Annotated in this window: 106 protein-coding genes (2 of these 106 only partly in view); 54 read left to right on the top strand and 52 right to left on the bottom strand. The window is 65.2% G+C overall.

Going from position 1 to position 112,956, the window contains the following annotated elements:
* The 4 genes from DJ029_RS13015 to DJ029_RS13000 all read left to right on the top strand — a co-directional run.
* Positions 1-478 carry the 3' portion of a TRAP transporter small permease gene (locus DJ029_RS13015; RefSeq protein WP_112322899.1) on the top strand. It extends 191 nt beyond the left edge of the window, so the window shows 478 of its 669 coding nt (coding positions 192-669); its start codon lies off the left edge, out of view; the stop codon is at positions 476-478.
* A 1-nt stretch (position 479) separates the two neighbouring features.
* Positions 480-1,838 carry a TRAP transporter large permease gene (locus DJ029_RS13010; protein WP_112322898.1) on the top strand — a complete coding sequence of 453 codons (1,359 nt, stop codon included), beginning with the start codon at positions 480-482 and terminating at the stop codon, positions 1,836-1,838.
* Between the two features lie 13 nt (positions 1,839-1,851).
* Entirely contained in the window at positions 1,852-2,637 is a 786-nt protein-coding gene (locus DJ029_RS13005) for an IclR family transcriptional regulator (RefSeq protein ID WP_112322897.1), read from the top strand.
* Between the two features lie 88 nt (positions 2,638-2,725).
* Entirely contained in the window at positions 2,726-3,448 is a 723-nt protein-coding gene (locus DJ029_RS13000) for a sulfite exporter TauE/SafE family protein (protein WP_112322896.1), read from the top strand.
* A gap of 34 nt (positions 3,449-3,482) precedes the next feature.
* Here the strand turns inward: DJ029_RS13000 and DJ029_RS12995 are convergent, their stop codons facing one another.
* On the bottom strand, positions 3,483-4,475 hold the full coding sequence (locus DJ029_RS12995; RefSeq protein ID WP_112322895.1) for a sugar-binding transcriptional regulator: 993 nt from the start codon (positions 4,473-4,475) through the stop codon (positions 3,483-3,485).
* A 37-nt stretch (positions 4,476-4,512) separates the two neighbouring features.
* Entirely contained in the window at positions 4,513-5,547 is a 1,035-nt protein-coding gene (locus DJ029_RS12990) for an ABC transporter ATP-binding protein (protein ID WP_112322894.1), read from the bottom strand.
* A 155-nt stretch (positions 5,548-5,702) separates the two neighbouring features.
* Here DJ029_RS12990 and DJ029_RS12985 point away from each other — a divergent pair, with 155 nt between their 5' ends.
* The 5 genes from DJ029_RS12985 (at position 5,703) to DJ029_RS12965 (ending at position 10,431) form a co-directional block, all read left to right on the top strand.
* Positions 5,703-7,046, top strand: coding sequence for an extracellular solute-binding protein (locus tag DJ029_RS12985; RefSeq protein WP_112322893.1), 1,344 nt, complete (start codon positions 5,703-5,705; stop codon positions 7,044-7,046).
* A gap of 118 nt (positions 7,047-7,164) precedes the next feature.
* Entirely contained in the window at positions 7,165-8,019 is an 855-nt protein-coding gene (locus DJ029_RS12980; RefSeq protein ID WP_232823069.1) for an ABC transporter permease subunit, read from the top strand.
* Between the two features lies 1 nt (position 8,020).
* Complete coding sequence (locus DJ029_RS12975; protein WP_112322891.1) at positions 8,021-8,944, top strand: ABC transporter permease subunit; 924 nt, start codon at positions 8,021-8,023, stop codon at positions 8,942-8,944.
* A 27-nt stretch (positions 8,945-8,971) separates the two neighbouring features.
* Positions 8,972-9,712 (top strand): glycerophosphodiester phosphodiesterase family protein, encoded by a 741-nt coding sequence (locus tag DJ029_RS12970; RefSeq protein ID WP_112322890.1) that lies wholly within the window; start codon positions 8,972-8,974, stop codon positions 9,710-9,712.
* Entirely contained in the window at positions 9,709-10,431 is a 723-nt protein-coding gene (locus DJ029_RS12965) for an HAD-IA family hydrolase (RefSeq protein WP_112322889.1), read from the top strand. The genes DJ029_RS12970 and DJ029_RS12965 overlap by 4 nt, the downstream gene beginning before the upstream one ends.
* Before the next feature lie 92 nt (positions 10,432-10,523).
* On the opposite strand, the gene DJ029_RS12960 is transcribed toward DJ029_RS12965, so the two are convergent.
* From DJ029_RS12960 to DJ029_RS12940, 5 genes are all read right to left on the bottom strand, one after another.
* On the bottom strand, positions 10,524-11,183 hold the full coding sequence (locus DJ029_RS12960) for an SGNH/GDSL hydrolase family protein (protein ID WP_112322888.1): 660 nt from the start codon (positions 11,181-11,183) through the stop codon (positions 10,524-10,526).
* Between the two features lie 23 nt (positions 11,184-11,206).
* Positions 11,207-12,139 carry an ABC transporter permease gene (locus tag DJ029_RS12955; protein WP_112322887.1) on the bottom strand — a complete coding sequence of 311 codons (933 nt, stop codon included), beginning with the start codon at positions 12,137-12,139 and terminating at the stop codon, positions 11,207-11,209.
* A gap of 1 nt (position 12,140) precedes the next feature.
* Complete coding sequence (locus tag DJ029_RS12950; protein WP_232823068.1) at positions 12,141-13,100, bottom strand: ABC transporter permease; 960 nt, start codon at positions 13,098-13,100, stop codon at positions 12,141-12,143.
* Positions 13,093-14,604, bottom strand: coding sequence for a sugar ABC transporter ATP-binding protein (locus DJ029_RS12945; protein WP_112322886.1), 1,512 nt, complete (start codon positions 14,602-14,604; stop codon positions 13,093-13,095). The genes DJ029_RS12950 and DJ029_RS12945 overlap by 8 nt, the downstream gene beginning before the upstream one ends.
* Positions 14,605-14,667: 63 nt before the next feature.
* Positions 14,668-15,732, bottom strand: coding sequence for a substrate-binding domain-containing protein (locus tag DJ029_RS12940; RefSeq protein WP_198671149.1), 1,065 nt, complete (start codon positions 15,730-15,732; stop codon positions 14,668-14,670).
* Between the two features lie 209 nt (positions 15,733-15,941).
* Between DJ029_RS12940 and DJ029_RS12935 the strand changes: the two genes are divergently transcribed.
* Both DJ029_RS12935 and DJ029_RS12930 read left to right on the top strand, forming a co-directional pair.
* Complete coding sequence (locus tag DJ029_RS12935; RefSeq protein WP_112322884.1) at positions 15,942-16,607, top strand: SGNH/GDSL hydrolase family protein; 666 nt, start codon at positions 15,942-15,944, stop codon at positions 16,605-16,607.
* Positions 16,600-17,652 carry an ROK family transcriptional regulator gene (locus tag DJ029_RS12930; protein ID WP_112322883.1) on the top strand — a complete coding sequence of 351 codons (1,053 nt, stop codon included), beginning with the start codon at positions 16,600-16,602 and terminating at the stop codon, positions 17,650-17,652. Before DJ029_RS12935 ends, DJ029_RS12930 begins: the two co-directional genes overlap by 8 nt.
* Positions 17,653-17,668: 16 nt before the next feature.
* On the opposite strand, the gene DJ029_RS12925 is transcribed toward DJ029_RS12930, so the two are convergent.
* Genes DJ029_RS12925 through DJ029_RS12910 form a run of 4 tightly spaced genes read right to left on the bottom strand, consistent with a single transcriptional unit; the run spans position 17,669 to position 21,420 of the window.
* On the bottom strand, positions 17,669-18,301 hold the full coding sequence (locus DJ029_RS12925) for an HAD family hydrolase (protein ID WP_112322882.1): 633 nt from the start codon (positions 18,299-18,301) through the stop codon (positions 17,669-17,671).
* Positions 18,298-19,794, bottom strand: a complete 1,497-nt coding sequence (locus DJ029_RS12920) for an FGGY-family carbohydrate kinase (RefSeq protein WP_112322881.1) — start codon at positions 19,792-19,794, stop codon at positions 18,298-18,300. Before DJ029_RS12920 ends, DJ029_RS12925 begins: the two co-directional genes overlap by 4 nt.
* A gap of 1 nt (position 19,795) precedes the next feature.
* Positions 19,796-20,599, bottom strand: a complete 804-nt coding sequence (locus tag DJ029_RS12915) for a BtpA family protein (RefSeq protein WP_112322880.1) — start codon at positions 20,597-20,599, stop codon at positions 19,796-19,798.
* Between the two features lie 38 nt (positions 20,600-20,637).
* Positions 20,638-21,420: a DeoR/GlpR family DNA-binding transcription regulator gene (locus tag DJ029_RS12910; RefSeq protein ID WP_198671148.1), complete on the bottom strand. Its 783-nt coding sequence runs from the start codon at positions 21,418-21,420 to the stop codon at positions 20,638-20,640.
* Positions 21,421-21,564: 144 nt separating this feature from the next.
* Between DJ029_RS12910 and DJ029_RS12905 the strand changes: the two genes are divergently transcribed.
* The 5 genes from DJ029_RS12905 to DJ029_RS12885 all read left to right on the top strand — a co-directional run bounded on the left by DJ029_RS12905 (position 21,565) and on the right by DJ029_RS12885 (position 26,443).
* Entirely contained in the window at positions 21,565-22,323 is a 759-nt protein-coding gene (locus DJ029_RS12905; protein WP_112322878.1) for an SDR family NAD(P)-dependent oxidoreductase, read from the top strand.
* 79 nt (positions 22,324-22,402) lie between these two features.
* The gene (locus DJ029_RS12900; RefSeq protein ID WP_198671147.1) at positions 22,403-23,617 is read left to right on the top strand and encodes an ABC transporter substrate-binding protein; all 1,215 of its coding nucleotides are present in this window, start codon (positions 22,403-22,405) and stop codon (positions 23,615-23,617) included.
* A gap of 127 nt (positions 23,618-23,744) precedes the next feature.
* Positions 23,745-24,545 carry a carbohydrate ABC transporter permease gene (locus DJ029_RS12895; RefSeq protein WP_198671146.1) on the top strand — a complete coding sequence of 267 codons (801 nt, stop codon included), beginning with the start codon at positions 23,745-23,747 and terminating at the stop codon, positions 24,543-24,545.
* Positions 24,545-25,366 carry a carbohydrate ABC transporter permease gene (locus DJ029_RS12890; protein WP_112322875.1) on the top strand — a complete coding sequence of 274 codons (822 nt, stop codon included), beginning with the start codon at positions 24,545-24,547 and terminating at the stop codon, positions 25,364-25,366. The genes DJ029_RS12895 and DJ029_RS12890 overlap by 1 nt, the downstream gene beginning before the upstream one ends.
* A 15-nt stretch (positions 25,367-25,381) precedes the next feature.
* Positions 25,382-26,443 (top strand): ABC transporter ATP-binding protein, encoded by a 1,062-nt coding sequence (locus tag DJ029_RS12885; protein WP_112322874.1) that lies wholly within the window; start codon positions 25,382-25,384, stop codon positions 26,441-26,443.
* Between the two features lie 93 nt (positions 26,444-26,536).
* On the opposite strand, the gene DJ029_RS12880 is transcribed toward DJ029_RS12885, so the two are convergent.
* On the bottom strand, positions 26,537-27,433 hold the full coding sequence (locus tag DJ029_RS12880) for a LysR family transcriptional regulator (RefSeq protein ID WP_112322873.1): 897 nt from the start codon (positions 27,431-27,433) through the stop codon (positions 26,537-26,539).
* 112 nt (positions 27,434-27,545) lie between these two features.
* Here DJ029_RS12880 and cuyA point away from each other — a divergent pair, with 112 nt between their 5' ends.
* From cuyA to DJ029_RS12850, 6 genes are all read left to right on the top strand, one after another.
* Positions 27,546-28,619, top strand: a complete 1,074-nt coding sequence (cuyA, locus tag DJ029_RS12875) for a D-cysteate sulfo-lyase (protein WP_112322872.1) — start codon at positions 27,546-27,548, stop codon at positions 28,617-28,619.
* A gap of 38 nt (positions 28,620-28,657) precedes the next feature.
* Complete coding sequence (locus DJ029_RS12870; RefSeq protein WP_112322871.1) at positions 28,658-29,530, top strand: amino acid ABC transporter substrate-binding protein; 873 nt, start codon at positions 28,658-28,660, stop codon at positions 29,528-29,530.
* A 70-nt stretch (positions 29,531-29,600) separates the two neighbouring features.
* On the top strand, positions 29,601-30,320 hold the full coding sequence (locus tag DJ029_RS12865; RefSeq protein WP_112322870.1) for an amino acid ABC transporter permease: 720 nt from the start codon (positions 29,601-29,603) through the stop codon (positions 30,318-30,320).
* Positions 30,321-30,323: 3 nt separating this feature from the next.
* Positions 30,324-30,980 carry an amino acid ABC transporter permease gene (locus DJ029_RS12860; RefSeq protein ID WP_112322869.1) on the top strand — a complete coding sequence of 219 codons (657 nt, stop codon included), beginning with the start codon at positions 30,324-30,326 and terminating at the stop codon, positions 30,978-30,980.
* Positions 30,977-31,705: an amino acid ABC transporter ATP-binding protein gene (locus DJ029_RS12855; protein WP_112322868.1), complete on the top strand. Its 729-nt coding sequence runs from the start codon at positions 30,977-30,979 to the stop codon at positions 31,703-31,705. The genes DJ029_RS12860 and DJ029_RS12855 overlap by 4 nt, the downstream gene beginning before the upstream one ends.
* 207 nt (positions 31,706-31,912) lie before the next feature.
* A complete protein-coding gene (locus DJ029_RS12850) occupies positions 31,913-32,602 on the top strand; it encodes a GntR family transcriptional regulator (RefSeq protein WP_112322867.1) in 690 nt (229 codons plus the stop codon).
* A gap of 47 nt (positions 32,603-32,649) precedes the next feature.
* Here the strand turns inward: DJ029_RS12850 and DJ029_RS12845 are convergent, their stop codons facing one another.
* The 7 genes from DJ029_RS12845 to DJ029_RS12815 form a co-directional block, all read right to left on the bottom strand.
* A complete protein-coding gene (locus tag DJ029_RS12845) occupies positions 32,650-33,264 on the bottom strand; it encodes a histidine phosphatase family protein (protein WP_112322866.1) in 615 nt (204 codons plus the stop codon).
* A 4-nt stretch (positions 33,265-33,268) separates the two neighbouring features.
* Positions 33,269-34,321, bottom strand: a complete 1,053-nt coding sequence (locus tag DJ029_RS12840) for an ABC transporter ATP-binding protein (RefSeq protein WP_112322865.1) — start codon at positions 34,319-34,321, stop codon at positions 33,269-33,271.
* A gap of 17 nt (positions 34,322-34,338) precedes the next feature.
* Entirely contained in the window at positions 34,339-36,093 is a 1,755-nt protein-coding gene (locus DJ029_RS12835; RefSeq protein WP_112322864.1) for an ABC transporter permease, read from the bottom strand.
* Positions 36,094-36,184: 91 nt separating this feature from the next.
* Complete coding sequence (locus tag DJ029_RS12830; RefSeq protein WP_112322863.1) at positions 36,185-37,507, bottom strand: ABC transporter substrate-binding protein; 1,323 nt, start codon at positions 37,505-37,507, stop codon at positions 36,185-36,187.
* 138 nt (positions 37,508-37,645) lie between these two features.
* A complete protein-coding gene (locus DJ029_RS12825) occupies positions 37,646-38,896 on the bottom strand; it encodes a sigma-54-dependent transcriptional regulator (protein WP_112322862.1) in 1,251 nt (416 codons plus the stop codon).
* The gene (locus DJ029_RS12820; protein WP_112322861.1) at positions 38,893-40,845 is read right to left on the bottom strand and encodes a sensor histidine kinase; all 1,953 of its coding nucleotides are present in this window, start codon (positions 40,843-40,845) and stop codon (positions 38,893-38,895) included. Before DJ029_RS12820 ends, DJ029_RS12825 begins: the two co-directional genes overlap by 4 nt.
* A complete protein-coding gene (locus DJ029_RS12815) occupies positions 40,842-42,011 on the bottom strand; it encodes an ABC transporter substrate-binding protein (protein ID WP_157966368.1) in 1,170 nt (389 codons plus the stop codon). The genes DJ029_RS12820 and DJ029_RS12815 overlap by 4 nt, the downstream gene beginning before the upstream one ends.
* Positions 42,012-42,294: 283 nt before the next feature.
* On the opposite strand from DJ029_RS12815, the gene DJ029_RS12810 reads away from it, so the two are divergent.
* The 5 genes from DJ029_RS12810 (at position 42,295) to DJ029_RS12790 (ending at position 48,159) form a co-directional block, all read left to right on the top strand.
* On the top strand, positions 42,295-43,200 hold the full coding sequence (locus DJ029_RS12810) for a MurR/RpiR family transcriptional regulator (protein ID WP_112322859.1): 906 nt from the start codon (positions 42,295-42,297) through the stop codon (positions 43,198-43,200).
* On the top strand, positions 43,197-45,020 hold the full coding sequence (locus tag DJ029_RS12805) for an ABC transporter permease (RefSeq protein ID WP_112322858.1): 1,824 nt from the start codon (positions 43,197-43,199) through the stop codon (positions 45,018-45,020). Before DJ029_RS12810 ends, DJ029_RS12805 begins: the two co-directional genes overlap by 4 nt.
* A gap of 13 nt (positions 45,021-45,033) precedes the next feature.
* Entirely contained in the window at positions 45,034-46,146 is a 1,113-nt protein-coding gene (locus tag DJ029_RS12800; RefSeq protein ID WP_112322857.1) for an ABC transporter ATP-binding protein, read from the top strand.
* Between the two features lie 54 nt (positions 46,147-46,200).
* Positions 46,201-47,397, top strand: coding sequence for an ABC transporter substrate-binding protein (locus DJ029_RS12795; RefSeq protein ID WP_112322856.1), 1,197 nt, complete (start codon positions 46,201-46,203; stop codon positions 47,395-47,397).
* A gap of 78 nt (positions 47,398-47,475) precedes the next feature.
* Complete coding sequence (locus DJ029_RS12790; protein WP_112322855.1) at positions 47,476-48,159, top strand: HAD family hydrolase; 684 nt, start codon at positions 47,476-47,478, stop codon at positions 48,157-48,159.
* 93 nt (positions 48,160-48,252) lie between these two features.
* On the opposite strand, the gene DJ029_RS12785 is transcribed toward DJ029_RS12790, so the two are convergent.
* The 4 genes from DJ029_RS12785 to DJ029_RS12770 form a co-directional block, all read right to left on the bottom strand.
* A complete protein-coding gene (locus DJ029_RS12785) occupies positions 48,253-49,131 on the bottom strand; it encodes a beta-keto acid cleavage family enzyme (RefSeq protein ID WP_112322854.1) in 879 nt (292 codons plus the stop codon).
* Positions 49,132-49,151: 20 nt separating this feature from the next.
* On the bottom strand, positions 49,152-50,663 hold the full coding sequence (locus tag DJ029_RS12780; RefSeq protein WP_112322853.1) for a tripartite tricarboxylate transporter permease: 1,512 nt from the start codon (positions 50,661-50,663) through the stop codon (positions 49,152-49,154).
* An 11-nt stretch (positions 50,664-50,674) separates the two neighbouring features.
* The gene (locus DJ029_RS12775; RefSeq protein WP_157966367.1) at positions 50,675-51,139 is read right to left on the bottom strand and encodes a tripartite tricarboxylate transporter TctB family protein; all 465 of its coding nucleotides are present in this window, start codon (positions 51,137-51,139) and stop codon (positions 50,675-50,677) included.
* A 78-nt stretch (positions 51,140-51,217) separates the two neighbouring features.
* The gene (locus tag DJ029_RS12770; protein ID WP_157966366.1) at positions 51,218-52,189 is read right to left on the bottom strand and encodes a Bug family tripartite tricarboxylate transporter substrate binding protein; all 972 of its coding nucleotides are present in this window, start codon (positions 52,187-52,189) and stop codon (positions 51,218-51,220) included.
* Between the two features lie 264 nt (positions 52,190-52,453).
* On the opposite strand from DJ029_RS12770, the gene DJ029_RS12765 reads away from it, so the two are divergent.
* The 17 genes from DJ029_RS12765 to hydA all read left to right on the top strand — a co-directional run bounded on the left by DJ029_RS12765 (position 52,454) and on the right by hydA (position 71,570).
* Positions 52,454-53,434, top strand: a complete 981-nt coding sequence (locus DJ029_RS12765; RefSeq protein ID WP_198671145.1) for a LacI family DNA-binding transcriptional regulator — start codon at positions 52,454-52,456, stop codon at positions 53,432-53,434.
* A 20-nt stretch (positions 53,435-53,454) separates the two neighbouring features.
* Complete coding sequence (locus tag DJ029_RS12760) at positions 53,455-54,399, top strand: 3-hydroxyacyl-CoA dehydrogenase family protein (protein WP_112322986.1); 945 nt, start codon at positions 53,455-53,457, stop codon at positions 54,397-54,399.
* A 14-nt stretch (positions 54,400-54,413) separates the two neighbouring features.
* Positions 54,414-55,175 (top strand): SDR family NAD(P)-dependent oxidoreductase, encoded by a 762-nt coding sequence (locus tag DJ029_RS12755; RefSeq protein ID WP_112322849.1) that lies wholly within the window; start codon positions 54,414-54,416, stop codon positions 55,173-55,175.
* 64 nt (positions 55,176-55,239) lie between these two features.
* Positions 55,240-56,385, top strand: coding sequence for a mandelate racemase/muconate lactonizing enzyme family protein (locus DJ029_RS12750; protein ID WP_112322848.1), 1,146 nt, complete (start codon positions 55,240-55,242; stop codon positions 56,383-56,385).
* A 54-nt stretch (positions 56,386-56,439) separates the two neighbouring features.
* The gene (locus tag DJ029_RS12745) at positions 56,440-56,976 is read left to right on the top strand and encodes a gamma carbonic anhydrase family protein (RefSeq protein ID WP_112322847.1); all 537 of its coding nucleotides are present in this window, start codon (positions 56,440-56,442) and stop codon (positions 56,974-56,976) included.
* A 173-nt stretch (positions 56,977-57,149) separates the two neighbouring features.
* The gene (locus DJ029_RS12740) at positions 57,150-59,123 is read left to right on the top strand and encodes an acetoacetate--CoA ligase (protein WP_112322846.1); all 1,974 of its coding nucleotides are present in this window, start codon (positions 57,150-57,152) and stop codon (positions 59,121-59,123) included.
* A 277-nt stretch (positions 59,124-59,400) separates the two neighbouring features.
* On the top strand, positions 59,401-60,153 hold the full coding sequence (locus tag DJ029_RS12735) for an aspartate/glutamate racemase family protein (RefSeq protein ID WP_112322845.1): 753 nt from the start codon (positions 59,401-59,403) through the stop codon (positions 60,151-60,153).
* 119 nt (positions 60,154-60,272) lie between these two features.
* Positions 60,273-61,262, top strand: coding sequence for a TRAP transporter substrate-binding protein (locus tag DJ029_RS12730; RefSeq protein WP_112322844.1), 990 nt, complete (start codon positions 60,273-60,275; stop codon positions 61,260-61,262).
* Positions 61,259-61,816, top strand: coding sequence for a TRAP transporter small permease (locus DJ029_RS12725; protein ID WP_157966365.1), 558 nt, complete (start codon positions 61,259-61,261; stop codon positions 61,814-61,816). The genes DJ029_RS12730 and DJ029_RS12725 overlap by 4 nt, the downstream gene beginning before the upstream one ends.
* On the top strand, positions 61,813-63,093 hold the full coding sequence (locus DJ029_RS12720) for a TRAP transporter large permease (RefSeq protein WP_112322842.1): 1,281 nt from the start codon (positions 61,813-61,815) through the stop codon (positions 63,091-63,093). The genes DJ029_RS12725 and DJ029_RS12720 overlap by 4 nt, the downstream gene beginning before the upstream one ends.
* 16 nt (positions 63,094-63,109) lie before the next feature.
* A complete protein-coding gene (locus tag DJ029_RS12715; protein ID WP_112322841.1) occupies positions 63,110-64,474 on the top strand; it encodes an amidohydrolase family protein in 1,365 nt (454 codons plus the stop codon).
* A 104-nt stretch (positions 64,475-64,578) separates the two neighbouring features.
* Entirely contained in the window at positions 64,579-65,238 is a 660-nt protein-coding gene (locus DJ029_RS12710) for a GntR family transcriptional regulator (RefSeq protein ID WP_112322840.1), read from the top strand.
* 343 nt (positions 65,239-65,581) lie between these two features.
* Entirely contained in the window at positions 65,582-66,055 is a 474-nt protein-coding gene (locus tag DJ029_RS12705; protein ID WP_112322839.1) for a tripartite tricarboxylate transporter TctB family protein, read from the top strand.
* 2 nt (positions 66,056-66,057) lie between these two features.
* Positions 66,058-67,557, top strand: coding sequence for a tripartite tricarboxylate transporter permease (locus tag DJ029_RS12700; protein WP_157966364.1), 1,500 nt, complete (start codon positions 66,058-66,060; stop codon positions 67,555-67,557).
* Between the two features lie 21 nt (positions 67,558-67,578).
* Complete coding sequence (locus tag DJ029_RS12695) at positions 67,579-68,532, top strand: Bug family tripartite tricarboxylate transporter substrate binding protein (protein ID WP_112322837.1); 954 nt, start codon at positions 67,579-67,581, stop codon at positions 68,530-68,532.
* 83 nt (positions 68,533-68,615) lie between these two features.
* Complete coding sequence (locus DJ029_RS12690) at positions 68,616-70,130, top strand: amidohydrolase family protein (RefSeq protein WP_157966363.1); 1,515 nt, start codon at positions 68,616-68,618, stop codon at positions 70,128-70,130.
* Between the two features lie 24 nt (positions 70,131-70,154).
* Entirely contained in the window at positions 70,155-71,570 is a 1,416-nt protein-coding gene (hydA, locus tag DJ029_RS12685) for a dihydropyrimidinase (protein WP_112322835.1), read from the top strand.
* Here the strand turns inward: hydA and DJ029_RS12680 are convergent.
* The 12 genes from DJ029_RS12680 to DJ029_RS12625 all read right to left on the bottom strand — a co-directional run bounded on the left by DJ029_RS12680 (position 71,567) and on the right by DJ029_RS12625 (position 84,578).
* Complete coding sequence (locus DJ029_RS12680) at positions 71,567-72,328, bottom strand: GntR family transcriptional regulator (protein ID WP_112322834.1); 762 nt, start codon at positions 72,326-72,328, stop codon at positions 71,567-71,569. The genes hydA and DJ029_RS12680 overlap by 4 nt on opposite strands.
* A gap of 84 nt (positions 72,329-72,412) precedes the next feature.
* Complete coding sequence (locus DJ029_RS12675) at positions 72,413-73,111, bottom strand: maleate cis-trans isomerase family protein (protein ID WP_232823066.1); 699 nt, start codon at positions 73,109-73,111, stop codon at positions 72,413-72,415.
* A gap of 370 nt (positions 73,112-73,481) precedes the next feature.
* The gene (locus DJ029_RS12670; protein WP_112322832.1) at positions 73,482-73,769 is read right to left on the bottom strand and encodes a DUF6522 family protein; all 288 of its coding nucleotides are present in this window, start codon (positions 73,767-73,769) and stop codon (positions 73,482-73,484) included.
* A gap of 30 nt (positions 73,770-73,799) precedes the next feature.
* A complete protein-coding gene (locus DJ029_RS12665) occupies positions 73,800-74,216 on the bottom strand; it encodes an RrF2 family transcriptional regulator (protein ID WP_112322831.1) in 417 nt (138 codons plus the stop codon).
* Between the two features lie 101 nt (positions 74,217-74,317).
* On the bottom strand, positions 74,318-75,757 hold the full coding sequence (locus tag DJ029_RS12660; protein WP_198671144.1) for an aldehyde dehydrogenase family protein: 1,440 nt from the start codon (positions 75,755-75,757) through the stop codon (positions 74,318-74,320).
* A complete protein-coding gene (locus DJ029_RS12655) occupies positions 75,754-78,015 on the bottom strand; it encodes a glycoside hydrolase family 2 protein (RefSeq protein ID WP_112322830.1) in 2,262 nt (753 codons plus the stop codon). Before DJ029_RS12655 ends, DJ029_RS12660 begins: the two co-directional genes overlap by 4 nt.
* Before the next feature lie 63 nt (positions 78,016-78,078).
* Complete coding sequence (locus DJ029_RS12650; protein WP_112322829.1) at positions 78,079-79,098, bottom strand: LacI family DNA-binding transcriptional regulator; 1,020 nt, start codon at positions 79,096-79,098, stop codon at positions 78,079-78,081.
* Between the two features lie 49 nt (positions 79,099-79,147).
* Positions 79,148-80,434 carry a sulfatase family protein gene (locus DJ029_RS12645; RefSeq protein ID WP_112322828.1) on the bottom strand — a complete coding sequence of 429 codons (1,287 nt, stop codon included), beginning with the start codon at positions 80,432-80,434 and terminating at the stop codon, positions 79,148-79,150.
* A gap of 20 nt (positions 80,435-80,454) precedes the next feature.
* On the bottom strand, positions 80,455-81,288 hold the full coding sequence (locus tag DJ029_RS12640) for a carbohydrate ABC transporter permease (protein ID WP_112322827.1): 834 nt from the start codon (positions 81,286-81,288) through the stop codon (positions 80,455-80,457).
* A gap of 9 nt (positions 81,289-81,297) precedes the next feature.
* Positions 81,298-82,176: a carbohydrate ABC transporter permease gene (locus tag DJ029_RS12635; RefSeq protein WP_112322826.1), complete on the bottom strand. Its 879-nt coding sequence runs from the start codon at positions 82,174-82,176 to the stop codon at positions 81,298-81,300.
* Between the two features lie 58 nt (positions 82,177-82,234).
* The gene (locus DJ029_RS12630; RefSeq protein WP_112322825.1) at positions 82,235-83,479 is read right to left on the bottom strand and encodes an ABC transporter substrate-binding protein; all 1,245 of its coding nucleotides are present in this window, start codon (positions 83,477-83,479) and stop codon (positions 82,235-82,237) included.
* Positions 83,480-83,510: 31 nt separating this feature from the next.
* Positions 83,511-84,578 carry an ABC transporter ATP-binding protein gene (locus tag DJ029_RS12625; RefSeq protein WP_112322824.1) on the bottom strand — a complete coding sequence of 356 codons (1,068 nt, stop codon included), beginning with the start codon at positions 84,576-84,578 and terminating at the stop codon, positions 83,511-83,513.
* A 218-nt stretch (positions 84,579-84,796) separates the two neighbouring features.
* On the opposite strand from DJ029_RS12625, the gene DJ029_RS12620 reads away from it, so the two are divergent.
* Complete coding sequence (locus DJ029_RS12620) at positions 84,797-86,143, top strand: tetratricopeptide repeat protein (RefSeq protein ID WP_112322823.1); 1,347 nt, start codon at positions 84,797-84,799, stop codon at positions 86,141-86,143.
* Here DJ029_RS12620 and DJ029_RS12615 read toward each other — a convergent pair.
* Positions 86,140-87,015 carry a hypothetical protein gene (locus DJ029_RS12615; RefSeq protein WP_112322822.1) on the bottom strand — a complete coding sequence of 292 codons (876 nt, stop codon included), beginning with the start codon at positions 87,013-87,015 and terminating at the stop codon, positions 86,140-86,142. The genes DJ029_RS12620 and DJ029_RS12615 overlap by 4 nt on opposite strands.
* Positions 87,016-87,280: 265 nt before the next feature.
* Here DJ029_RS12615 and DJ029_RS12610 point away from each other — a divergent pair, with 265 nt between their 5' ends.
* The 4 genes from DJ029_RS12610 (at position 87,281) to DJ029_RS22135 (ending at position 91,197) form a co-directional block, all read left to right on the top strand.
* Positions 87,281-89,800, top strand: coding sequence for a heavy metal translocating P-type ATPase (locus DJ029_RS12610; protein WP_112322821.1), 2,520 nt, complete (start codon positions 87,281-87,283; stop codon positions 89,798-89,800).
* Entirely contained in the window at positions 89,800-90,204 is a 405-nt protein-coding gene (locus tag DJ029_RS12605) for a MerR family transcriptional regulator (protein ID WP_112322820.1), read from the top strand. The genes DJ029_RS12610 and DJ029_RS12605 overlap by 1 nt, the downstream gene beginning before the upstream one ends.
* A gap of 294 nt (positions 90,205-90,498) precedes the next feature.
* The gene (locus tag DJ029_RS22140) at positions 90,499-90,768 is read left to right on the top strand and encodes an enolase-like domain-containing protein (RefSeq protein WP_258165092.1); all 270 of its coding nucleotides are present in this window, start codon (positions 90,499-90,501) and stop codon (positions 90,766-90,768) included.
* Between the two features lie 9 nt (positions 90,769-90,777).
* Complete coding sequence (locus tag DJ029_RS22135) at positions 90,778-91,197, top strand: enolase C-terminal domain-like protein (protein ID WP_308861022.1); 420 nt, start codon at positions 90,778-90,780, stop codon at positions 91,195-91,197.
* 135 nt (positions 91,198-91,332) lie between these two features.
* Here DJ029_RS22135 and DJ029_RS12595 read toward each other — a convergent pair whose 3' ends face one another.
* The 9 genes from DJ029_RS12595 to DJ029_RS12550 all read right to left on the bottom strand — a co-directional run bounded on the left by DJ029_RS12595 (position 91,333) and on the right by DJ029_RS12550 (position 100,466).
* Positions 91,333-92,298, bottom strand: a complete 966-nt coding sequence (locus tag DJ029_RS12595) for an aldo/keto reductase (RefSeq protein ID WP_112322819.1) — start codon at positions 92,296-92,298, stop codon at positions 91,333-91,335.
* A 504-nt stretch (positions 92,299-92,802) separates the two neighbouring features.
* Positions 92,803-93,699 carry a polysaccharide deacetylase family protein gene (locus DJ029_RS12585; protein ID WP_112322817.1) on the bottom strand — a complete coding sequence of 299 codons (897 nt, stop codon included), beginning with the start codon at positions 93,697-93,699 and terminating at the stop codon, positions 92,803-92,805.
* Positions 93,700-93,781: 82 nt separating this feature from the next.
* Entirely contained in the window at positions 93,782-94,483 is a 702-nt protein-coding gene (locus DJ029_RS12580; protein ID WP_112322816.1) for an SDR family NAD(P)-dependent oxidoreductase, read from the bottom strand.
* A complete protein-coding gene (locus tag DJ029_RS12575; protein WP_112322815.1) occupies positions 94,483-95,265 on the bottom strand; it encodes an SDR family oxidoreductase in 783 nt (260 codons plus the stop codon). The genes DJ029_RS12580 and DJ029_RS12575 overlap by 1 nt, the downstream gene beginning before the upstream one ends.
* Before the next feature lie 32 nt (positions 95,266-95,297).
* Positions 95,298-96,218 carry a dihydrodipicolinate synthase family protein gene (locus tag DJ029_RS12570; protein WP_112322814.1) on the bottom strand — a complete coding sequence of 307 codons (921 nt, stop codon included), beginning with the start codon at positions 96,216-96,218 and terminating at the stop codon, positions 95,298-95,300.
* On the bottom strand, positions 96,215-97,357 hold the full coding sequence (locus tag DJ029_RS22480) for an ABC transporter ATP-binding protein (protein ID WP_112322813.1): 1,143 nt from the start codon (positions 97,355-97,357) through the stop codon (positions 96,215-96,217). Before DJ029_RS22480 ends, DJ029_RS12570 begins: the two co-directional genes overlap by 4 nt.
* Before the next feature lie 2 nt (positions 97,358-97,359).
* Positions 97,360-98,184 carry a carbohydrate ABC transporter permease gene (locus DJ029_RS12560; RefSeq protein WP_112322812.1) on the bottom strand — a complete coding sequence of 275 codons (825 nt, stop codon included), beginning with the start codon at positions 98,182-98,184 and terminating at the stop codon, positions 97,360-97,362.
* Positions 98,181-99,080, bottom strand: coding sequence for a carbohydrate ABC transporter permease (locus DJ029_RS12555; protein ID WP_112322811.1), 900 nt, complete (start codon positions 99,078-99,080; stop codon positions 98,181-98,183). The genes DJ029_RS12560 and DJ029_RS12555 overlap by 4 nt, the downstream gene beginning before the upstream one ends.
* A 51-nt stretch (positions 99,081-99,131) precedes the next feature.
* The gene (locus DJ029_RS12550; protein ID WP_112322810.1) at positions 99,132-100,466 is read right to left on the bottom strand and encodes an ABC transporter substrate-binding protein; all 1,335 of its coding nucleotides are present in this window, start codon (positions 100,464-100,466) and stop codon (positions 99,132-99,134) included.
* 154 nt (positions 100,467-100,620) lie between these two features.
* Between DJ029_RS12550 and DJ029_RS12545 the strand changes: the two genes are divergently transcribed.
* Complete coding sequence (locus DJ029_RS12545; protein ID WP_198671143.1) at positions 100,621-101,499, top strand: IclR family transcriptional regulator domain-containing protein; 879 nt, start codon at positions 100,621-100,623, stop codon at positions 101,497-101,499.
* Here the strand turns inward: DJ029_RS12545 and DJ029_RS12540 are convergent.
* From DJ029_RS12540 to DJ029_RS12530, 3 genes are read right to left on the bottom strand one after another with little or no spacing between them, the layout of a single operon-like run.
* Positions 101,496-102,632, bottom strand: coding sequence for an NAD(P)/FAD-dependent oxidoreductase (locus DJ029_RS12540; RefSeq protein ID WP_112322809.1), 1,137 nt, complete (start codon positions 102,630-102,632; stop codon positions 101,496-101,498). The genes DJ029_RS12545 and DJ029_RS12540 overlap by 4 nt on opposite strands.
* Complete coding sequence (locus DJ029_RS12535) at positions 102,619-104,301, bottom strand: FAD-dependent oxidoreductase (protein WP_112322808.1); 1,683 nt, start codon at positions 104,299-104,301, stop codon at positions 102,619-102,621. The genes DJ029_RS12540 and DJ029_RS12535 overlap by 14 nt, the downstream gene beginning before the upstream one ends.
* Positions 104,282-105,247, bottom strand: coding sequence for a 3-hydroxyacyl-CoA dehydrogenase NAD-binding domain-containing protein (locus DJ029_RS12530; protein ID WP_112322807.1), 966 nt, complete (start codon positions 105,245-105,247; stop codon positions 104,282-104,284). Before DJ029_RS12530 ends, DJ029_RS12535 begins: the two co-directional genes overlap by 20 nt.
* A gap of 84 nt (positions 105,248-105,331) precedes the next feature.
* Here DJ029_RS12530 and DJ029_RS12525 point away from each other — a divergent pair, with 84 nt between their 5' ends.
* Complete coding sequence (locus DJ029_RS12525) at positions 105,332-106,090, top strand: SDR family NAD(P)-dependent oxidoreductase (protein WP_112322806.1); 759 nt, start codon at positions 105,332-105,334, stop codon at positions 106,088-106,090.
* A 10-nt stretch (positions 106,091-106,100) separates the two neighbouring features.
* Here DJ029_RS12525 and DJ029_RS12520 read toward each other — a convergent pair whose 3' ends face one another.
* Positions 106,101-106,946 (bottom strand): sugar phosphate isomerase/epimerase family protein, encoded by an 846-nt coding sequence (locus tag DJ029_RS12520; RefSeq protein ID WP_112322805.1) that lies wholly within the window; start codon positions 106,944-106,946, stop codon positions 106,101-106,103.
* 111 nt (positions 106,947-107,057) lie between these two features.
* On the opposite strand from DJ029_RS12520, the gene DJ029_RS12515 reads away from it, so the two are divergent.
* Entirely contained in the window at positions 107,058-108,158 is a 1,101-nt protein-coding gene (locus DJ029_RS12515) for an NADH:flavin oxidoreductase/NADH oxidase (RefSeq protein WP_112322804.1), read from the top strand.
* A gap of 3 nt (positions 108,159-108,161) precedes the next feature.
* Entirely contained in the window at positions 108,162-108,935 is a 774-nt protein-coding gene (locus tag DJ029_RS12510; protein ID WP_112322803.1) for an SDR family NAD(P)-dependent oxidoreductase, read from the top strand.
* A gap of 2 nt (positions 108,936-108,937) precedes the next feature.
* On the opposite strand, the gene DJ029_RS12505 is transcribed toward DJ029_RS12510, so the two are convergent.
* Entirely contained in the window at positions 108,938-109,882 is a 945-nt protein-coding gene (locus tag DJ029_RS12505) for a dihydrodipicolinate synthase family protein (RefSeq protein WP_112322802.1), read from the bottom strand.
* Positions 109,883-109,914: 32 nt separating this feature from the next.
* On the opposite strand from DJ029_RS12505, the gene DJ029_RS12500 reads away from it, so the two are divergent.
* Positions 109,915-111,054 (top strand): NAD(P)/FAD-dependent oxidoreductase, encoded by a 1,140-nt coding sequence (locus DJ029_RS12500; protein WP_157966362.1) that lies wholly within the window; start codon positions 109,915-109,917, stop codon positions 111,052-111,054.
* A gap of 15 nt (positions 111,055-111,069) precedes the next feature.
* Here the strand turns inward: DJ029_RS12500 and gcvPB are convergent, their stop codons facing one another.
* Both gcvPB and gcvPA read right to left on the bottom strand, forming a co-directional pair.
* Positions 111,070-112,629 (bottom strand): aminomethyl-transferring glycine dehydrogenase subunit GcvPB, encoded by a 1,560-nt coding sequence (gene gcvPB / locus DJ029_RS12495; protein ID WP_112322800.1) that lies wholly within the window; start codon positions 112,627-112,629, stop codon positions 111,070-111,072.
* Positions 112,626-112,956 carry the 3' portion of an aminomethyl-transferring glycine dehydrogenase subunit GcvPA gene (gcvPA, locus tag DJ029_RS12490; RefSeq protein ID WP_198671142.1) on the bottom strand. The gene runs 1,076 nt beyond the window's last position, so only the last 331 of its 1,407 coding nucleotides appear in the window; the start codon falls outside the window, past its right edge; the stop codon is at positions 112,626-112,628. Before gcvPA ends, gcvPB begins: the two co-directional genes overlap by 4 nt.

The following is a 112,956-nucleotide window of genomic DNA, read 5'->3' as shown; positions in this document are numbered from 1 at the left end:
GGTCATGGTGGTGTCCTACCTGACCATCGGCGGCATCATCTTCGTCGAGGTCTTCCGCCGCTTCGTGCTGTCCCAGCAGGCGCCCTGGTCCACAACCCTGCCGCCGTTCCTGTTCCTGATCATGACCTGGTTCGGCTGCAGCTATAACGTCAAGCTGCGCACGCACCTGGCCTTCGCCGAGTTCCGGACCCTCATGCCGCGCCCGGGGCAGATGGCCTGCCTGATGCTGGACGCGGTGCTGTGGATCGCCTTTTCCTGGGTCGTCGTCGTCACTTCGACTCGGGTGGTCGCCAACTCCGCCTCGAACTTCCAGATCATGCTGGGAACCGACAACGTCATGCAGTGGTGGTTCCTGGTGTCGGTGCCGCTCGCCTTCACCGCGCTGGTGGCGCGGGTGCTGGAAAACCTTCTGATCGACATCGCGAATTACAGGTCTGGCGACGAGTTGATCGGGCAGGCCGTGATAGGGGGCGAATGACATGGCGGACGGAACTCTCATCACGCTGATCTCCGTCGGGGTGACGCTGCTGTTCATGCTCGGCGTGCCGGTCTTCCTTGTGATCGGCTACTGGGTGCTCGGGGTGTCCTTCGTGCTGGGCATGCCGCTGGACAATATCGGCGCGGCGCTGGCCGACGTGTTTACCGACGGCTTCGCGCTGCTGGCGATGCCGCTGTTCATCCTGACGGGGGACCTGATCAACCGCTCGGGCATCGCGCGGCGACTGAGCGATTTTGCCTATGCCTGCTTAGGCTGGATCCGGGGCGGGCTGGCCATGGCCTCGCTCGGGGCGTGCGGGCTGTTCGCGGCGATCTCCGGCTCGAACTCGGCGACGACGGCGACCATCGGCTCCATGCTGCACCCGGAGATGGTGAAGGGCGGCTATGACGAGCGCTTCTCGGCGGCCACGGCGGCGGCGGGGGGCACGGTCGGGATCATCATCCCGCCGTCGATCATCTTCATCGTCTACGGCTTCCTTCTGAACCTGCCCATTTCGGACCTGTTCGTGGCCGGCATCATTCCCGGTACGATGATGGTCATCGGCATGATGTTCGCCTGTTTCCTGATCTGCTGGAAGAACGGCTGGGGCTTCCTGATCCCGCTCAGCCCCCTGCGCGTGATCAAGACGGCCGTCGGCGCGTGGCTGGGCTTTTTCGCGATCGGCCTTGTACTCTGGGGGATCTACACCGGGAAATTCTCGCCCACCGAGGCGGCGGGCGTCACCGTGGGCTTCTGCGTGATCGTGGGCTTCGTGTGCCTGCCGCTCTACCGCCTTATGGGTGGGCGCAAGGACAGCGACATCTCGGAAAAGTCCATCGGCCAGATGCTGGTGGTGCAGGGGTTCGGCCCGCTGGAGCTGCCTTCGATCACCATGCGCTCGGCCCAGATCACCGGCATCCTTGCGCCGCTGATCGCCGTGTCGGTGGTGATGCAGCAGATCCTCTCGGTCCTGGGCGCGCAGGAGGTGATCGGCAATTTCGTCATCTCCATGGGCGGCTACTACGCGGTGCTGTTCACCGCGATGGCGATCGTCTTCGTCTGCGGCATGGTGCTGGAAAGCCTGCCGGTCACCATCATCCTGGCCCCCATCCTTGCGCCTATCGCGCATTCCGTGGGGGTGGAGCCGGTGCAGTTCGCCGTCGTCTTCCTTGTCGGCGCGTCCATCGGGTTCATCACGCCGCCCTACGGGCTGAACCTCTACGTGGCGTCGGGGGTGACTGGTGTTCCCTATTTCAGGTTGCTGCGCTACACACTGCTCTATCTTGCCGCGCTGATAGCGGTCTGGATCATCGTTGCGCTGGTTCCGGCGCTGTCGACGATGCTTTTGCCGCAACGATGAGAAAGAGACACGCATGGCTGCTGATGGCGCGAAGATGGGCGCGATCCCGACAAATCTGCGTCTGCTGGCCGTGATCGAACAGATCGCCCTGGCGGGGGTTCCCCTGACGCCGACGGAGGTGAACGCCACCATCGGCCTGCCGAAGCCGACCATCCACCGCCTTTTCAACACGCTTGAGGAGGAGGGGTTCGTTCAGCGCGACCTCAACGGGCGGACCTATTCGCCCGGGCCGCGGCTGCGCCAGCTGGCGGGGGGCATCATGTCGTCGCTGCGCATCCGCACTGCGCGGCAGGCGATCCTGAAACGCCTGAGCCGCGAGATCGGCGAAACCTGCAACATCGCCTATCCCGACAGGGACGCGATGACCTATCTCGACCGGGTGGAGACCGAGTGGCCGCTGCGCATCCAGCTGCCCATCGGAACGCAGGTGCCGTTCTATTGCACCGCCAGCGGCAAGATGTACCTCAGCTCGCTGGCGCGCAACCACCTGCAGAAATACGTCGCCGCCACAGAGCTGGAGCGGCGGACGCCGAACACCATCACCGACCCCGACGCGCTGCTGGAGGAGATCCGCGAGGTGCGCGCGCGCGGCTACGCCCTGGACCGCGAAGAGTTCATGGAGGACATGATCGCGCTCGCCGTGCCGGTGCTGCACACCAATGGGCGGCTGATGGCGACCCTGTCCTTTCACGCGCCGACGCAGCGCTTCGACGTCAAAAAGGCGCTCGGCTGCCTGCAGGCGCTGCGCGATGCGGGGCGCGAGCTGGCCGACCTGGTCAACGCCAGCGACGAGGAATAGACGACCCGCCTTCGCCCGATCCCGATCCCGGGGCGGGGCGCGTTCGAACGCCGCGCCGGGGCGGCCCCTGGGCTAGGTGACGGTACGAATGGAATTGATTGCGGCAAATGTCATCGTCCTGCTGGCGGCCAGTATCCACGCCTGCACGGGGTTCGGGTTTTCCCTGCTGGCGACGCCCTTCCTGCTGCTGGTGTTCGCCCCTTCGGACGCGATCCAGATCAATATCGCGCTGTCCATCGTCATCTCCGTGCTGCTGATGCCCAAGCTGGTGGCGGACTTGGATCGCGCGCTGCTGGGGCGGCTGATCCTCGGCAGTCTGCTCGGGGCCCCTGTGGGCATCCTGGTCTACCTGTTTGCCGACCCAGACCAGCTGCGCGTGGCGATCGGCCTGCTGCTGCTTGTGCTGACGTTCTTCATCCTGCGAAAGTTCCGCTTCGCGCGCAGCGCGCGCAAGGATGTGCTGACGGGCGGCTTCTCGGGCGCGCTGACCAGCGGGCTGGGGATGCCGGGTCCGCCGCTGATGGTCTATTTCGCGGGAACCTCGATCCGCCAGAGCGTTCTGCGCAGCACGACGCTGGTGTGCTTCCTCATCACCTATTCGCTCAGCCTGGCCCTGCAGATCGGCTTCGGCTCCTCCTCGTGGGAGGTTCTGAGGGCCGCGCTCTACCTGCTGCCCGCGACGGTTGCGGGCGTCGTCATCGGGCAGCGCCTGTTCGCCAGGATCGACGCCGCCCAGTTCATGAAGCTGCTCTACGGACTGCTGATCCTGACCGGCGCATACCTGACGCTGGGGTCCGTGCTGCCGATCTGAGTGTCCCGCGAAAGGTGCGCGGCGTTGGGCCGGCTCAGCCTGCCTGTGCCGTCACCTCGTCCGCGAGTTCAAGCGCCTTGCGCGCCGTCTCCTCGTCGCAGATCAGGGTGTTCGCGTGTTTCCCGACCAGGGCCGCCGCGATGACCTCGGCCTTGTTCAGACCGCCTGACATCAGGACCACGTTCTTCACGCCCTTCAGGTCCGCCAGCGGCAGCGCAAGGGTGCGGGCATTCAACGGGTGATCCACCGGCTTGCCCTGCCGGTCGATGAACTGGCCCATGATGTCGCCGCAGGCGCCTTGCTCGATCAGCTCGGAAATGGGCAGATCACGCGGAACCCCGTTGCGCACCATGAGCGAGCGGTCCGTCATGTCCCCGACGGACAGGAAGACGACATCGCTTGCCGCGGCATTGGCCGAGGCTTCCTGGAACACGTTCTGGTTCATGATCGCATCGCGGGACTCGGCGCTGCTGGCATAGATCGGGGCGGCGAAGTAGGAGCATTCGGCGCCGATCCTGCGGGCAAGGTCCGAGGCGATGTCGAACGTGTTTATCTCGATCCCGCGGGTCAGGCCGCCCATGACGGAGGAAACGCTGAGCCCCGGGTGGCGAAAGGGCGGCATCTTGCGGACCATCTCGCGCACGGTCTGCCCCCAGCCCACGCCGATCCGCTGGGGGGTGCGCAGGTTGAGCAGCTGCGTGAGCAGCTCCGCGCCCGCCCCGCCGAGGATTTCGGCCAGCGCCTCTTTCTTGGTAGGGGTCGGCACGATGATCGCGCGGTCGAGGCCGAAGCGGCGGCACAGGATGCCTTCGAGTTCCACGCAAGCGGTCAGGTGGGAATTCAGCGTGATCGTCACCAGCCCGGAGCGGCGGGCCTCGCCGATCAGGCGATTGACGCGCGGCCGGTTTGTGCCGAGGGCCGAGGCGATCTCGCTCTGGGTGAGGCCCTCCATGAAATAGTGCCAGGCCACGCGGACCAGAAGCTGTTCCTCTGAATCCTGCTCGTTATTTGAATCGTCCGCGCCCATTCGCCCGTTCCCCGTCTCGTCCTGTAATTGACCGGCCTTATAGCCGCTTACCGCTTGCCGCGTTGAAAAGATGTAACTCGCCGGTGTCGATCGTCCATTTTACATCCGCGCCTTCCTTCAGGTCGGTCAGGCCGGGAACCGATCCGATCAGGGGCTCGGATACACCGGGGACGGAGATATGGACATGGCTTTCGCCGCCCACCGGCTCCACCAGTTCGACGGTTCCGGTGACGGTCATGCCCGCGCCGCCGTCAAGCTTCATCGCGGCGGGGCGGAAGCCGATCACGTCCGCATTCCGTGGCAGGTCCGGCAGGTTCTGAAGCGCGGGCTGATGCCCGTTCAACTCGATCCGGTTCATCGGGGGCGAACCGATGAAGCCCGCGACGAACAGGGTGGCCGGCTCAAGGTAGATGTCCATCGGAGTGCCGACCTGTTCGATCCGCCCGCCGTTCATCACGACGATCCGGTCCGCGATGGTCATCGCCTCGTGCTGGTCGTGGGTGACATACAGGCTGGTGGTGCCGAGGCGGCGTTGCAGCTTGCGGATCTCCACCCGGACCTGCACGCGCAGCTTGGCGTCGAGGTTGGACAAGGGCTCGTCGAACAGGAAGACCGAAGGATCCCGCACGATCGCGCGACCCATGGCAACGCGCTGGCGCTGGCCGCCGGACAGTTCCGAGGGGCGGCGCTCGAGGAAGGTCTCGATCCCCAGGGTTTCCGAGGCGATCTCGATCTGGCGCGCGATTTCGGCCTTCGGCACGCCCCGGTTCCGCAGCCCGTAGCTCAGGTTGTCGCGCACGGTCATGTGCGGGTAGAGCGCGTAGTTCTGGAACACCATGGCGATGTCGCGCTTGGCGGCTGGCACGTCGCTCACGTCATTGCCGCCGATCAGCAACTCGCCCCCGGTCACGGTTTCCAGCCCCGCCACCATTCTGAGCAGGGTGGACTTGCCGCACCCCGACGGGCCGAGCAGGACGACCAGTTCGCCGTCCGCCACGTTCAGATCGATTCCGCGCACTGCCTCCACGGGGCCATAGGATTTCTTCAGGTTCACCAGGTCGATGGATGCCATCTTGTCAGCCTCTCTGTTTGTGACGTTTTGATTACATATGTAATTGATATTTGACAAGTGTAATATTCGCTGCTATCCATTCCCTACTGCGGCCGGACGCGAAATCCTTGTGCCACCCCGGCACGTGCGGCCGCGACCACAGGAGGGATGAGAAAATGTTCCAGAACAGCAAGAACCGGCATTGGCTGTCGGCAGGCTCCAGGACGATCGGGCTCGGCATGCTCGCGGCGGTCATGGCGCTGCCTGCAAGCGCGCAGGAGCGTGTCCAGATCGAATGGTGGAATGCCATGGGCGGGCGTCTTGAAGAGATCGCGAACAAGATGGTCAGCGACTTCAACGCGTCCCAGGACAAGTACGAAGTGGTTTCGGTCCTCAAGGGCAACTACGAGGAAACCATGGCCGCCATGGTGTCCGCCTATCGTGTGGGCGAACAGCCCGCCATCGTGCAGGCCGCCGAGCGTGGGTTCCTCACGATGCTGAAGTCGGGGGCCGTGAAACCCGTTCCCGCCCTGATGGCGGAAGAGGGCTACGATACCGACTGGGACAACTTCGTCGCGCCGGTGGCCGGTTTCTACCTGGTTGACGGCAAGCCCGCGGCGCTGCCCTTCAACACCTCGACCCCGGTGTTCTGGTACAACGCGGACCAGTTCCGCGAGGCCGGCTTCGATGCCCCCGCCGAGACCTGGCAGGAACTGGAGACCCAGCTTTACGCGATGAAGGAGCAGGGCGTCACCGACTGCGGCATGGTCCTCAACAGCGACTTCTTCTGGGGGCTGATGGAAAACTACGCGGCGACCCACGATCAGCAGTGGGGCACGCTTGCCAACGGGTTCGGCGGCCTCGGGACCGAGTTCGTGTTCAACGAAAGCGAGCTCCTCACCGGTCATCTTGAGCGGATGTCGAAGTGGATGGATGACGACGTGCTCGTCCAGGCGGGGCAGGGGCTGTCCCCGAGCCAGCTGTTCGTTTCCGGCGAATGCGCGACCTGGGTCGCCTCGACCGCGGCGCATTCGGCGGTGGAAAACGGTGCCGAGTTCGACTGGTCGGCCACCTTCCTGCCCGCGGAAGAGGGTGTCGAGCTGAAGAACAGCACCATCGGCGGCGGTGCGCTCTGGGTGCTCGAGGGCAAGTCGGACGAGGAATACGCCGCCGCGGCCGCCTTCCTCGACTTCGTCGCCTCGGTTCCGACGCAGGTCTGGTGGAGCAAGGCGACGGGCTATGTGCCGGTCACCAACGCCGCCTATGACGCGCTGACGGAAGAGGGCTACTTCGACGCGCACCCGACCCGCGAAGTCGCGATCCTGCAGTTGAACCGCGGCGAGCCGACCGACAATTCGCGCGGCTTCCGTTTCGGCAACCACAACCAGGCGATGCAGATGCTTGTCGAGGAAGTCCAGAAAGTCTGGACCGGCGAGAAGGACGCGCAGGAAGCCCTGGATGCGGCGGCCGCACGCGGTAACGAGGTTCTGCGTCAGTACGAGCGCCTGCATGCCGACTGATGTCAACGCCATGGACCGGGACGGAAAACTCCGTCCCGGCTCCTCCGTCTTGCGGAAGCTGCGCCTCCCGGCGGCTTCCGCAAGCGGCCTTAAATCATCGCACTTCCGGCGGCCCTGGGTGGCCGCGGGACTGATCGCGCCCCAGCTGCTGATCCTGCTGTTCTTCTTCTTCATTCCGTCGTGGAAGGCGCTGTCCCTGTCCTTCGTGCAGGTCGACCCCTTCGGTGGCCGCCAGATCTTCGTCGGGCTCGAGAATTTCACCTCGCTGCTGTCGAGCCCCGAGTACCGCGCCAGCGCCTGGTTTACGCTGTGGTTCACGGTGGTTCAGAACGTGGCGCTGATCTCCATCTCGCTGCTGCTTGCCTTCGCGACGGATTACATCGTGCGCTGCCGCACGGTTTACAAAAGCATCATCCTGCTTCCCTACGCCATCGCGCCGGTCATCTCGGGCGTGCTCTGGGCGTTCCTGTTCAATCCGGCTGTCGGCCCGATCGCGCAGTGGATTCACGCCGCGGGCCTGCCGTGGGACCCGAACCGCCGCCCGATGGATGCGCAGATCCTGCTGATCGTCGCCTCGGTCTGGAAGTACATCTGCTACAACTACATCTTCCTTGTCGCCTCGCTCCTCGCGGTGCCGCGCTCGCTTCTGGAAGCCGCGACGCTTGACGGGGCAGGGCCGGTGCGGCGCTTCTTCACGATCTCCATGCCGCTGATCGCGCCGACGCTGCTGTTCCTCGTGGTGATGAACTTCGTCCACGGGCTGTTCGAGACGTTCGGCATCATCGATGCCGTAACCCGCGGCGGGCCGGGCGGTTCGACGAACTCGCTTGTCTACAAGGTGTACCAGGACGGGTTCGTGATGCTCGACCTCGGCTCCTCGGCGGCGCAGTCGGTGATCCTCATGGGTATCGCCATCCTGTTCACGATCCTCCAGTTCCGCGGAATTGGCAGGAAGGTCAATTATCAGGTGTGACATGGTAGAGAACAATCCAAGGCTCAGGCTCTTTTGCCATGTCGTCCTTATCCTCGGCGCGGCGATGGTCTGCGTCCCGCTGTACTTCGCCTTCGTGGCCGGGTCGCTGACCCTGCAGGAGGTGCAGCAAACCCCGTTTCCGATGTTGCCCAAGGGCAATTTCATCGAGAACGCGACAACCGCCTGGAACCAGGGGGACTTCGGGCGGCTGTTCCTGAACTCGGTCATCGTCACGCTGGGGATCGTGATCGGCAAGCTGTCGATTTCCCTGATCGCGGCCTACGCGGTGACATACTTCCGCTTCCCGTTCCGCATGACGGCCTTCTGGCTGATCTTCATCTCGCTCATGCTGCCGGTGGAAGTTCGGATCATCCCCACCTACGAGGCGGTGGCCGACGCCGCCGGACCCCTGCGCCAACTGGTGGAGGTGACGGGCCTTGGCACCCTGATCGAATGGATCACCGGGGGCTACCGGATCGAGACGGCGCTTCAGTGGAACATGGTCAACACCTACCCGGGGCTGATCCTGCCGCTGATCGCCTCGGCCACGGCGACCTTCCTGTTCCGCCAGTTCTTCCTGACGATCCCGGACGAGCTGTGCGAAGCCGCGCAGCTTGACGGGGCCGGGCCGCTGAAGTTCTTCTGGGACGTAGTGCTGCCGCTGTCGCGCGCCAATATCGCGGCGCTGTCGATCATCCTGTTTCTCTACGGGTGGAACCAGTACCTCTGGCCGCTTCTGTTCACGACGGACAAGGAAATGCAGACAGCCGTGCTGGGCCTGAAGGCGCTGGTGCCCCATGCCGATACGGAACCCGCATGGAACGTGGCGATGAGCGCCGCCTTCTTCGTGATGCTGCCGCCCGCGGTCGTGATCATCGTGATGCAACGCTGGTTCACGCGCGGCCTGGTCGACGCGGGCAAATAGCAACGTTTACTTTCAAGGAATAACCAAATGACGATGATCATAGGCCACCGTGGTGGCCGTGACCTTTGGCCTGAGAACAGCCTCCATGGGTTCGAGCAGCTCAAGGCGCTCGGGGTCGAGGGGGTGGAGTTCGACGTCCATCTGACTCGGGCGGGCGAATTGCTGGTCATTCACGATGCGCTTCTTGAGCGCACGACGGACCGCAGCGGCCCGGTGGCGGACCTCGCCCCCGGGGAAAACCGCGGCATCCGGCTGAAGAACAGCTCGGACCTTTATATCCCGACCCTGGCCGAGGTGTTGGAGGTCTATGCCGACACGACGCTTGAGCTGCATGTCGAGCTGAAGGCCGACGCCGCCGGAACCCCCTACGAGGGGCTGGAGGAGCGCACGGTCGAAGAGCTTCGCCGCCATGGCCTTGCCGGGCAGTGCATGGTCACCAGTTTCGGCGAGCGGATCCTTCACCGCCTCGCGCAGGTCGCGCCCGAAATCCCGAGGCTGGCGTCGTTGAACCATGACCATGCTGAAAAGCTGGGCGGGCTCGAGGCGGCGCTGACCCGCCTTTCCGGTCTTGCCGAGGTGATCGCGATTGAAAAGACGCTGATGCGCGACGCCTCGGACACGATCCGCGCCATGCTCCCGCCCGAGCGGCTGGGGGTCTGGGTGCCCAACACGGGGGACGAACTGCGCTACTGGCAGGCGCAGCCCTTGCGCCAACTGACAACCGACCGCCCGGACCGGGCCGTGGCCATACGGCAGGAAACCCAATGACTGAGAATATCGACACGACGCTGGACAGCATCGACCTTGTCATCTTCGATTGCGACGGCGTCCTGATCGACAGTGAAAAGATCGCCAGCCGCACGCTTTCCGCCGCACTTGGCAAGGCCGGGATCGAGATGAGCCCGCAGCAGGTCTTCCTTCGGTTCATCGGAAACTCCGTTGGGGACATCAAGCTGATCTGCGAGAAGAACCTCGGCCTCAAGGATGCGGATCGCGTCTTTACCGACTGGGCGGCGGACCTGCTTGAGGAATTCGCGCGCTCGCTGCGCACGATGGACGGGATCGAGGATGCGGTAAGCGCCATCGGTCGGCCGAAGTGCGTCGCCTCCAACAGCGGTATGGTCCGGCTTCGCCGCAGCCTGGGGCTGTTCGAATTGTGGAAGGCCTTCGAGGGGGCGGTTTACAGCGCGGAAAGCGTCGCCCGGCCCAAGCCGGCGCCGGACCTGTTGTTCCATTGCGCCGAGCAGTTTGGCGCGGACCCGCGCGCCTGTGTCATGATCGACGACAACGTGCACGGGATCATCGCCGCGCGGGAAGCCGGCATGATCCCGGTCGGCTTCATCGATCCCGAGGACCCGCGCCCCGCCCGCTTGCAGGTGCTGCGCGAAGCGGGCGCGGTGGCCTGTGCGACCGGCGCGGCCGAGCTTCACGCGGCGCTGGAACTTGCCGCGGCCCATGTCGCGGAAGGGCAGGTCAAGGCAGGCTGACGGGTCTCGCCCGATCTGAAAGGAATATGCCCGGGCGCTGGCTGGCGGCCGGGCATTTGCTTTTGTCCCGCGCGGGATGCGCGTGGCGAAGATCAGCCCAGGATGTCGCGGACCTTGGCGCTCATCGCAAGGCCGAGGTCGCGGTTGTTCTGCGCCGTGAAGTGGATTCCGTCCACCCCGTCGGTGGAGATATGCTTGCCCGCATCGAGGAAGTGGCATTTCACGAAATCCGCCAGCGCCTCGTACCGCCCGGCCAGTTCGCGGGTCTTCTCCGGACCGCCCTCGAACATGCCTTCGAAGTGGGGATGCCCCAGCTTGCCCAGCGGCGGCGGCGCGACGATCATCAGTTGCGGCGCGGGGTACGGCGTGCCCACGCCATAGGCCGAGGTGCCGACGATGCCCGCAAGCGCGGCCATGCCGTTGGCGATCTCGTAAGGGGTGCGCTTGAAGTAGGACTTCGTGTCGTTCGTGCCCAGCATGATGACCACGAGGTCCAGCGGCATGTGGCTGGCCAGGATCGTGGGCAGATGCGCCGCCCCGTTCAGGCGCGGATCGCCCGGATCGTCCAGGTTGGTGGTGCGCGCGCTCAAGCCTTCCTCGATCACGTGGTAGCCATCGCCCAGCTCCGCCGCCATGACGCCGGTCCAGCGTACGTCCGGCGCGAAGCGGGTGGTGGGCGCACCTTCGGCCACGGGGACCCAGCCCCAGGTCAGCGAGTCCCCGAAACACAGGACATTCTTGCGGTCGTTCATGGATCTTTCCTTTCGACGGTTTGTCAGCGGGTGCGCAGGCCGTAGATCACGGCCGCAGCGAAGATGATGAGCCCTTGCGCGATCAGCCGGCCCGGCTCGGACACGCCCAGGATCGTCATGGAGACGAACAGTAGCGCGAAGCTCAGCACGCCGAAGAACGGCCCCCAGACACCGCCCTGGCCGCGCCCGAAGACGACGCCGCCAAGGATCGTCGCCGCGACCGACAGGATCGGCAGGTCCAGCCCCTCGCGCACGCTGCCCACCGCGATGGAAGCGGTCTGCACCAGTGCCGCGACGCCGATCAGCAGCCCGGCCAGCGTGTGGGTCAGGATCACCGTGCGCTCGACGGGAACGCCCGCGAAATGGGCCGCGACGGAGTTGTCCCCGATGGCCTCGATCCGCCGCCCGAAGACGGTCAGGTTGAGGAAGGCGGCAAGGCAGGTGGTCAGGATCACCCAGAACAGCACCGGGGCAGGGACCGGGCCGAAGCGAATGTCGAAAAGGTCGTTCATGTAGTCCGGCACGTCCCCCGGCGGGCTGCCCGAGGACAGGTACTGCACGAAGCCCACAAGGATGATCGACACCGCCAGCGTCACGATGACGGCCGAGACGCGGCGGCGCGCGACCATGTAGCCGTTGAACGCGCCCACCACCGTGCCGATCCCCAGCGCGATCGCCACGAAGGCGATGCCCGGGGCGTTCGGCAGCACGTTCGCCGAAATGATGTAATTGACCAGCAGGATCACCCCGCCGCCCGACAGGTCGATGGAGCCGACCCGGACCACCAGCAGCTGTGCCAGCACCACGATGCCAAGCGGGGCGACCTGGCGCAGGAAGATGCCCAGCACGTTCGGGTTCATCATCTGCGGCCGCTCCCACATCAGGAACGCCAGAAGGGCTGCGAAGACCAGGTAGGCGGGCGGAATGCGGCCCGCGGCGCGAAGCACGGTTGTCATGTCAGAGCCCCATCTTGCGGCGGCGTTGGAAGCTGACCACGGCCAGCAGCAACCCGCCCTTCACCACCGTCTGGATGAAGGGCGAGACGTTGGCCAGGTTCATGCCGTTGGACAGAAGCGCCAGAAGGAACGCCCCGATGGCCGTGCCCTGCAGCGAGCCGACGCCGCCGGAAAGCTGCGTCCCGCCAAGCGCCACGGCGGTGATGCTGTTCAGCTCGAACAACATCCCCACGTTCGGATCGCCCGAAACGATGCGCCCGGCCAGGAACACCCCCGCAAGGGCCGCGAACAGCGACGAGGCGACATAGGCCGAGATGATGATCCGCGTCTCCGGCACGCCGAAGTTGCGCGCAGCACTGGTCTGGCCCGAGGCCATGCCGCCGCCGATGGCGAACAGATGCAGCCCGAAGCGGCTGGCGTGCAGCACCTTCCAGCCGATGGCCAGCACCGTGATGGCCCAGAACACCGGCATCGGAACGCCAAGGAAACTGCCCTGGACCGATGCGATGACGAACTCGGGCACCGTGCCGCCGGAAACGGGGCGGATCAGGCGCGTTACGCCGAGCACGACGTATTGCATGGCGAGCGTTGCGATGATCGGATGCACGTTCAGGCGCGTCACCGCGATGCCGTTCGTCGCCCCGATCAGCGCGGCGAGCATGAACAGCGCGGGAAACGTCAGGTACCCCGGCGCGTCAAGCGCGAGGATCGCGGTCGAGAAGCTGATGACCGAGCCGACGGACAGGTCGAGTCCGGCAACGACGATCACGAACATCTGCCCGATGGAGGCGATCAGCAGCGGCATCGCCTGCGCCAGCAGGTTGGACAGGTTCCCGGGCCGGGCGAATTCGTCGGTCCCGATGGACAGCCAGGTGACGATCCCGATGACGACCAGCAGGGGCAGCATCCAGGCGCCCTGCCGGTTTCCCCGTCTTGTCAGGCGGGCAATCAGATCACGCATTTTCGGCCTTTCCGCCCGACAGGGCCATGTCGAGCAGCTTGTGTTCCGTCGCCTCCGTGGCGGCGATCTCTCCGGCGATGGCATTGTCGTGGATGACGTAGATCCGGTCCGCCAGGCCGATCAGTTCCAGCGCCTCGCGCGACAGCACCAGAACGGCGCCCCCGGCGGCGGTGAAGTCGCGCAAAAGTCCGTAGATTTCCGCCTTGGCCCCGACATCGACGCCGCGTGTCGGCTCTTCGATGACCAGCACGTCCATTTCCGCGGCAAGGGCGCGTCCGAACAGCACCTTCTGCTGGTTCCCCCCGGAAAGGGAGCCGACGCGCGCGCGCGGCCCGGCGGCCTTGATGTTCATCGCGTCCATCATCCGCTGCACCACCGCGCGGGTGCCGCTGGCGGGCGCGACGGCCGGGACCCCCGCGAAACGGCCCAGAGCGATGTTCTGCGCGACGGAAAGGTTGAGCAGCAGCCCTTCTTCCTTCCGATCCTCGGGAACGAAGCCAAGGCCCGCCGCGTGCATCTTCAACAGGCCGGATTCGCGGGGCAGGGGCAGCGGGACGGTCTGCCCCTTGAGGTGGATATGCCCCGAAACCGGCACATGCAGGCCGACAAGGGCGCGCGCGATGGCCGATTGGCCCTGGCCTTCTAGCCCCGCAAGAGCCACGATTTCCCCGGCGTTCACGGTCAGGTTCAGCGCTGCTGCGCCCGGTTGCAGGACCATGTCCTCAATGCCAAGCATCGGCGCGCCGGTTTCATCCGCGCGGGGCGGGAACATGTCGGACAGCTCGCGCCCCACCATCATGGCGATCAGCGAAGCGGTGTTCATTTCCGAGACGGGCCGCGTTCCGACGAGCGCGCCGTCCTTCAGCACAGTCACCGTGTCGCAAAGCTCGAAGATCTCCTCCAGCCGGTGCGAGACGTAGACGATCGCGCAGCCCTCGGAGGCGAGCCTGCGGATGTTGCGGTTCAGCACATCGACGTCGGCGGCATTCAGGGCGGCGGTGGGTTCATCGAGGATCATCACCCTTGCATTGGCGTGAATGCCGTGGGCGATCTCCAGAAACTGGCGCTCGGCAATGCCGAGTTCTGCGACCTGCCGGTCGGGATCGAAATCGAGGTCAAGCTGGGCCAGCGCCTCGCGCGTTTTCGCGCGCATGGTCGGGTAGTCGATCCCGCCCCAGCGGGTGCGCGGTTCGCGCCCGAGGAACATGTTCTCGGCCACGGTCAGGTTCGCGAGCAGCGATTGTTCCTGGAACACGACCGAGATGCCCGCATCCAGCCCGTCGCGCGGGCTGGACAGGGACAGCGGCTTACCCGCCAGCAGGATCTCGCCCGAGGTCGGGCGCAGCACCCCGGCGAGGATCTTCATCAGCGTTGACTTGCCTGCGCCGTTCTCTCCCATCAGGGCGTGAATGGAGCCGGGTTCCAGCCGGAAATCGACGTTGCTCAGGGCCGCTACGGGGCCGAAGGATTTTGAAATCCCCCGCATCTCGATGATCGTGGACAATGGGCAGTTCCGTATCTGGCGTGGCAAGGCAGACGCCGGGTGGCGAACCACCCGGCGCGACTCTTATTTCCCGTAGATTTCCACGAGCTTTTCTTCGGGCAGTTCGGACGGCCACCACACGTTGGCGGACAGGTCGTCGCGGTAGTATTCCGCCGCCCGCTCCACGTCCCAGCCCGCGGGGCGGTAGACGTAGTGCTTGTAGAGCGGCTCACCGCCCAGCAGCGCGGTCGCGGCGCGGATCCCGGCAGCGCCCTGCGCGGGGCTGTACTCGGAAGAGATCGATGCGAAGCCGTCCTCGATCCACTGGCCGAAGTAGCCGTTGTTGCCCTCACCTGTGATCGGCGGGATCTCGGCGCCGAACTGCTTGAATACGTCCACGCAGGCGCGCGTCATGTCCGCGCCGGACGACCAGATGCCGTCCACGTCGGGGTTCGACAGGTACAGCGTCTCGCACAGGTTGCGGGCCTGGTCGTACTGCCAGTCGCCATGCTGCTCGGCGGTGATGGTAAGCTCGGTGCCCTCGAAGGCTTCGATGGCGCCCTTGTAGCGGTTGGTATCCTCGGGGTGCCCGGCCAGGCCGCGCAGGACCCAGATGTTGCCTTTGCCCCCGGTCTGCTCGACCAGCCATTCGGCCATGACCGCCCCGAAATGTTCTGCGCCGCCCTGGATCTCGGTGGTGAACGCGTCCGAGTCGATCCGGCCGGTGTGCAGCACGACGGGGATGCCGGCGGCGATCGCCCGTTCGATCGACGCGTTGGCCGAGGTGGTCGTCACCGGCATCACGATGAGCGCGTCGACGCCCTGCGCGATCAGGTCCTCGATATCGGCGACCTGTTTCGCCTGGTCGAACCCGGCGTCCAGGATGATGAGTTCTTCGATCCGCTCGTCGGCGGCGGCCGCGGCCCGCGCCTCGTGGGAGACCTGGACCGTCCAGGTGTTCGCGTTTACGCCGAAATGGCTCATCCCGATGGTCCAGGGGGCTTCGGCCGTGAAGGCGCCCGCTTCGACCGTGGTCTTCAGCTCGGGGTGGGGGGACACGCCCTCCATGATGAAGACGTCATCCTGCGCGCTGGCGGCGCCGCAGGACAGCGCGATCACGCTGGCGCTGATAAGTGCGATTTTTTTCATTTCTTCTCCCATGCGCCCCGTATTCGGACGACGACCGGACCGGGGCGCGGATACTGGCCGTTGGGGCCGAGGCCCGGATTCCCGCGCATCATTCCGCCTATTCGTGGGCTCCGTCAATACTTATTCAATGTTTCTGACTAAGAGAGGTTATGCCTTTCTTATGGCGGCCAAACCTGCGATTATCGCGCCCGCGGCAGGTGGTGAGGACGATGCGCACAATCCTTTGTTACGGTGATTCAAACACTTACGGGCAGGTTCCGGGGGGCGGGCCGCTGGACCGCTATCCACGATCCCAAAGGTGGTCCGGCGTGATGGCGGCGGAACTCGGCCCCGGGTGGGACGTGATCGGAGAGGGGTTGAGCGGGCGCACCACCGTCCATGACGACCCGATCGAGGGCGCGCACAAGAACGGCCGCACCTATCTGACGCCCTGCATCCAGAGCCATGCGCCGCTCGACCTGGTCATCCTGATGCTGGGGACGAACGACCTGAAGCGGCGGTTCAACCAGCCCGCTTCCGAGGTGGCGATGGGGATCGGCACGCTGATCCACGACATCCGTGACTTCAACCCCGGCTGGCCCGGGCGCACGCCCGAGATCTTCGTCGTCGCGCCGCCGCCCATGAAGGACGAACTGCACGAGTGGAACTCGGTCTTCGCCGGGGCGCCCTCCAAATCGCGCGAGCTTGCGCTGGAATTCGAAATCATGGCCGACTCGCTGGAAGTGCATTTCATGGATGCAGGAAAGATCGCGCAGTCCGATCCGCGGGACGGCTTCCATCTTGGGATCGAGGCGCATCGCGCCATCGGACTGGCCCTGGCCGAGGTGATTTCCGCCATCGGCTGGCCGCCGTTGAAGGGTGTCGTCCATGCCTGACATGCGTTTTGCCCCGCCCGCGCCGGTCCGCATCGCGGACCGGGCGTCAGGCCTGAATGCCGGCCGGGTGCGCAGCCACAACGAACGGCTCATCCTGTCGATGCTTCTGCGCTCCGGCGAGCTGACCCGCGCGCAGATCGGCGAACGCTCCGAGCTTTCCGGGCAGACGGTCTCGGTCCTGATCCGCTCGCTTCAGCAGGAAGGCCTGCTGAGCGAGGGCGAGCGCATGAAGTCGCGCATGGGCCCGCCCACCGTGCCCCTGACGCTGAACCCCGAAGGCGCCTTCGCCGTCGGGGTCGACCTAGACCCGCGCGGGGCCAGCGTGGCGCTGGTCGATTTCCTGGGCAGGGCGCGCGCCCTCGTAGCGAGCGAGCCGGACACCGCCTCCATCGTCGCGGCGGTCGCCGAGCGGATCGACGCGCTGAGCGCGGCCCGCCGCAAGCGCCTGGCCGGCGTCGGCCTGGCCGTGCCCGAACCGCCGCCCGCCTACGTGGACCTGGCGAAGCTGACGCAGATGCTCGAACGGGAAACCGGGCTCGACGTGTTCGTGCAGGACGACATCACCGCCGCCGCCGGTGGCGAAAGCCTGTACGGAGAGGCGAAGGCCCACGACACCTACCTGCTGTTTCACATCGGCGACCGGGTGTACTCGATGCTGACGCTGGACCGCCAGACGCTGCGCAGCCCGCGCCGGCGCAGTTACCCCCACGGGCTGCTGGATCTGGAGGAGCGGTTGCAGCTGAATGGCCCGCTGACGGTCGAAAGCCTGTCCGAAAGGGCCGCCGGGGACGCGGCGAAGGATGTCGTCGCGGACTGGATCGAGGATTGCGTCAGGGTACTGACGGAGCGGGCGAAATCGGCGGCCGAGCTGATCGATTTCACCCATATCGTGGTGTCGGCCACGCTTCCCGAGCCGCTTCTGGAGCGGATCTGCACCCGGCTGGAGCAAGACCTGCCGGGCTTCACCGTCGCCGCCTCGGGCAATGGCCCGGCGTCAAAGGCGATAGGGGCTGCAACCCTTCCGTTCATCACGCGCTTCGTGTAGCGGGCCGGCCTTTCGGCTACTTCAGAGCGTCGACCATGGCGAGGATATCGCATGGCGACGAGATGCGTGTCGTGGCGAATTCGGTCGAGGCCGGTGCGAGCAGGGCGATCCCGAGGGTAGCGCGATGTGCGGAAAGCGCCCCGGTCGCGCTGTCCTCGACGGCCAGAATGTCGCGCGGGTTCAGGCCAAGCAGCCGCGCGGCTCTCAGATAGGGGTCCGGGTCCGGTTTCGGTGCGGTCACATCGTCGAGCGACAGCGTGACGTCGAACAGGTCGGCCACTCCGAGTCTTGCGAGGTTGGCGTCCACCACGATCCTGTTGGAGTTGGACACGGCGGCTTGTGGAATGCCCCGTCGCGCCAATTCCCGCACCGCTTCGCCTGCCCCCGGAATGGGCACTAGGTCATCCGCCTGGGCCGCGTAGGCTGCGTTTATCTGGTGAATCCACTCTGCCTTCGTCAGGTCGGACGGGTAGCGCGCCTGCAGCACGTCCCAGACTCCATTGAGGTTGACGCCGACGAAATGATCGTCCGGCAGATCCGACAGATCGACGCCAAGCCCGTTCGAAACGCCGAGCAGTGCGCGCAAGTGCAGCGGCTCGCTGTCGATCAGGGTTCCATCGATGTCCCAGGCAACTCCCGCGTAGGTCATGAGAGCGCCGCGACCGCTTTGTAAACGGAGCGGAAGCGTTCATACCCCGCGTCATACAGCCCGGCGTTGTCCGGATTCGGCTCCACCAGTTCGCCATAGGTGACGAAATTCGCGACGCCCCCCCAGTCCTCGGTCAGCCCGCCAGCCACGGCAGCCACCCAGGCGGCCCCCAGGCTGGAACCCGGGTGCCCGCGAAGCAACTGGATCGGCGCTTGCAACACATCCGCGCAGATCTGCATCCACAGTCTCGAATTCGATCCCCCGTCCGAAGCGAAGTAGCGCGTTGAGGGGTGACCCATATCCGCGAAAACCTCGATATGGTGGCGGAACGCATAGGCGAAGCCTTCCAGAAGCGCGCGCCACATGTGGCGCAGGTCGTGGTTCAGGCTCAGCCCATGGATGATGCCGCGCGCGGCAGGGTCATGGATAGGTGTCTTCTCCCCCAGGAAATAGGGGATGATCTGCACCCCGTCCGCGCCGGCGGGTGTCTCGGCGGACAACCTGTCGAGGTGCTGGTGCAGGGAAAGCCCGGCGGCCTTCGCGGCCTCCGCCTCGCCCTGGGCGATTTTCGATGCGAACCAGTTGAGTGCCGATCCACCGGACGCCATGCAGCCGTTCGGCATATAAAGACCGGGCACCAAGTGGTAGTCGAGGAACATGCGCGGATCGGGCGCCGCTTCGGCGGTGGAGATCATGATATCCGCTGCGCCACCAAACTTGAGCAGGACGTCGCCCGGCCGCGTCACACCCGCCGCAAAAGCCGAGGCGATATGGTCTGCTGCGCCACCCGCGACAGGCGTACCCGTGCGCAGCCCGGTCGCTCGTGCGGCTTCTTGCGTGACATGGCCCATGATGGCGTGGCTTGCGCATTTTGGCGGCACCACGGAAGGGGAGACATGGCCAAGGGCGATCAGGTCGTCCGCCAAGGCCCCAGAGGCAAGATCGACGAATCCCGCTTCCAGCGCCCAGTTCTGTTCGACCGCTTTGACCCCGGTCAGCTTCCAGTTGATATAGTCGTAGGAGCCGAAGACCGTCGCGATCCGGTCGAAATTTCCGGGCTCGTTCTTTTCGAGCCAACGCAGCTTTGCCGCGATCAGTTGCTGGTTCACCCCGTTGCCGGCGCGCATGGTGAAGGCGGCGGAATCGAGTTCCGCCGCAAGCTCTGAGACTTCGGCGCCGTTGCGCCCGTCGCTTTGCTGGATCGAGCGCCGGATCACGTTGCCCGCCGCATCCAGTGTGACCAGCGCGGGCAGCATGCCCGAAACGCCGATGGCGGCGACGTCCTCGCCGGAGACGCCGCCCTTGTTCAGGAGTTCGGGAATGATGTCGCAAACATTGCGCCACCATTCGTCCGGGTCCTCCTCGGCCCAGCCGGCTTCGGGGGAATGCAGTGTGACCGGCCGGGAGGCCTGCGCCAGAACCTTGTCTGGCAACCCGATCAGTAGGCCGATTGTCGAAGTGGTGCCGATATCCAGGCCGATCACGTATTTCATGTCAGCGCAGCCGGTTCACGACATCCATGAACCGCTTGACCCTGTCGGCGTCGATCTGGTTCCAGGTGTTACCGTCAATCTTGAAGTGGGTGCCGATGATGCAGCCCGATGCCACGCTCATCACGTCGGTGACGTTGTCGATATTCACGCCGGTGTTGGCGAAGACCGGCACCGCGCCGTCAACGGCCTCGACAGCCTCGCGCAGGTTCGACTGGTCAGCGGGCTGACCGGTGATCGGACCCGACACAAGGATCGCATCGGCAAGCGAGGAGAAGACGGCGGATTTCGCGCGCAGCCCGATGGGGCGCTGGTCGAGGGAATGCGCAAACTCGGCGTTGATGTTGAAGAACAGCTTCAGGTCCTTGCGCCCGAGGTTGCCCTTCATCCGCGATGGTTTCGCAGCGCTGGGTGCCCAGATGCCCATGTCGGAAGCGAAGACGCCGGTGAAGATTTCCCGAACCCATTTCGCGCCCGTTGCGGCCGCGATCGCGACAGAGGCGTTCGGGTCCCAAAGGTAGTTGACGCCGAAGGGGACCTTCAGGTGGGGCTTGGCCGCCTGAACAACAGCGGTCATGGCTGCAATGCTTTCGGGACTGGCTTCCAGAAGGTAGGGGCGGTCATTTTCGTTGCCGAACATGATGGCGTCGACGCCGCCGTCCTGAAGCTTCTCGATATCGGAGATGACATCCTCGATGAGCTTGTCCATGCCGCCATCGGCGTCATAAAGCGGCGAGCCCGGCAGGGCGCCGATGTGAGACATCGAGATGACCGCTTTTTTCTTGGAGTCAAAAAAATCGAAGGGCATTGTTAGTCACTTTCTTGGTTGGGTGCGCCCGCTGGGCGCTATTTGGCGATGATGATTTTCGTGCCACGCTCAACCAGGCGGGCGCGGGTGTGTTCCGGCGGCTCCTGGTCGGTGATGAGCGTGTCCACTTTGCTGCCATCGCAGATACTGGCCACCGAAACCCGGTTGAACTTCGAGCTGTCCAGAAGCATCACGACCTGGGATGAAACCTCGGTCAGAACGCGTTTGATTTCAGCGTCTTCCAGGGAGTAGTCGAAGAACGTGCCGTTCTCGGACAAGCTGGATGCGCCGAGGAAGGCGATTTCAAAGTTCAGCTGCCTGAGGTGATCGACGGCCCGTGCGCCGACGATCGACGGCTCGATCCCCGCGATCAGGCCGCCGGGCACGTATACCATTGCGCGCGAGCCGGCCATCTGTGCGGCGATCTTCAAGCTGGAGGTGTAGATCGAGACCTGTGTTTCGCGCAGTTCCGCGGCGAGATGACCCGTGGTCGTCCCGATGTCGAGCGCGATCGTCTGCCCGGGTGAGACCATCCGCGCCGCGGTGCGGGCAATGGCGAGCTTTTGCGCGCCAGAGGCGTGCAGGCGATCCTTCAGGCTGGGCTCTACAAGGTCGACATGCAGCGCCCCCGGAGAGCGCACAGGGGCGGCGCCACCATGGGTGCGCTCCAGCAGTCCTGTTTCCGCCAGCCGACCGAGATCCCGGCGAATCGTCATGTCCGAAACGCCGAGTCGCTCCGCAAGCGCGGGCACAGAAACGAAGCCCTCGGACCTTAGATCCTGAAGGATGAGTTCGTGTCTTTGCGCGGTGGTCATCTTCATCTCGCTGTTCTCCTTGGGTGTTCGATAGGCAATCGACCAAACATAATCAATCATAAAAAAACATCAGCGCACATAATCGGATAAAAACTTGCGCGGATTTCTCCATTGTGCCATATCGAACAAAATTTGCGAAGGAAGAATCGAATGTCTCGTGTGGTTTTGATTACGGGTGCAGGCAGTGGAATCGGACTCGCGTCGGCCCGGGCTTTTGCGGCTGCCGGTGACCAGGTCGTCTGTGCCGATTTGACGTTGGAGGCCGCGGAAGCGGCGGCGGAAAAGATCGGCGGACTTGCCGGCATCGCGATGGACGTGACCGACGAATCGCAGGTCGTGACCGCCGTGGCCGAGGTGGTGCGCAAGCATGGCCGGATCGATGTGCTGCACGCGAATGCCGGTGTTTCCAACATGAAGCCGGCGGTCGAGCTTTCGGTTGCGGATTGGGATTTCAACTTCAACGTCAACGCGAAAGGGGTCTTCCTGTCGAACCGGGAGGTGGTGAAACACTTCCTCGCGCGGGGCGAAGGCGGGGTCATCGTGAACACCGCTTCTCTCGCGTCGAAGGTTGGGGCGCCGCTGCTGGCGCATTACTCCGCCTCGAAGTTCGCCGTGATCGGCTGGACGCAGGCACTGGCGCGCGAACATGCGAAAGACGGCATCCGCGTCAACGCGGTCTGCCCCGGATTCGTGAAGACCCCCATGCAGGACCGGGAGGTCGCTTGGGAAGCGGAATTGCGCGGGATTACCCCTGAGCAGGTAATCCAGGACTATGTCGATCAGACCCCGCTCGGGCGCCTCGAAACCGCTGAGGACGTGGCCGATGTGGTCGTATTCCTCGCCTCCGACGGGGCCAGGTTCATGACCGGGCAGGGGATCAACGTAACGGGCGGCGTCTATATGACGTGACCGAAAAGCGGCGGCCTTGCCGCCGGAAGTTCAACATAAACAGGGAAATACCATGAACAAATCATTATCTGCTTTGAGAATGACAGCCTATGCGTCTGTGGTCGCCGCGGTGGGGCAGACGGCGTTCGCCGGAGAGATCAACGTCATCATGGAAGAGGTGCCGGACTACGACATCGTCGCCAAGCTGACCGAGGAATTCACCGCGGCAAACCCCGACATCACCGTGAACTTCGACGCCATGCCGTTCGATGCGATGCGCGACAAGATCCTGACCTCGTCGCTGGCGCCGTCGGCAAGCTACGACGTCATCATCATCGACAACCCCTGGACAGAGGAGTTCGCGAACGCCGGCTACCTCGAGCCGCTCGACGATTATATCGCTGCGACCGAGGGCTATGACTACGAGGATTTCGTCCCGTCCCTGGCTGCCATCAGCTCGGTGGGCGGCTCGATTTACGGAGTGCCCTACTACAACTATGCCCTCGGCCTGATCGTCCGCCAGGACATCTTCGACGAGAAAGGGCTGGAGATCCCGACAACCATCCAGGATTACATGTCCACCGTGGCCAGCCTGACCACGGATGATTTCTACGGTGCGGCCATGCAGCCCCAAAAGGGCTACAAGGTGATGGAGGAGTGGAAGAACTGGCTCTACGCCAATGGTGGGGAGCTGTTCGACGAGAACGGCAACGTCATCATCAACAACCCCGCCGCCGTCACCGCGCTTGAGCAATACATCGAGACCTTCAATGCCGCCGCGCCGCCCAATTCCGCGAACTGGGGCTTTGACGAGGCGCTGCGTGCCGTATCGTCGGGCAAGGCCGCGACGATGCTGTCCTACAACTGGATGCTTCCTGCGCTGAACGCAGAAGGCGGCATGGCGGGCGATCTTGCCGGCAACTTCACGCTGCATGAAGTGCCCGGTGGCAAGGCCGTTCTCGGCCTGTGGTCCTGGGGGATCACCGCCAATTCGGAGAACAAGGACGACGCGTGGAAGTTCGTGTCCTGGATTAGCAGCCCCGAGGTTGCCAAGCGCCGCGTCAGCATGGGCGGCGCACCGGTCCGGACCAGCGTTCTGAACGATCCCGAGGTCTGGGAGCAGGGTTTCGGTGAAGCCTACTACAAGGCACTGGCCGGTATTCTTGAGGATGCTGCACCGCTGTCGACTGGCGGCAATGCAGAGGAGCTGATCGAAATTGTCGGCACCGAACTGAGTGCGGCTGTAAACGGCCAGAAAGGCGTTCAGGAGGCCCTGGACGACGCTGCGCGCGGCGTGGAGCGCGCCAACCGCTGATACCTGTAACGGAAGGGCCGCGCATATCATTGCGCGGCCCTTTTCCTCTCAAGCGCCGGAACAGTTCCCCTATATGCAACTAAAGTACAAATTCATCCTGCCGCTGGCGCTTCTTCTGTCCGCGGTCATGCTCTATCCCCTCGCGTTTTCCGGTTGGTTGGCGTTCCATGAATATCGCCTGACCAGGCTTGACGATGTGCATTTCGTCGGTTTCGAAAACTTCGTACTCATCGCCACGGACCCGAGCTTCCTGAATGCGATGGGCAACACGCTGATCTTCGTCTTGGGTGCGGTGAGTCTGGAACTGGTGATCGGCCTGTCACTGGCGTTGCTGCTTCAGAAGCTCAACATCCTCCGCAACTTTTCACGTTCGATCCTGCTGGCGCCGATGTTCGTCACGCCGATTGCCGTCGGCCTGATGTTTCGATTCCTGCTCAACGCGGAACTCGGGGTGATCCCGCACTACCTGTCCAAGATCGGTATCACGGTCGACTGGTTCGGGCCCGACCTCGCGCTTTTCTCGCTCATTCTGATCGACGTCTGGCAGTGGACGCCGTTCATGCTGCTGATGTTTCTTGCGGGGCTGGAGGCGCTGCCGAAAACACCGTACGAGGCGGCGCGCGTTGACGGTGCCGGGCCTTGGCTGACCTTTTCGCGCATCACCTTGCCGATGCTGCGTTCGGTCATCGTCGTTGCGCTCATCATTCGTGCGCTCGATGCGTTCAAGGTGTTCGAATACGTCTTCGCCATCACGCGCGGTGGCCCGGGCAATTCCACCGAAACGATCATGTACTACATCTACCAGACAGGCTTCCGGTTCTTCCGCATGGGGGAGGCGGCTGCGGCCGCGATCATGCTGATTACCGTGATCCTCGTCCTGGTCGTCTTGTTGGTGAAATTCTCCCAAGCCGAGGAGGCACGGAAGTAATGTTCTCTTTCCGTAATCCGATTTCCCGGGCGTTCGCGACACTGGCCCTGCTTCTCGCCGTCTTTGCGGTGCTGTTCCCCTTCGTCTGGGTGTTCATGGAGTCGATCAAGCCCGCCTCGCTTGGCGGGCGGCCGGACCTTTGGGTCTTTAGCCCGACCTGGGAAAACTGGAACGAGGTGACGCTGAACAGCGATGTGCCGTTCAACATCCTTAACTCTTTCGCGATCGCCTTGGTCACGGTCCTGATCTCGCTTCTCTGCGGGGCGCCGGCGGCCTATGCCTTCTCGCGCTTCCGTGGCTTCGAGAGTGCGCGCTATTCCATCCTTGCCGCCGAGATGATGCCCCCGGCCATCCTGATCCTGCCGTTCTTCCTGGTGCTGTATCATCTCAAGCTGATCGACTCGCAGATCGGTGTGATCGCCGCGCATCTTACATTCGTTCTGCCGGTGGTGACCTGGTTTCTGATCGGTTTCTTTGACGAGGTGCCGAGGGACTTGGAAAACCAGGCGATGATCGACGGCTACACGCGCTTCCAGGCATTCTACAAGGTCATCCTGCCGGCAGTGCGACCCGGGCTTGGCGCCGCTGGCGTTTTCGGCTTCGTGCTGTCGTGGAACGACCTCTTCTACGCCCTGCTTCTGACGGGAAACGAAAGTCGCACACTGCCAGTCGCAATCGCTGGATACTGGACGTTCCGGGGGGTCGAGCTTGGAAAGATGGCGGTTGCCATCCTGATTGCTGTGATCCCGGTGCTTGCATTGTCCCACTCCATCCAGAAGCACCTGATCCGCGGCATCGGCGGCGGCGCGGTCAAATATTGATAAGGAACACGATTAATGAGCTACGTCCGCTTAGAGAAACTCAGGAAGTCCTTTGGATCTCTGGATATTCTGCACGGCATCGATCTGGAGATCGCGCGCAGCGAATTCCTCGTCCTGCTTGGGCCTTCGGGGTGCGGCAAGTCGACCAGCCTGCGCATGCTCGCCGGGTTGGAAACCGTCTCCAGCGGGCGGATCTTTATCGACGGGCGGGATGTAACAGGTCTTGAGCCGCGAGAGCGCGACATCGCCATGGTTTTCCAGAACTACGCGCTCTATCCCACGATGACGGTCGGTCAGAATATCGGCTTTGGCCTGAAGGCAAAGAAGATGCCCGCGGACCAGATCAAGAAGAAGGTGGATGAGGCGGCGAAACTGCTGAACCTCAGTCATCTGCTGGACCGCAAGCCGGGCGCGCTGTCCGGGGGGCAGCAGCAGCGTGTCGCCATCGGCCGCGCCATCGTGCGCCAGCCCAAGGTATTCCTGTTCGACGAACCGCTGTCCAACCTCGACGCGAAGCTGCGGGTTGAGATGCGCGCCGAGATCCTCCGCCTTCACAACGAGCTTCAGGCGACCACCATCTACGTGACCCACGACCAGGAAGAGGCCATGACCATGGCGGACCGGATCGTTGTCATGAAGGACGGCCTGATCGAGCAGGTCGGCACGCCCGAGGATATTTATTTCCGGCCGGCAACACGCATGGTCGCGGGATTCATCGGAAGCCCTGCAATGAACTTCATTGCGGGGACAGGGGCGGGACCCTGCCGGATCGACAGCGCCCTTGGTGCGCTGAAGGTTGATGCGGCGGTGCGCGAGGGTCAGGCTGTCGAAATCGGGATCCGTCCGGACAATGTCACGCTGGCACAGAGTGGGTATGACGGCGACAATCCGGTCGTGCCGATGACAGTTAAGCTGGTCGAACTTCTGGGGCCGCGGGCCATCGTTTCGTTGGAGCATGCCTCAGGCCAGGCGATCACGGCGGTCGTTCCCTATGCAGACATATCCAGCTTCAGAACCGGCTCGCAGGTGGATATCATGCTGGCGGTAGAGGCGATGCATGTCTTTCCGGTTTCCTAGGAACTGGACCCTGCCGCCGGCTTGAGAAGGTCTGGGTTTGCTTCAGGTTCCGAAGCCCGGCGGGACAATGCTGACCTCCCCGCGCCCCGCCCGTCAGGGCGCGGCGCGCTTGGTGAGGGAGTCCTGCAGGCTGTTCGACACCTGGTCCCGCCTGTTCGAATAGAGTGAGACGCGCAACGGCACGCGCCCGTATCGGCCGCTCAGCGAGACCAGGCTGCCTTGCTCCACTTCCTTGTAGCACATGCTGTGGGGCAGCCAGCCGACGCCCAGGCCTTTCTTGACCATTTCGAATATCCCGTTGGAAAAGGCGGACTCGCAGACAGGGTTGCCGGAAAACTCGGCCGTTCCGAACGGGCTTTTGCTGGCCCGCAGGATGTGGCCGAAGAAGCTTTCGGCGGGATAGACGATGGAGGTCGCCTCTTCGGGCAGCGCGCCGTTGGCTTGCACCAGGTAGCGCAGCTTTCCACCCACCACGGCGATCAGTTGATCCGAGCCCCAGACCTCGCGCCGGACGGTGCTGTCGAAGGGTAGGGGGCCGGTTTCCTCCGTCTCGTAGGACAGCAGCATGCTGGTGTCGCCGCGCAGGAACATGGAGACGCAATCGACCTGGTTGCCCGCGCGGAGGCGGAACTTCAGCGCCGGAAACGCGCGGCGCGCGCGGATCAGGATGTCTGAAAAGACAGAGGAAATCAGCGCATGCGGGGCCGCGATGGCGATCGTCGAGCTGGCCGGATCGAAATGCGCGATGCGGCCCTTCAGGTCGCGGATGCGCGCGATCAGGGCGCGGATCTCGCCCTCGTTGGCCGCAAGGGCATCGCTGATTTCGACGCTGTTCGAACCGCGGGTGAGAATGTCGCTTCCAAGCCAGTGCTCGAAGCTGCGCACGCGCCTGGAAAAGGCGGGTTGCGTGATGTTGCGGCGTGCGGCTGCGCGGGACATGTTGCCCTCCTCCAGCAGCACGAGCACGTCTTCCAGCCAGCGAACGTCCATCGGCACCGCCTTCTGCTCATACAAAATGTATTGGTGGGCTGAGAAAATAGCATTGTTCTTACCGCTTGCCCATATGCAGGCTTGGGCCAACTGAATCTTAGGGGCACGTGCGATGACCGCAACCATCACGGAAAACGACACCGACTTTCAAAACACGCTGACCAAGGAACTGGCGACCGCGCTTGCCCGGTTTCCGCGCGTGCGTTTCGGGCATCTGCCCACACCGCTGGAGCCGATGGACCGCTTGAGCGAGCATCTGGGCGGGCCGCGGCTTTGGGTGAAGCGTGACGACTGCACGGGGCTTTCCTCTGGCGGGAACAAGACGCGCAAGCTGGAATACCTGATGGCCGACGCCCAGGAGCAGGGCGCCGATACGATCATCACCCAGGGCGCGACCCAGTCCAACCACGCGCGCCAGACCGCGGCCGCCGCGGCGCGCCTGGGGATGGACTGCCACATCCTGCTGGAGGATCGCACCGGCTCGAACGACACGAACTACACCCTGAACGGCAACGTCCTGCTGGACCGGCTGCACGGGGCAACCGTCTCCAAGCGGGCGGGCGGTACGGACATGAACGCCGAGATGGAGAGCCTTGCCGCCGGGCTGACCTCCCAAGGCAAGGTGCCCTACATCATTCCGGGCGGCGGCTCAAATCCGACGGGGGCCCTTGGCTACGTCAACTGCGTGCGGGAACTGGCCGACCAGGCCTCCGACATCGGTCTGAAGATCGACGCGCTGGTGCATGCCACCGGCAGTTCCGGCACACAGGCGGGTCTGGTGACCGGGCTGGCGGCGCTGCAAAGCGACATCCACCTGCTGGGGATCGGCGTTCGCGCGCCCCGGGAAAAGCAGGAACAGATGGTTTTCGACCTTGCGCGCAAGACGGCGGCCCTTCTGGGCAACGGCCTGGATATCGCCCGCGACAAGGTGCGGGCCAACTGCGACTATGTCGGGCCCGGCTACGGGTTGCCGACGGAGGGTATGAAGAACGCCGTGAAGCTTCTGGCCCGTACAGAGGGACTGCTGTTCGACCCGGTCTACTCCGGCAAGGGGCTGGACGGGCTGATCGACCAGGTCCGGCAGGGGTATTTTGACGGAATGAACAACGTCGTGTTCCTGCACACAGGGGGCAGCGCCGCGCTCTTCGGATATGTGGACACCTTCGATCTGCACGAATACTCTTGAACAAAACCAATAATGTGAACCAACAAGGAGACCAACAAATGTCAGTCAAATCCAGAATCCTCGGGGCCGTGCTGGCCCTTGTCCTACCCACGGGCGGGGCCCTTGCGGACGGGCATACGTCCTCGGGCACGCTGGGCAAGATCGCCGAGAACGGAGAGATCGTTCTCGGCTATCGCGAAAGCTCGGTGCCGTTTTCCTATCTCGACGCGAACCAGCAGCCGGTCGGCTATTCGATCGAGCTGTGCATGAAGATCGTGGATGCCGTCGCCGAGGAACTGGGCAAGGAGGTGACGGTGCGCTTCGTGCCGGTGAACCCCAAGACCCGGATCGCACTGATGGCCAACGGCACGATCGACCTGGAATGCGGATCGACCACCAACAACCTGACGCGCCAGCAGCAGGTCGAATACCTGCCGGTCACTTTCGTGACGGGCACCAAGATCCTGGCGCGCAAGGACTCGGGGATCACCTCGGTCGCGGATCTGGACGGCAAGGCGGTGGCACTTGCCCAGGGCACGACCAACGAGCGCGCCGTGCTGGCCGCAGTCGAGCAGATGGGCCTCGACGTCAAGGTGCTGCCGGTGCGCGACCATGCCGAGGGGATGCTGTCGCTGGAAACCGACCGGGTCGATGCCTATGCCTCCGACCATATCCTGCTGCATGGCCTGATCTCCAAGGCGAAGAACCCCGATGAGTTCGCCGTGGTGGGGGATTTCCTGTCCTATGACCCCTATGCGCTGATGGTGCGCCGGGATGACAGCGCTTTCGAACTGGTCGGCAAGAAGGCCCTGGCCGAGGTGTTCCGCTCGGGTGAGATCGACGAGATCTACGCCAAGTGGTTCGATGACCTCGGCGTGCCCGCCGACCCGCTGCTGAAGGCGGCGTTCCGGCTTGGCGCGCTGCCGAGCTGAGGATGACCCGGCCGGGCGGCCCGTATGCCGCCCGGCCTGACCCACACATCGAGCGGCGGGGCGCATTGCCATGGACTACAACTGGAACTGGAGTGTTCTGCTGGAAGAGCAGTACCTCGACTGGCTGATTTCCGGCTTTGGCTGGACCATCGCCGTGGCCTTGTCGGCCTGGTGCATCGCCATTGTCATCGGGGCGCTCGTCGGTGTCGGGCGGACTGTTCCGAACCGGCTGATCAGCACGCTCTGCACCGCCTATGTCGAGTTGTTCCGCAATATCCCACTGCTGGTGCAGATGTTCATCTGGTACTTCGCCGTCCCCGAAATGGTGCCAGAGGACATGGGCCGCTGGATGAAGCGCGACATGCCAAACCCCGAGTTCGTAACGGCCGTGGTCGCCCTTGGGCTTTACACCGCCTCACGCATCGCCGAGCAGGTACGCGCCGGGATCGAGACGGTGCCCCCCGGCCTGTCCGCTGCCGGCAAGGCGCACGGGCTGAGCCTGTCGCAGATCTATCGCTACATCCTGTTGCCGATTTCCTTCCGGCTGATCGTGCCGCCGCTGACCTCGGAATTCCTGACGGTGTTCAAGAACTCCTCGCTGGCGCTGACCATCGGGCTGCTGGAACTGACCGCGCAAAGCCAGCAGATCGCCGAATACACCTTCCAGGGCTTCGAGGCCTTCACCGCCGCGACCGTGATCTACGTCTGCATCGCGCTTCTGGCGACCGTGATCATGATCCTGCTTGAGAAATACACCCGGATCCCCGGCTACGTCGGCAAGGAGGGCTGAGCCATGGCGGATTTCGATTTCAACGTCGTCTGGTCCTCGCTGCCCTTCCTGTGGGAAGGCTTGCAGTTGAGCCTGTGGCTGACCTTCCTGTCGATCATCGGGGGCATCGTGCTTGGCACGCTCCTAGCGCTGGCGCGGTTGTCGGGTATCGCGCCGCTGGCGCTGCTGGCGGCGACTTACGTGAACCTGCTGCGCTCGGTGCCGCTGATCCTGGTGATCTTCTGGTTCTTCTTCCTCGTGCCGCTGGTCATCGGGCGGCCCATCGGCAGCTTCTATTCCGCGCTGATCGCCTTCGTGATGTTCGAGGCGGCCTATTACTCCGAGATCATGCGCGCGGGCATCCAGTCCGTGCGCAAGGGGCAGGTCCACGCCGGGCAGTCCACAGGGCTCGGCTATTGGCAGATCCAGCGCTACATCGTTTTGCCGCAGGCGTTCCGCAACATGATCCCGATCCTCGTGACGCAGGGCATCATCCTGTTCCAGGACACCTCGCTCGTCTTCGTGGTCAGCCTGCGGGACTTCATGACCGCCTCTTCCATCGTCGCCCGCACGGAAGGGCGGCTGGTGGAAATGTATCTCTTCGCGGCGGTCGTCTATTTCATCATCTGCTTCTCCGGCTCGATGCTGGTGCGTAGCCTCAAAAACCGGATGGCAACATGATCGATATCCATAACATCTCCAAGTGGTACGGCGAGTTTCGCGTGCTGACCGATTGCACCACCAAGGTGTCCAAGGGCGAGGTCGTCGTGGTTTGCGGCCCTTCCGGGTCCGGCAAGTCCACGCTGATCAAATGCGTGAACGGGCTGGAGCCGATCCAGCAAGGGCAGATCCACGTGGACGGCGCCGAGGTGACGGCCAAGGGCGCGGACCTGACGGCGTTGCGCTCGCGCATCGGGATGGTGTTCCAGCACTTCGAGCTTTACCCGCACATGTCCGTCCTCGAAAACCTGTGCCTCGCGCAGGAAAAGGTGCTGAAGCGCAGCCGCACCGAGGCGGAGGAACGCGCCCGTGCCCTGCTGGCGCGGGTGGGCATGTCCGAACATTCGACGAAGTACCCAAGCCAGTTGTCCGGCGGGCAGCAGCAGCGGATCGCCATCGCGCGCTCCCTCGCCATGGACCCGATCGCCATGCTGTTCGACGAGCCGACCTCCGCGCTCGATCCGGAGATGATCAAGGAAGTGCTCGACGTCATGGTCGAACTGGCGCAGGAGGGCATGACGATGATGGTCGTCACCCACGAGATGGGCTTCGCGCGCAAGGTGGCGGATCGGGTCATCTTCATGGACGTCGGCGCCATCGTGGAGGACCGGCCGACCGCCGACTTCTTCGACAATCCCGAAAGCGAGCGGGCCAAGGATTTCCTGTCGAAGATCCTGAACCACTAGGCTAACCTGCGACGGCCCGGCGGGGCGGGCCTTGCGGGGGCGGTGCGACCCACCGGCCCCAGTCCCGCGCCTTGGGCCGGGATCTATTGTCTGCGCTTATCTTTATATGTCTGTGGCATTTGGCGCCAATTTGCGCTTTATGGGACATGAGAGTTTGGCGGCATCGCTCCGGCCCCCTGGTCGGGCGACCCGAGACAAGGCGGGCCCATGAGCGTGACATTCAAGGACGTGAAGGCGGATCTGCTCGATCAGATCGCGCGCGGGGCGCTGCAACCTGGCAGCCAGATGCCGAACGAGACGGACCTCGCCGAAAGTTATGGCTGTGCGCGGGCCACGGTGAACCGGGCGATGCGCGAACTGGCGGACGAGGGCATCATCGAGCGCAAGCGCCGGGCCGGCACGCGCGTGCGCATGGCGCCGATCCGCCAGGCGAGGTTCTCGATCCCCATCGTGCGCGAGGAAATCGAGGCGCTCGGCGCGCGCTATCGCTACGCGCTCGTCGCGCGCGAGGTGCTGGCGGTGCCCGACTGGCTGCTCGGCCGTCTTGGCCTTGGCAAGGGGCAGGAGGTTCTGCACCTCGTCTGCATGCATTACGCCGACGGCGTGCCCTACCAGCATGAGGATCGCTGGATAAACCCCGCGCTGGTTCCCGACGTGGCAGAGGCGGACTTCGCGCAAACCGGCCCGAACGAATGGCTTGTGGGGGCGATCCCCTTTTCCAACGCCGAGATCAGCTTCATGGCGGTGGACGCGGACCGGGACATGGCCGAGCACCTCGGCTGCCGGGAAGGCGATGCGCTGTTCAGGACCGAGCGCACGACGTGGTTGCAGGAAAAGGCGATCACCTTCGTGCGCCTGACGTACCGCCGGGGCCACCGCATGACCACGCAGTACTGATTGCGCCTGAGCGCGCCGCCCGACAGGACGGCGCGCATCGCTTCACATCACCCGGCGCGGGCCCGTTCTGTTTCAGCGCCGCTGCTGCCGGGGCGGATGTCCAGGATTTCGCCCTGTTCGGGGGCGAGCGTACAGGACAGCGCAGACGTGCCCCGGCTCAGCATCGCGCGCATGACCGCCAGCGCGACCTTGTGGGAAAAGATCACGGCGGGCCCGTCCAGCGCGGTCAGGAAATCCGCAAGACGCTGGGCGAGCGCGTCGAACCCTTCGCCGCCCGGTGCATTCACGTAGAGGTCGAAATCCTCTTCGTAGGCGCTGGCGAGGGTGGGATCGCGCAGCAGGCGGTCCGCTTGCGTCGTGCCTTCCCAGCGCCCGCAGGCGACCTCGGCCAGGCGGGGATCGGTGGTGACCGCCTCGTCCCCGAGGGCCAGGCGCGCGGTTTCCTGCGCGCGGCCAAGGGGGCTGCAAAAGACGCGATGCACCCCGAGCCCCGGCCGGAGGCGCGCAAGCGCGCGCCCCTGTTCCAGCGCCTGCGCGCGGCCGGTTTCCGTCAGGTCCGAGTTCTTGCGCCCCTGCAGGCGCCCGGTCCGGTTCCAGTCGGTCTGTCCGTGGCGCAGCAGGCACAGCCTGTGGGGCACGTTTACTTCGGGCAATCTGTACATGGCGTTACAGCACCACCGCGTTGGAGGTGTTGGCCCGCAGGTGCACGTTCGCCCCGACCTCGTACCAGTCCAGCCCGACGCTGTGGCTTTGATCGACCACGATCTCGGTGCCGCCCGCCTCGATCAGGTAGCGGATCTGGCTGCCCAGGAACTCCTTGTGCAGGACGGTGCCGGGCAGGGCGTTCTGGCCCGCCTCGCGGTGGATCTCGATGTTCTGGGGGCGCAGCACGATGTTTGATCCGTCCGCCTTGCTGCCCTGTGGCAGGCTGAGCTCATCGCCCGTCTTGGTCACGAAACGCGCCTCGGGCCCGTCGACCTCGACCCGGCCCTCCAGGATGTTCGCCGTGCCGAGGAATTTGGCCACGAACAGGTTGGCGGGCGCATCGTAGAGCGCCTGCGGCGAGCCGACCTGCTGGATCACCCCGCCGTCGAGCACCGCCATCCTGTCGGAGGTGGTGTTCGCCTCTTCCTGGTCGTGGGTGACGAAGATGGTTGTCAGGCCCAGCTGGCGTTGCAGGCGCAGCAACTCGCGCCGCATCTGCACGCGAAGCGACGCGTCGAGGTTGGACAGCGGCTCGTCCAGCAACAGCACCTCAGGCTCGACCACGATCGTGCGCGCAAGGGCGATGCGCTGCTGCTGGCCACCGGACAGCTGGTTCGGCATCCGGTCCGCCAGGTGTTGCAACCCCACGAGGTCCAGCGCGGCATCCACCTTGGGGCGGATCTGCGCGGTGGGCATCTTCTTTTCCTTCAGCCCGAAGCCCACGTTGTCACGCACGGACATGTGCGGCCACAGCGCGTAGGACTGGAACACCATGCCGACGTTGCGTTTCCAAGGGTCAAGGCCGAGCACATCGCGCTCACCGATCCGGATCCGGCCCTGTGGCGTTGGCCCGAAGCCGGCGATGGCGCGCAGCAGCGTGGACTTGCCCGACCCCGAGGGGCCGAGGAAGGCGAAGAACTCGCCCGGCTTGATATCCAGGTTGACACCTTTCAGGACCTGCGTGTCCCCGAAGGACAGGTGAACGTCCTCGATCTGAATTCCGGCTCTTTCCATTGGTTTTCCTCCCCCGCTCAATGCACGTCGCCCGACGATTTGAGCTTCTTGTCCCGTTCGATGATGATCTGCGAGGCGATGGTGCCGATGGCCACGACGATGACCGCGACGATGCCAAGGGCCGCCCCCGCGCCACGCCCAGACGGGGTCTGCATGAACAGGTAGATCCCGTAGGCCAGCGGCGCGTCGTTGTTGGAACTGACCAGCATGATCGTGGCCGAAAGCTCCACCGCCGCCGTTGCGAAGCTGGTGACGAACCCGGCCAGGATGCCGCCGGTCATCAGCGGTATGACCACCTTCTGGATCGTCCGCCGCTTCGTCGCGCCAAGGCTTTCGGCGGCCTCCTCCAGCGCCAGGCTGACCTGTTGCAATGCCGCCGTGCAGGCGCGCAGGGCATAGGGCAGGCGGCGGATCATCAGCGCCAGCGCGATGATCACCCACCAGCTGGCCAGCGGCTTGTCGAGCAGCGGCACATCGATACTGTGGAAGGTCCGCAGGTAGCCGATGCCCAGCACCACGCCCGGCACCGCCAGCGCCGCGGTGGCCAGGTAGTCCAGCCCCTTGCGCCCGAAGATGCGGGTGCGGATCACGATATAGGCGATGGCCGTGCCGATGATGACATCAAGCGTGGCCGCGATGCCCGCGTAAAGCACCGTGTTCATGATGAAGGTCTTGGAATTTTCCCACATCGTCACGTAGTTCGCCAGCGTGTAGCCGTCCGGCAGCGGGGCAAAGGACCAGATCGTGCCGAAGGACAGCAGCAGCAGGCCCAGATGCGGGCTGAGCACCACCAGCAAGATGAAGATCACGACGCCGTAGGCCAGGACTTTCTCACCCGGCTTCAGCGTGCGCCGCGCCATGCCGCCGCCGCCTTTCTGGACGGTGGCGTAATCCTTGCCGCGCATGAACAGGAACGAGGCCCAGAGCGACAGGATCGAGAAGACGACCAGGATGACCGAAATCACGTAGCCCATCGGGTCCGAGATCCCGATGGAGGAGATCCGCAGGAACGCCTGGGGCGCGAGCATGTTGTTGACGTTCAGCAAAAGCGGCGTGCCGAGGTCGTCGAAGACCTTGATGAACACCAGTGCCGCGCCCGCGATATAGCCGGGCATGGCCAGCGGGAAGACGATGCGGCGGAACAGCCGCATCCCATGACTGCCGAGGTTCTGCGCGGCTTCCTCCATCGACCGATCGATATTGCGCAGCGAGGCGCTCAGGTTGATCAGGATGAAGGGAAAATAGTGGATGGACTGCACCAGGATGACACCGTTCAGCCCGTCCATGAACGGAATGGAGATGCCGAAGTTGTCTTTCAGGAGCAGGTTCACCGTGCCGTTGCGCCCGAAGATCAGCTGCATCGCCACCGCGCCCACGAAGGGGGGCATGATCAGCGGAATGAACCCGAGGCTCTGGATCAGGATGGACCCGGAAAAATGGAACCGCGTGGTGATATAGGCCAGCGGCAGCGCGATGGCCGTGGCGACCACGACCGACATCGCCGAGACGTAGAACGAGTTCCAGAAACTTTCGCGGAACAGCGACGTGCGGAAGAAGTCCACGAAGTTCTGCAGCGTGGCCGCGCCCGTGGCGGGGTCCTGGAAGGCGACGATCATCACCTGTGCGACCGGCACCAGCAGCAGCCCGACGAGCATCAGCGCGATCAGCAGGGCGGCGACATGCAGGCCCGAAACACGCGGTACCAGCCAGACGGGAAGTCGGTCGGCCAGTCCCGCCCGCACGGCTGCGGGGGTGGTGGTTTGTTGAGACATGGATTCCGGCTTTCTGTTGAGGGCGCCGTCACCGCGCGGAAGGGCGGTGACGGCCGTTCCGGCGCCTCAGGCGGCGCCGGGGCGGGGCGGATTACATGCCCGCCGCTTGCTGGGCGAGTTCGGTGGCCTTGCGGTAGTTTTCCACCACGAAGCTGTCCCACTTCTGCTCGACCTCGGCCTGGCGTTCGCCAACCTCGTCATCGGCCTTGGTGCGCTTCTTGGTGAAGATCGCGGCGAACTCGGGGTCGAGGCTCTGTGCCTCGTCGATCGGGTTGGCGTCGATCAGCGCCCAGGCTTCGTCGATCATCGCGCGGGCCTCGGCGTTGCCACTCTTGGCATAGGCCCCCTCGGCGCTCTGGATTGCGCCCACGGCGGTGCGCAGGTCGTCCAGGCGATAGGTGATCATCACGTCGAACATCGAGTTGACGATGTTGTAGCGCGCGCCCGACGTTTCCACGTCGAATTCCACCGTCGCGCCGATGGTTGCATCCTCGAACGGGTTCGGGAACCCTTCGGGGGCCATGGCGTAGGTGGCGGGGTTGATCGGCAGGCGCATGATCGCGGGATCGAGCAGAACGGCCTGGCCCTCGGGCGTGAGCAGGTACTCGATGAAGGTGACCGCGCCCGCCTCGTTCGGGGCGTTCTTCACCACGCCGATGTTCGCGGGAACCAGCGCCGTGACCGTGGGGTAGGCGAAGTCCACCGGAAAGCCGGAGGCGCGGGACGAGAAGCCGAAGAAGTCGATCACGATGCCAAGGCCGAAGTTGCCGGTGTTCACGCCGTCCGGCACGCCGAAGCTACGCTCGGTCACGGTGCTGAAGTTGCCCGCGATCCGCTTCCACTGGGCCCAGCCCTGGTCCCAGCCGTCGCCCTGAAGCAGGGTTTCCACGGTCAGGTGCGTGGTGCCGGACCGCGACGGTGCGGACATGCCGACATGGCCGTGGTACACGGGCTTGGCAAGGTCCGACCATTCGCGTGCGGGCTCAAGGTCGTTGGCCTTCAGGTAGCGCTCGTTCCACATGATGCCGTAGCCCGCCCCGGCAAAGCCGAAGTAGTAGCCGTCGGGATCGTTCAGCGGATAGGCCCCGATCTTTTCCGGGATGCCTTCCGAGGCGATGTCCACCGCCGCCAGCATGCCGTCGTTCTTCAGCACTTCGAAGGCGTCCGGGGCCGAGGCCCAGAAGATGTCGGCGGTGTTGTCGCCGGCGATTTCCTGGATGTACTTCACCCCGGCGGATGTCTTCTTGTTCAGGATTTCCAGGTCATGATCGGGATGCGCCGCCTCGAAGGCGGCCTCGATCGGGCCGGTCATGGAATCCGGGAACGAGGTGATCACGGTGATCGTGCCAGCCGCCATTGCAGGCGATGCCGCCAGTGCCAATGCCGCGACAGATGATAGAATATTCCTCCGCATGGAGTGTTCCTCCCTTTTGTGACATGCGCTTTTGGCGCGCATGAGACGAAGGGTGGCAAGGCGCCCCCGCAAAACAAAATTTTCCGGAAATCAGGCGCGTAATCGCGCGGATGGGTCAGAAGTGACCGGTGAAATGGGTCAGTCCCGACCCGTATCCAGCAGCCCCACGGCCTTCATCCGCAGGTACAGGCGCTTGCGGGGAATCGCAAGCAGGTCCGCCGCCTCGCCCTTGCGGCCCTCGGTCTCGCGCAGGGCCTGCATCAGGAGGTCCCGCTCGAAACGGTGCATCGCGTCGTCATAGCCGAGGGTGGGGGAGGAGGACGCGCCGCCGCGCGCCGTCAGGTTGATCGGCAGGCCGATCACCAGCCGCTCGGCGACGCCTTGCAGCTCGCGCGCGTTGCCGGGCCAGTCATGGGCCGCGATCTCCCGGATCATCTCGTCGGTGATCTCGGGCAGGGGGCGTTTGAAGCGCTGCGCGGCGGCGCGCAGGAAGACTTCGAGCAGCTGGTAGACATCCTTGCCCCGCTCGCGCAGCGGGGGCAGGTCGATCCGCGCGACATTGGCCAGGAAGTACAGCTCATCGCTCAGCGCCGCGTCTGGCGCGTCCCCGGCGCTGCCGGTCATGGAGGCGACGATGCGCGGCGTGCCGGGCGTGCGCAGGTAATCGGCCAGGATCGCCTGGCACGCGGTGTCGAGCCGGTGCACCGAGCGCAGGTACAGCGTCGAGACGTCGTCCGGGATCCCTGCCAGCGCCGCGCCAAGATCCTCGGCCGAGGCGGTGGCGCAGGAAATCGTCTCGAAACTTCCCGCGCCGTCGCCGTACGCGTGCAGGGCCTTCGCCACGATGGACTTGCCGGTGCCCGTCTCGCCGCTGATCAGCACGGTCATCGGCAGCGGGGCGAGGCGCAGCAGCATCGCGCGCAGCTCCCGCATCACGCGGGAGCGCCCGACCAGGACCCCGGCCAGCCCGCTGCGGGTGTTCTGGCCAGAGCGCAGCCGCCGGTTTTCCAGCACCAGCTTGCGGGCGTTCAACGTGCGGCTCATCGTGCCGAGCAGGAATTCCGGCTGTGCGGGCTTTTCCAGGAAGTCATAGGCCCCGGCCTTGATGGCGGCGATGGCCAGCCGCACGTCGCCATGCCCTGTGATCATCACCAGCGGAATGTCCGTGGCGATCGCGCGCACGGCCTTCAGCACCGCGAACCCGTCCATTCCGGCCATGCGCACATCGCACAGGATGGTGCCGGGCCACTCGGGGTCGAGCTTTGCCAGCATGTCCTCGCCCCGCGAAAACGTTGCCACGCTGTAGTCCGCGCTTTCCAGCACCTCGCAGGTGGCTTCGCGGAAATCGGTGTCGTCGTCCACCAGGTAGATCTGCGTTTCCTTGCTCATGTCGAGGGATCCTCGGTGGGCAGGGTGACGGTGGCGCGCGCCCCGGCGCCCTTGCGTTCGGACAGGGACAGGTTGCCGCCGAGCCCGCGCATGATGTTGTAGGAAATGGACAGCCCTAGCCCCAGGCCGCTGCCGGGATCCTTCGTGGTGATGAAGGGATCGAAGGCGCGCTTCGGGTCCAGGTCGCCAAGGCCGACGCCGGAATCCACCACCGAGAAGGCGATGAACCCCTCCGCCGCCTGTTCGCGGCGGATGCCGATCTCTCCGGTTCCGCCGGTTTCGGCGATGGCGTCGCTGGCGTTGCTGAACAGGTTCACCAGCACCTGCTCGACAAGGACCGGATCGCCGATGAACACCTCACCCTGCAAGGCGGGGTCGATGGTGACGCTGATGCCGCGATCGTCGAACACGGTCTTCATCAGCTCGTGCGCGCCTTCGATCAGCGGGACCAGCGCCACTTCCGCGCGCTGGTATTCCGAGCGTCGGGCGAAGCGCTTCAGGTGGGTGATGATCCGCTCCATGCGCAGGGCCAGCGCCTCCATCTTCTCGATCTGGCGGACCTGCGCCTCGGCGTCGTCCGTCTCGGCGGCCCTGCGCATTAGGTGCAGCCGCTGGTGCATCGCGCCCAGGGGCTGGTTCAGCTCATGCCCGATGCCCGCCGACAGGCTGCCGAGCGCCGCCATCTTGCCCGCCTGGACCAGTTCGTTCTGGGTCTGCTTCAGCTCGGCGATGGCGCGGTCACGCTCCCGGACCGAGGCGCTGAAGGCATGCACCGCGCGCGCGAGTTGGCCGATCTCGTCCTTGCGCCCGGCCCCGAGACCGGGATCCACCGTAGCCCCGCCGGCGATCTGGTGCATGGCGTTGGTCAGGGACTGCATCGGGCGGATGATGACGGGCCGGATGTAGAGGAACAGGATCGCCAGCCCGGCCGCGAGCGCCATGACGGTGGCGATCATCATCAACAGCATCGTGCGCTCGATCCGGTCGGCGAAGGCTGCCGTGCTCGTGGTCAGGTGGTCGCGCTGCGCCTCGGCGTCCTGTTGCAGGCGTTCTTGCAGGCCGGTCAGGTCCGACAACGCGGTTTCAAGCTGGGCGTGCATGCTGCCCCGCGTCTCGTGCCAGGCCCTGCGCTTGCTGATCAGCCCGTCGCGGCCGTTGATGACGGTGTCCAAAGCATCGACGGACTGGCGCAGCGTCAGGTACTCGGACTTCTCGGGCAGCTGGCGCAGCACGCTGCGGATGCGCGAGAAGGCGTCGGCCTCGATCTCGGCGAACTGGTCAAGCTGCGCCGGTGAGCGGCTGTTCACCGATTGCACCGCGACGGAAAAGGCGGTGGTGCTTGCCGCGCCCAGCTCGGCGAAGGACTCGCGCAGACGCATTTCCTCGACCAGGTACTGGGCGCGCGTTTCCCGGCTGGACTGGGTGTCATCGTCCACCAGCGCGCGCGTCTGCGCCTGGATGTTGTAGTTGAAATCAGCGGCAAGGGCTGCCGTCTCCTCCTGGATCTCGACGTTGAGCCAGCGCAGGCGGGTGACGTCTGACACCGTCTCGGCCTCGATCCGCTGGGTGCGGACAAGCATGCGGGTGATCAGGTCCAGCTGGTCCACGATGTCGCGCGTCTCGGCCTGGATCGCGTTGCCGGCCAGGTTGTCCGACAGGAACGAGCTCAGATCGCCGGTCGCGACCCGCAGCGGGCTGCCCGACAGGCTGTTCGCGAACAGCAGCTCGTTGCTCAGCACGGCCAGGTCCGCGACCTGCACCGACAGGCGCGAGGTTTTCGTCAGCGTCGGCACCTGGTCCGTTTCCAGTTCCGTCACCACGTTGCGGGCATAGCGAAGCGCCTGAACCGAGAACCCCGTCACGACCCAGGTGACCACGACCGCGGCCAGCGTCAGGATGAACAGCCGCGTCCAGATGCGCGGCACGACCTTTTCAAAGAAGGCTTTCACGGGGCGTACCGGTCTTCCAGGCGGGTCAGGGCCGCGTCGGCCGCCTCAAGCAGGGCATCGCTGCGCGCGCGCCAGTTGTCGATGATCTCGCGCTCCTTCGGTTCCATCCCGACCTGCGGGACGAGGCGCAGGCCGGTGCCCGACAGTTTCGCCACCTCGCGCGCCTCCGCCTCGCTCACGGGGACCTTTGTCAGCAGGGCGGAAACCTGTCGCAGCGCGTCCTCGGGCGCCGTGCCGTGCAGGCGGTGATGGCGATGCCACAGGCCCCGGCGGGTGACGAGGACATCGGCGATCATCAGGTCGAACAGCGAGTTCACCGCCCAGTACCTGTCGGCGGACAGGTCCGGATCATAGGCCAGCCAGGGCAGCCTGAGCGCCGCGATCATGTCGGAGGGCAGGCGGTCGGCGGCGGCGTTGCGAATGTCGTCGTCAAGGGGGATCCGGGCGACCTGCGGGTCCAGCAGGGCGGTCTGCCCCTCGGGCGAGAGCAGCAGGCGCACGAAGTCACAGGCGGCGGCGGGATACGCGCCGCCCTTCAGAACGCCGACCTGGGCCGTGATAGTCATAATCGGGCGGCCGTACTGGAATTGCAGCACGTCGCTGCGCGACAAGGCCAGGAAGTCGATCGTCAGCCCGATCTCGAAGCGGTGGTTCACCAGCCCGTCGGGCACGCCGAAACTGCGCGCGGTCAGCGTCGAAAGATTGCCCGACAGCTCCAGCAGGTAGGCCCAGCCATCCTCCCAGCCGCGCACCTGCAACATCTGCTCGACCAGAAGATGGGTCGAGCCCGACCGCGCCGGGCGCGCCATGGCGATCTGGTCCCGATAGAGCGGCAGCAGCAGGTCGTTCCAGTCGCCGGGCATGAAAAGCGTGCTGTCGCGCCGCCGCGCCCAGCCGACGGAGAAGATGGCGAAACCCTCGACCGGGGCGGGCCCGTCCTGCCCGCAGGTGCCCGGCTCCACGAAAGCGCCGGAGCGTTCCAGCAGTTCGAACGCCTCCGGCGACGAGGCCCAGAACAGGTCGAACGCGCGGGCGTTGCCGCGCTGGATCTCTTCGATGGCCGAGATGGTGTTCTTGTTCAGGATCCGCAGCCGGGAGCCTTGCGCCGCGTCCTGCCAGAGCCCCTGGTAGACATCGGTCATTTCGCGTGGAAACGAGGTCAGCATCCTCGGCTCCTGCGCGAGGGCTGTCGTGCCTGCCAATAGATACGCCAACAACAGAAAATGTCTGAGCATGCCGAGATGATAGCAACACGTCGCCATTGCGCTACGGCGAAGACGGCGTATGGGTGAATGGGTCACATTTGACCCATGATCCTGCGTTGCCTGTCGTGTTGTGAAACGTGAGGAAGTGGCGGTAAGTGATTGGGAAGCATACGAAAACCGGTCCATTTCAGAATTCCTGCAATTTATGTTGCACGAAAGATGATTCGTGACATAGAAATTGTACATGACCGATACCTTCGAAGAATCCGCCCTCGCCGATCCGAACGGAACGCACTCGTTTCGCGACGTCGTTGAATCCTTTACCGGGCGGCTGACCGGCTCGGACCGGGCGCTCGTCTCCTGGATCCTCAACAACACCGAGGGCGCGGTGTATCTTTCCAGCGCCGAGCTGGCGGCGCGCGCCGAGGTCCACGCCTCCACCGTCGTGCGCCTGGCGCGCAAGCTGGGCTACGAGGGGTTTCCCGCGATGCGCGAACATGTCCGCAAGGACGCGAGCACGGTCGGCCCGTCCACCTATCAGCAGAAGCTTCACAGGATCGAAACCGGCTCGAACCTGGCGGCGCTGGTTGAAAGCGAAATCGCCGCGCTGTCGGCGGTCACCAAGTCCGTGACGCAGGACCAGATCGACGCGGCGGCGGACATGCTGGTCAGGGCAGGGGTTGTGCATATCGTCGGCCGCGGCAGCGCCGCGCCGCTGACGGCGCACCTCGACCGGCGTTTGCGCCGCAGCGGCTTTCGCACCGAGGTGGCGCTAAACCTGCAATGGCGCGACCTGGCGGAACACGCCGTCGGGCTGCGCGCCGGTGACGCGGTGGTGATCTTCGCCTTCCAGGCCCCCGCCTCGCTGCCGGTCGGATACGAGGCGCTGATCGACCACGCGGGCAGGGTGGGCGCGAAATCCCTCGTCATCGCCGACGCCACCGGGCCGACGCTGCGCCCGCGCCCCGATCTTCTTCTCAGCGTCAGCCGCCCCGACGAGGGCGGCATGCAATTGCGAACCGGCCCGCTGCTGGTCACGGAGGCTCTGGCCATGACATTGGCTCATCTCGATCCCGAACGCGCAATCGAAGGACTGGAGGCGCTGGAAGAGTTGCGCCGCAACGGTCCCGCCCCGGGGGACGAGCGATGAGCGGGCAGGCGGCCCCCCTCGCGCGGGGCAGGTTCCAGGTCTCGCGCCTCTGGGCGGATCCGGTCAACCTGCTGATGCTGATCCTGCTGGTAGTGCTGGCCTACCTGGTGCTGTGGCCCTTCGTGCAGCTGGTGATCCATTCGTTCACCTGGGCCGAGGGCGACCGCCGCGTGTCGCGCGACGCGGTGCCCGGCGCATTCACCTGGTTCCACTGGTTGCAGGCCACCACGGGGCCGATCTCGGGCAAGATGCTGTACGGCCCGCTGGTCAACACGCTGAAGACCGGGATCGCGGCCACCATCATCGCCCTGCTGGCGGGCGGCGTTCTGGCCTGGTGCGTCGTGCGCTCGGACATGCCGGGCAAGCGCTGGCTGCAACCGATGCTGACGCTGCCCTATATCGTGCCGTCCTTCGCCATCGCCCTGGCCTGGGAGGCGGTCTTTCGCAGCCCCAAGGTGGGCGGCCAGCCGGGGCTTTACGAGTCCTTCCTCGGTGCCGCGCCGCCGGAATGGCTTTCCTATGGCACGGTGCCCATCTCGATCACGCTGGCGATGCACTATTTCCCCTTCGCCTACCTGTTGGTATCGGGCGCGCTGGCGACCATCGACTCCCAGATGGAGGAAGGCGCGCTGATCGCCGGGGCAGGGCGGCTGATGATCCTGCGCCGGATTACCTTCCCGGTCGTGGCCCCGGCCTTTGCGGCGGCCTTCATCCTGACCTTCGGCAAGACCATCGGGCAATTCGCGCTGCCGTTCCTGCTGGGCGCGCCGACGCAGTTCCACACGGTCGCGACGATGGTCTACGCGAACCTCGCCCTCGGGCTCGATTCCATGGCCTTCGTGCTGGCGATCATCCTGATCGCGATGTCGCTGGTGTCGATCTGGATGGCGAACCGTTTCGTCGGCAAGAAATCCCGCCGCTTCGAAACCATAAGCGGCAAGGGCTTTCGCAATCGCGTCATTCCGCTCGGCGCCTGGAAATGGCCGGTGTTCGCGGGGGTCGCGCTTTTCGCCTTCACGGTGGGGGTCCTGCCGCTGATCCTTCTGGGGGTCCAGTCGGTGATGCTGATCGACGGCTTCTACGGCCTCGAAAACCTGACATGGCATTTCTGGACTGGCACATCGAACCCCGACATCGCCTTCGGAGAGCCGGGCGTGCTGCACAACTCGCTGATCCTCGGAGCGGCCTGGAACACCATCAGGCTGGCGTTCATCTCGGCTGTCATCGCGTCGGTCGTGGGGCTGGTGATCGCCTATATCGTCGTGCGCCGGGACAACAATCCGCTGGCGCGCGCACTGGATCAACTGGCGTTCATTCCGTTCCTGTTCCCCACGATCGCCTTCGGCGCGATGTACCTGACCCTGTTCGCAGAGCCGGTGGGCCCGATCCCGGCGCTCTACGGAACCTTTACCCTGCTGGTGCTGATCTCGGTCGTCAGCCGCCTGCCATACTCGGTCAAGACGGGCATGACGGCGGTCACCCAGATCGGCCGGGAACTGGAAGAGGCGGCGGAAGTCGCCGGCGCGGGCTGGGGGATGCGGTTCCGCCGCATCGTGATGCCGCTGGCCGGCCCGGGGGTCCTGTCGGGGATGATGGTCAGTTTCGTCGGCGTGATGCGGGAGTTGTCGCTGATCATCCTGCTGATCACCCCCTCCACCCGGGTGCTGATGACCGTGGGCTTCGGTTACGCCGAAGAGGGGATGACCCAGCTGTCCAACGCGCTGGTGCTGATCGTGGCGGTGCTGACGATCATCGGAGAACTGATCCTGTGGTGGATCGGCAAGGGCAGGATCGCCCGCCTGCGCGAAAAACAAACTTGAGGGAGACGCGATCGTGGCAAAGATAACGGTTCGCAACCTGACGAAACGCTACGGCGACATGGTCGCGCTCGACGATGTCTCGTTGGAGATCGACTCGGGCGAGTTCCTGGTGCTGCTCGGGCCGTCGGGTTGCGGCAAGACAACGCTGTTGCGCTGCCTGGCCGGGCTGGAAACCCCGGACGAGGGTGAGATCCGCATCGGGGACGACATCGTCTTCTCCTCCGAACGCAAGATCGAGGTCGCGCCGGGCAAGCGTGGCCTGGGCATGGTGTTCCAGTCCTATGCGCTCTGGCCGCACATGACGGTGCGCGACAACCTGAAATTCGGCCTGGACGTGCTGAAGATAGCCAAGAAGCCCTCTGACGAGCGGCTGGACCGGGTGCTGGAGGATGTGGGTCTCGGCGCGCTTGGCGCGCGCTACCCGTCCGAGCTTTCCGGCGGGCAGCAGCAGCGCGTGGCCCTTGCCCGGCTTCTGGCGACGCAGCCGCAGGTGTTCCTGATGGATGAGCCCCTGTCCAACCTGGACGCGCGGCTGCGCATGGACATGCGGGTCGAGCTGAAGCGATTCCAGGCCGAAACCGGGGCCACCACCGTCTATGTCACCCACGACCAGACGGAGGCGATGACGATGTCGACGCGGGTCGTGGTGATGAAGGATGGCAGAATCCTCCAGATCTCCCCTCCGCAGCAGCTTTACCGCCAGCCGGAAAGCACCTTCGTCGCGGATTTCATCGGCATGCCGCGGATCAACCTGATCGAGCTTGCCGCCGACAAGGGGCGTGCCACGTCCTACAGCAATACCGATATCAGCATCGACCTTGGCTGGGACCCGGGCCTTGAGCGGGTGATCGTCGGCGCCCGCCCCGAGGATATCAACCTGTCCGAGGATCGCGCCGCGCCGGGCGAGGATTACGAGGTGGGCGCCGTGCTGCCCAACGGGCCCGAGACGATCGTGCAACTCAGCCGCGGGGTGACCTCCGTGCTGGCGAGGGTCGGCCACGATACGTCGCTTCTGCCCGGCCAGATGGTGCGCCTGTCCTACAGGTCCGAGGCCATCAACGTTTACGACGCCAGAACAAGAAGCCTCGTCACCAGCCCGGTGGCAGAGGTCGCCGCGGCGTCGTGAGAAGGACGTCGTCAGACGGATAACGACAACAATTCGCAAGGGAGGACTGAATCGATGAAATACATAAAAACAAGGACGATACTTGCACAAGCCACGGCCCTGAGCCTGGTGCTTTCCGGCGCCGCATTGGCGGACGAAGCCTGGCAGAAGGCCGCCGGGGTGGGCGAGTATGCCACCCAGGATCAGGACTGGGCGGCCATCGAAGCGGAGGCGAAAGAGGAAGGCCAGGTCGTCGTCTATTCCGTGTCGTCTCGCATCGCCAAGCTGGTGGACGGGTTCAAGGAAAAATACGGCATCGATATTGTGGGTCACGATATTCCGTCCGATCTGCAGATCGAGAAGCTGCGCCGCGAACACCGGGCGGGGATCTACTCGGTAGACGTGTTGTTCAATTCCGAAGCCCCGCTTCTGTTGAACGAGGTTCTGCCCAACGGACTGGCCTGGAACTTCGTCCCCTCGGGGCTGGAGGGGGACCTCGATCCTTCCGAAATGAAGCCGTTCCTGGTTCAGCGCCACAGCAGCCGGGTCATCTATTACAACACCGCGCTCAACCCCGATGGGCCGCCCATCGACTCGCTCTGGGACCTGACGCGGGAGGAGTGGGCCGGCCGCACCCTGTTGCCCAGCCCGCTTGAGGACGGACTTTCCGCGAACTTCATGCAGACGATCCTGCACAATCCGGATGAGATGGCGGCCGCCTATGAGCGGGAATTTGGTGAGCCTATCACCTACTCGGAAGATGTGATGGAAATGGTCGCCGACAGCGCCGACATCGAGGAGCCGGACGCCTCCATGGAATGGCTCTACCGGTTCATGAACAACGAGCCGGTGTTCCAGGGCTCGACGACCAAGATCTTCCGGAATGTCGCCGACGTGAACCAGGACAACCCGCCGCTGGGGATCACGACCTTCTCGAAGATGCGCGACAACGAAGATGGGGTCTATGCCGCCGCGCCGCTATTCGACCTGGACCCGTTCTTCGGCGTGTCCTACCCGACGGCGCTGCTGATGGCGGACATGGCGCCGCATCCCAACGCGGCGAAGCTGCTGATCCGCTACATGATGGAAGAGGACGGTTTCGCGCCCTGGAACGAGCCGGGCGACTACGCGGCGCGCACCAGCCTCGAGGCGAAACAGCTCGAGGAGTTCGGGCTGCCGAAATTCGGCGACCTGAACCTGCGGGCCATCGACGCTGACGAGATCTACTACACCAAGTACGGGTTCCTCGCGCTCTATCTTGAGCTGAGCTGACCAACCTCGCCCCGGCCGGAATTCCGGCCGGGGTACAACGACTTCAAGACGGCTGAAACAATCAGGAAGGGGCGTTAAGTGAGCATTTCGGCGATACTTTTCGATGCAGGCGACATTCTTTACAGCAAACCGAAGCGGCGCCCGGCGATCGTGAAGTTCCTGACCGACCGCGGCCATCCGCCCCCGGCGGCGAAGGACCCGGTCGAGCGGCAGATGCGCCTGAAAGCCCATGCCGGGAAGATCGGTGTCCAGCCGTTCATGGAATGGCTCATGGCCCACTACGGCGTCACCGACCCGCAGGAGGTGGCGGACGGTGTCGCCATGCTGCGCGCGCAACAGAGCGACGTGGTGTTCTTTGACGGTGTCGGCGAAACCCTGCATGAGCTGAAGCGGCAGGGGTTCAAGCTCGGGATTGTCACGAACACGTTCAATCCCCCGGCGGAAAAGGCCCAGTGGTTCAAGACCATCGGAGTCGACGGGATCTGGGATTCCTATGCCGATTCCTGCGAGTTGGGGGTGGTGAAGCCCGATCCGGCGATCTACCTCGCCGCGCTGGAGCCGCTGAAGATCAGCCCAAGGAACGCCGCGTTCGTCGGCCACGCGCAGGTTGAACTGGATGGGGCCAAGGCTTTGGGGATGACGACGATCCGCTTCAACCCCGATCCCGATTGCGACCGCTCCGACTATACCGCGCAGGCGTTCAGTGACCTTCTGAGCCTTCCGCCGATCGCGCGCGCCGCCGCGCCGATCCCCGCGAAGTAGCGCGCCGCGCGCGTCGGTCTTTACCGCCCGCTCCCGAACGCCCCGCCCATGAGCGAGGGCCCGGGAACGGGCGGATTGGCTTAGCGGATTGGCTTAGCTGTCCAGCCCGATGATCTCGCGCGCTTCGGCGGAGGTGGCCATGCTGCCGCCCAGGTCCTCGACGATGCGCACGGCCTTTTCGACCAGCTGGGCGTTCGACGTGGCCGGAACGCCCTTGGACAGGTAGATCGTATCCTCCATCCCGATGCGCACGTGACCGCCCGACAAGTAGGACAGCGCGACCGCGGGGAACGCGAAACGCCCGATCCCGAAGGCCGCCCAAGTGTAGCCGGCGGGAAGCTGGCTTACCAGGTAGGCCAGGGTTTCGGGGTTCGGGGCCGCGCCGTAGTTCACGCCGAGGACGATCTGGAAGATCGGCGGCTTCTTGAACAGATCGCGGGAGATGAAATTCTTCGCGAGGTTCAGGTCACCAGAATCGAAGATCTCGACTTCCGGTACCGTCCCTGCGTCATTTATCCCGTCCAGCATGCGCTCAAGGGTCGTGGGGGTGTTCATAACAACCCAGTTGCGGTTGTTCATGGTGTTGAAGTCGAGGGTGCAGATCTCCGGCTTCAGGGCGGACACATGGGCGATGCGCTTCTCGGGCAGGGTCAGCGTCGTGCCTTCAACGGGGACGAGAGGGTTGTCGGGCGAGGGCACGTAGCGCCCGCCTTCACCTGTGGTCAGGTTAAGGATGACATCTGAACCCGCGTCGCGGATCCTGTCCACCACCTCGCGGTAGAGGTTCAGGTCCATGCTGCCTTCCTGGGTCTGAAGGTCGCGCACGTGGATATGGACGACGGCGGCGCCGGCCTTCTGTGCCTCTACCGCGGCGGCAGCGATATCGATCGGGGTGACCGGCAGGCCCGGCGCCTGCGCCGTGGTCGTGATGTTGCCGCTCACGGCGCATGTGAGAATGGTCTTCTTGCTCATCTTGGAGTGTCCTCTAGTTTTCAAATTTCAGGGGCGTCAGGCGCCGGTTTGCGCTGCATGCCGCGAATTTCCGTGGCGATGGCGAAGGCCATCAGCAGGGCGGCAAGAGCGAAGAGTCCCAGTGCGATAGGATGGGAAAGGGTGAAGAACGCGCCGAAGCTGCCGTCGGTAAGGATCAGGCTCTGACGCAGGCTTTCTTCGAAGATCGGTCCCAGCACGAGCCCGATCACGATCGGGGCGACCGGGACGCCGATGTAGCGGAACGCAACACCCGCGATGCCGGCGATGAAGGTCACGAGCACGTCGAACATGTTCCCGTTGACCCCGTAGGACCCGACCAGCGACAGCACCACCACCATGGTGAACAGCACCGGTTCGGGCATCGACAGCACCCGCGTCAACAGGCGCGAGCCCGCGGCGGCCACAACCAGAAGCATCAGATTGCACAGGATCAGCGCCAAAAAAGCCGCATTCATCAAGTCGGCATTGTCCGCGAACAGCCGCACGCCGGGCTGGATGCCCTGGATGATGAGCGTGGACATGACCACGGCCGTCACCGGATCGCCGGGAATGCCGAGCGCCAGAGTGGGGACGAGCGCGCCGCCCGTCACGGCGTTGTTGGAGGTTTCCGACGCGATCAGGCCCTCCGGCTCGCCGGTGCCGAACTTGTCGCGGAAACGCCCCGAGCGCTTGGCCTCGGAATAGGCGATGAACGAGGCGGTGGACGCGCCGGTGCCCGGAAGGATCCCGACGAAGGTGCCGATGGCGGCGCTCTTGATCAGGGTCCGCTTGCGCAGCCACCACTCGCGGAACGGGGGGACGACGAAGCCGCTACTTTCCGTCTTGGGGATGGGGGTTCCGGCCCGCTCGGCGGCGCGGCAGAACACCTCGGCCAGGGCGAAGAGTCCGACCAGGACCGGGATCAGGCTCACACCAGCGCTGAGGTTGAACACGCCGAAATCGAAGCGGATCGCGCCGGTCATCGGGTCCGCGCCGACCGTGGCGAGGAACAGGCCGAGGATCCCCGCGAGCAGCCCTTTCAGGATGCTGCCGCGCGACACACCGGCGATGCAGGTCAGGGCCATGCAGATCAGGGCGAACGTCTCGATCGGGCCGAAGCGCAGGGCGACCCGCGCCAGCTGGGGGGCGGCGATGATCAGCACCGCGACCGAGAACAGCCCGCCGATAACCGATGATATGGTGGCCCATCCGATCGCCTCGGCGGCGCGGCCCTTGCGGGTCATCGGGTAGCCGTCCAGCAGGGTCGCCGCCGATTGCGGCGTGCCGGGGGTGTTGATCAGGATCGCGGAAAGGGAGCCGCCGTAGACGGACGAGCAGTAGATCGCCAGGACCAGCGCGATGGAGGGGATCGCGTCCATCGAATAGGTGAACGGCAGGACGATCGTGATCGCGATGACAGAGCCCAGGCCGGGCAGGGCACCGACGATGGTGCCATAGACGGTGCCAAGGACGATCGCGGCAAGGGCGGCCGGAGACATGAGTTGCTGCGCGGCGCTAAGAATGTTTTCCATCGTTCAGCTCCTCAGAACGAGTTGAACCAGGGCGATTCAGGCAGGAAGATCTGCAAGGGACCGCTCATCAACCACCAGACGCCAACCGGGAACAGGGCCGTCACGGCCAGCATCACGACCGGGCGCCGATACCCCAGGACCGCCATGAAAAGACCGGTGAAGGGGATGGTCGCCAGCAGGAAGCCGATGACACCGACGAGCCAGCAGTAAAGACCCACCACCGCCATTGAGACGACCAGCTTGCCAGGGTGAAGGCCTTCCGCCTCGGCCTGCGCGATCATCCGGCTGCGCACGATGATAAGCACCGATACGAAGGCCCAGATTCCCAGAAGGATCTTGGGGTAGAAGTCCGGCGGGAAACCGTAGTTCAGGGCCGGTATGCCGTCGTATTGCGGGCGCGTCGTCTCAAGCCACAACAGTCCGCTTGCCCCCAGCATCACAAGGCCGAATATGGTATCTCTCGTTGCGGTCTTCATCCGCATTTCCCCCCTTTGTGTTTTTCCGGGCCTTCAAGCTGCACGAGCCGACCTTCGGGCCGGCTCGCGCGGGGCCGGTTACTGGACCAGGCCGGCGTCTTGCAACATCTCGCGGCTGAATTCGTAGTTCGCGCGGGCAAAGGCGTCGAACTCCTCGATCGAAGTGGGCGAGGGCGCCAGCAACAGGTCGGCGAAGTTCTGCAGCACCTCAGGATCATTCAGCGTGTTGTTCAGCGCCTCGTTCAGCGCGGTCGCGATTTCCTCGGGGGTGTCCAGGGGCACGAAGACGCCGATCCAGTTGCCCATTTCGATATCGTAGCCCAGGTCCTTCATCGTGGGAACGTCGGGATATTCCTCAAGCCGCTCGCCGGACCAGGCCAGCAGGCCGTTCAGCTCGTACTTGGGGGCCGACTGGGACTGGTCGGAGAAAAGCGCGACGGTGCCGCCCAGCAGTTCCTTGATCGCGGCGTTGGAGCCCTGGAAGGGGATGTGCTTCAGTTCGATCCCCGCGGCCTTGTTCAGGGCCAGGATCGCCAGGTGCGGCAGCGTGCCCGCGCCCGAGGAGCCGGCGGTGATCTGGCCGGGATTTTCCTTGGCCGCCGCGATCAGCTCTTCAATCGTGTTGTAGGGGCTGTCTTGGGGGACCATAGTCAGCATCGGCGTCAGCGACACCCGGCCGACCGGTTTGAACGAGTCGAGATCGTAGGGAAGTTTGCGCAGATGTGGCTGGACTGCCACGGGCCCCGCGCTCGTCACCAGCACGGTGTAGCCATCCGGGCGTGCCCGCGCCGCTTCAGCGGTGCCGATGGTGCCGGCAGCGCCGGAGACGTTCTTGATGATGACGTCGGTGCCAAGTTGTTCGGCCAGCGTCGGCTGGATGGCCCGCGCCGCGACATCGGTGGCGCCGCCCGCGGCCCAGGGAATCAGCAAGGTGACCGTATCCGAAGGGTAGGCGTCCTGTGCGTGGAGCGGCATCGCGAGGGCCCCGAACGCCAGCGTGGCAGCGGCGAATTCCCGGCGGGTGGCGCAAAGCATGCGGTGAATTTTCAATGTATCTCTCCCTTTTTCTGTTCGCGCCCGCATTCGTTCGGCGCGAGTCGTGGTGAAAGGCTTAGCAATCTAAGAAAGCGCTTTCAAGAAAATATTAATACCGAGGATTTCGTGTTGAAAAGCCATATTTAATGGGTATAAATGATCGAACACTACCCGTGAAAGCTATGATAGCGCTTTCATGGATTAAGCGGAGATGTTGGCATGGCGGATGCAGAAGGGCGTAGATCTCACCGGGCCGGACCGGCTGCTGGGCGCGTCAAGATGGCTGAGGTTGCGCAGGCGGCGGGGGTTTCCCCCGCATCGGTGTCGCGCGCGCTGAAGGACCCGGAATCAGTCTCGCCCGACATCCTGGCGCGGGTTCACGCGGCCGCAGACCGGCTCGGATACTCGCGCAACCGGATCGCAAGCTCCATGGCGGGTGCGCGCACGCCGATCATCGCGATCATCGTTCCAACCCTGACGAACGCCTTCTTCAGCCGGACGATCCAGTCGATCTCGGGCAAGATCGCGCCGCTGGGGCACCAGCTGATGATCGGGGTCCATGAATACGACCAGGCGCAGGAAGAAAGCCTGATCCAGTCCTTCCTGGACTGGAACCCCATGGCGCTGATCGTCACCGGGCTGCACCACAGCCGCGGCTCGACGGCTCTGCTGGCCCGCGCGCCGTGCCCGGTGATCGAGATGTGGGATTATGACAAGCGTCCGATCGACAGCGTCATCGGCTGCTCGATGGATGTCGCGGGGCGGATGGTGGCGCGTCACCTGATCCAGAAGGGGCGGCGCAACCTGATCTTCGCCGGACATATGCTGGATCGCGACCCCCGCGCCGCCGCCCGCGCCGCCGCTTTCCTGGGGGAGGTCGAGCGTTATCCAGAGGTGACGGCCGAAGTCCTGTCGCTGGAAGGGCGCAACGCCGATGCCGGCTACAAGATGTCCGAGGTTATCCGCCGCGATCACCCGGATGCCGATGGCGTCGCCTTCTCGGGGGACCTGATCGCCATTGGCGCGCTGGCGGGCTTCTCTGCGATGGGCGTGCGCGTGCCGGAGGATATCGCCGTCATCGGGTACGGCGATCTCGACCCCTCGGGGTTCAGCCAGCCGCCGCTGACGACCTTGCGCCCGCCCCATCACGAGATGGGGGCCGAGGTCGCGCGCCACCTGCTTGCCCGCCTCGAGAACCCGGACCATCCGAGCGAGATGATCGACCTTGGATTTCGCCTGATCGAGCGGGCCACGACCTGATGACCAAGGGGAAGAATTCCATGACTTTTCAGACTGTAAGCGTGCTCGGTGCCGGAACGATGGGGCACGCGCTTGCCGTGGTTCACGCCTTGGGCGGATGTGCCGTCAGGCTGACCGACACCCACGCGCCGACGTTGAGTGTGGCGCAAGGGCGGATCGGTGCGGCGCTGGAAACCCTGGCGGAAGCGGGGACGATCAGCACCGCCGAGGCCGCAGCGGCGCAGGCCCGCATCCAGCCGGTGTCCAGCCTTGCTGAGGCGCTGGATGGCAGCGAGTTGATCGTCGAGGCGGTGGTGGAAAACGCTGACGTGAAATCCGCACTTTTCGCCGAGATTGACCGCCTTGCCTCCGTGGACGCAGTTCTGGCGAGCAATACCTCGTTTCTGGATGTGTTCCCCCTGATCCCCGAGCGGCGCCGGACCCGCGCCCTCATCGCGCATTGGTATACGCCGCCCTACATCATCGATCTCGTGGACCTGGTGCCCGCGCCGGAGTGCGACCCCGAGGTGATGCACCGCGTGCAGGACCTGTACGAAGCGTGCGGCAAGGCGGTGCTGGTGTTCGAGCGGTTCCTGCCGGGCTACATCGCCAACCGGCTTCAGGCCGCGCTCAACCTCGAATGCCTCAGGCTGATCGACGAGGGCATGGCCACCCCCGAGCAGATCGACATGGCGGTGCGCGACGGGCTTGCCGCGCGCATGGCACTGCTGGGGCACATGCGCAAGGCGGACTTCACGGGGCTTGAGATGATGCGCAATGGCTTGCGCGCCCGGACCTATGAACCGCCCCGGGCGACGGGCGGCTCGGCCACCCTTGATCGGCTGATCGATGCGGGGCGCACCGGCGTGAAAAGCGGCGCGGGATTTTACGACTACGACGATGCGAAGCCCGAGGACCTGCTCCGGGCGCGCGATCTCAAACTTTTGAAACTCAAGGCCGCCATCGCGGCGATCGACCAAGACTGAAAGAGGATACCTGAATGATTACTGCAGATCTTACCGGCAAACGCGTCCTTGTTACGGGTGGGGCGTCCGGGATCGGACTGGCCACCGTCGAGATGTTCGCCCGCGCCGGGGCGCGCGTGGCCCTGAACCACCTGCCGGGCGACGAGGCTGGGGTGCGTCAGGCCGAACGCCTGCAGGGCGAAAACCTGGACGTGATCCCCGTTCCGGGCGACGTGTCCAAGGCAGGGTCGGCCGAAGAGATGGTCGCCGCGGCGATCGAGGCGCTCGGCGGGCTCGACTACCTGATCAACAACGCGGGCACCTCCGGCACGCCGCAGCCGATACCGCCGCAGGACCTGGACGCGATGACCGAGGGGTTGTGGTCTGCCGTCCTTCAGACGAACCTGATCGGCCCGTTCCGCTGCGCCCGGGCCGCCGCGCCCGCGCTGCGCGCGTCGAAGGGTGCGATCGTGAATACCGCCTCGGCCGCCGGCATGGGCCAGCAGGGAAGCTCCACCGCCTATGCCGCCAGCAAATCCGGGCTGGTCAGCCTGACGCGCTCGCTCGCGCGGGGCATGGGCCCGGAAGTCCGCGTGAATGCGGTTGCCCCCTCCCAGGTGCGCAGCCCGTGGACCGATGCCTGGAGCGAGGAAAAGAAGCGCTCGGTCGAGGAGAAATCCGTGCTCGGGCGCCGCTCGGAGCCCGAGGATGTGGCCGAGGCTATCTTCTTCCTCTGCGCCGGTGCCGCGAACATCACGGGCCAGTCCCTGATCATCGACGGCGGCTTCACGCTCTGAGCGCTCACCGGGTCCGCGACGGGCCCGGCCCCCTCTCCCTCCGAAAGAAGAAGGACGTTCCCCTATGGATGCCTCAGTGCATATCGCCCGCATAGACGCATGGGCCTTTCGCAGCCCGGTCGAGTCGCCGGTCGCCACGTCATTCGGCCTGATGTACGACCGGCCCGCCGTATTCGTTCGGATCGAGGACCGGGACGGCGCCTTCGGCTGGGGGGAGATATGGGCGAACTGGCCCGCGGCAGGGGCGGAGCACCGGGTGAATCTGCTGGAAAAAGACCTCGCGCCCCTGATCCTGGGGCGCAAGGTCAGTGAGCCGGGCGTTCTTTTCCACCCGCTCGAACGGGACTCCCATATCCGCGCCGTGCAATGCGGCGAGCAGGGCCCGTTCCGCCAGGTGATTGCCGGTGTCGACATGGCGCTGTGGGACCTGTTCGCGCGCCGGGCGGGCAAGCCCCTGCGGCACTTCATAAACGACAACGCGCCGGACCGGGTGCCGACCTATGCCAGCGGTATCCAGGTCAGCGCGGCGGCCAGGATGGTTCCGGCGGCGCGCGCCGCGGGCTATCGCATGTTCAAGCTCAAGGTCGGCTTTGACCGCGCGGCGGATATCGCCGCGTTGCGCGCCGTCCACGGGGCGCTGGACGCTGGTGAGAAGCTTGCCGCCGACGCCAACCAGGCCTGGGATTTCGGTGCCGCGGCGGCGTTCCTGTCGGACCTGGGCGAGATACCCCTGGAGTGGCTGGAAGAGCCGATCCCGGTCTTTTCCGCCCCGTCGACCTGGGCCGAGCTTGCCGCGCTCAGCCGGGTGACGCTGGCGGGGGGCGAAAACCTCGCCGGCACGCAGGAGTTTTCCGACGCCATCGCGGCAGGCTCGCTGCGGGTTATCCAGCCGGATGTGGCGAAATGGGGCGGCATCACGGGCTGTCTTGAGGTCGCGCAGGCCGCGATCGGGGCGGACCGGCGCTATTGCCCGCATTTTCTGGGCGGGGGCCTCGGGCTGACCGCCTCGGCCGAGCTTCTTGCTGCGGTCGGCGGGGACGGCGCGCTGGAGGTCGACGTGAACCCGAACCCGCTGCGCACCGCATTCTATGGCGACGCGGAGCCGGTGGACGGCGGCATGTGGACCTGTTCGCAGGCGCCGGGCCTGGGCGTTGAGCGGATCCCCGAAGCGCTGCTTCCCTACGAGACCCTTCACCGCGAGATTCACTGACAGGCCGCCCGGCCCGTCCTGACCAAGCCCGACCGTTACCTGCGAGGAACCCCAATGCCCGTCTATGTTTTCGAGGATCACCAGCCGCAACTGCCCGAAAAGGATCGCCTCTGGATCGCACCGGATGCCTCGGTGATCGGCAATGTCACGCTCGGGGAAGATGTCGGCATCTGGTTCGGCGCCGTCCTGCGCGGGGATAACGAGCAGATCGCCATCGGCCCCCGCAGCAACGTCCAGGAGCATGTGATGATCCATACCGATCCGGGGTTTCCGGTGACGGTCGGCAGTGACGTGACCATCGGTCACCGGGCGATCGTTCACGGCTGCACCATCGGTGACGGCTCGCTGATCGGGATGGGCGCCATCGTCCTGAACGGTGCGCGGATCGGCAAGAACTGCCTGATCGGCGCAGGGGCGCTGATCACCGAGGGGGCCGAGATTCCCGACGGCAGCCTTGTCCTCGGCAGCCCCGGCAAGGTCGTCCGGCAGCTGGATGAAAAGGGCAGGGCGCGGCTGAAAACTCCGGCCGCGAACTACGTCAGGAAAGCCCGCCGCTTCGCGGAGACCATGCGCGAGGTGGGCGAAGCCTGACGGGACAGGACGGCCTTCGTCCGCGCGCGCCCGCGATTGCGCCATGGCCACCTTGCCCGCATTCTGGATCGTGACGCCGCGCAAGGGGGGCTTCGCTGACGGACGGGCATGGCAACGCTTACGGCCCCCGGTGGCGGGGCCGTCGCAACACACCGGGAAAAGGGAGAGCGCACATGAGCGACGATATTCTCTGGACGCCCTCGGAGGGGCGAATCGCGTCATCAGGGATCGTGCAGTTCGGCAATTTCCTGTGCCAGCGTATCGGCGGCTCTGTCGCGGGTGGTGACGACCTGGCGCGGCTGGCGCTGAGCGCCCCCGAGGCGTTCTGGAGCGCGCTCTGGGATCATGCGGGCGTGATCGGGGCCAAGGGGCAGGGGCCTTTCATCACCGAAGGCGACATGCTCGGCGCGCGCTTCTTTCCCGGGGCGGCGCTGAACTTTGCCGAGAACCTTCTGCGCCTTGGCGGGCCGCGCGACGCGGACGCGGCGGCGCTTGTGTTCCGGGGCGAGGATAAGGTGCAGCTGCGCTGGAGCTGGGGTGAGCTTGAAACCCATGTCTCGCGCTTGCAGCAGGCGCTTCAGGACGCCGGTGTCGGGCCGGGGGACCGTGTCGCGGGGCTTCTGCCCAATCGCCCCGAGGCGGTGGCGGCCATGCTCGCGGCGGTTTCGCTGGGCGCGGTGTGGTGCTCGGCCTCGCCCGACTTCGGGGCCCGCGCCGTGCTCGACAGGTTCGGGCAGATCGCGCCCAAGGTGCTGTTCGCGACGGATGGCTACTGGTACGCGGGCAAGCGCATCGACGTCTCGCAAAAGCTGGGGGCGATCGTGCAGCAGCTGCCCTCGCTCAGCCGGACGGTGGTGATCGACTACCTTGGCGACGCGGAGGAGGTGGCGGGCGGCCTGCACAACGGGATCACCTTCGCGGCTTTCGAGTCGGCAGTGCCCGCGCGCCCGCTGACCTTTCGGCGGATGCCGTTCGATCATCCGCTCTACATCCTGTTTTCATCCGGCACCACGGGCGCGCCGAAGTGCATCCTGCACCGGGCTGGCGGGGTGCTGTTGCAGCACCTGAAGGAACACGCTTTGCATACGGACGTGACGCCGCGCGACCGGCTGTTCTATTTCACCACGCTTGGATGGATGATGTGGAACTGGCTCGTCTCTGGGCTGGCGCAGGGCGCGACGGTGCTGCTTTACGACGGCTCGCCCTTCCATCCCGGCCCCGAGGTGTTGTTCGACTACGCCAGCGATGAGCGGATGACCCATTTCGGGACCTCCGCCAAGTATATCGACAGCCTTCGCAAGGCCGGTTTCCGCCCCGGGGCGCTCCACGACCTGACGCCGCTGCGCGCGATGCTGTCGACCGGCTCGCCGCTGGTGGGGGACAGCTACGATTACGTCTACGGGGCGATAAAGTCCGACCTGCACCTTGCCTCGATTTCGGGCGGCACGGATATCGTTTCCTGTTTCGTCGCAGGTGACCCGACCACGCCGGTTCGCCGAGGCGAGATCCAGCGCGCGGGCTTCGCGCTTGCGGTGGACGTCTGGACCGAGGGCGGCACCCCGGCGGCGGATGGCGAGAAGGGCGAACTGGTCTGCACCGCGCCGTTTCCGTCCATGCCGCTGGGCTTCTGGGGGGATGATGACGGGGCCCGCTACCGCGCCGCCTATTTCGAGCGTTTCTCCGGCATCTGGTGCCAGGGCGACTTCGCCGAGCGCCGCGCGGCGGGCGGTTTCGTGATCCACGGGCGATCCGACGCCACGCTCAACCCGGGCGGTATCAGGATCGGTACGGCCGAGATCTACGCCGAGGTCGAGAAGTTCCCTGAGGTGCGCGAGGCGGTGGTGATCGGCCAGGATACCGGCGACGACGTGCGCGTGATCCTTTTCGTGACGCTGAAAGACGGCGGAGAGCTGAGCGATGCGCTGGTCGCGCGGATCAAGGCGGCGATCCGCTCGGGCTCGTCACCGCGCCATGTTCCGGCCCTGGTGCTGGCGGTGGACGACATTCCGCGCACCAAGAGCGGCAAGGTCACCGAACTCGCGGTGCGCGACGTCGTGCATGGGCGGGCGGTGAAGAACACGGATTCCCTTGCCAACCCGCAGGCGCTGGAGTGTTTCCGCGACATCCCCGCGTTGCGCCAGCCATAGGACGATAAACGGCTCCGCGGGCCGATGCCTAGCGGGCGACCCCGGCGCCGATTTCGCCCGTTTCGCGCGGTCCGGCACATTGATTCTCGGCCCGCGCCGGGCGCCGCGTCCTTGGGTGGAATAAAATCAACCTCCTGATAAAAAACGATTAAAAATTGGTGACTTGTGAGGCTTTTTCGGCAATAATATTGCATACAATATCATATTTTAAGGCGTGGTAGATCATGGTGAAATGGTTGAAGACAGCGGCTTTCAACGCAGGAGAGTGTGGCACGACATGAAGATACTGCTGCTCAATCCGAACACGACCGAGGCCCTGACCGACCGCATGTCGGAAATCGCGCAGGACGTCGCGGGAAGCGATGCCCAGATCGTGCCCCTGACCGCCCCGCGCGGTTTTCCCTACATTGCGTCCCGCACGGAAGCGCAGATTGCCGGCGCCATCAGCTACGAGATGCTGGCCGAACACAGTCACGATGCGGACGCCGCGATCATCGCGGCCTTCGGCGACCCCGGGCTGATCGGCGCGCGGGAGTCCTTCGACATCCCGATCGTGGGAATGGCCGAGGCGGCGATCCTGCACGCGGCGATGCTGGGCGAGCGGTTTTCCATCGTCACCTTCTCTCCGGTCATGCGCCGCTGGTATGCGGATTGCAGCCGGGCGGTGGGGCTGGACGGGCGTTTCGCCGGGGTGCGCACCCCGGACGAGCATTTCCAGGATGTCGGGCGCGCGCATCTCGACCTGCGCAGCGAGATCGTCAAGCTCGCCTGCGATGCCGTGAAACACGACGGGGCGGATGTGATCATCCTGGGCGGCGCGCCGCTGGCCGGCTTGTCCCAGGACCTGCAAAAGGACATTCCCGCGCCGGTGGTCGACCCGATCGCGGCGGCGACGGTGCAGGCCATCTCGCTGGCGAAGCTGACCAGCCGCCAGGTTCTCGCCTCGCGGGCGAGCAAACCCATTCCCAAGTCTTCCACCGGGCTTTCGGCATGTCTGTCGGACGTGCTCGCACGGGGGCAGGCGCTTTAATCCGCTTTCCGGCCCAACGCCGGGAAAGCTCAATGAACGGAGGGCAGACGCCACGAGTAGCCGAACTAAAGTGCCGTCGGTGACGGCAGAACCTCAGGGAGCAATGGAAAGGAACCATAATGAATAAATTTCTGTCAACTTTGGCTGGTATCAGCCTGTGCATGCCGCTGATCGCGGGCGCTGTGTCTGCCCAGACGACCTTGCGCATCGCGGGCAACTTCCCCGAAGAGCATACCGCGACCGGCGCCATGAAAGTCTTCAAGGACGAGGTCGAGGCGCTGACCAACGGCGATATCGTCGTGCAGAACTTCCCGGCGATGCAGCTGGGCGGCGCGCAGCAGAACGTGGACCAGGTGCGCTCCGGCGCGATCTTCGCCGTGTTCACCTCCATCGCCTATTTCACCCGTTCCGTGCCTGAGCTGGAGGCGGTCAGCCTTCCCTTCATCTTCGACAGCCGCGAAAAGGCGTTCGAGGTGATGGACGGCCCGGTCGGCGAAACCATGGATAACGCGCTGCGCGAAGCTGGCTTCGAGAACCTCGGCTACATGGAACTCGGCTTCCGCCACGCCACGAACAACGTGCGTCCGCTGACGTCGCTGGAAGCGTTCGAGGGGCTCAAGTTCCGCCTTCAGCCGAACGAGGTGCACCTCGATACCTTCCGCGCGATCGGGTCGAACCCGCAGTCGCTGGACGTGTCCGAGCTGTACTCCGCACTGCAGCAGGGCGTGTTGGACGGGCAGGAAAACCCCTACAACATCATCTACACCCGCCGCTTCTTCGAGGTACAGGACTACCTGTCGGACACCGGCCACTTCTTTGACTTCATCAACGTGGTCGCCAATGCCGACGCCTTCAACAACCTGTCCGAAGAGCACCAGAACGCCGTGCGCACCGCGATGCGCAAGGCCGTCGAGTGGCAGCGCGCCGAGGCCGCCCGCCTCGACCTGGAGTTCCGCGAGAAGCTGATCGCCGAAGGCATGCAGTTCGATCCCCTGCCGGACGAAGAGCGTGCCCGCTTGCGTGAAGCCACGTCGGGGATCGCCGCCCAGCTGAAAGAGCGCATCGATCCCGCGGTCATCGACCTGGTGCTGTCGGAGATCGCGAAGTGAGCCCACTTCATTCCAACACAACGGGAAAGCCGGTTTTGACCGGCTTTCCCGCCCTCGCGCGGCGGGGGGTGGATATCATCGACAAGGTGTCGATGTGGGTCATCGTGGGCAGCATGGGCGGCATGGCCGCCCTGGTCGCCGCCCAGGTTTTCCAGCGCTATATCATGGACTCCTCGATCGACGCCGCGGACGAGCTTTCCCGGCTGTTCTTCGTCTGGTCCATGTTCCTCGCACTGCCCCATGGCATCCGCAGCGGTGTGCATGTGGGAATCGACATTTTCCTTCGGATGATGCCCAGGATGGGACAGGATATCGCGCAGCGCATTTCCGCTCTGGCCGGCATGATCCTGATGATCGCGGTCTTCGTGACCGCCCTCGGCGCGACCTCGGACAAGTGGAACGAGCTGATGCCGACGCTGCCCGTGACGGCCGCGCTGTATTACATCCCGGTGCTGATCTGTGCCTGTCATTCGGTTCTGCATCTTGCCCTTCTGCTGGTCTGCGGACCGCGGATCTGGGAAGCGGACGCAACCCTTGAAGAGGGAAATCCATGAGCCTTGTCGCGCTAAGTGTCTTTGCAATCTTCGCGATCATCGGAACCCCGCTGGCCTTTGCCATCGGCCTCGGCGCGCTGGCGGCGCTGGTCTATTCCGGGTTCGACCTGGTCGTCGTGCCGCAGCGCATGATGTTTGCGGTCAACTCCTTCCCGCTGATGGCGATCCCGCTGTTCATGCTGGCGGGTGAACTGATGGTGAAAGCCGGCATCGTGGACCGGCTGATCGGCTTCGCGAACTCGCTTGTCGGGCGGGTCCACGGCGGGGTGGCGCATGTCACCATCCTTGCGGGCATGGTCTTCGCCTCGGTCAGCGGTGCGGCGGTCGCCTCGGCCAGTGCGCTCGGCTCGACGCTGGTTCCGGCGCTGCGCAAATCCTATCCCGACGGGTTTTCCAGCGCGGTGATCGCCTCTGCGGCGAACCTCGGGCCGGTCATTCCGCCCTCCAACGCGATGATCGTCTATGCGCTGATGGCGGGATCGTCCGTTTCGGTCGGGGGGATGTTCATGGCCGGGATCGTGCCGGGCATCCTGCTGACGCTCAGCTTCATGGCGCTGGCCAGCTTCATCGCCTATCGCCGTGGCTACGAGCTGAGCGGCACGCCGTTTTCCTTTCGCAACGCGCTGATCGAAACGCGCCGCGCCGGGCTGATCCTGATGATGCCGGTGATCGTCGTCGGCGGTATCGTCGGCGGGGCCTTCACCGCGACCGAGGGCGCGGCGATCGCCGTGGTCTACGCGGTGGTCATCGGCCTGTTCGTCACCCGCAGGCTCAAGATCTCGGACCTGCCGGGCTGCCTGTTCCGCGCGGCGGTGATGGCGGCCATGGTGGGTGCGCTGATCGCCTTCGCGGCGCTCGTGACCTTCGTCTTCACGCTTGACCTGGTGCCGATGCGCCTGTCGAACCTGATCACCGGCTTCACCGAGGATCCGGTCGTGTTCATCACGCTGGTGATGATCATGCTGCTTTTCGTGGGCATGCTGATCGAGTCGAACGCCGCCTACATCATGCTGGTGCCGCTGTTCGCGCCGCTTGCCATCCAGTACGGCATCGACCCGCTCTTCTTCGGGTTCCTGTTCATGTACAACCTGGTGGTCGGCATGATGACGCCGCCCGTGGGTGTGCTGCTGTTCGTGATGAGCGGGATCACACGGGTGCCGATGAGCGTGATGACGCGTGAATCCCTGCCGTTTGTCGCCGTTCAGTTCGGCATGCTGGGGCTGTGTATCGCCTTCCCGCAACTGGTGCTGTGGCTGCCGGACTTCTTTGGCTTCTGATTGGGTACTGACTGAAATGACCAACACACCGATCCTGATCGACGGCGCGACGATCCTTACGTCGGATCCGAAGCGCCCGGTCATCCAGCGCGGATGGATTGAAATCCGCGACAACCGGATTGCCGCAATCCACGACCAGCCCCCCGCCTTTGACACCAGCGACATGCGTGTCATCCCGGGCGAGGGGCGGGTCGTCACCCCCGGCTTCGTCAACGTGCACACCCATGCGATCCTCAGCATGGTGCGCGGTGTGGCCGAGGACATGGGATTTGCGCCGGCCTACACGATGGGCGTCCCCCACGGCCACGACGTGACCGAGGAGGAGGCCGTCGCCCTGGCGCAACTCGGCGCGTTGGAGGCGCTCTGCTTCGGCTCGACCCTCATCAACGACAGCTTCACCCACCAGGACCTGGCGATCGAGGCGTCGGCGCAAACCGGCATCCGGGCCTGGGGCTGCGGGCGCATCCACGACGTGGACTTCACCCGCGTGCACCTTGGCGAGTGGGAGTACCACACCAGGATCGGCGAATGGACCATGGGCCTGGCGAGTGACCTGGTCGACCGGTTCCATGACACCAAGACCTTGCGCACGGGCGTCGTTCTTGCCCCCCATGCGCCGGACACTTGTTCGCCGGACCTGCTGCGAAAGGTGCGCGAGTACCGAGACGAGAAGGGGCTGCGCATCAACACCCACGTGTCCCAAAGCAAGGTCGAGGTGGATTTCATCCGCCAGCGCGACGGCATGACGCCGCCCGAACTGCTGGAGGACCTGGGCCTTCTGGACGACAAGCTGATCGCGGCCCACTGCATCCACGTCACCGACAGCGACATCCAGCGCATGGGTGCGGCGAAGGCGAACATCGCCCATATCGCCAAGGGCAACCAGACCCACGGCTGCCTGGCCCCCACCACGAAGCTGCGTGACGCGGGCATGCGCCTGGCGCTGTCCACGGACAACATGCATGCCGACATGGTCGAGCTGATGCGTTGGGCGCTGTGCTCGGGGCGGCTTCAGCAGCACGGGATCACCGACGACTGGCAGCCCTCCACCGTGTTCGAGGCGGCGACCATCGGCGGCGCGCGCGCCCTCGGCCTGGAAGACGAGCTTGGCTCGATCGAGGTCGGCAAGCGCGCCGATGTCGTGGTCTTCGACTTCCGCCGGCCCCACCTGGTGCCCTGGACCGACGTGCTGGGCAACCTGGTGCACACGGCCCACGGGCGTGACGTGGAAACGGTGATCGTCGACGGCGAAATCGTGGTCGAGGCCGGTGAGCCTGTGAAGGTGGACCGTATGGCCGTGATCGAAGCCGCCGAGAAGGCCGCCAAGTCCCTGTGGGAACGCGCCCGCGCGGAAGCCGCGGCGCAGCCCGCCGGGGCCTGACGCGGCGCGCCTGTCGGGGCTGGCAAGTGGTCCGGGTTTCCCGCATAAACGCGCAAAGTCAATCCGGGACGGTTTCGGTTCCGCAGCAGGACGGGATCTGAGCCATGGCCCGACGGCGCTCTCTCCACGACGAACTGGTCACCTCGATCCGGGAGATGATCATCGACGGCGAGCTTCTGCCCGGCGACCGCGTGGCCGAGGGGGAGCTGTGCGAGGAATTCCAGGTCTCCCGCACACCGCTGCGCGAGGCGTTCAAGGTCCTCGCCTCCGAAGGGCTGGTGGAGCTGATCCCTAACCGGGGCTGCTTCATCTCGGCCATCCGGGTGGAGGACGTGGCCGAGGTCTTCGAGGTGCTGTCGCATCTCGAAGAGCTGATCGGGCGGCTGGTGGTCGAACGCGCCACCGACCGGCAGATCCAGGACATCGTGCAGCTGCACGAGACGATGCGCGCCTGCCACGACGCCGGGGATCGCACCCGCTACTTCAAGACGAACCTCGCGATCCACATCGCGCTGGTCCGGCTGACCGGGAACGACGTTCTGGCGACCTTCTGTGAATTGCAGATGCGCAAGATCATGCGGGCCCGGGCCTTCGCCAACGCGGATACGCTGCGGTTGAACGAATCCATGCAGGAGCATGAGGCGTTCATGCAGGCGCTACTCGCGCGTGACGCCGCCACTTTCGGCAGGCTCCTGCGCGAGCATAACGAGCGCACCGCCGTGTCGGTCATCGAGCAGGTAACCAACTTTCAGGACCCTGCGTGACACCCGCGTGATGGCGGCGGAACCTGCCGCCATCCACCGTGGGGAAGGGGGCGTTGCGCTGATCTGACCGGCCGCCCGCCGCGCGATTATCTTTCCTTCATTTACTCTCGCCGCACGGCGCATCCGGGCCGCCCAGGTACCGCTCGCCCGCGGTTCCGTGCGCGCCGGAAGGGCCTTTTTCTTACGCAAAAACGCCCGTCGCCCCTTTGTATCATGGGGCAAAGCGGGGGTGCCTCTATGCTAGATATAATATTGTATTAAATATTACCGTTTGTTAGGATCGAGCCAACAACAAAGGCCATGCTGATTCTGTGGCCGTAAAAAAACAGGGAGGGCACCGCCAATGCGCTTTAGCGCAGACATGGCCGTTGCAGTCGCGGCATTCGCGGTCGGGACCGGGATACTACTGCTTTTGCCGGTTCAGATATCCGGCGCCCGGCTGGCCGATGTATCGAACATGGACTCGCCGGCATTCTTTCCGATCCTCAGCGGCGTCTTCCTTATCCTGTGCGGCGCAACGCTTGCGGTTCAGAGCCACCTGCGCGGCGCGCCCGAGGATACGGGCCCGTTCTTCCTCGGCCGGGACGGCATCGTGCGGTTGCTGTCCATAGCGGCCCTTCTGGTCGTCTATGTCATCGCGATCAGGACCATCGGGATGGTGATTTCCTCCATGGCCCTGATCCTCGTGATGGCGCCGCTTCTGAACTACCGGAACGTGCGCCTCATTCTGCTTTCCGCGCTTTTCTTCCCGGTCTGCGTCTACCTTCTGTTTGAGAAGGTGCTGCGGATCCTGCTGCCTCACGGATGGATTTTCTGACCATGCTGGACCTGCTTGCCCAGGGCCTTGCCCTTATCATGACCCCCGAAAGCATCGGCGCGGCCGTCCTCGGGCTGGGGGCCGGCATTGTTGTCGGCGCGCTGCCGGGACTGACGGCGACCATGGCGGTCGCGGTGCTCGCCCCGTTCACCTTCTTCCTGGATACGACAATCGGGATTCCCTTCCTGCTGGGCATCTACAAGGGGGCCATCTACGGCGGCTCCATCCCGGCGATCGTGATCAACACGCCGGGCACCGCCGCTGCCGCGGCCACGGCGCTGGACGGGCACGCGCTGGCCCGAAAAGGCCAGGGCAGGCGCGCGTTGGAGATGAGCCTCTACGCCTCGGTCATCGCGGACATGCTGGCCACGCTGGTGCTGATCTTCGTGGCCGCGCCGCTGGCGACGGTGGCGCTGAAGTTCAGCTCTCCCGAATTCACGATGCTGTTCCTCTTCTCGCTGACCATGGTGTCGGCGGTCAGCGGCAACAGCCTGACCAAGGGTCTGATCAGTACCGCGCTCGGGATCGGGCTGGCGATCATCGGGCTGGAGCCGATGACCGGCCAGATGCGCTATACCTTCGGAATGCCCGACCTGATGGGCGGCATTTCCCTCATTCCGCTGCTGATCGGCATGTTCGCGTTGAGCGAGATCCTGCTTCAGGCCGAAAGCGGCGCTCCGGCCATCGACGCGGTCGGGCAGCAGAAGAACGAGCCCCGCGCAACCTGGCAGGACGTAAAAGGCTCCATGAGGACGATCTTCCGCTCCTCCGGGGTTGGCGTGACGCTCGGGGCGCTGCCGGGGCTGGGCGCAGAGATTTCCTGCTGGATTTCCTACGGCCTGGCCAAGCGGCGCTCCAAGAAGCCCGAGGAATTCGGCAAGGGCTCGATCGAGGGCGTCGCCGCGGCTGAAGCCGGCAACAACGCCGTCTGCCCCGCCGCCCTGATCCCGATGCTGGTGTTCGGCATCCCCGGCGATACCATCACCGCCGTGCTGCTGGGCGCCTTCATGGCGCAGGGCCTGCTGCCGGGGCCGCTTCTGTTCGAGAAGTCGGGCGACGTCGTCTACGGGTTGTTCGTGCTGCTGATGCTGACCAACGTCCTGCTGCTGATCTTCGGCTTCTTCGCCATTCGCCACCTGCGAAAGATCACGCTGGTTCCCTCGGGCCTGCTTTACCCGCTGGTCACCGTGCTGTGCTTTGCCGGGGCGTTCGCCGTGAACTCCAGCTTCTTCGACCTCGTGATCATGGTTGGCGGCGGTTTCGTCGGCTACCTGATGCGCAAGACAGATGTTCCGATCCCGCCGCTGGTGATCGCCATGCTGCTGGCGCCCGGACTGGAAAGCGCCCTGCGTCAGTCGCTGGTGTTTTCCGACAACAGCCTCTCGATCTTCGTCACACGACCGATCAGCGGGGCCATCGTGGTTCTCCTCGTGACTGTCCTGTCGTGGATGGCCTTCCAGGCCTTCCGCAAGCGGACAAGGGCGAGAACAGCAGAAGAATAACCACAACAAGGAGGTACTGACATGCGTACAATCATGGGACTGGCGGTGGGGGCGATCCTCGGATCGCTCGGCGCGACGGCCACACTGGCCCAGGAGTTTCCGGAAAAGCCGATCCGCTTCGTGACACCCTATCCGCCGGGCGGCTCGCACTCGCTGCATGCCGGCATCATCACCACGGTGGCCGAGGCCTATTTCGGCCAGCCGATGATCTCGGTCATCCGGGCCGGGGGTGGCGGCGTCGTCGCGGCGGCTGAAATGGCCCAGGGCGAGGCGGACGGCTACACCGTCCTGTTCGGGGATCCGACCATCAACTCCCTGCGCCCGCAGGTCGAGGATCTTCCTTACGAGATCGATGACTTCGTGCCGGTGGCGCGGATCAACTACTCGCCCGCGGTGTTCGTTGCGGCGGCGGATGCGCCCTTTGACGACCTGGACGGCATGATCGCCTATGCCAAGGAAAACCCCGACAAGCTGGTCTATAGCTCTGACAACAAGAACGGCTTCACCTATGTCGCCTTCGAGATGCTCAAGCTGAAGACCGGCACGCAGATGAAGGGGATCGAGTTCGGCGGCGGCGGACCCGCCATCGCCCAGGTGCTGGGGGGCAACACCATGGCCTATGCCGGTGCGCCCAGCGTGGTCGGCGATCACATCGAGGCGGGGACGCTGAAGGCGATCTGCGCCACGGACCTCGAGCGTTGGGAAAAACTGCCCGACGTGCCGACGTGCCAGGAAGAGGGCGTGGACATCGTCTGGCACTTCTGGCGTGGTGTGCTGGCCAAGGCCGGAACCCCCGAGGATCGCATCCAGATGATGAGTGACGCCTTTGGCGACCTGGTCCAGGATGAGGGTTTCCTGCGCCTGATAAACACGATCAACTCGCGCGTCGGCTATCTTGACGCCGACGCCTTCGGCGAGCTTCTGGCCCGTGAGCAGAAGGACCTGAAGGAACTCTACGACGCCATCGGCGGCTGAGTTTCCCCAGCAAGACGTGCCGCGGCGGGGTATCCCTGCCGCGGCGCAATTCTCGACCATCCGACGACCCCAGGAACATGACCATGCCAAGCACGACCCTGATCGGCTGCCAGCTACTACCCGGTGACCGCCCCGAGGGGCAGGACGGGCCTTTCGACGTGGTCCTGCGCGACGCGCAGATCGCCGATGTGCGCCCGACGGGCCTGACGCCGCCGGAGGGCAGAGGGATCGATGCCCGGGATACCCTTGTCACCGCGGGGCTGGTCAACGGTCATCACCATTCGCACGAGCATTTCTACAAGGGGCGCTATGACAACCTGCCCCTGGAACTCTGGATGAACTACGTGCGCCCGGTCACGCCGCTGCCGCTCACCGCGCGCGATGTCTACCTGCGCACGCTGATCGGCGCGATCGAGGCGGTGCGCACCGGCACCACGACCCTGGTTGACGATCTGAACGTCAGCCCGGTCCTGACGCCCGAACATGTCGAGGCGGCGGTCAGTGCGTATGAGGATATTGGCCTGCGCGCCCTTGTCGGCGTCTCGATGTTCGACCGCCCCTTCTTCCGCGCCGTCCCCTTCGTCGAGGAGGAGTTCCCCCCCGAACTGCTGGAGCGGCTTTCCCAGACCAAGTCCACCCCCCCGGACGAGGTTGTCGCCTACGTCCGCGGCCTGCTCAAAAGCCGCCATCCCTCGACCGACCGGGTGTCCTACCTGGTGTCGCCTTCGGCGCCGCAGCGCTGTTCCGACGAATTCTTGGTCAACGCGCGCGCCCTGGCGGACGAGTTCGACCTGCCGGTGAACATTCACGTGCACGAAACGCGGCTGCAAGCCGTCACCGCGCAGCGGATGTATGGCAAGACGATGTTCCAGCACCTGGCCTCGCTCGGGTTCCTGAAGCCCAAGACCAGCCTGATCCACGCGGTATGGCTGACGCCCGAGGATATCGACACCATCGCGCAAAGCGGCGCGAGCGTGCAGCACAACCCGACCAGCAACCTCAAGCTCGGCTCCGGCATCGCGCCGATCCGCCCCTTGCTGGACGCGGGCGTGAACGTCAGCCTCGGCACCGATGGATGCGGCTCGACCGAGACGCTGAACATGATGCGCACCGTCAACATGGCCGCGCTGGTGAACAAGGTTGCCGACCAGGAGCCCGAGCAATGGGTCGGCGCGAAAGAGGCGTGGCACGCGGGCACCGTCGGCGGCGCCACGGCGCTGGGGCGGGGGGATGACCTTGGCCGCGTGGCGCCCGGCTATACCGCCGATCTGACGGTGTTCCGGCTCGACAGCATTCCCTTCGTGCCCGCCAACAACCTGCTGCACCAGCTTGTCTTCGCCGCCGACAGCGCCGCCCTTGACCGGGTCTTCGTCGCCGGTGAGGAAATTCTTGCCGGCGGACACTTGTGCAAGATCAACGAGGCGGCGCTGATTTCCGAGATCCGGGAGCGCCACGCGGAAATCGAACCGATGCTGAAGCAGGCCGAGCAGGAAACGGATCGCTTCAAGGACGCCTACCGCCGGATCTATGCCAGGTGCGAAGCCTGCGCGATCCCCCCCGAAACCATCCCGGCCCGGCTTTCGGGCGGAGCCCGTTGATTGACCGAACCTGAGGAAATCCGAATGTCCGAATTTGACCTAGTCATCCGAAACGGAACCATCGTGACCGCGTCCGACCGCTATGTCGCCGACATCGGCGTGCGCGACGGCAAGATCGCGCAGATCTCCCAAGGGATCGACGGCGGGGTCGAGGTGATCGACGCCACCGGCCTGATGGTGATGCCCGGCGGGATCGACAGCCACGTGCATTTCGCGCAGCCCACGTCGGACGGCACCATCATGTCGGACGATTTCGAAACCGGCACCCGTTCGGCCGCGGCGGGAGGCAACACCACGGTGCTGCCGTTCGCCTTGCAGGAAAAGGGCAAGTCGCTGCGCGAATGCGTGAAGGAATATCACGCCAAGGCCGAAGGCAACTGCTTCATCGACGTGTCCTTCCACATGATCATCTCCGACCCCACGCCGCAGGTGCTGGGCCAGGAACTGCCCGCGCTGGTGAAGGACGGCTACACGTCCTTCAAGGTCTTCATGACCTACGACGACCTGATGCTGACCGACAGCGAGTTGCTGGAGGTGTTCGACGTCGCCCGCCGCGAGGGCGCGCTGGTCATGGTGCACGCCGAAGGCCACGACGCGATCAAGCACATGACCGCCCGCCTTGAGCAGGAGGGCAAGACCGCCCCCTACTACCACGGCGTTGCCCATTCCGAGATCGCCGAGCGCGAGGCGACCCACCGCGCGATCAGCCACGCCCAGCTGTGCGAGATCCCGATCATGATCGTCCACGTCTCGGGCGAGGATCCGATGGAGCAGATCCAGTGGGCGCGCCGGCGCGGGCTGAAGGTACTGGCGGAAACCTGCCCCCAGTACATCCAACTGACCATGGACGACCTGAAGGGACTGAACATGGATTTCGAGGGGGCGAAATACGTCTGCTCGCCGCCGCCGCGCGACACCGCCAGCCAGGAAGCAATCTGGCGCGGCATCAAGGACGGCACCTTCGACGTGTTCAGCTCGGACCACTCGCCGTTCCGCTACCAGGGGCGCAACAATACGGGCAAGGACAACCCCAGCGCCCGCACCTCTTTCCGCTGGGTGCCGAACGGCATTCCCGGCGTGGAAACGCGGCTGCCGATCCTGTTCTCCGAAGGGGTCAGCAAGGGGCGCATCACGCCCGAGCGGTTCGTTGCCCTGACGGCGACGAACCCGGCGCGGATCTACGGGCTGTACCCGAAGAAGGGCTCCATCGTGATCGGGGCGGACGCGGATATCGTGCTCTGGGATCCCGAGGTGGAAAAGACCATCACCCAGGATGCGCTGCACCACGGCTCGGACTACACGCCCTACGAGGGGCTGGAGGTGAAGGGCTGGCCCGTGCGCACGATCTGCCGCGGGCGCACCGTGGTGCAGGACAACAAGATCGTCGGTGCTAAAGGGGACGGGGAATACTGCACGCGGGGGCGGTCTGAGTTCGTCTAAGCGTCCTTGCGGGGCGGCGCCGCGTCCGGCGCCGCCTCTGCCGCCTTGATTGCCTGGGTCTTGACCAGGATGCGGCAGGTTTCCTCGCCCGAACTGATCAGGTGCTGACGCCAGATCCTGTGCACGTCATCCGCCTTTCTCTGGCGCAGGGCGTCCATCATGTCCTCGTGATCCTGCATGGCGGCGATGCGATGCTGGTTCGACGCAAGGGCAAGAAAACGCACACGCTCGGCGCGGCGGGCCAGTTGCGAGCGGATTTCCCCGAGGATTTCATTGCCGGAGTATTCCACCAGCAGGTTGTGGATCTTCCGGTTCAGCGCGAAATAGGCCTTCGTGTCGTTGTTGGCGGAATGCTCCTTCATCTCGCCGTGCAGCGCCTCCAGCTTTTCCAGCTCGGCCGGCGTGATGCGGTTGGTGGTCAGCTCCGCCGCCAGCGCCTCGATTCCGGCGATGACATCGAACAGCTTCATCGTATCCTCCACGGTGATGGGGGACACGCGGGCGCTCTTGTTTGGGACCAGCTGCACCAGCTTTTCACCGGCCAGTACCTTCAGCCCCTCCCGGATCGGGGTCAGCGAGACGTCCAGCGTTTCGGCCAGCTTGACCACGTTGACCTTGTCCCCCGGCGCCAGCGCGCCGGAGACGATCATCTGGCGAAGGTGGGTGACGACGTAATCGTGCAGGGATTGCCGATTGATGGGCTTGCGCCCGCGCTTGGCGCCCCGGGATGCCGCAGTGGGGCGCGTCTGCAATGCCATGGGCCTTCTCCTGTGCTGGTCAGCCTTCGCCTTGACGGCAAGATATCGAACCTTGGCTGCGAATGTGTAGTCAATGATCGGCCATCAAAGGCCGAACAACGACCCCCAACGCGCCAGACCGGCCGTGTCCTGTCCCGCCGCGCGCAACCCGCCCCATACGGCGGCGGCGGTGGAATCGAGGATCGGAATTCCGGTTTCCTGCTCCAGTTCCCGCGCGATGGCGGCGCCTTGCATGTTCGTGCACATGATCGCGATCGCGCCCGGCTTGCTTTCGGCAACCTCATACACAAGGCGGCGGACGGTGTCATGCGTCGTATTGGAAAACGCGAAATTGTCGGTTTCGCCCAGGTGGCGTTCGGCGACGCATTCATAGCCCGCATCCCGGTAGTTGGACACGATAAGTTCCTGCACGTCATCGACGTAGGGCGTCACCAGCCCGAAGGTATCGACATCGAGCCGTTCCAGCGCCTCGTTGATCGCCAGCACCGAGGAGGATGCGGCGATCCCCGTGCGATCCTCGATCTTCGCGCACATGTCGCGATCCTTGTCGAAGCCGAGCCAGCTTGCCGAAGTGCCGCTCCAGACGATGGAGTTCACGTAGGCATCCGCCAGCAGGTCGGCCGCCATCAACTGCGGCTCAAGGCGGAACTGGTCGTTGGCCTCCTCGCGGAGCGAGATTTCCTTGACCCGGAACCGCGAGAAATGCGCGCTGGCATAAGGTACGTCCGCGATGATCGCGCTGGTCAAAGGCTCCAGCACGGTGTTGGAAGAGGGCGTCAGCACGCCTATCAAAGTCCTGTTTCTCTGGTCCATGTGGTCTCAGTTCCCCGGCTGCTGGCCGCCTCACGTTGTTGCAAATCTAATAATGAATACAATAGTGAAAAAATTTAGCTCAATCAACATCCTATGAGCGCAGTCTGAACATATCGGCAAGGGGTGTCTGGCCATGGTCCAGCGTGCGCGGTGCCGTGTCCGGCGGAAGGTCACCTGATGTGTCAGGAAAGGTCCGTAACTAATTGATACGGAGTTACAATTACGGTCGGCAGTACCGCTCTGCACGTGGGCAGGTCCGGCGCCTGTTCGGCGGTTTCCCGCGCTTCGGCGCGCCGGCGTCCCCGTGCCGGCCCCATCCCTGGGAAGCACCCGCGAAGGATCAGCTTTCCGACGCGTCGCCTTTCGCCGTCGCGCCATGGCGGATCGGGAAGCTCGTCCGCTTCAGGATCGTGCCGCTCTCGTCGACGATGAAGCGGCAGGCGCGGTCGCGGAAGTGGAAGGTCAGCCGCCAGCGGCCGTCGTCCTCTCCCACGCCCTTTTCCGATCGCGAGGTGATGTTCTCGGCGCGCATGTTCTTGCGGACCTCCACCTCGCTCAGGCCGAAAGCCTCGGCCAGGATGGTGGCGGGAACCACGAAGTCCTCTCCGTCGCGCTCGATTGTCGTCATCGGTTTTCCTTCCGGTCGGCGTGGGCGCGCTCAGGCCGCGCGGGCAGGGCTGAGGGCGATATCGGCAAGCGTGGTCCGGTCGAGGTCCGCGAGAAACGCGTTCTCGGCGGACTTCAGGCGTGCTTTCAGGCGGCACTGCGGCTCGATCGTGCAGGTCCCGCTTTCGCTGCCGAAACATTCGACCATGGCCTGTCCCTCTTCCAGCAGGCGGATGACAGCGCCGAGGCGGATTTCCTCGGCCGGGCGCGCCAGCACCGCGCCGCCGCCGCCGCCGCGCCGGGTTTCGATCAGCCCTGCACGGGACAGGCGCTGCATGATCTTGGCCAGGTGGTTGCGCGACAGACCGAATTCCTCGGCCAGGTCGGCGCTGGAATGCGCGTCATCGGGCTGGCTGGCCATGCGCATCAGCATGCGCAGCCCGTAGTCCGTGAAAGAGGTAAGACGCATGGTGCCAGCCCTCGGCCTGGATTGGTATCTGCAATGCCTATTAGCAGGCGCGCGGGAAATTGCAAAGGCGCCATCGCCGCAGGGGATCGCGCGCCGATCCGTCAGCAGGGCTGGGGTTCGGCGACCAGTTTCAGTTCCATGAACTCCTCGATGCCGAAAACGCCGCCCTCGCGCCCGATGCCAGAGCGTTTGACCCCGCCAAAGGGGCTGCCCGGCGCGATATCCGCGCCATTGACCAGCACCATGCCCGCATCCAGGCCCGCGATCATCCGCTCGGCCCGATCCCGAGCCGCCGTGTAGACATAGGCGGCCAGCCCGTAGTCGCTGTCATTGGCGATGCTGAGAGCGTCGTCCTCATCCTCGAAGGGGATCATCACGACGACGGGGCCGAAGATTTCCTGCACCGCGACCGGCATGTCGTTGGTGACATCCGCAAGGATCGTCGGCGCGACGAAACAGCCCTTTTCGAAGCCCTGCGGCACGTCCAGCCCGCCCGCGACGATGCGCGCGCCGCACTTTATCCCGCTTTCGATCATCGCGCGCACATGGGCGTACTGGCGCGCGTTCGCCACCGGGCCGATATGGGGGCCGGGCTGGTCAGGCCAGCCCAGGGACCATGTTTCGGCCACCTTGCGGGCCGCTGCGATGGCTTGTTCGTAGGCCGCGCGCTCGACAAGGATGCGCGTCGGCGCGTTGCAGTTCTGGCCGGAGTTATTGAATGCTTTCTTCAGGATAGCCGTCATGGCGGCTTCAAGATCCGCGTCGGAAAAGACCAGGCAGGCGGACTTGCCGCCCAGTTCCAGCGCCACGCGCTTGAAGCCCGGCGCGGCGGCGCGGGCGATCGCCTCGCCCGCCGCCGTGGACCCGGTGAAGGAGATCATCGCGACATCCGGGTGCGCGCAGAGCGGCGCACCAGCCCCCGCACCGTCCCCGTGGATTATGTTGAACATGCCGCGCGGTAGGTCCGCCGCCGCCATGACCTCGGCGAAGATGCTGGCGCTCATCGGGGTCATCTCGCTGGGTTTCAGCACCATGGGGCAGCCCGCGGCAAGGGCCGCGCCGACCTTCAGGATGATCTGGTGCAACGGCCAGTTCCAGGGCGCGATCAGCGCGGCGACGCCGACGGGCTGGCGCAGGATGCGTTGGCCGGTGTCCAGCCGCTCGTTCAGCTGCACGTGGTCCGCTGCCGCGATGAAGGCGTCGATCTTGCCCAGCACGGCCGCCGCCTGGCCATTGCGGGCCAGGTCCTTCGGTGCGCCGAGTTCCTGCGTGATCGCCGCGGCGATATCGTCGATCCGTGCTTGGTAGGCATCGCGCAGGCGCAACAGCATCGCCTTGCGCTCGGCCATCGTGGTGGCCGCGCATGTCCGCAGCGCACGCTTGGCGGCCGCGACGGCCAAATCGACGTCAGCGGCCGTGGCAAGGGCGACGCGGGTCACGACCGCTCCCGTGGCGGGGTTGATCACGTCCTGCGTGGTCCGGTCGGAGGCGTCGACCCACGCGCCGTCGATGTAGAAACGCCGGGTGTCGGGCAGGGTCATGCGCGTTCTCCCGTCTCCGTCGTCTCAAGGGTCAGCGAGACGGGTGCGAGGCGCGGCGTTTTCAGCATCACCTCGACCGGCCCCGGCTTCCCGGTGGAGCGCAGCCAGAACCCCGTATGCCCCCCCTTGAGCGAGACCTGGTCCGGTCCCAGCAACGTGGCGGCCCCGGTGACGGAGATGTTCACCGGCAGATCCACGAAGGGCGTCACGTTGCCCACCTGGTCCAGCGCGCGCAGGATCACGCGCATTTCCTGGCAGTCGCAGCCGAAGCTGTCCGCGTCCGGGGCGGCCTGCAGGGTGCTCAATACCGGTTTCGCGCTGAAGCGGCGGGTGGCGACACACTCGTCCCCCAGGAAGCCCTGGAATTCGACATCGGGCCAGGACATGCCCCAGCGCCCGAGGATGTTTTCGTCGATCTGGTCGATGCGCAGGATCGCGGGCGGATGGGGCAGGTGGGGGAAGCGCGCGCGGTCCGGCAGGATGTCCACATGCTGCCCGTTCGGCAGCACCATGCGGACCCGGTCGCAGTTGGTCAGGATCATCAACGGGAAGACGCCGCCGATGTTGCGCTCACCGCGTGCCCAGTGGGTGACAGGCTCCATCACCAGCTTGCGCGCCGGGTCCAGCTGGCTGGTATAGGCGTGGGCGGCGAACTTCGGCTCGCGGAACATCGACATGACGCCGTGATGGCACACCCGGTCGCCCGAGCCGAAATCAGCGTGGGTGTTGTAGTCGAACATGCACCACCCGATGCAGCCCGCGATGGCCGGGTCCGCATGGGCCGCGTCCAGCACCTCCAGATGCCGGGTCACATGCTCCATCTGGCGCAGCTCGTTGTCGATCACCTTGGTGGGGAACATGTGGCCGTTGTACTCGGTGATCAGGTAGGGCACGCCGTGGGACAGGCCCGTCACCTCGTCCCGCTCGCGCAGGCCGCGCCGGACTTCGTTGGTGTTGGGGCGCTCGAACTCGCCCAGCACGAAATCGTTGAAGGTGTAGACATCCTCCAGCAGGGAGGAGTGCATGTGCTTGCGGATGCCGCCCGTCTGCCGGGTCGTGTCCAGCTCATGCGCCAGCGCGTTGGTGCGGGCATAGAAGGGGTCTTCGTCGACCGATTCATTGATCCGGACACCCCACATGATGATCGAGGGGTGGTTCCAGTCCCGCTCGATCATCCGGCGCACGTTTCGCACCGCCTCGTCCTTCCAGGCTTCGCCGCCGATGTGCTGCCAGCCGGGGATCTCCTCCAGCACCAGCAGGCCGATCCGGTCGCAGTGCTCGAGGAACCATGTCGACTGCGGGTAGTGCGAGGTGCGCACGATGTTGCAGCCCAGATCGTCCTTCACCATTTCCGCGTCGCGCTGCTGGGCTTCGCGCCCGGCGGCGTAGCCGACATACGGAAAGGACTGGTGGCGGTTCAGGCCGACCAGCTTGATCACCTCGCCATTCAGCTTGAAGCCTTCAGTGGTGAACCGCGCCTCGCGGAAGCCGAACTGCGTGGTGCGGCTGTCCGAGAAGCCTTCGCCGGTGATCGTGACGGTTGCCGTGTAGAGCACAGGTGAGTCGAGTGACCAGAGGCTCGCGCCCTCGATCCCCTCGATGCGCAGCTCTGCCCCGTCCGCGCCAAGCGGGCCGCTGGCTTCGCCGATGATCGCACCCGCGCTGTCGCGCAGGGTCAGGCGGCAGTTCCCGGCGACGGGAAGTGCCTGCGGGTTGTCAAGGAAGGTGCGCACACGCACGGATTTGCGCTCGGCCACCGGATCGGGGGTTTCGATCTTGGTGTTGAGGATGGTGATCGCATCGCCACGCTCCACCCAGACCTCGCGGTAGATCCCGGCATAGGTCAGGTAGTCGATCTGCCCGCCAAAGGGGGGGATGTCCGGGTTCTCGCTGCCGTCCACGACCACGGTGACCAGGTTTTCGCCCTTGACCAGATGCCCGCTCAGGCGGATGCGGAACGGGGTGTAGCCATCGGCGTGCTGCCCCAGCAGCGTGCCGTTCAGGTAGACGCGGGTGTTCGCCATCGCACCGTCAAAGCGCAGCCAGACTTCCTGGCCGTCAAAGGCGTCCTCCCAGGGGATCGTGGCCTGGTAGGTGAACATGCGCTGGTAGTCCGCCTCGTCGAAGTAGTCGAAGGGCAGGTCCACGGCGTTATGGGGCAGGGCGACGGTCTCGCCCGGCTGGGGCTGCCGGGTCCAGGCCTCCTCGAAGCCTTCGCGGAAGGTCCAGTTGTCACAGAACAGGTCTGAGTGCGGCATGGGAGTACTCCATCCATGGGTGAATCTGTCGGTCATAGGGCAGCCCCCCTGCTGAAAAGGGGGCTAGATCGTGCTGGCGCGGACCGTGACTGTGGGCTGGATCTGGACGTGCTTCGCGGTCTTGCGCCCGGCGAGGCGTTCCATCAGCAGGTCGACGGCGGCCTCTCCGATCACGCCGGCGTCGAGGCGGATCGTGGTCAGCTTGGGGCGCAGGACGCTGGCTACGGCGCTGTCGTTGAAGCCAACGACGGAAATGTCGTCGGGGATCTTCAGCCCCCGCGCCTCCAGCGCCTGGTAGACTTCCACGGCGGTCTGGTCCTTGTGGATGATCAGCGCATCGGGGAAGGGCTTTCCGCTGGTCTCGAACCGCTCGAACAGCCGGTCCACGGCGGTGCCGCCGGTGGCGTCTGGGTCGCCGTCGTAGAACACGTTGTCCGGGTCATAGCCGCCGGCCTGCTGCATCACGCTGCGATACCCGTCGAGGCGGCCGTCGGCCTCCGCGGCCAGGCCCACCAGCGCGGGGCGTTTGATCCCGCGCGCAAGCAGCCATTCGCACAGCATGGCCGAGGCGGAGGCGACGTCCACGTAGGCCACGTCCAGCAGCGTTGGCGGCTTCGCGGGATGCGCCAGCACGACCGGAATGCCAAGGTTGTTGATCGCCTCCACCATGTCGGGCTCAAGCTGGCCGATCGACAGCACGCCGGAATGACGCGCCGTGTGCAGCGAGGCAGCGTCCATATCCTTTTCCAGGATCCGCACGATGTTGATGCCATAGGCTTCGCAGCGCGCCTCGATCCCCTTGCGCAGACCGATGTAGAAGGGGCGGGAAAGCTCTTCCTGGCTGGTCAGGAAGTGGACCAGCACAAGCGACACCAGTTCCTCGGGCTTGCGCAGGGACACCGGGTCCGGCCCGCTGCGGCTGCGCCGGGCGCGGGGGGTGACGTATTGCAGCTTCTCGGCCGTCTCGATCACCAGCGTGCGCTTTTCGTCCGTGATCGACAGCGTCGGATCGCGGTTCAGCACGCGCGAGATCGTGGACTCGGCGACGCCGGTCATCTTGGATATCTGTTTCAGTGTCGCCATTGCGTGTCAGCCCGATCCTGATGTGTGCGCCCGAAGGCTCGGCCCGTGCTCATGTGTGCGGCTCGATCCGGGGGGGCAGTTCGCCCACCTCGACCATGCGGGCGATCAGCCGCTCGGCCAGGGAGGTGCGGATATCCTTGTGAGAGTCCGAGGAAACGAGGTTTTCCAGCTCCCACGGGTCGCTTTCCAGGTCGTAGAGATGCGTTTCGCGGTACATGTCGCTGCCCGCGTGATCGAAGGGATCGCGGTGCGCGGCGGACACGCAGTATTTCCACTGGCCGTGACGCAGCGCGCGCCCGACCTGGCTTTCGCTGATCTGGATGAAAATGTCGTCGCTGCCCTCCATCGGTTGCAGCAGCGAATGGCCCTGCATGGACTGGGGTACCTCGATCCCGGCGGCGTCCAGCAGCGTGGGCGGCAGATCGGCCAGCGAGCAGTTGCGCGTCAGCGGCATGCCGGAATTGAACCCGGGGCCGTGGAACAGGGTGGGCACGCGGATCGACGCCTCGTGGCACGAACGCTTGTACTCGTTGTTGCGCGTCTTGAAGTGGCAGCCGTGGTCCGAGGTGAACAGGATGATCGTGTTGTCCAGCTGGTCGAGCGAGATCAGCGCGTCAACGACCCGCCCCAATGCTTCGTCCAGGCGCGCGACCATGCCCATGTAGCCATGGTAGTGGTCCTTCGTCGTGCCGCCAAGCGTGTCGAGGTCCGGCGGGTAGGACACCGCCCGCGCGGCCAGCCGCTCTTCGTAGCCCACCGGGGCGGGGTAGTTGTCATGCTGGTTCTGGTGGTGCGGCTCAAGGAACGACAGGAACAGGAAGAACGGGTCGTCGCGCGGTTCCGCCATGTAGCGGATCGCCGCGTCCGCCAGCGCGTCGACGCGGTAGCCGGGCAGATCGTGGGGGTGGCCGTCCCCGTCGAACAGCCGCGTCTTGTAGGGCCAGGAGGTGAACTCCAGGATGTTGGACGCCAGCCAGTACTTGTACCCGCCCTGCTGGGGCTTGGTCACAGGCTCACCCTCGGCCAGGTGCCACTTGCCGATATAGGCAGTGTCATAACCGTGGTTGCTGAAGTGATGCGCCAGCGTCTGCTCGCCCTCGGGCAGGGGGATGTCGTTGCGGTAACACCCCGTGGCCGTCGGGTAGCGCCCGGTCTGGAAGATCGAGCGTGCAGGCCCGCAGACCGGCTGCGCGGTGAAGGAGTTCGGGACGAAACAGCCCGCCTTGGCCAGCCGGTCGAAGTTCGGCGTGACATCCAGCGCGTTGCCGTGCACGCCGACGGTGTCCCATCGCTGCTGGTCGGTGAAGAATACGAGTACGTTCGGCTTGCTCGACATTATCGGTTCCTTGTTATCTTTTATTTCATACCCGACAGCATGGCGCTTTGGACAAAGTGCCGTTGTGCGACGAGGTAGAGCAGGAAACACGGCAGGAACAGAAGCATCCCGCCCACGGCCGTCAGGTTCCACTGCGTGAAGAATTCCTGGTTGAAAAGCGTCAGCCCGGTGGTGATCGGGCGCATGTTCTCAGAAGACACGACGACCAGCGGCCAGATGAACTCGTTGAACTGGAAGACGAAGGTCAGCAGCGCCACGGTCGCGATCGCCGGCCCGATCTGGGGCAGCACGATATCGAAGAAGATGCGCGGCTCGCTGGCGCCGTCCAGGCGCGCGGCGGCGATCAGGTCATCGGGGATCGGCAGGATGAACTGGCGCATCAGGAAGATGCCGAAAGCGCTCATCGCGAAGGGAAGGATCAGCCCGGTGTAGGTGTTCAGCAGCCCGAACTTGGCCGTCATGATGTAAAGCGGGATCAGGCGCACGAAGAAGGGGATCATCAGCGTCGACAAAAGCGCGACGAACATGAACCGCTTGCCCGGAAACTCCATCTTCGCGAACACGTAGCCGATCAGCGGGTCGAACAGCACGTGCAGGAACGCGATGGTGCCCGCCACGATGAAGGAGTTCAGGATGAACCGCGCGAAGGGCGCCTTTTCCCAGATCGTGACGTAGTTGGTGAACTGCAATTCCTCGGGGATCACCACGACCTGGCCGGAGAACATCTCCGCGTCGCTCTGAAGCGACAGGGACACCATGTAGAGGAACGGCAGCATCGCCAGCAGCACGAACACGATCATCACGGGGTAGATCCAGAACCGCGACGCCGCGGAATAGGTATGTTTATGGGCCATGTTTGCCTCCTATACGTGGCGGATGTCGCGGTTGAGCAGCTTGAACTGCACCCAGGTGATCAGCAGGATCAGCAGGAACATCGCGAAGGAAAGCGCCGAGGCGTAGCCGATGTTCAGCCCCTGGAAGGCGGTTTCGTAGACGTGCAGCGAGTAAAGCCGCGTCGCATTGGCCGGGCCGCCTCCGGTCATCAAGTAGGGCAGGGCCATTTCCTGCATCGAGGCGATCATGATCACCACGGCCAGGAACAACGTCGTGGGCATCAGAAGCGGCAGCGTGATGTCGCGGAACAGTTGGAAGCGGCGCGCGCCGTCCAGCTCGGCCGCTTGGTACAGGTGGCTCGGAATGCCCTGGATAGCGGCAATGTAGATCAGCACAGCGTAGCCGATGTCCTTCCACACGGACACGGCGACCAACACCCAGATCGCGGCGTCCGGATCGGTCAGCCAGTATTGCGGCGGCAGGCCCAGCTTCAGCAGGGCGGCGTTCAAGAGCCCGGTATAGGGGTCCAGAATGGACTTCCACATCAGCGCGGAAATCACGAAGGACACGATGTAGGGAAAGAACAGGATCGCGCGGATCGTGTTGCGCGCCTTCAGCGGCCCCGCCAGGATCGAGGCGAGGCCAAGCGCGATCACCAGCGTGAACACGGTGGAGCCGATGGCATAGATCATCGTCGCGCTGACCGCCTTGATCGCCAGTTTGTCCGTCACGATGGCGATGTAATTCGTGAACCCCGCGTAGGTGGACTCGCCGATCAGCGGTTGCCCGGTGCGGAAGCTGGCCCAGAATTCGATCGCGATCGGCCAGAAGAAGAAGATCAGGAAATAGACGATCGCTGGCGACAGAAAGGCATAGGCTGTCAGTGCGCGGCGCTGTCGGTAGGTCATGGCCCGTTCTTTCGGCTTGCAGTGGGGCCCCGGCGCGTGTGCGCCGAGGCGGTTGGCATCACTTGCCGGCGATGATCTTGTTCGCCTCGGCCGCGGCCTCGGGCAGGACGTCGGCGGCGGGCTCGTTGGAATAGAGCACCTCCTCGAAGGCCGTCTGGATCACCGTATCGACGGCCGGGTCGTACTTGCCGGTCAGGGACAGCGGCAGCTGTACGGGCTGCGAGTAGGGCAGGCAGGACCCGAACTGGCCCAGCAGCGGATCCGCCTGGACCCGTTCATCGGCCAGCCAGGACTTGCGCGGCATGGTCATCGAGTATTGCAGCGAGGTTTCGACCTCGACCTCGAGAGAGGTCAGCCGCTTTGCCAGCTCCCATGCCATGTCCGGGTGGGTCGCCCCCTTCGGGATCGACAGCGCGACACCGCCCTGGATCGTGGCCTGCTCCGCGTTCGTCAGCGACGGGGCGACGCCCCAGTTCAGTTCCGGGTTGCCGGTGCGGATCGGGTTGATGTCCCAGGGGCCGGTCAGGATCATCGCCGCGCGCTCAGAGGTGAACAGCTTCTGCGGCCCCTCGTAGTCGGCACCCGCCACCGGCACGGGGGCAGAGCGGTCTTCGTGGATCAGGTCGGCCAGGAACTGCAGCGCCTCGATCGACGCGTCCGAGCCGATCCCGACCTCGCCGATTTCCGAGTTGTAATACTCACCACCGTTCTGGAACACCCAGGGCCAGTAATAGATGAAGGCGGAGTTCGGTGCGAAGCCGAAGACACCGGGCTTGGTGGTCGCCTTGGCCACTTCGCGGAACTCCTCCCAGGTGGTGGGGGGCGCGTCGTACCCGGCATCGGCCAGCATGTCCTTGTTGTAGACAAGCGTCGCGCAGGTCAGGTGGATCTGCAGGCCGTAGATCTGGTCGTTGATGGTGTTCTGGGCAACGGCGCTGTCGAACCAGTCGCCGGGAAAGTCGAACTCTGCCTGATCCCGCGCGGCCAACTCGTCCAGCGGCGTCAGCAGGTCCTTGAAGGCGAATTCCGGCACCCAGCCGCCGGGGTTCGCCACCAGGTCGGGCGCGTTGTCGGCGGCGAAATCCGCTACAAGCTTGGTGCGCAGGTCGGGCCACTGGAATTTCTCGAACTGGACTTCCCAGCCGGGGTTGTCCGCCTCGAACTCGGCAATGGCGTCCATGTAGGTGTCATAGCCGTGACCGGCGTTGAAATAGACGCGCAGGGTTTCGGCGGACGTCGCGCCCCCGCTCAGCCCCAGTGCAAGTGCCACCGCGGTGCTGCGCAACCAGAATGATTTTGTCATTTTATCCTCCCAAGTTGTTTTAGAGTATCGATTATTTCGACGGCCGGATCCGGTTCTCGGTTTCCGCGTCGAACACCAGCGCGTGCGTTTCCGGGATGACCAGGGTCACCGTGTCGCCCGCGCGGATATCGCGCCGCCCCTTCAGGTCGACGCAGAATTCCTGGCCCGAGGGCAGGATCGCGTAGCCATAGGTGACGCCGCCCAGCTGCTCGACCGAGCGCAGCTTCAGCGGCGCGCCCTCGGGGCCGATTTCAAGGTGTTCGGGGCGGATGCCGACAATGGCCTTGCCGCTTTCCGGCGCCTTGGCGGCCATGGACAGCGTCGCGCCCTCAAGATCCTCCAGCACCAGTCGGCCATCGGCCCAGCGGGCGGGCAGGAAGTTCATGCTGGGCGAGCCGAGGAAGCCGGCCACGAACTTGTTGACCGGGTCGTCATACAGCTCCAGCGGTCTGCCCACCTGTTCGATCCGCCCCGCGCGCAGCACGACGATCTTGTCGGCCAGTGTCATCGCCTCGACCTGGTCGTGGGTGACGTAGATCATCGTCGTGCCAAGGGCTTGGTGCAGCTCAGACAGCTCAAGGCGCATCCGCGTGCGCAATTCCGCGTCCAGGTTGGATAGCGGCTCGTCGAACAGGAAGACCTTGGGGTTGCGCACGATGGCCCGCCCGATCGCCACGCGCTGGCGCTGACCGCCGGACAGTTCGGCGGGCTTGCGATCAAGATAGGCTTCCAGGCCCAGGATCTCGGCGGCGCGGTCGACCTTCTTCTTGATCTCCGCCTTGGGTTCCCCGGCCAGCCGCAGGGCGTAGGCCATGTTCTGACGCACGCTCATATGGGGGTAGAGCGCGTAGTTCTGGAACACCATCGCAACGCCGCGCTGGCCGGGGTGGCGGTCGCTCACGTCCTGATCGCCGATCACGATCTGGCCTTCGGTCAGATCCTCTAGCCCGGCGATGGTGCGCAGCAAGGTGGACTTGCCACATCCCGAAGGTCCGACGAAGACGCAGAATTCGCCGTTCTCGATTTCCAGGTCAAGCGAAGGGATGGCCACGACGGACCCGTAATCCTTGCGAACTTTCTTCAGCGTTACGCCTGACATTTCCCCTCCCAAGGATCTTCAATTCCGTGATTGGTAAAGTTCACTAAAGTTTACCTAGAGTCAAGCGTGCTGTCGCTTCGGCGCGTGACGTTCCGTGCACGAGGCTCGGGAAAACCCGCCCTACAGGGGGGGGGGGAGCCAATCGGGACTGACCTTTGCGCGCCGGTCCCGACCGGTGCCGCAATCCATGCTATGATGTTTGAAAAGGGGGTGCCGCCATGGTGCGAATTGCCGATTCCAGGGGCGTCCACTGGACCGCCGCCAGCGAAAACACCGCACAGCTGTTGTTCGACACGATCGAGCGATTCCTGACATACCGCGCCGATACCATGGCTCGCATCGACAAGGTGCTGGCGCAGGATCCCGAATGCCCCGGCGCCTGGGCGCTGAAGGGGGCGCTGTTCATCCTGAACCGCCAGCAGTCGATGATCCCGCGCGCGAAAGACGCCCTTTCAAAGGCGGCGGCACACTCCGGCGGGGCGACGGCGCGGGAACGCCAGCTGATCCACGCACTGTCCTGCTGGGCGGCGGGGGACCTGCGCGCCGCGCAAACCGCGCTGGACGGGCTGCTGGTCGATGCGCCCCACGACCTGCTGGCGCTCAGGCTACAGCACGTGAACGCCATCTTCTTCGGCAGCCCCGAGGTGCTGCGCACCACAATGGCCCGCGCGCTGACGGACTGGCATGACGACATTCCCGGCGCGGGGATCGTCTACGGCATGGCCTGCATGGCGCTGGAGGAGGCGGGCGCCTACGCCCGCGCAGAAAGGCTGGGCCGCCGTGGCGCGGAGCTTGCGCCGGATGACCTGTGGTGCGTCCATTCCGTCGCCCACGTGATGGAGGCGCGCGGCGACCTGTCCGACGGGATCGCCTGGATGCAGAAACCCGAAAGCTACTGGCAGGATCGCGGGCCCATGCGCCATCACCTCTGGTGGCATGAGGCGCTGTTTCACTACGAAACCGGCGACATGGACCAGGTTCTGGCCTACTACGATCACCGCCTCGCCCCGACCGCCCCGGTGGGCTACCTGGAGATGTCGAACTGCGCTTCGCTTCTTTACCGGGTGGACGCGGCGGGGGGCGACTGCGCAAGCCGCTGGCAGGACCTGGTGCAGAACTGCGCGCACCTTGCTGAGGATCGCGCCCTGACCTTCGCCGATGTCCACCTGCTCATCGCGCTTGCCATGGCAGGGGAGGATACGGCGCTCGGCCGCCTCGCGCGGGACTTGTCGGATTATGCAGCGGGCGGCACATCGTTCGACCGGATCGCCAGCGCTCGGATCTGCCTGCCGCTGTCACAGGCCATGCAGGCCCGGCGCGCGGGGCGGCATGGCGCGGCGGCACAGATCCTGAGGGACGCGCGTTACGACTTCCCCGCCATGGGGGGCAGTATCGCGCAGCGCGACATGCTTGAGATCCTGCTCGTGGACACCACCATCGCGGCGGGGCAGACACGGGCGGCGCGTCGGCTGGTGAACGCCTACCTGGACGCGCGGCCCCATTCCGCCCCGATGCAACGCATTTCTGAAGCGCTGGGTGTGACCGGCGCACCGGCGGGCGGCTAGGTTTCGTCGGCGGAAAGCGCGCCGCGCATCGCCGCGATACGCTCCAGCGCCTCGGCACGGGTGCTAAAGACGTTCGGCACGAAGTCCTTGCGGGCGGCCTGCTTGCGGATTTCTGCCGCGATCTCGGGGCTGGTGCCGTAGCGGACCGCGCCGAGCGCCCAGTGCTCGTTCAGGCGCTTGCCCCTTTGCGAGTGGGGGATCCAGGCGCGCAGGTCGATCCGGCAATCCGTGTAGTCGACAAGGAAAAACCACTTGCGCCCGGTCTGCTCCAGCCGTTCCTCCAGCGTGTCGTAGATCATGTCGACCTCCGGCGCCCCGTCGAGGTCGAGGCCGGTGAAATCCACCTCCATGATCCGTTCGTGCGGGTGGAACGAGATCCGCCCGTCGACCTCCGCCTTCGCGATGCGCGAGGGGCGGCGCGTGCGCAGGATCCACGCAGGGACCGCCTGTTTCAGAACCTCGATCCGGGCGAGGGCGTCTTCGCGGTTGTCGAAGAGGTTGGCGTCGAAAGCCTCCGTATTGGCGCGGGCGCGGATTTCGCGCGTCGTCTCCTCGCTCGCATCGAATCGCACCGAGCCGAGGGAATGCGTCACGTTCAGCCGCTTGCCGCGCATCGAATGCGCCAGCCAGCAGGGTTGCTGGATACGGCAGTTGTGATAGTTGACGAGGAAGAACCACTTCTGGCGTCCGCTCGCGGCGATCAGCTCTTCCAACCGGTCATAGAACAGCTCGACTTGTGCGGGTGCGTCGAAGGCGAGGTCGGAGAAATCCGCCTCCATGATCACCGCCTCGGCGTCAAAGCGGATCCGCGCATCCGCTTCGGCGCGCATGTCGAGGATCGGTTCGTGGTTCTGAAGAAGCTGCATCGTCATACTCTCACCCTTTGTCCGTTGGTCCGCATGTGGTGGCCGGCAAGGCTCGGGGACATCATCCGTCAGGGGGGCGGGGGCGATCTGTTCTGAATGTAACACATCCATGCAGGAATCCGGATGTCTACGTCGCCGCACCGGGGTGTCGGCGGGAACCGGCGCGTCCATGTGCAGCTAAGCATTCGGGGCAGGGCTGCGAAGGCTCTTGACCTTCCCGTAACTGGAAGCCCTACGTAGGGGGAAACTGACGGGAATCGGAAGGATTGGGATGACTGAGAACATCAAGCTCAAGGTGACGGGATTGTCCTGCGCGTCCTGTGTCGGGCGCGCCGAGCGCGCGCTCGCCACGGTCGACGGGGTCGCGTCGGGGGACATCAACCTTGCGACATCAACGGCCAGCGTGCAGGTGACGCGCGCCGGGCTGGAACCCGACCTTGCCGCCGCGCTGGACAAGGCGGGGTATCCGGCGGTGATCCTTTCGGACACGCTCAGCGTTGCGGGGATGACCTGCGCCTCCTGCGTCGGGCGGGTGGAGCGCACGCTGAAGGCCCAGCCCGGGGTGATCGAAGCTTCCGTCAACCTCGCGACCGAAGAGGCGCGGGTGCGCTACCTCGACGGGGCGACCAGCGCCGAGGCGCTGGCGCGCGCGGTCAGCGATGCCGGCTACGCCGCGACGCCCGCCGCCGATGTGGATGCCGAGGATCACAGCGCGCGCAAGGCCGACGAGGCGGACGAGCTGCGCCGCAATCTCGCCATCGCGGCCATCCTGACCCTGCCGGTATTCGTGCTGGAGATGGGCGCGCATTTCGTTCCCGGCATGCACGCGCTGATCGGGCGCACCATGGGACATGAGGTGAGCTGGACGATCCAGTTCCTGCTGACCACCATCGTTCTGGTCTGGCCCGGCCGGGGCTTCTTCACCAAGGGCGTTCCGGCGCTGCTGCGCGGCGCGCCCGAGATGAACTCGCTGGTTGCGGTCGGCACCTTCGCCGCCTGGATCTACTCGGTCTTCGCGCTGTTCCTGCCGGGGCTGTTCCCCGAGGGCACGCGCGCCGTCTATTTCGAGGCGGCCGCCGTCATCACCACGCTGATCCTGCTCGGCCGCATGCTCGAGGCCCGCGCCAAGGGGCGCACCGGCGCGGCGATCCAGCACCTGGTTGGTTTGCAGCCCAAGACCGCACGGGTGGAGCGTGACGGCCAGCTGGTCGAAACGCCGATCCGCGAGGTGGTGGTGGGCGACATCCTTCACCTGCGCCCCGGCGAGCAGGTTCCCGTCGACGGAGAGGTGCTGACAGGTACGTCCTACGTCGATGAGAGCATGATCACGGGCGAGCCGGTCCCGGTCGAGAAGGCGCCCGGCGAAAAGGTCGTGGGCGGCACCGTCAACGGCAATGGCGCACTGAGTTTCCGCGCCACGGCGGTCGGCGCGGACACGATGCTGTCACGCATCATCCGCATGGTCGAGGACGCACAGGGCGCAAAGCTGCCGATCCAGGCGTTGGTGGACCGGGTCACGGGGGTTTTCGTGCCCGTGGTGATGGGCCTCGCGGTGCTGAGCGTGGCGGCCTGGCTGCTGTTCGGGCCGGAGCCGGCGCTGAACCTCGCCATCGTTGTCGGGGTGTCGGTGCTGATCATTGCCTGCCCCTGCGCCATGGGGCTTGCGACGCCGACCTCGATCATGGTCGGCACCGGGCGGGCGGCGGAGCTTGGGGTTCTGTTCCGCAAGGGCGACGCGCTGCAGGGGTTGCAGAACGCCGCCGTGATCGCGCTGGACAAGACCGGTACCCTGACCGAGGGCAAGCCGGAGTTGACCACGCTGCGCATGACCGGGGAACGCGCCGAGGACGAGATCCTCGCGATGCTCGCCGCGGTCGAGGTGCAGTCCGAACACCCCGTGGCGCAGGCCATTGTGCGCGCGGCGCAGGCCAGGGGCCTCGATCTGCCGCCGGTGGAGTCTTTCGAGGCGGTCACCGGCATGGGCGCACGCGCGCGCGTCGCCGGGGCGTCGGTTCTGATCGGCGCGGACCGTTTCCTTGCGTCCGAGGGGATCGATATCGGCCCGCTCGCCACGCAGGGGCAGGCGATCGCGGCGCGGGCGGAAACGCCGCTCTATGCCGCGATTGACGGTCAGGCCGTGGCCGCGCTGGGCGTGTCGGATCCGATCAAGCAGGGCACGCCCGCGGCGATCTCGGCGCTGCATGAGCTGGGGCTGAAGGTGGCGATGATCACCGGCGACAACCAGGCGACGGCCAATGCCATTGCGCGCACGCTGGGCATCGATCACGTCGTCGCCGAGGTGCTGCCCGAGGGCAAGGTCGCCGCGCTGAAGCAGCTGCGCGATGCGCATGGGACGATCGCCTTCGTCGGCGATGGGATCAACGACGCCCCCGCCCTGGCCGAGGCGGATACCGGTGTCGCCATCGGCTCGGGCACCGATGTCGCGATTGAGGCGGCGGACGTGGTGCTGATGTCCGGTGACCTGGCGGGCGTGGTGAACGCGCTGACCATCAGCCGCGCGACCATGCGCAACATCCGTCAAAACCTGTTTTGGGCCTTCGCCTACAATGCAGCGCTGATCCCGGTCGCGGCGGGTGTCCTTTACCCGTTCGGCGGCACGCTGCTGTCGCCGATGCTGGCCGCCGGCGCCATGGCCGCGTCCTCGGTCTTCGTGGTCAGCAACGCGCTGCGGTTGCGCGGCGTCAAGCCGGTGCTTCTGGACCAGCCCGCCCCTTCGGCGGCGGACCACGCGCCGCGCCCCGTCGCCCCGCGCCGGCAAGAGGCTGCCTGATGAACATCGGCGATGTCGCCGCCCGCACCGGGTTGCCGCCAAAGACGATCCGCTACTACGAGGAAATCGGCCTCTTGAAACCACCGAGGGGCGCGAACGGGTATCGCGCCTTTCGCGAGGGCGACATGCAAAGGCTCGTTTTTCTCGGGCGGGCCCGCGCACTAGGCTTCAGTATCGAGGATTGCCGGGTCCTGCTTGACCTGCGGGCTGACGGGACGCGCGCCAGCGCCGGGGTGAAGGACGTCTCGCAGGGCCACCTTCGCCGGGTCGAACAGAAGATCGCGGACCTGTCGGGGATGCACGAAACCCTGTCCAGCTTGGTGCGGGCCTGCGCGGGCGGCACCCGCCCCGATTGCCCGATTTTGGATACCCTTGGCACCGGCGCGGCGCAGGGCCGCGCCTGACATACCTTGCCCCCGCGGGACCCATGCCGCGGTGCGCGCTCGTGCGCGGCGCGGATGCGCGGTGCCAGAAAGCCGGGCGTTTCAGCCGGGTCGGGATATTGCATGGCCGTCATCGAGCGGGTGAAGATCTGCATGGTCGATCTTGCGCCGAAGCTGCGCAGGCGCAACGCGATCCAGTCCTTCGACAGCTAGGAAGTGCCCATCCAGCGCATCCACGACAGCGACAGCGACGGCGCCATCGGCACCGGCTATTCCTACACCATCGGGCAGGGCGGCCCGGCGGTCATATCGTAACTGAAGGAAACGCTCGGCCCGCAACTGCTCGGGCGCGAAGCCGAAGATATCGAGCGAATCTGGCGGGACCTTCTGTTCAGCACCCAGGCGACGGCGGCGGAGGCGATCACCTCACTTGCGCTGGCGGCGGTGGATCCCGCGCTTTGGGACCTGCGCTGCCGCCGGGCCGGGCTGCCGCTGTTCCGGATGCTCGGGGGTAGCAAGGAAACGGGGGTAGCAAGGACAGCGTGCCGTTCCACACGAACGAAGGCGGCTGGCTGCACCTGGTAAACCGAGGCGCTGGCGGCCGACGCGCTGGATGCGCAGGCCAGGGGCTTTGCCGGGTCCAGGATCAAGATCGGCCGGCCGCAACTGGCTGAGGGTCGCGAGCGGTTGAGCGCGGGGCGAGCGACACTCGGCCCCCGCCACGAGATCATGGTCGATGCCAACCAGACCTTCACCTTGGCCGAGGCGTTCAACCTGCCGGTCTGCCCGCATCTCCTGATGGCGCTTCACGCCAGCCTTGCCTGCGCGATCCCCAACGCCCCGTGGCTGAAATATAACCCTCAGCTCAATGGCATCACGAAAACCGGGCTGCGCATCGAGAGCGGCCGCGCCTGCCCCGCGGAGTCGCCCGGCCTCGGGATTGTGTGGGACTGGGACGCCATCGAAGCGGCGCAGATCGACGGGCTGAGCGCAGACCTGCACCAGGCCGGGTAAGATTGGGCCGGGCTGTGTTCCGTTGAAGCGGGGATACGCTGCAGCGCATAGGGCAGGTCATCGAGCGGAAACCGGAAAATGTGGCGTCCTGGAAACGCCTGCACGCCGGGCGCTGGCCCGCTTTGTCGGGGCGGCTCAATCCGGTGTCGGGGCGCCCGCAGCCAGCAAGCCTTCGGATTTCAGGTCCGACCAAAGGGCAGGGGGGATCGTTGTGTTCTTCCAGGCCAGCACCTCCGCCAATTCGGCAGGTGTCCTTGTGCCCGGTATCACGCTGCTCACCTGCGGATGGGCCAGCGGGAACTGCAGCGCCGCGGCGGGCAGCGGAACCCCGTGTGCCGCGCAGACGCGCGCGATTGCCGAGGTACGATCTCGCACCTCCGCGGGGGCCTCGGCGTAGTTCCAGGTGCTGCCGCCCACCAGGATCCCGGAATTGAATGGCCCGCCGACAACCACTTTCGTTTCCGCCGCGGCAAGGCGGGGAAACAACGCGTCCAGCGGGGCCTGCTCCAGAAGCGTATAGCGCCCGGCCAGCAGGAAGACATCCCAGTCCCCGTGGTCGAGCGAGCGCAGGCAGACATCGATCTCGTTCACACCGATCCCGATGGCCGAGATGTCGCCCGCGCGGCGCAGCTCGTCCAGCGCACGGTAGCCCCCGCTCATGGCGTCCCTGAAATGGCGCGCTTCCTCGTCAGGGTCAGTGTGGGTGTCCGCGCCGATGTCGTGCAGGAAAAGAATGTCCACATGATCCAGCCCGAGCCGTTGCAGGCTGTCCTCGAACGAGCGCATTACCGCTTCATAACCGTAGTCGAAAACCGGGTGGAAGGGCAGCGGCTTCGGCCAGCCATAGGCCGCGGGATCGGGCGGCAGACCCGGTGTCAACAGGCGCCCGACCTTGGTTGACAGGGTGATGTCCGCACGGTCGCGCAGCGCGTCCCCGAACCGTCGCTCGGAGAGGCCGAACCCGTAGTACGGGGCGGTGTCGAAATATCGCAGGCCCGCCGCAAGCGCTGCGTCAAGGGTCCGGGCGGCGGCTGCCTCGTCCACGGGGTTCAGCAGGCCGCCGAGGGGCGCGCCTCCAAATCCAAGCTCGGGTAGCATCATGTCGTCCTCTCTTGCGTCTTTAGGGGTGGTGGTCGGCTTTCCACCAGGTCGGCGTTTTCCGACTTCAGTTTGTCATGAGCGATCCAGATCCGGTCCCGGTGTTCGCGCATCTCGCGCTCGGCGCCATTCGCCCTTATCTGCCCGAATATCGTCACGTGTTGCATCAGGGCCAGGCCGCTTTGGCCCACGCGGGCAGGACTTGGTACCTCAGCCGGGCGCGCTGCCCCTTCACGCCCTGGATCACGCTCCAGGGGCAGGGCAGGCCGCCGCCTTCGCTCGGCAGTCGGTGGAGCGCGTCGTCCATATACATGACGCTGTTGTCGTCGTTCTCGCGTCGGGCTTGATCGTCAACGGTCCTCGTGGCTTTGTTTGCAATATGGAACACTACCATCGCGGAATGAGGCGTGAAAGCCTGCCCCGCGCGCGGGCCTGCAGGGGGCCTGGCGGCTGCCATATCTGCTTTGCCCTGGATCAGGGAGGCGAGCATCACCGCGAACAGGACGATCAGGCTATGGCAGACGTATCCCAGACCCAGCGGGCCAGCTCAGCGTGGGTGGGAAACCAGACGGACCCGCGCGATTTCGCGTGTTCGATGAGGCGTTCAAGAATCCAGATCCTTGACCGATAGCCGATGACGAAGGGGTGAAAGACCAACTGGCAGACGGAGCCCTCGTCGAAAGCGGCGTCGAATTCGCGGCGGAATATGTCGAACACCGCTTCCGGCGGGGTCCATGGTCGCGTCGGAGGTTCGCGGTTGAACAGCAGGTAGACGGCATCGTCCCGGATCCAGTCCACGGGGATTTCCACAACGCCGGTGGGCGTGCCATGGGACAGAAGTTCGTAACAGCTGTCGTCGGCCATGAGGCTGCTGTCATAGGCGAATCCGAGCTCCGCGACGAGGTCCACCGTGTGCGCGCTGAGATCCCAGTTGGCCGCGCGATGGCCCACCGGCTCGGCCCCGGTGAGGTCACGCAGCGTGTCTCGGGCGCGCAGCATCAGTTCACGCTCGACGGCGCGGGGCAATTTCGAGGTATTTTCGTGGATCCAGCCGTGGACCCCGATCTCATGCCCGGCGGCGGTGACGGGGGTGAGCGCATCGGGGGCAACCAGGGCTGACACGGCGGGGATGAAGAAGCTCGCCCGCACATCATGGCGCGCCAGCGTCGACAGGATTCGAGGTACGCCGGTCCGCCGCCCGAATTCGCCCCAGGCCAGGCGCCCGATGGCGGCGCGCCCGGTCCCCAGTTCAAAGGTCTCGTGGTCGCAGTCGAAGGACAGTGCGAAAGCGCATTGTGCGTCGCCGGGCCAGCTGTCGGGGCGCAGTGGGCGGCCTGCGCGCACAGTGTCTATGGCGCGCCTCCAGTCCTGTTCAGGCGTTTCCCAGGGTTTGTCTCGGTTCACTTTTCAGGCACCTCACGGAGGGAAGCCATTATGCGGGCGGCGTCCGTCCCTGACGAAGAGGACAGTAGCGCGCTGCCAAGGATCATATCAGGGTTTCCAGGCGGGTGTTGGCGATCAGTTCGGGCACACTTGCCTGGTTGGGCAGCGACAGCAGGAAGGCGACCATCCCCGCCACGGTTTCCGGTGTCAGCCGGTCGGCCTTGGGCGTGACACCGGGCAGGCCGTCGATCAGCTCAGTATCGATGGCCCCGGGGCAAAGGGCGGTCGCGCGCACGCCGTCGTCCCATCCGGCCTGGCGCACGGCTTGGGTCATCGCCAGAAGTGCATGCTTGGTCATCGCGTAACCGACCGAGGTGCCGGGCCGGAACCGCTTGGCGTCGGTGGAGGCGATGTTGATGACCCGCCCTGCGCCGGAGGCGCGCAGGTGCGGCAGCGCGGCGCGGATCAGCCGGAACGGCGCCTTGACGTTGATCGCCCACAGATCGTCCAGGTCGTCTTCGGATCCTTGTTCGAAATCGATCATGCGCAGGATGCCCGCGTTGTTCACCAGCGCGTCGAGCCGTCCGAAACGCTCCATCGTCGCATCGACCCAACCGCTGGCGGAGGCAGGGTCGGTCGCATCAAAGGGGCTTGTGGACAATCGCGCGGCCGGTACATCGAACCGGCGGGCCTGAGAGACGTCGCGCAGGCCGAGCGAAACGCTCCAGCCGTCGGCCAGCAGCTTTTCGGTGATCGCAGCGCCGAGCCCACGGCCCCCGCCGGAGATCATCGCCACGCGGTCCATCAGAACAGGCCCTGGTAGACGCCGCCGTCGTTGACGATGTTCTGTCCCGACATGAACCCCGCCTGCGCCGAGCACAGATAGGCGATCAGGTCGCCGCATTCCTTCGGGTCGGCAAAGCGCCCGGCGGGGCAAGTCTTCTTGCGGTCCTCGACGATGGCTTCATAGGTGGTGTTTCCGCGCTTTGCATGGCCGTGCAGGTTCGTGTGCAGCGCGTCTGTGTCGAACAGCCCCGGACAGACCGTGTTGATCGTGACATTGTGGGGCATCAACTCGCGCACCATCGCGGCCACAGCGCCCGACAGCGCCAGGCGGGCGGCGTGGCTGTGGGCGAACCCCACCTGCGGGAACTTGATGAAGCTGACGGACATGTTGACGATGCGCCCGAACTTGCGCTCCTGCATGGCGGGCGCGACGGCCTGTATCATCTCGATCGAGGACAGGAAATGGGTTTCCAGCCAGAAGCGCCAGTCCTCGGAGGTGATCTCGGCATAGGGGGTGGGCACCTGGCGCACGCCGGGATTGTTTACCAGGATATCGACCTGGCCCGCGGCATCCAGGATCGCGCGCCGCCCCTCGGCGGTGTTGAAATCCGCGGCGACCGGCGTCACCTCGACGCCAAAGTCGGAGCGGATGGCGGCGGCGGCGGCGTTCAGCTTGTCGGCTGAGCGGGCATTCAGCGTGATGCTGGCCCCCTCGGCGGCGAGCGCGCGGGCGGCGGCGAGGCCAAGCCCCTGGCTCGCGGCGCTGACAACCGCGTGTTTGCCTTCAAGTCCCAGGTCCATCGGGATCTCCTTTCATTGGTGTGTGCGGGTGCTCAGGCGACCTCCGCCGGCTCTTGCAGCAGCTCTTTCAGCCCGTCCTTCAAACCGCGCAGCGCGGGGCCCGAAAGATCGCGCAATGGCGGGCGCATCGCGCCGCCGCCGGGAAGGCCGAGGGTGTTCATTGCCGCCTTCGTGGCCGGGTAAAGTGTGCGCCCGCCCGAGGTGAACAACTCTGTCAGCGCGATCCCCGTGCGCTGAAGGGCCCAGGCCTGCGCGGTCTTGCCCGCCTTGGTAAGATGCCACAAATCGAGGCATCCGGGCGCCCAGACATTGGGAAAACAATCGATCAGCCCGTCCGCCCCGGCCAGCGTCGCCGGGATGCCATAGGCCGAGGAGGGGCCGCAGAAGACGCGGATCCGGTCCTTCACGCGCAACAGCGTGGCGTGGAAATTGCCCCAGTCACCGCTGCTTTCCTTGATCGCAACGGTGTTGTCCAGGTCCGCCAGCCGGTCGGCAATCGCCGGGGTGATCGCGTTCCAGGCGTTGCCGGGAATGTTGTACAGCACGACCGGAAGGACGGATTTCGCATCGATCGCCTCGAAATGCGCAATCAGCTCGGCCTCGGTCAGATGCGCGAAGTAGGGGGGCAGGACCAGCACGCCGTCCGCGCCCGCCTCTTTCGCGGCATGGATCTGCTCGATCACCTCGCCCTCCCGGATCGCGCCGGTGCCGATGATTGCCGGTCCCCGGCCCGCGCAGGCCGCCACGGTCAATTCTGCGATCCGGGCGCGTTCGGCCAGGCTGAGTGCCCAGAACTCACCGGTGCAGCCCGCGGCCACCATGCCGGTTGCGCCGGCGTCGAACAGGCGGTCGATGTTGGCGGTGAACCCCGCCTCGTCGATGGAAAGGTCCTCGTGAAAGGGGGTCGTGATCGCCGGCATCGGTCCGGACCAGTCGATCGAGGATCGATTCATTGGTGGGCTTCCCTCATGTTATTGGTGATCGAAATGGCGTCACCACTTTCGTGCGGCCCTGAGCGTCGCGCGTTCAGGCGCGCGCCCGCCGGACCGGCGGCGAAATAATGCGCGGCATCGGCATCGATGGCGAAGGGGATCGTCTCTCCCGGTTTCCAGATGGTGTGGCCGGGCGCGCGGCCGGTGAGGCGCAGGTCCTCTCCCACCCGCAGCACGACGATGTTCTCATGCCCGGTCTGTTCGACAAGCTGGACCACGCCGCGCAACGCACCGCTGCCCAGCGTCAGCGCCTCGGGGCGGATGCCGAGGCACGCCTCGCCAGGTCTTGCGTCGGGGCCGAGGCCGCGCGCCTCCAGTTGCAGGGCGGGGGCCTCGAAGCGCCAGGTGTTGCCATCGCGTGCCAGCGCGCCGTCGATCAGGTTCATTCCGGGCGTGCCGATGAAGCCGGCGACAAAGCGGTTGGCGGGGGCGCGGTACACCTCCTGCGGGGGAGCGAATTGCTGAAGCGCGCCACCCTCCATGATGGCAATGCGGTCGGACATGGTCATCGCTTCCAGCTGGTCATGGGTGACATAGACCATGGTCCGGCCCAGCCGCTGGTGCAGTTCGACCAGTTCGGCGCGCATGTAGCCGCGCAGCTTCGCGTCCAGGTTGGACAGCGGCTCGTCCAAGAGGAAGACCTTCGGATCGCGCACCAAGGCCCTGCCAAGCGCCACGCGCTGTTGCTGGCCGCCGGACAGCTGCTTCGGCTTGCGGTCCAGAAGCGCGGTCAGTTGCAGCATCTCGGCGGTGCGGGCGACCATCCTTGCACGCTCGGCCTTCGGCACGCGGCGCTTCTTCAACGGGTAGGCGATGTTCTGGCCCACGCTCATGTGTGGGTAGAGCGCGTAGGACTGGAACACCATGGCGATATCCCGGTCCCCGGGGGCGACGTCGTTGACCACCCGCTCGCCAATCCGGATCTCGCCCGAAGTCGGGAACTCCAGCCCTGCGAGCATGCGCAGCGTCGTCGTCTTGCCGCACCCCGAGGGGCCGAGCAGGGACACGAATTCACCCTGGCGGATATCGAGGTTCAGGTTTTGGACGGCGACAAAGCTGCCGAAGCGTTTCTGAACGTCGGAGAAGATCACATCGGCCATGTCTATCCTTTCACGCCACCGGCGCCGAAACCGCTGGTCAGGTAACTTTGCAGGAAAGCGAAAGCGATGATCAGCGGCACGCTCATCATCACGGAGGCGGCCATCAGCAGCGACCATTCGATATTGAACGACGTGATGAGCATATTCATCACCCCCGTCGTCAGCGGGCGCGCGCTGTCGGAGTTCACCAGCACCAGCGCGTAGAGGTATTCGTTCCAGCTGAGGATAAAGGTGAACAACGCGGTCGAGATGATGCCCGGCAGCAGCTGGGGCAGGATGATGTCCCAGAACGCGCCAAGGCGGGACGCGCCATCCACCAGCGCGGCGGATTCCAGGTCCTCGGGAATGCCGGCCATGAAAGAGCGCAGAAGCCACAGAGCGTAAGGCAGCGCGAATGTGGTGTAGGCGATCACAAGCGACAGAATGGTGTTGGACAGGCCCAGACCAACCAGCAGGAGGTACAGCGGCAGGATCAGCACCACCGAGGGCAGCAGGTAGGTGAACAACACCAGGAACGCCAGCGTTTCGCGCCCGCGGTAGCGATAGCGCACCAGGCTGTAGGCACCGAGTGTCGCAATTGCCACGACGATCAGCGTCGTGGCCGAGGACAGGATCACCGAGTTAGTGAAATAACGCAGGAACCCCGTGTCTGACAGCAGCCGCCAGTAATGTTCGAATGTCCAGCTCTCGGGCATGATCGTCGGCGGGCGGCGGAACAGTTCGGACTGCGGCTTGACCGAAGTGACCAGCATCCAGAACAGCGGGAAGGCAACCATCAGCACGATGGTCCAGGCAAACAGGTTGAAGGCTATCTTCCGGATGGTCACAGGCCGTCCTCCGTTCTTGTGCGGCGGATGTAGAGGACCATGAACACCAGCATGATCAGCATCATGATCACCGCATAAGCGGTGGCCATGCCCATTTGGTTCAGCGAGAACGCCTCCTTGTAGACAAGAAGCGGCAGCGTCTGGGTCGAGGTGACCGGCCCGCCGCCCGTCAGGAGGAAGATCAGGTCGAATTCCTTGAAGTCCCAGATCGCGCGCAACATCACGATCACCACCAGCACTTCGCGCAGTTGCGGCAAGGTCACGTCGAAGAAGCGCGCGATGGGGCCGGCGCCGTCGATACGCGCCGCCTCGTAAAGCTGTCCGGGTATGGTCTGCAGGCGCGCCAGCACTGCGATCACCACGAAGGGGAAGTATTTCCACGCTCCCACCAGGATGACCGAGACCATGGCGTTCGGCATAGAGCCGAGGTAGTCGATTGGAAACTCGATCAGGCCAGCGCCCATCATCAGATGGTTCAGGATGCCGTAAAGGTCATTGAAAAGCCATTTCCAGACCAGCACCGCCACCACGGTGGATATGAAGTAGGGAAACAGGATCAGGGACCGTGCGAGGCTGCGGAACCAGATGTTCTGGTGCAGCACAAGCGCCATGCCGATGCCGAAGACGATCTGCAGGCTCAGTGTGCCGACAGTCCAGATTAGGTTGGTTCTGAGGGAATACCAGAACTCACCCTTGGCCAGCAGCGTGGCGTAGTTCTGCAAGCCCACCCATTCGCCATCCAATGTCGGGGTATAGATCGAGAACAGCGACAGGTAGATCGCGGAGATCAGCGGATAGACGATCACCGCGCAGAAGACGAGGACCGTCGGCGCGATAAGAAGGAGGCCCAGCAACGAATACCGGCGCTCCAGAAGTGTTTGTTTCGTATGCGCCATGGGGAGCCTGTGACCGGGGGGCCGCCGCCTGTCCGGCAGCCCCGCCTGGTATCAACCCTTCATGATGGCTTCGATGGCGGCGGATGTTTCGCCGATCACCGTGTCGGCGTTCTCGCCGTTCAGCACCACGCGCTGCACCATGTCTGCGATCGCGCCTGAGCCCACGACCTCGCCCGCCTTCTCGTTCGACGGATGCGCGGTGGACTCGTAGCCAAGGTTGAACCCGCCCGCGGCGGACGCGGCCATCAGTTCCACTTCGTCGGGGTACTTCTGGATGATCTCGTTTTCCTGGTACTGCGGGTTGTTGTTGATCGACTGCAACACCGGCAGCACATGGCCCGGCGCGGCGTGCAACTGCTTGATGTAGCCCTCGGGCTGGAACAGATGCGCGGCGAAGGCTTTCGCGGCGTCCTTGTTCTGGGACTGCGCGGGGATGAACACGCTGGGGAAGTCGTTGAACGTCCAGGGGGCGATGTCAGTCGACAGGCGCGGGTAGGTTGCGCAGGTGATGGAGTCGGCGATGCCGGGGTTCTGTGCCGCCACGTTGCCGAGCACGCGCCCGGTGTAGATGCCGGTCGCCGTCGCGCCGCTGACGAAAGCGGTGATCGCCTCGCCCCAGGAATAGTTGGTCGCGCCCGGCGGGCAAAGTTCCCGCATGGAGGTGTAGAACTCCAGCGCGTCGCGCGTGGCCTGGGTATCCAGCGCCACGTTCAGGTCGGTGTCGAAGACCTGACCCCCGGCCTGGTGAATGACGCCGATGAAGATCAGCGAGGTCATCGAGTTGCGGCCATAGGGTAGGGGCGCGCCATAGATGCCGTTCTTCTGCATGGCCTGGCATGCGGCACGCAGTTCGTCCCAGGTCTCGGGCGCCTTGTCGACGCCGGCTTCCGCCATCAGGTCCGTGCGCAGCCACATCATGTTGGCCGCCGAGTTGCCGATGCCGGTGCCGACGTAGTTGCCGTCGGCAGCTTTGAACACGTCGTTGGCGCCGGGATAGAAATCATCCGCGCCGATCGCCTCGATCACGTCGTTGAACGGCTCGACTAGCCCGTTGGCATAGTAGGACTGGATCGCGAAGGACGGCAGGTGCGTGACGATGTCCGGCACTTCCCCGGACGAGAAGGCGGCCGCCAGTTGCGGGGCGTACCCTTCGTCGGACGTGGTTTCGAAAACCACCCTGACGCCGGGATTGGCAGCTTCGAACGCGGCGATCTGGAATTCATACGCCTCCACCTGCTGAGGCGCGGCCTGGGGCGACCACCAGCGTAGCGTCGTTTCCTGGGCTGAGGCGCGGAACGGCACGGCGGCAAGAGCGGATGTCGCGGCAAGCGCCCCGAGGGCGCCACGCCGGGTCAGCCCGGTCCGGAGTTTCGCTGAGTAAGTCATCTGTTATCTCCCTGCTGATTGTGTTCGCATAGCGCACTCTTGTACGATATAACGCATGTGACGGTGAGTCGCGCAAGGCCGTTATCCGAATTTCGGCGTTAGCCCGGCCCACGGCTTGTGCTAGAACCTCCCGAATTGCGCTAAGGAGGCTAGAATGTCGCAAAGAAATGAAGCGGCGGAAGACGCAGAACTGACCATTCCCGGGCGTACGCCTGCGCCCTCGGGGCTGATGACGGCGTCGCCGAACGCGTCGGAAGAGTCCGAGCAGGGCAGCATGAACCCGCGCGATTATGTCAGCTCCCTCGCCCGTGGGCTCGAGGTTTTGCGCGCTTTCAACCGCACCGGGCGCAAGATGACACTCTCCGAAGTCGCGTCCGAGACAGGCAACACCCGCGCGGGGGCGCGGCGCATCCTTCTGACGCTGGTTCACGAGGGCTATGCCGTGGCCGATGGCAAGCTGTTCGACTTGACGCCGCAGGTGCTGGAACTGGGATATTCCGTTCTGTCCTCCAAGGGGGCATGGGAAATCGCGCGCCCCTTCATTGACCACCTGTCCGAGGAGATCCGCGAATCCGTTTCGGCGGCGGTGCTCGACAATTTTGATGTGGTCTATGTCAGCGGGGCGCAGTTCCACCGCGTGATCAGCGTCGGAATCTCGGTCGGTGCACGCTTCCCGGCGCATTGCACGGCGAACGGCAGGGTGCTCCTGGCGGCGCAGCCGAAGGAAATGTGGCCCGGTATCCTGCAGAGCATTCCGCTGACCAAGATGACCGAGCGGACCGTCACAGACCGGGTGGAATTCCGCAAAGTCCTGGAACAGGTGCGGGAACAAGGTTGGTCCCTGGTCGACCAGGAACTGGAGACGGGGCTGATGTCCATCGCCGCCCCCTTGCGGAATGCCTCTGGCGGGCTTGTCGGCTCGATCAACGTCGGTGTGCCGACGGTCCGCATGACGGCCGAGGAACTGGTGGAATTCATCCTGCCGAAACTGCTGGGAACAATCGAGAAGATTTCCCGCGCGCTCAAGCACTAGGGGGACTGGGCGGCAAATCTTCCGGGGCTGAACGGCGCCGTGTCTCGGGGCGGGTCACGCCCCAGCATCTCGGCCGCCGCCATCCGGGCGACAAGCGGGCCGAGCGTATAACCCGCGTCCCCCGGCACAGCCATGACGATGCGCCCCGCTCGCGGTAGCGGGCCGATGATCGATGCGCCGTCGGCGGTCGTGTTCATGCCGGCCCAGGTGCGGATGATGCGGATACCCCCGATCGAGGGGATAAGCTGCGCCGCCAGCGCGACATTCCCGAGGAGCGAGCCGTAGAGCACGCCCGGCACCGTGCGCTCTCCGCGGTCCTCGGCGGGCCAGCCGCCGCCGATCACGATCTGCCCCGTGCCAAGTTGCTTCAGTGTGAGAGAGCGTTCTGCGTGCTGGATCAGGTGCTGGATCCGGGTCTGGCACGGTTCCGTGATGTTCATGTGCAGCGGCTCGGCCCGGGTCGGGATGTCCAAGCCATGGCTGCGCGCCAGCGGCCCGGCGCCCCAGGCCGCGGCGATCAGGACCCTGTCGCCGTGATGGGTGAAATTGCGGCCCCTGGCCTCAACAATGCCCCCTTCGACAGTGATAGCCGAGATCCAGTCCCGTTCGATGCGAACGCCAAGCCTGTCTGCGGCCGCGCGCAACCGGACGTTGGCCACAAGCGGATTCAGCTTGCCCTCGTCAAGACAAAGCTCGGCCCCGATGATCTGCTGGCCGAGCCAGGGCGCGAACCGGTCGACAGCGGCGCGATCCAGCAACTCGGCACGCACTCCCCTGGCGGTTTCGCGCTGGACCTTTTGCTCCAGGAAAGCCATCTGGTCAGGGCTCTCCGCCAGCATTAGCCCGCCCTTGCGAACCAGGTCGAACGGGCCGTGCGCGGCGTCCAGGTCAACCCAGGCCTCCACCGCCGCGCGATAGAGCGGCAGCGACGCCTCGATATTGGGGACCTGTCCGGGATAGAGCCGCATGAAGCGGCTTTGCATCTGCACATGCAGGCTGCCCGCGTTCGCGGTGGACCCGGCGTTGATGCCCGCGTCGATGATCTTCACCTTCATGCCCGCGCCCGCCAGTTCGATCGCCGCGACCAGCCCGACGATTCCGCCGCCGACGATCAGCACGTCAGTCGATGTCATCCAGCGCCTCCCGGGCCGCCAGGATGGCGCTGATGCTGACCGGCTTGATCGGCACGCGTGGTGCGAAATAGCTCAGGTCCTGCATCTCTGCCCCGGTCTCCCGGGCGACAAGGCGTGCGGCGACCGGGCCGCAATAGCGCCCCTGGCAGCGGCCCATGCCGACCCGCGTCGCGCGTTTGAGCGTGCCGACATGGCCGGGGTCGAGCTCTAAACCGGCGCGCAGTTGAGCGAAGGTGATTTCCTCGCACCGGCAGACCAGCGTGTCGGAGTCCGGTTCGATACCCGCTTCGGGGGTGCTGCGGTACATCCGCCAGAGCGCCGCCTGGAACGCCCGATGTCGGCGCAGGAGGCGTTGTTCGGCGTAAAGATCGGTGGCTTCCCCGAATCCAAGTCGCGCCGCCGCCGCTCGGCCGGCGATCCGCCCTTCGCAGGCCGCCGCCGGGGCCCCGCCCAGGCCGGCGCAGTCGCCCACCGCGAATAACCCGCTGATGCTGGTTTCCAGAATTGCGTCGCGCTCGCATCGCAGATGTCCGAATATCGGATCATAGCGCATCCGCGCGCCAAGCAGACGCAGGATCTCGTTCTGAGGCTCGAAGCCGTCATTCATGCAAAGAGCATCGACGGTGCATTCCTGGCGTGACCCATCCGCGGCGGCGAAACTCGCGCGCAGCGCCGTGCCCTCAGGCGCCACCTTCGTCAATACAGTGCGGTTGCGCAGCGGTATCCCGAGGCGGCGCAGGCGCACCATCATTCCTGCGCCTTTCCATGTCAGCGCCGGGTCGGCAAGGGCGGCCCTCAGCGCCGGAAGGGGGGCGGTGAAAGGGGGTGGTGCCGCTTCTGCCACCAGAGCGACCTCTGCGCCCCCGTTTGCCAGTTCCAGTCCGACCTGGACGTTCAGCGGCCCGGAGCCGCAGACCGCGACGCGCTGGCCGGGCAGGGTGCGATAGCTGCGCCACAGGGTTTGCGCGGCCCCGGTTGTCATCACGCCCGGAAGGGTCCAGCCGGGCACCATGCGCGGGCGTTCGTAAGCGCCGGTCGCAACGATTGCCGTCTTCGGGCGGGCGATCAGCGCGGCCCCATCGTGTTCGGCCAGGAACAACAGGCCATCGAAAGCCCCCCAGATTTCCACGCCCTGGATGATCTCGGCGCCGCTGTCCCGGGCCTCGGCCAGCAGCGTCGCGCCCTCGGCCTGTTGTGTATCCAGCGGCGCGCCCTTCAGGGCGGACTGCTTGTAGTACTGGCCGCCCGCGACCTTGCGCTCGTCCAGAACCACGACACTGGCTCCGGCGCGGCATGCGGCGATGGCGGCGGACAGCCCCCCCGCGCCGCCGCCGATGACCAGCACATCCGGAGACAGGCTGCGCGCGCCACCGACAGGGGGTGCTGCATGGGCTGTATCGAGCGCGGGGAAAGCTACCTGGGTCGCAATCGTCAGCCCGTTTGCCGCCGCTGTCATGCAGGCGCGCTTGTTCGGTGTGCCGTTGACCGTGACAAGGCAGTCCTGGCAGACGCCCATGCCGCAGAACATGCCCCGGTCCTGCCCCTGCGCGGTGCGACGCAGGGCGCGCTGTCCTGCCTCCGTCAGGGCGGCGGCGATGGATTGACCATCGCGGAACGGGATCACCGCACCGTTGAAGGTGAACGTCGCCTCAGGCATCGTTCGTGCCATCGCGTTTTCCCATCAGCGTATCGCGCAGCGCGACCAGCCGCGCCACGGCTTCGGAGCGCCATGCCGCGCGCGCGGCAAGCTGATCCGCCGGGCAGACCACGCGGCGTTGCGCTTCGACCTGCGTGACAAGGGCGTCGGACCACTCGACCGTCTCGCCCCGCGCCTCGCCCATGCGCTTGTAGGCCGGTCCAAGTCGGGCGGCGTGCGCGCGAATTCCACCCGCCGTGTTCAGCTCGGCCGTCTCGAACGGCCCGGACAGCGCCCATCGAGGCCCGAGGCCGAGGCGCATCACTGTGTCGATGCCCTCGACGTCGGTGACGCCTTCTTCCACCAGTCGGTAGGCCTCGCGCAGGACGGCGCCCTGCAGCCGGTTCAGCACGAAGCCCTCGACCTCATGGCCGAGGGTGACCGGCGTAAAGCCGCCGTCGCGGAAAAGCTCGGCGCATCGCGAAACCGTTTGCGCCGATGTTCCCGGCCCCGGTGCGAGTTCGATAAGCCGCAGGACGGCCGGCGGGTTGACCGGATGCGCCACGAGGCACCTGGCCTGCGCAGTGGGATCCGGCAGGATGCGCGATATCGGTATCGCGGAAGACGCCGTCGCAAGCACCGCGCCGGGGGGCGCGTGCCGAAGAAGGTCGGCGAAGATCGCTTGCTTGACCGCAAGGTCCTCCGGCCCGCATTCCAAGACGAGCGCGGCATGCCCGACGGCGGGCAGCGCCTTGCCAAAATACGTCAGCGAGCCATTCCCGTCGCGGCTTAAGCCAGCCAGCGCGATGGCCTTTTCCTGCAGCCGGATACCCTCCGGCGCTGCCGCGCGGCGGGCCATGTCGGGTTCCACCAGATCCACGATGAAGCCCGCGTCGCGGAAGGCGGCCGCGAGGGAAAGGCCGATGAAGCCGGCACCCAGTATCACGACGTTAGGGGGCGTCTTTTCGCGCAAACTCAAATCTTTTCCTTGCGTAGGTTCGCATAGCGAACAAAAGTGCGGTTAATATTGAAAGCTGTAGCGCCTCAAGGGAAGCCACACAAGATGACAGTAGCACAGGATCTGGCAGGCCGGCGTGCGGTGATTACCGGCGGCGCGCAGGGATTGGGCCGCGCCATCGCCGAGCGGCTGGCGGTCGCCGGCGCGGCGATAACAATCGTGGACCTAGACGCCGCGCACAGCCCGCTGCCGGTCGGCTGGGACATGGTTGTCTGCGATCTTGGCAGCCCCGCGGCGCAAGAGGAGATGCGCCAACTTGCAGAGCGCCTGGGATCTGTCGATATCGTCGTTGCGAATGCGGGTGTTGTCCCGCCCTGGCGGCGCGTCGTCGCGCTGGACCGGGCGGAGTGGGAAGCGGTGATGGCGGTCAACGTTTGGGGCGTGGCAATCACGCTCGGGGCATTCGCGGACGCGCTGGCACAGTCCGGGCGGGGCGCGGCGATCGTCATGGCCTCGATCAACGGATACAAGGCGCATCCCGAGCAGGTGCTCTACAGCGCCTCGAAACATGCGGTGATCGGCGTGATGCGCGCCGCGGCGCTGGATCTCGGGGCGCGCGGTGTGCGGGTGAATGCCCTGGCCCCCGGGCCGATCGCGACGGAGGCGCTGCTGTCCCGGATCGCGCGGCGTCATGCCGAGGGTGGTCCTGACCCCGAAAAGGTGCTGGCGGGCATGGCCGCTGACACGGCGCTGGGGCGGTTGGCCAGCCCGCAGGATGTGGCCAACGCCGCGCATTTTCTGGCCTCTGACGCTGCGGCGGGGATCACCGGCAAGGTGCTGCCGATCGAGGCGGGACTGGCCTGAGGCCGTCACTTCACCTTGGGGTAAGGGGCGCCCAGCCGTGCTCGGCAATGATCTTGTGACTCGCGATGAAATCGGCGTCCGGGTCTTCGCCGGGCTGAAGCGCGTCGCTGATCATCTCCAACACCGTCACGCCGGAATAGCCGATATCCTTCAGGGCCTGTGCGCAGGGGGCCGGATCGACGATTCCAGTGCCGAGGCGGGTGTGCTTGAATTCCTCGAAACCGGAATCCGAGATGTGCACATTCTTCAGCATGTCGCCCATCATGCGGATCGCCTCGGCCGTATCCTCCTTGATGAAGGCGCCATTGCAAATGTCGTAGTTGATCCCGACCTCCGGGCCGATCAGTTTCGCGGTGTCCACCATGTCCTGCGCGGTGGGCAGATAGGTGAAGGGCACGTTTTCCAGCAGCAACTCCACCCCGGTGCCATCTGCGTGCCGCACCAGCTCCTTCATGCCTTCGACGAACCAGTCGAGCATCCATTCATGCGGCGGGTTTATCAGGCTGTTCACCGGCCCGGGGATCGCGACGACGTAAGGGCAGGACAGCTCGGCGGCGAAATCGATCGCCTCGCGATACCGGTCGAGCGTGTATTCACGCATCAACCGGTCAACGCCGTTCGGGTTGTTGTCCAGCAGAGGATAACAGAAAGATGTGACCTTCTTGCCCTCTCCATCCAGCCAAGCGCGGTAATCCTTGCGGTCCGCGTCGCTCAACTCGCGAGGCCAGCAGTGGGGCGGGAAGATCATAAGCTCGAACAGATCGTACCCCAACCCGCTCAACCGTTTCATCGCGTCGAGCCCGGTATGGGAGTAGAGATAGGGGAATGTGCTTGCCGCAACGTCGAGCGTGGTCATGAGGTGGGAGTCCTTTCCGCTTGTCAGCCTGCCGCCGACATGTTCAATTTGCGCACAAAAGTTAGTATACCGCACGGATGCTGCGGTTCAAACGGAATATGAAGGAAGCCCATGCCCAGTTCGCTATTCTCGCCGATCACCCTGCGCGGGCTGACGATTCCGAACCGGGTGACCGTTGCCCCGATGTGCCAGTATTCGGCAGTGGACGGGGTGCCGCAGGACTGGCACCTCGCGCATCTTGGCCAGTTCGCGCAGTCCGGACCGGGGCTGATCTTCACCGAGGCGACTGGGGTGGAGCCGATGGGTCGGATAACGCCGGCCTGTACCGGGCTTTACGATGATGCGACAGAGGCAGCCTTCGCGCGGATCGTGGCGTTCATGAAGTCGGTGGGGGACAGCCGTGTGGGCATCCAGCTTGGTCATGCGGGGCGCAAAGGCAGCACGGTTCCCCCGTGGGAAGGCGGCGGCATGATCGGCGGGCCGGGCGCGTGGCATCCGCCGGCGCCGTCCGCGGTGCCCTACCTGCCGGGCTGGCCCGCGCCCGACGCGATGGACGACGCGGCGCTGGCCCGCGTGAAGGACGCCTTCGTGCAGGCGGCCCAGCGCGCCGAGCGGGCCGGTTTCGACCTGATCGAACTGCACGTGGCACATGGATACCTGCTGCACCAGTTCCTGTCGCCTATCACCAATGAGCGCAGCGACCGGTACGGCGGCAGCCCTGAGGCGCGTATGCAATACCCGCTTGAAGTGTTCGAGGCCGTGCGCGCGGTGTTTCCCGCCGACAAGCCGATGCTTGTGCGCCTGTCTGCCAGCGACTGGATCGACGGGGCCTGGGACCTGCCGCAATCGGTGGTCTTCTGCCAGAAGCTAAAGGATCTGGGTTGTGACATGATCGATGTCAGCAGCGGGGGGCTTGATCAGCGCCAGAAGATCAAGACAGGGCCAGGCTACCAGGTGGGCTTTTCCGAAACAATCCGGCGCGAAGCGGGGATCGCGACCATGGCCGTCGGCCAGATAACCGATCCTGTCCAGGCCGAGACGATCCTGTCTACGGGGCAGTCGGACATGGTCGCGCTGGCGCGGGGAATGTTGTGGGATCCGCGCTGGACGTGGAAGGCCGCCTTGGCGTTGGGCGAGGATATCTCGCTGCCTGCTCCTTACGCGCGGTGCAATCCCGCATTGCGCGCGACCCCATTCGTGAAAAGGACCTGAGCGATGACTGACCTGAGTGGCAAGACAATCGTACTGACGGGCGCTTCCAAGGGGATTGGCGCGGCGACGGCGGGCGAACTGGTCAGCGCTGGCGCACGGCTGATCGCACATTACGGCAGGGATGCGGAGGGCGCGCGCGACGCGGTGCGTCACGCGGAACGGGGACAGGTCACGCTCTTGCAGGCGGATTTCAACGACATGGTTGCGGTGGACAGGTTCTGGAACGACGCGCGCTCTGCGGCGGGCGGGCGGGTGGACGTGTTGATCAACAATGCCGGGATCATGCGCCAGACAGGCGGCATCCTCGACCCCGTGGACGAATGGGACGCCGTCTGGGCCGAGGCGATGGCGGTCAATGTGCACGCTCCCGCGCGGTTGATGCGCCACGCAGTTGGCGACTGGCTCAAGGCGGATCAGCCCGGGGCGATCATCGGCATTGGCAGTTGGGTCAGCACGCGCGGTACCTCGAACCCCGGCGCGATCGCCTATGCTGCGTCAAAGGCTGCGATCAGCGCGGCGACCAAGACGATCGCGCGCAACTACGCGGACAGGGGTATCCTGGCCTACGTGATCTCTCCGGGGGTGGTGCGCACGCGGATGTCGGAGGAAAGCGCGGCCCGCACGGGGGGCGAGGCCGCCGTGACCGCCAGCCTTCCGATGCGCGAATGGGTGCCCCCCGAGGAGATTGCAGCGCTTGCCGCGTTTCTGGCCGAGGGGCGTGCGCGCCACCTGTCTGGTGGCACAATCGACATAAATGGAGCCGCCTACATCAGATGACTTCAGGCCGCCGCGTTCCTGCTCTCGATGACGTCGACCACCCGGTCGAGTTCCTGCATCAGCGGCACCATCCGCGCCACCCGCTCGCGTCCTTCTTCGCCCAGGCTCTCGAAGGTGGTGATCGGCGCCCGCACGTCTCCCACCGGGTGCCCCGCCGCGGCCGCCAGCGCCTTGGAGTAGCACTGGTGTCCGTACAGCGGATGGCCCTCGGTAATGATCGCGTCGAACTCCTGGATAATGCTTTGCACGGCCCAGACGTCATCCCAGCGCTGTTCGTATGCCCAGTCGACGAACCGGGCCGAGGCGCGCGGGATATAGTTGCCATAGGGGTTCACATAGCCGTTCGCCCCCATCTTGAAGCTTTCCAGCACCTGCTGGCCGGCCCATGGGTTCATCAGCCCGTCGCTTTCGACGCGGATGGCGTGGATCCGCTCGATCCGCTGGCTGGCCTCCTTGATGTAGCGGATCTGCTCGAAGCTCTTGGCCAGCTTGCCGACCAGCTTCGCCGACATGTCCACATGCGAGGTGAACGGATTGTTGTACAGCATGATCGGCAGATTGCATTCCGCGCAGATCGCCTTGTAATAATTGAAGATCTCGTCCTCGGTCGGGGTGTAGTAGTAGGGCGGCAGGATCATCAGCCCGTCCGCACCAAGCGTTTCCGCCTCGACCGAGTAACGCACCGCGTGCGGCGTGTAGGCGTTCATCGTTCCCACCATCACGACCATGCGGCCCGCGACGTATTTCACTGTCGCGTCCACGAATGCGCGGCGTTCCGCGTCGGAGATCGTCAGGAATTCGCCTGTCGTGCCAAGGATGATGATCCCCGGCACGCCGCTGGCGATCTGCCAGTCCAGAAAGCCTTGCCATGCCTCGTAGTCGATTTCCGCGCCTCCGGGCGTGAAGGGGGTGACGGTGACGGTGTAGCTGCCTCGGAAGCTGCTCATGGCTTGATCCTCTTGAATAAACGGGGCCGGTCTTGACGGCGCGGTGTGATGTGCTGGTGGTGGGCGGTGGCATCGCAGGCCTGATGACGGCGTGGTACCTGGCGCGCGACGGCGTCGATGTGATCCTGGTCGAGGCGGGGGAGTACGGTGCGCGGGCCTCCGGGGCGAACGCGGGCTCGCTGCATCTGCAGATCCAGTACCCCGAATTCGCCGCCTATGGCGAGGGTTGGGCGCGGCGCTACGCCCCCACGCTGCGGTTTCTCAAGGCATCGATCGCCATGTGGCAGGACCTGCCGGGCGACCTGGGTGAGGATCTGGACGTCACGCTGAAAGGCGGCCTCGTCGTGGCGCGCAGTGATGTGCAGATGCGCCTGATCGCGGCAAAAGCCGGGGTGGAGGCCTCCGTCGGGGTGGAGATCCGGCTGCTCGATGCGGCTGATCTGCGCCGTGTCGCGCCTTATCTGGCCAAGGACGCGATCGGCGCTGGGTTCTGCGCGATGGAAGGCAAGGCCAACCCGTTGCGCGCCACCCCCGCCGTGGCGGGCGCCGCTGCGCGTGCCGGGGCAAGGCTGATCCGCGGGGCGCGCGTTCAGCGGATCGAGCATGGCGCGCGCGGCTTTACCGTCACCACCAACGCGGGCGAGTTTCACGCGACGCGCGTGGTCAACACCGCAGGCGCCGCCGCCGCGGATGTTGCGGCCATGGTCGGCCTGACGGTCGAGCTGGGCGGGTTTCCGTTGCAGGTCAGCGTTACCGAACCCATCGCCCCCACGATCCCGCATCTGGTCTATTCGGCCGCCGGCAAGCTGTCGCTGAAACAGGCCGCGAACGGGGGCTGCATCATCGGCGGCGGCTGGGCGGCGCAGGTGCGCGAGGGTGGGGGGTTGGCCACCGACCCGCGCAACTTTGCTGGCAACATGGCCATGGCGGCGGAGGTGGTTCCGGCCATGGCGCGCACTCGCGTGCTGCGCAGTTGGACTGCCTGGGTCAACGGCACACAGGACTGGCGCCCGATCCTGGGCGAGGCGCCGGGCGTGCCGGGCTTCTTCCTTGCCCTGTTTCCATGGGTCGGCTTCAGTGCCGGGCCGATGACGGCGCGGGTCACCGCCGATCTGGTACAGGGGCGTGCGCCGTCGATCGACCTGAAGGGCATCTCGGCCCTTTACGACTGACGGCGCGGCCATCGCTCAGGCGACTCCCTGCGTGGCGGTATCACCGGCGACCTTGCGCTTGTAAGCCCGCCAGGTCATCGCCCATTTCTCCGGGTCCTCGAAGGCGTCGCCCTTCAACTGGGCCACCGGTTGGTTGTGTGGCGCGGTCTTCACCAACTCCGGGTTTTCCCGTGCCTCTTGTGCGATCTGTGCGACTACGGCGATCCAGTGATCAATATCCTCTTTCGACCACAGCTCCCCCGCCTCGGGCGTGAAGGGCTCCGGCACGATCCAGGGCTCATGGCTCATCCACCAGGGGTCGATCCCGTAGTCGGCCATCCGGTTCGCAAAATCGGCGGTGCCCACGCCGGTTTCCTCGGTCAGCGGGCCGAGCGACCAGCGCGTCATCTCCATCCGCCGCTGCGTCACATCGGGGTTGGAGATGGCGAGGCCCGGAATCTCCGCCAGCTTCTTGTCCATATAGTTGTTCGCGACCACCGAGATATCGGACGCCAGCTCGATCCCCTCCGCCCCCATGGCGCGGGCCCAGGCGTAGGCTTTGACGACCTGCGGGACGTTGCCCCAGTACTCGCGCACCTTGCCGGCGGATTTCGGGCGGTCGTCGTCCAGTTCGTAGCGATCGCCATTCTTCACCACGACCGGGCAGGGCAGGTAGGGCGCAAGCTCGTCCGAACAGCCGAACGCCCCGACGGCGGGGCCACCGCCGCCCTTGGGCGCGCCGAAGGTCTTGTGCAGCATGAACATGCAGGCATCAAAGCCCAGTTCGCGCGCACACAGCTTGCCCATCACGCCGTTGAAATTGGCGTGGTCGTAGAAGCACAGCGCCCCCGCCTCCTTCGCGATACGCACCCATTCCTTTATCTCGGGGTTGTAGATCCCCATGTCGTCGGGATTGTTGATCATGATCAGCGCGGTCTTGTCGCTGACCGCCGCCTTCAGCGCATCGAGCGAGGGGTAGCCGTTATCTTCAAGCGGCAGGTTGACCACCGTGAACCCGGCGGCGGCAGCCGTCGCGGGGTTGCAGGGGTGCGCCTGGACGGAGGTGACCATCTCGGTCCGCTGGCCGAGCAGGCCGCGATCTGCCCAGTAGGCGCGTGCGACCGTGGCCATGGTATAGGCCGCATCCGCGCCGCCACCGGCTTGGAAGATGAACTGATCCATGCCCGAAAGGCTGCGCAGGATGACGTCGAAATCATGGATGATCTCAAGCACGCCCTGCAGGGTATCCGGGTGTTGGTAGGGGTGCACCTCGGCCAGTTCGGGGCGCAGGGTGGCATACTCCGCCGTCTTGGAATTGTACTTCATCGTGCAGGTACCGAACAGGCTGATGCCCATCATGCCCAGCGTCATCTGGCTGAGGTGCAGGTAGTGGCGCTGCGCTTCGAATTCGGTGATCTCGGGTAGTTCGGGACGGTCCTTGCGGGCCATGGCGGCGGGGATCAGCCCCGTGCCGACCGCTTCGGCGACCTCCGGCTCGGGGGCGGGGAACAGCTGGCCGCGCCCACCGGGGCGGCCCATCTCCATCACCAGCGGTTCATCCCATTTCGCGGCGTGAAACTCGGGCAGGCGGGTCATTTGAGCACCTCCTTCAGGGTATCGGCTAGCCGGCGGATATCAGCGGCGGTATGCACTTCGGTCACGCAGTAAAGCGCGGACTTGCCCAGCGAAGGGATCTGGTTCGACAGATCGATACCTCCAAAGATTTTATGTTTCCTGAGGCTTGCATTAATATCTTCAACCGTTTCCCCAGTGTCGTCGAAGTTGACCACGAATTCCTTGAACGTGGTGTCGGGCCAGACGATCCGCACCCCCGGTACCGCGCCGAGCAGCTTTGCGGCGTAACGCGCGCGGGCCACGATCAACTCGCCCAGTTCGCGAAAGCCATCAGGGCCGAGCAGGCTC

The sequence above is a fragment of the Oceanibium sediminis genome, from assembly GCF_003265325.1.
Lineage (GTDB): Bacteria > Pseudomonadota > Alphaproteobacteria > Rhodobacterales > Rhodobacteraceae > Halovulum > Halovulum sediminis.
The sequence above is the reverse complement of the archived record's forward strand: the minus strand, read 5'-3'. Positions and strand labels throughout refer to the sequence as shown.

What these genes read in the sequence shown, in the direction of transcription:
- DJ029_RS12860 (WP_112322869.1), top strand. Translation starts at nt 30,324, where the DNA reads ATGGCGGATTTCGATTTCAACGTCGTCTGGTCCTCGCTGCCCTTCCTG.
- DJ029_RS12740 (WP_112322846.1), top strand. Translation starts at nt 57,150, where the DNA reads ATGAGCGACGATATTCTCTGGACGCCCTCGGAGGGGCGAATCGCGTCA.
- DJ029_RS12810 (WP_112322859.1), top strand. Translation starts at nt 42,295, where the DNA reads ATGACCGATACCTTCGAAGAATCCGCCCTCGCCGATCCGAACGGAACG.
- DJ029_RS12915 (WP_112322880.1), bottom strand. Translation starts at nt 20,599, where the DNA reads ATGCCCTTCGATTTTTTTGACTCCAAGAAAAAAGCGGTCATCTCGATG.
- DJ029_RS12925 (WP_112322882.1), bottom strand. Translation starts at nt 18,301, where the DNA reads ATGACCTACGCGGGAGTTGCCTGGGACATCGATGGAACCCTGATCGAC.
- DJ029_RS12580 (WP_112322816.1), bottom strand. Translation starts at nt 94,483, where the DNA reads ATGGACCGCGTGGCGATGATCTCCGGCGGGGGCCGTGGGCTCGGCGCT.
- DJ029_RS12960 (WP_112322888.1), bottom strand. Translation starts at nt 11,183, where the DNA reads ATGAACGACCGCAAGAATGTCCTGTGTTTCGGGGACTCGCTGACCTGG.
- DJ029_RS12735 (WP_112322845.1), top strand. Translation starts at nt 59,401, where the DNA reads ATGAAGATACTGCTGCTCAATCCGAACACGACCGAGGCCCTGACCGAC.
- DJ029_RS12880 (WP_112322873.1), bottom strand. Translation starts at nt 27,433, where the DNA reads ATGGACGTTCGCTGGCTGGAAGACGTGCTCGTGCTGCTGGAGGAGGGC.
- DJ029_RS12720 (WP_112322842.1), top strand. Translation starts at nt 61,813, where the DNA reads ATGAGCCTTGTCGCGCTAAGTGTCTTTGCAATCTTCGCGATCATCGGA.
- DJ029_RS12575 (WP_112322815.1), bottom strand. Translation starts at nt 95,265, where the DNA reads ATGGACCTGGGACTTGAAGGCAAACACGCGGTTGTCAGCGCCGCGAGC.
- DJ029_RS12555 (WP_112322811.1), bottom strand. Translation starts at nt 99,080, where the DNA reads ATGGCGCATACGAAACAAACACTTCTGGAGCGCCGGTATTCGTTGCTG.
- DJ029_RS12620 (WP_112322823.1), top strand. Translation starts at nt 84,797, where the DNA reads ATGGTGCGAATTGCCGATTCCAGGGGCGTCCACTGGACCGCCGCCAGC.
- DJ029_RS12830 (WP_112322863.1), bottom strand. Translation starts at nt 37,507, where the DNA reads ATGCGGAGGAATATTCTATCATCTGTCGCGGCATTGGCACTGGCGGCA.
- DJ029_RS12850 (WP_112322867.1), top strand. Translation starts at nt 31,913, where the DNA reads ATGAGCGTGACATTCAAGGACGTGAAGGCGGATCTGCTCGATCAGATC.
- DJ029_RS12665 (WP_112322831.1), bottom strand. Translation starts at nt 74,216, where the DNA reads ATGCGTCTTACCTCTTTCACGGACTACGGGCTGCGCATGCTGATGCGC.
- DJ029_RS12950 (WP_232823068.1), bottom strand. Translation starts at nt 13,100, where the DNA reads ATGCGTGATCTGATTGCCCGCCTGACAAGACGGGGAAACCGGCAGGGC.
- DJ029_RS12525 (WP_112322806.1), top strand. Translation starts at nt 105,332, where the DNA reads ATGACAGTAGCACAGGATCTGGCAGGCCGGCGTGCGGTGATTACCGGC.
- DJ029_RS12815 (WP_157966368.1), bottom strand. Translation starts at nt 42,011, where the DNA reads ATGCTGACCTCGTTTCCACGCGAAATGACCGATGTCTACCAGGGGCTC.
- DJ029_RS13010 (WP_112322898.1), top strand. Translation starts at nt 480, where the DNA reads ATGGCGGACGGAACTCTCATCACGCTGATCTCCGTCGGGGTGACGCTG.
- DJ029_RS12695 (WP_112322837.1), top strand. Translation starts at nt 67,579, where the DNA reads ATGCGTACAATCATGGGACTGGCGGTGGGGGCGATCCTCGGATCGCTC.
- hydA (WP_112322835.1), top strand. Translation starts at nt 70,155, where the DNA reads ATGTCCGAATTTGACCTAGTCATCCGAAACGGAACCATCGTGACCGCG.
- DJ029_RS12920 (WP_112322881.1), bottom strand. Translation starts at nt 19,794, where the DNA reads ATGAAATACGTGATCGGCCTGGATATCGGCACCACTTCGACAATCGGC.
- cuyA (WP_112322872.1), top strand. Translation starts at nt 27,546, where the DNA reads ATGACCGCAACCATCACGGAAAACGACACCGACTTTCAAAACACGCTG.
- DJ029_RS12645 (WP_112322828.1), bottom strand. Translation starts at nt 80,434, where the DNA reads ATGTCGAGCAAGCCGAACGTACTCGTATTCTTCACCGACCAGCAGCGA.
- DJ029_RS12630 (WP_112322825.1), bottom strand. Translation starts at nt 83,479, where the DNA reads ATGACAAAATCATTCTGGTTGCGCAGCACCGCGGTGGCACTTGCACTG.
- DJ029_RS12660 (WP_198671144.1), bottom strand. Translation starts at nt 75,757, where the DNA reads ATGACCCTGCCCGACACCCGGCGTTTCTACATCGACGGCGCGTGGGTC.
- DJ029_RS12710 (WP_112322840.1), top strand. Translation starts at nt 64,579, where the DNA reads ATGGCCCGACGGCGCTCTCTCCACGACGAACTGGTCACCTCGATCCGG.
- DJ029_RS12690 (WP_157966363.1), top strand. Translation starts at nt 68,616, where the DNA reads ATGCCAAGCACGACCCTGATCGGCTGCCAGCTACTACCCGGTGACCGC.
- DJ029_RS12570 (WP_112322814.1), bottom strand. Translation starts at nt 96,218, where the DNA reads ATGAATCGATCCTCGATCGACTGGTCCGGACCGATGCCGGCGATCACG.
- DJ029_RS12550 (WP_112322810.1), bottom strand. Translation starts at nt 100,466, where the DNA reads ATGACTTACTCAGCGAAACTCCGGACCGGGCTGACCCGGCGTGGCGCC.
- DJ029_RS12540 (WP_112322809.1), bottom strand. Translation starts at nt 102,632, where the DNA reads ATGACATCGACTGACGTGCTGATCGTCGGCGGCGGAATCGTCGGGCTG.
- DJ029_RS12610 (WP_112322821.1), top strand. Translation starts at nt 87,281, where the DNA reads ATGACTGAGAACATCAAGCTCAAGGTGACGGGATTGTCCTGCGCGTCC.
- DJ029_RS12750 (WP_112322848.1), top strand. Translation starts at nt 55,240, where the DNA reads ATGGATGCCTCAGTGCATATCGCCCGCATAGACGCATGGGCCTTTCGC.
- DJ029_RS12870 (WP_112322871.1), top strand. Translation starts at nt 28,658, where the DNA reads ATGTCAGTCAAATCCAGAATCCTCGGGGCCGTGCTGGCCCTTGTCCTA.
- DJ029_RS12935 (WP_112322884.1), top strand. Translation starts at nt 15,942, where the DNA reads ATGCGCACAATCCTTTGTTACGGTGATTCAAACACTTACGGGCAGGTT.
- DJ029_RS12905 (WP_112322878.1), top strand. Translation starts at nt 21,565, where the DNA reads ATGTCTCGTGTGGTTTTGATTACGGGTGCAGGCAGTGGAATCGGACTC.
- DJ029_RS12985 (WP_112322893.1), top strand. Translation starts at nt 5,703, where the DNA reads ATGTTCCAGAACAGCAAGAACCGGCATTGGCTGTCGGCAGGCTCCAGG.
- DJ029_RS12760 (WP_112322986.1), top strand. Translation starts at nt 53,455, where the DNA reads ATGACTTTTCAGACTGTAAGCGTGCTCGGTGCCGGAACGATGGGGCAC.
- DJ029_RS12845 (WP_112322866.1), bottom strand. Translation starts at nt 33,264, where the DNA reads ATGTACAGATTGCCCGAAGTAAACGTGCCCCACAGGCTGTGCCTGCTG.
- DJ029_RS12765 (WP_198671145.1), top strand. Translation starts at nt 52,454, where the DNA reads ATGGCTGAGGTTGCGCAGGCGGCGGGGGTTTCCCCCGCATCGGTGTCG.
- DJ029_RS12780 (WP_112322853.1), bottom strand. Translation starts at nt 50,663, where the DNA reads ATGGAAAACATTCTTAGCGCCGCGCAGCAACTCATGTCTCCGGCCGCC.
- DJ029_RS12900 (WP_198671147.1), top strand. Translation starts at nt 22,403, where the DNA reads ATGACAGCCTATGCGTCTGTGGTCGCCGCGGTGGGGCAGACGGCGTTC.
- DJ029_RS12510 (WP_112322803.1), top strand. Translation starts at nt 108,162, where the DNA reads ATGACTGACCTGAGTGGCAAGACAATCGTACTGACGGGCGCTTCCAAG.
- DJ029_RS13000 (WP_112322896.1), top strand. Translation starts at nt 2,726, where the DNA reads ATGGAATTGATTGCGGCAAATGTCATCGTCCTGCTGGCGGCCAGTATC.
- DJ029_RS12840 (WP_112322865.1), bottom strand. Translation starts at nt 34,321, where the DNA reads ATGGAAAGAGCCGGAATTCAGATCGAGGACGTTCACCTGTCCTTCGGG.
- DJ029_RS12680 (WP_112322834.1), bottom strand. Translation starts at nt 72,328, where the DNA reads ATGGCATTGCAGACGCGCCCCACTGCGGCATCCCGGGGCGCCAAGCGC.
- DJ029_RS12700 (WP_157966364.1), top strand. Translation starts at nt 66,058, where the DNA reads ATGCTGGACCTGCTTGCCCAGGGCCTTGCCCTTATCATGACCCCCGAA.
- DJ029_RS12640 (WP_112322827.1), bottom strand. Translation starts at nt 81,288, where the DNA reads ATGGCCCATAAACATACCTATTCCGCGGCGTCGCGGTTCTGGATCTAC.
- DJ029_RS12990 (WP_112322894.1), bottom strand. Translation starts at nt 5,547, where the DNA reads ATGGCATCCATCGACCTGGTGAACCTGAAGAAATCCTATGGCCCCGTG.
- DJ029_RS12655 (WP_112322830.1), bottom strand. Translation starts at nt 78,015, where the DNA reads ATGCCGCACTCAGACCTGTTCTGTGACAACTGGACCTTCCGCGAAGGC.
- DJ029_RS12650 (WP_112322829.1), bottom strand. Translation starts at nt 79,098, where the DNA reads ATGGCGACACTGAAACAGATATCCAAGATGACCGGCGTCGCCGAGTCC.
- DJ029_RS12805 (WP_112322858.1), top strand. Translation starts at nt 43,197, where the DNA reads ATGAGCGGGCAGGCGGCCCCCCTCGCGCGGGGCAGGTTCCAGGTCTCG.
- DJ029_RS12835 (WP_112322864.1), bottom strand. Translation starts at nt 36,093, where the DNA reads ATGTCTCAACAAACCACCACCCCCGCAGCCGTGCGGGCGGGACTGGCC.
- DJ029_RS13005 (WP_112322897.1), top strand. Translation starts at nt 1,852, where the DNA reads ATGGCTGCTGATGGCGCGAAGATGGGCGCGATCCCGACAAATCTGCGT.
- DJ029_RS12515 (WP_112322804.1), top strand. Translation starts at nt 107,058, where the DNA reads ATGCCCAGTTCGCTATTCTCGCCGATCACCCTGCGCGGGCTGACGATT.
- DJ029_RS22480 (WP_112322813.1), bottom strand. Translation starts at nt 97,357, where the DNA reads ATGGCCGATGTGATCTTCTCCGACGTTCAGAAACGCTTCGGCAGCTTT.
- DJ029_RS12855 (WP_112322868.1), top strand. Translation starts at nt 30,977, where the DNA reads ATGATCGATATCCATAACATCTCCAAGTGGTACGGCGAGTTTCGCGTG.
- DJ029_RS12955 (WP_112322887.1), bottom strand. Translation starts at nt 12,139, where the DNA reads ATGACAACCGTGCTTCGCGCCGCGGGCCGCATTCCGCCCGCCTACCTG.
- DJ029_RS12595 (WP_112322819.1), bottom strand. Translation starts at nt 92,298, where the DNA reads ATGATGCTACCCGAGCTTGGATTTGGAGGCGCGCCCCTCGGCGGCCTG.
- DJ029_RS12745 (WP_112322847.1), top strand. Translation starts at nt 56,440, where the DNA reads ATGCCCGTCTATGTTTTCGAGGATCACCAGCCGCAACTGCCCGAAAAG.
- DJ029_RS12795 (WP_112322856.1), top strand. Translation starts at nt 46,201, where the DNA reads ATGAAATACATAAAAACAAGGACGATACTTGCACAAGCCACGGCCCTG.
- DJ029_RS12865 (WP_112322870.1), top strand. Translation starts at nt 29,601, where the DNA reads ATGGACTACAACTGGAACTGGAGTGTTCTGCTGGAAGAGCAGTACCTC.
- DJ029_RS12730 (WP_112322844.1), top strand. Translation starts at nt 60,273, where the DNA reads ATGAATAAATTTCTGTCAACTTTGGCTGGTATCAGCCTGTGCATGCCG.
- DJ029_RS12715 (WP_112322841.1), top strand. Translation starts at nt 63,110, where the DNA reads ATGACCAACACACCGATCCTGATCGACGGCGCGACGATCCTTACGTCG.
- DJ029_RS12995 (WP_112322895.1), bottom strand. Translation starts at nt 4,475, where the DNA reads ATGGGCGCGGACGATTCAAATAACGAGCAGGATTCAGAGGAACAGCTT.
- DJ029_RS12895 (WP_198671146.1), top strand. Translation starts at nt 23,745, where the DNA reads ATGCTCTATCCCCTCGCGTTTTCCGGTTGGTTGGCGTTCCATGAATAT.
- DJ029_RS12965 (WP_112322889.1), top strand. Translation starts at nt 9,709, where the DNA reads ATGACTGAGAATATCGACACGACGCTGGACAGCATCGACCTTGTCATC.
- DJ029_RS12520 (WP_112322805.1), bottom strand. Translation starts at nt 106,946, where the DNA reads ATGACCACGCTCGACGTTGCGGCAAGCACATTCCCCTATCTCTACTCC.
- DJ029_RS12615 (WP_112322822.1), bottom strand. Translation starts at nt 87,015, where the DNA reads ATGACGATGCAGCTTCTTCAGAACCACGAACCGATCCTCGACATGCGC.
- DJ029_RS12910 (WP_198671148.1), bottom strand. Translation starts at nt 21,420, where the DNA reads ATGAAGATGACCACCGCGCAAAGACACGAACTCATCCTTCAGGATCTA.
- DJ029_RS12535 (WP_112322808.1), bottom strand. Translation starts at nt 104,301, where the DNA reads ATGGCACGAACGATGCCTGAGGCGACGTTCACCTTCAACGGTGCGGTG.
- DJ029_RS12930 (WP_112322883.1), top strand. Translation starts at nt 16,600, where the DNA reads ATGCCTGACATGCGTTTTGCCCCGCCCGCGCCGGTCCGCATCGCGGAC.
- DJ029_RS12625 (WP_112322824.1), bottom strand. Translation starts at nt 84,578, where the DNA reads ATGTCAGGCGTAACGCTGAAGAAAGTTCGCAAGGATTACGGGTCCGTC.
- DJ029_RS12970 (WP_112322890.1), top strand. Translation starts at nt 8,972, where the DNA reads ATGACGATGATCATAGGCCACCGTGGTGGCCGTGACCTTTGGCCTGAG.
- DJ029_RS12670 (WP_112322832.1), bottom strand. Translation starts at nt 73,769, where the DNA reads ATGACGACAATCGAGCGCGACGGAGAGGACTTCGTGGTTCCCGCCACC.
- DJ029_RS12755 (WP_112322849.1), top strand. Translation starts at nt 54,414, where the DNA reads ATGATTACTGCAGATCTTACCGGCAAACGCGTCCTTGTTACGGGTGGG.
- DJ029_RS12635 (WP_112322826.1), bottom strand. Translation starts at nt 82,176, where the DNA reads ATGACCTACCGACAGCGCCGCGCACTGACAGCCTATGCCTTTCTGTCG.
- DJ029_RS12890 (WP_112322875.1), top strand. Translation starts at nt 24,545, where the DNA reads ATGTTCTCTTTCCGTAATCCGATTTCCCGGGCGTTCGCGACACTGGCC.
- DJ029_RS12705 (WP_112322839.1), top strand. Translation starts at nt 65,582, where the DNA reads ATGCGCTTTAGCGCAGACATGGCCGTTGCAGTCGCGGCATTCGCGGTC.
- DJ029_RS12505 (WP_112322802.1), bottom strand. Translation starts at nt 109,882, where the DNA reads ATGAGCAGCTTCCGAGGCAGCTACACCGTCACCGTCACCCCCTTCACG.
- DJ029_RS12785 (WP_112322854.1), bottom strand. Translation starts at nt 49,131, where the DNA reads ATGAGCAAGAAGACCATTCTCACATGCGCCGTGAGCGGCAACATCACG.
- DJ029_RS12775 (WP_157966367.1), bottom strand. Translation starts at nt 51,139, where the DNA reads ATGAAGACCGCAACGAGAGATACCATATTCGGCCTTGTGATGCTGGGG.
- DJ029_RS12975 (WP_112322891.1), top strand. Translation starts at nt 8,021, where the DNA reads ATGGTAGAGAACAATCCAAGGCTCAGGCTCTTTTGCCATGTCGTCCTT.
- DJ029_RS12825 (WP_112322862.1), bottom strand. Translation starts at nt 38,896, where the DNA reads ATGAGCAAGGAAACGCAGATCTACCTGGTGGACGACGACACCGATTTC.
- DJ029_RS12940 (WP_198671149.1), bottom strand. Translation starts at nt 15,732, where the DNA reads ATGAAAAAAATCGCACTTATCAGCGCCAGCGTGATCGCGCTGTCCTGC.
- DJ029_RS12885 (WP_112322874.1), top strand. Translation starts at nt 25,382, where the DNA reads ATGAGCTACGTCCGCTTAGAGAAACTCAGGAAGTCCTTTGGATCTCTG.
- DJ029_RS12545 (WP_198671143.1), top strand. Translation starts at nt 100,621, where the DNA reads ATGTCGCAAAGAAATGAAGCGGCGGAAGACGCAGAACTGACCATTCCC.
- gcvPB (WP_112322800.1), bottom strand. Translation starts at nt 112,629, where the DNA reads ATGACCCGCCTGCCCGAGTTTCACGCCGCGAAATGGGATGAACCGCTG.
- DJ029_RS12605 (WP_112322820.1), top strand. Translation starts at nt 89,800, where the DNA reads ATGAACATCGGCGATGTCGCCGCCCGCACCGGGTTGCCGCCAAAGACG.